Raw genomic sequence first — 115,343 nt, 5'->3', positions numbered from 1 at the left:
CAGTTGCCGGTACTCGTAACCACATCCCCGGCCTGCGCCTGTTCAACGAGTCCGGACGGCCAAGACAGTAGCCCGGACAGCAGGGCAAGCACGACGAAGAGCGTCGCGAATCTTCCAGCCAATCGCCATGGCGTTGCACGGCGGACGGGGAGCAGCACCGCTCGCCGCAACCTGCGCTGCGGGGCGGACTCTCGTCCTGCGCCTGTGCGATCGGTACCCATGGCTCGAACCCCTGAACTCTCAGCAGCCCACCGGCTGCACCATCAGGAAGTTGACACAATATTTAGGGTTTAACCCAATTCAGCCTTGGTGAATCTCAGACTGTGCGGTGCGATTTCACTCACACTCGCCCAGAGCTAACCTGGCGTCACACCGGTCACAGCCGGTCGCCTTGAGCGCAATCACCTACCCTCCGCGCCACCAGCCCACAGTTCTTTGCCATTAGTTTTCAGGGCATTGATCCTTTGCCCTTTCTAGGGGAAACACTCGCTACCGCCGGAGCGACCCATGCAGCAGCCGAGGAGAGGATCCCGCTTGATGCGGCCATTACGGAAGGTTCTTCAAGGCGGCGACCCAAACCACAACCGAGGCTTCTCCAGTGCTCATCGAAAGCCCGATGCTCTTATATCTGGGATTTGCTTGGGCGCCTAGCCTGAGAATTGAACGAACGACCAGGCCGGGTGGCCAAGGCTGCCCCAGCGGTGACAGCCACATCCCGAGCCCACCGAGCCAGGCGGGCAGCGACTGCGGGATGCCGAGGTGCACGGTCAGCCCGAGGATCCGGGACAGCCCCAACGGCAGCAACGCGAGCTCGTCGTTCAGCGTCGTCAGCCCGCGCTCGAGGCCGGCGATCCCGAGACCGGCGCCGACGACGGCAAGCGGAACCCCGAGACCGAGCAGCACCGCGCCGACGCCCTGGCGTACCTTCACGCCATAGCCCGACGCCACACCCGTCACGACGGCCGCGAGCCACCACACCGCGAGGCCGACTGCCGCGGTCAGATACCACCCACGGGTCGTGTCATCGGTCCAGAACCTGAACCAGTACGCCCCCGGTCCGCGCACGGCCACGGCGCCCAGGAACAGGATTGCTCCCAGCAGCCACGAACCGCCCATCGCGCTCCATAACGCCGAGCCATCGGCCCCGGGTTTCAGCCACGCCAGCACACCACGTGCCGTCAGCGCAAAGAGGCCGAGGAAACCGAGGCTGAGGAGGAGGTACCACGGCGCTCGGCCCGCGGTGAACAGCACCTGGCTGCCGATGGCCACGACTGCCGGCAGGGCGAGGGTGAGGTAGTGGGGGAATTTTTCCCTTCGAGACGGGCCTTCGGCCCTCCTCAGGGAACGGACCCGCGAGCCTTCGGCCCTCCTCAGGGAACGGAACCAAGATTCAGCCCTCAGGGAACCGACCCGACGCGAGCCTTCGGCCCGCCTCAGGGATCCGGCCCACGGCGTGAACGCCCCGCGGCGCAGACCGGGGACGAACGCGATGCCCAGCAACGCCAACAGCAACAGCGCACCCGCAGCGAGACGCATCACATCGACGCGCTCGGCGTACGCCATCCCCGCCTCCGCGGCGAAGAAGTTGAACGGCGGGAGATCCAGGTTCCCGGTCCAGCGCCGCTCGTGCTCCGCCACGGCGGACTGCCACACGGGCAGCGCCGCCCGCCACGCCTGCTCGGCCTCGGCGTTCCCGGTGTCGAGCCATTCGTAGTACCGCAGCACCAGCACCCGATACGCCTGCAGCGTCCGCAGCAGGTCGACCTCATAGTCGACGGACTCGACGAGCCGGTCATAGTCCGCCGGATCGGAGAACGCCGCCCGGTCCACCCGCGCCAGCTCGGCCCGCATCCGTTCGGCCGTCCCGACGGCCCGCTCTCCCGCCGCGATCGCCTCGTCGACCCGCCCGCGCGTCGCGACATAGACCGCCGACAGCGCGGCGGAGTCGCCGGACACGATGTCCCACTTGAAGATCCACATCATCGGCGGTGGCTCGAGGCCGAGGGCGAAGACCTGTTGCTCGGCATACGGGCCGATATAGAGCCCGTCCAGCACCGCCGCCCGCGACTCGGCGAGCACAGCACCGACTGCGGCAACGACGTCCGGATCCCTCGAATAGGCCCGCCGGATCCAGTCCCCGTTCACCCGATCGAGATCGGCCTCGGGATCCCACGCGAGCCGGGCGCCGGCATAGACGTTGAGGTCATAGAGCTTCCAGTTGCCGGCTTTGAGATAGAGCGACATCGGCCCGGCCCGCCACGGCCCGCCGTCCTGCGTCCACATCCAGAGCGCGTCCACGTTCGGATTGTCCCGACGGAACGTCTGCAGGGCCGTCTGATGCAGCGGCCCCACATCGTTGGGGATCGAGCTGAACGCCTCGAACTCACGCCGCCCCTGCATCTCCACCAGCCGGCGTTGAGACCCGGTGCTGAGCGTCGGGTTCAGCGGCAGCCAGGAGTCGAAGTCGCCCATGACGAACTTGGTGGACACGACGAGGTTGGGCCGTGAGAAGTCGCCGAGCAGTCGGTCGTACGTCTCCGGGTTCGTGTGCATGTCCCCCACGTCGCCGACGCCCACGGACCACGTGCGGAAATAGATCGTCGCGTCGTGCTCGGCTGCGATGGAGGTCGTCACGTCGAGCATCGTCCGCACGCCCGCCGCATCGGTGACCTTCAACGCTGAGTAGTAGTCCCAGCCCCGGTGGTTGTAGATCGAGCCACCCTCCCCGATCCGGATCATGAAGCCGTCGACCCAGTCGAAGTCGCCGAAGAACTCGTCGAACCCCGCGCGATAGACCTCCCACAGGCGCGGGTCGGTGGGGTCGAGGCCGGTCTCGCGGTCGAGGTACGCCTCCAGCGGCCCGGTCAGCGCGAGCATGTCCGACTTGAACACGACGTGCATCCCCATGTCGTGCGCGTAGCGCCACATGCCGCCGACCTCCCGCTTCATCGCGTCGTGCCGCGCGCGATAGGGGCTGTCGGCGGGATAGACCTCGAACCCGTCGCCGAGGCGGTCGAAGTTCACATATTCGAGGAAGCCGTTGATGATGACGCCGTTGTATCCATACGCCACCGCATGGTCCACGTGTTCCCGCCACTCGGCGGCGACACGGTCGAGGGCGGCCGGATCGACGTACGGCGCATCCGCCAGCACCACATCCTCCAGCGCCCCCGAGGAGTGCTGATAGTCATCCTGGGCGCGATAGGCGTCGGGGTTGGGGCGTACCCCCACCGCACCCGTGTCCACGAACCGCTCCCCCAGCGCGGGTCGCACCTCGCCGTCGGTGTCGAGCTCCCGCCAGTCGTGGCCCGCCGCCAGCTGGTCGGCCACGCGGAACAGGCCGTTGGTCGCGCCGAGCCCGGAGGCGGCGCGAATGGTGAGGGTGGAGTCGGTGACGTGGAGGGAGTACGCCTCATCGCCGCCGGGACTGATGCCCTCGGTGGACTCGATCACGACCTCGATGTCGACCGGGGCGGCTGTGGTCAGCGGCTCCCGGTTGTCGACGGCTGCCCGGAGCAGTCGCTCCGCGAGCTGGGTCCGGGGATGATCGAGGAAGGCTGCCGGCGCGGTGATCCGGCCCAAGGCCGCGAGCGGTTGGACGTCGAGGTGGTCGGCGTTGGCCGGCTCCTCCGCCGGCACGGTCTTGTTCTCGAAGCGAATGGCAAGGGCATTGCTGAGTTGTCCCGCGAGGGCCGCGCCGGCGACGAGCCCTAAAACGGTGGCAACGACAGCACCCAACCCCAGCCCACGACCCTGCAAGATGCGGCGCATGCGGCCATGCTGACAGTCAACGGTCGCGTGACGCAGCCGGTTACCCCAGCAGGAGGCGAACGCCGAGGACTGCCATGACCACGGCGATGACAGCGTCAAGGACCCGCCAGGCGGCTGGTTTGGCAAAGAACCGCCGCAGGTGGCGGGAACCGAACCCCAGCGCCGTGAACCACACGATGCTCCCCAAGCTCGCGCCGGCGGCGAACGGCCACTGGTGCGGGGCGTGGGAGCTGGCGACGGAGCCGAGGAGGATGACGGTGTCGAGATAGACGTGGGGATTGAGCCAGGTAAGCGCGGCGGCCGTGCCGACGACCTTGAGCCAGCCCGCGGAAGCGCCAGTCGAGTCGGTCGAGAGTGCACCCGGGCGGAGTGCTCGACGGGCAGCGAGGATTGCGTACCCCAACAGGAACGCCGCCCCACCCCACCGGATCAACGCAAGCAGGCCCGGCACCTGCGTGACCAGCGCGCCCATCCCGGCGACGCCGGCGCAGATGAGCACCAAGTCCGAGACCGCGCACACGATCACGACAGGCGCGACGTGCTCGCGGCGGAGTCCTTGGCGAAGGACGTACGCGTTCTGCGCCCCGATCGCAATGATGAGGGAGAGACCGAAGCCGAGGCCCGACAGGCCTGCAAGGAACGTGGTCACGCAGCCGACGCTAGAGCTCCCGGGAGATGCCGTTCAACTGGCGAGTGAATTTGGTGGGGGCATACCCCCACTTAAATCACTCACCAGCCCAAACGGCTAGTCTCCGGGCCTGCGAGAACCTCAGACGTTGAACCCCAGTGCCCGGAGCTGCTCCTTGCCGTCGTCGGTGATCTTCTCCGGCGTCCACGGCGGCATCCAGACCCAGTTGATCGTCGTGCGGGTGGACAGGCCGTCGAGCGCGGTCTCGGTCTGGGCCTCGATGACGTCGGTCAACGGGCAGGCAGCCGAGGTGAGCGTCATGTCCACGGTCACCGCGGAATCGTCGTCGACATGGACGCCATAGACCAAGCCCAGGTCGACGACGTTGATCCCGAGCTCCGGGTCGACGACGTCCTTCAACGCCTCGAGGAGTTGTTCCTCATCCGCGGCGGCGGCGGCGTCGCCGGCACCGAGCTCCTCGCCCTCACCCGGCAGGGTGTCCTCAACGAGATCGGACGGCCGCGCCGCGGCGCCCTCGGCTTCGCCACTGATCTCCGGCTGGGTCACCGCGCCGGATTCCATGTTCGCGGCGGCAGGATCCGCGGCCCGGCGGGCGCCCACCTCTTCCGGAGCGCCCTTGGGCGCATCGCTGGCAGAACCCGCGCCCGGGATGTTCGGCTCGTCGGTCTCAGTAAAGTCAGTCATCGCTTTCTCCGTTCGTCTGGTCTGCTCGCGCGTGCGGGGCAATTCCTCGGCCGCTGCGGAGCCGTCAGTTCTCACTCGCGCTGGACTGCAGGGCCGCGTCCCGAAACGCCTCCCAGCCGAGCAGCGCACACTTGATCCGCGCGGGGAACCGGGCAACGCCGACGAACGCGATCGCGTCCTCGAACTGCTCCTCGTCCGGCTCATAGTTGCCGCGGCTGTCCATCATCACCTTGAACTCCTCGTGGAGGGCGAACGCCTCCTCGAGGGACTTCCCGATCACCAGGTCGGTCATGATCGAGGTCGAGGCCTGGGAGATGGAGCAGCCCTCCCCGGCATACGACACATCCGCGACCTTGTCGCCATCCAGCTCGACCCGCAGGGTCAGCTCGTCACCGCAGCTCGGATTGACGTGGTGCACCTCGGCGCCATAGGGCTCGCGCAGCCCGCTGTGATGCTTCGCCCGATAGTGGTCGAGGATGATCTCCTGATAGAGCTCTTCGACATCCATGTCAGCGCCCCCTGAAGAACGAGATCGTGTGGTCGAGGCCGTCGATCAAGGCGTCGACCTCGGCTCTGGTCGTGTAGAGATAGAAGCTTGCCCGCGTCGACGACTGGATGCCCAGCCGCTCGTGCAGCGGCCGCGCACAGTGGTGTCCCCCGCGCACCGCGATCAGCCGCGAGTCCATCAGCTGCGACACGTCGTGCGGGTGGATGTCGTCGAGCTTGAACGAGATCGCACCGCCTCGGGCAACAGCCTCGGTCGGGCCCAGAATCGTCAGGCCGGGGAGCGTCTTGAGGCCCTCGAGCGCATAAGCGGTGATCTCCCGCTCGTGACGCGCGATCGACCCCATGCCGATCCGGGCGAGATAGTCCACGGCAGCACCCAGACCGGCGGCCTGGGCGATGGGCGGCGTACCCGCTTCGAACCGGTGCGGCGGCGGCGCATAGGTCGACCCGGTCATCCGGACGATCTCGATCATTTCGCCGCCACCCAGGAAGGGCGGCATCTCCGCGAGGAGGTCATAGCGCCCCCAGAGGACACCGATGCCCGTCGGGCCGACCATCTTGTGACCGGTGAACGCCATGAGGTCGATGCCCAGATCCCGCACACGCGTGAGGATCTGCGGGACACCCTGCGACCCGTCGAGCACCATCAACGCACCGTGGGCATGAGCCCAGTCGGCGATCTTCCGGACCGGGTTCACGGTGCCGAGCACGTTCGACACCCAGGTCACCGAGACGATCTTGGTCTTCTCGTTGATCAGGTTGTCCCGCTCGGCCGCCTCCAGATCGAGCCGGCCCTCTTCGGTGATGTCGAACCAGCGCAGCACCGCGCCGGTCCGCTCGCACAGCATCTGCCACGGCACGATGTTGGAGTGGTGCTCCATCACCGACACCACGACCTCGTCACCGGGCTTGAGCCGCGCGCCGAGCGAGTGCGCGCACAGGTTCAACGCCTCCGAGGCGTTCTTGGTGAAGATGACTTCCTCGGACCGCGAGGCGCCGATGAACGCGGCGACCTTGGCACGTGCCCCCTCGAAGGCATCAGTCGCCTCGGCGCCGAGCACGTGCATGGCCCGCGCGACGTTGGCGTTGTGCCAGCGATAGTGCTGGTTGATCCTGTCGATGACCGCATACGGCTTCTGCGACGTGTTCGCCGAATCCAGATAGACGAGCGGCTTGCCGTCGATCTCCCGACTCAGGATCGGAAAATCGGCGCGCACCATCTCGGTGTTGATCGGATAGGGCAACGGCAACTGCGCACCGGAGATCGGCTCGACCTCGGGGATCTCGTCATTGGTGCGCGACCGCGCCGCCCACGATCCGGGGTGAGCGGGTTGCGCGGCGGCCGGCTGGAGGTCGGCGGCCTCGGTGGTGTCGGCGTGGGTCATCAGGCCTTCGCCGCCCGGAGGTACTTGTCGTAGCCCTCGGCCTCCAGCTCGTTCGCGAGCTCCGCGCCACCCTGGGCGGCGACGCGGCCGTCCACGAACACGTGCACATGGTCGGGCTTGATGTAGTTGAGGATCCGCGTGTAGTGAGTGATCAGCAGCAGGCCGCGATCGCCCTGGGCGGTGAACCGGTTCACGCCATCAGCGGCAACCCGGAGCGCATCGATATCAAGACCGGAGTCGAGCTCGTCGAGGATCGCGAACCGCGGGTTGAGCAGCTCGAGTTGAGCGATCTCGTGACGCTTCTTCTCACCGCCCGAGAAGCCCTCGTTGACCGAGCGCTGCGCGAACGACTTGTCGAGGTTGACGCGTTCCATCGTCTCGTTGACGGCCTTCACCCAGTGGCGCAGCTTGGGCGCCTCGCCCTCGATGGCGGTCTTGGCGGTGCGGAGAAAGTTCGACACCGAGACGCCCGGCACCTCGACGGGATATTGCATCCCCAGGAAGAGCCCGGCCCGCGCGCGCTCGTCGACGGACATGGCGAGCAGATCTTCACCGTCCAGGGTGACGGAACCGCTGGTCACGGCGTACTTGGGATGGCCGGCCACGGAATAGGCCAGCGTCGACTTGCCGGACCCGTTCGGGCCCATGATCGCGTGGACCTCGCCGGAGTTGATGGTCAGATCGACGCCCTTGAGGATCTCCTTGGGCCCCGATTCGGTCTCGACGGAGACGTGCAGGTCGGTGATGGCAAGAGTGCTCATGGGCGTCAGAATTCCTTGTTCTCGTCGGTGGTGGGGTCAGTGGGAAGGGGTTCGACGTTCTCGGGCACGCCGACATGCGCGGCGAGCTCATCCTCGATGGCCTCGAGCAGACGCTCCTCGACCTCGGGCACCCCGATGCGGCGGATGATGTCGGCAAAGAAGCCGTGCACCACGAGGCGTCGGGCCTCGGCTTCGTCGATTCCGCGCGAACGCAGATAGAACAGCTGCTCGTCGTCGAACCGGCCGGTCGTCGAGGCGTGTCCCGCGCCCTCGATCTCGCCGGTTTCGATCTCCAGGTTGGGCACCGAGTCGGCCTTGCAGCCATCGGTGAGCAGCAAGTTCTTGTTGGACTCATAGGTCTCGATGCCCTCGGCGACCTTGCGGATCAGCACGTCGCCGACCCACACGGTGTGGGCACCCTTGCCCTGGAGGGCACCGCGATAGTCCACGTTGGACTTGGTGTGCGGGGCATTGTGGTCAACGAAGAGCCGGTGCTCGATGTGCTGCCCGGTGTCCGCGAAATAGAGGCCGAACTGGTCGATGGAACCGCCCGGGCCTGCGTACTCCGCCGTCTCCGCAATCCGCACCAGATCGCCGCCCAGGGACACTGCGACGCTGCGGACCTGCGCGTCCCGGCCGACGGTGAAGCTGTTCTGTCCCGCGTGGACCGCGTCGTCCGCCCAGTCGGCGATCGACACGAACGTCACGTCCGCGCCATCGCCGACGACGACCTGGACGAGCGCGGCATAGGTCGCCGAACCGCGGTGCCGGATCACGATCCGCACCCGGGCGTGATGGCCGACCCGGAACACCAGATGTCCGTGGACGACGGAATCCGCCGAGTCACCGGTCAGGTCGACGATCACTGGCTCGTCGAGCTCGAGGTTCGCAGGCACGTCGAACAGCACCGCTCCCCCGGCGTGCTCGGCCGCCATCGCGGCGACCCGGTCGCCGGGCGCGTGTCCACCGATCGCCCGCGCCTCATCGCGCGAGATCTCCGAATGCCGCACCCCCTCCGGCGTGGCGAGCTCCGAGCGCAGGTGCGCTCCGGTCCCCTCCGCTTCCAGCAGACCGCGCAGACGGCGCAGCGGAGTGAACCGCCACACCTCCTCGCGGCCCTGCGGGACCGGATGGTCGGTGAGGTCATAGGACGGAATCGGATGCAGATGGGACTCGATGGTCTCCACCGCACCTGCCACGTTCGGTCGGGTGTCCACGGACACAGTCGGTTGTCGCTTTCTGTCGGAAGTGTGTGAAGTACGCGGCAGTCCGGCGTCAGCCGACCGCGCCCTCCATCTGCAGTTCGATGAGACGGTTCAGCTCGAGCGCATATTCCATCGGCAGTTCCTTGGCGATGGGCTCGATGAAGCCGCGGACGATCATGGCCATGGCCTCGTCCTCCTCCATGCCGCGCGACATCAGATAGAACAGCTGGTCGTCGGACACCTTGGAGACCGTGGCCTCGTGCGCCATCGACACGTCGTCCTCGCGGACGTCCACATAGGGATAGGTGTCGGAGCGCGAGATCTGGTCGACCAGGAGCGCGTCGCACTTCACCGACGAGGCGGAGTGGTGGGCACCGGGCTGGACCTGGACGAGACCGCGATAGGACGATCGGCCGCCACCGCGGGCGACGGACTTCGAGATGATCGAGCTCGACGTGTGCGGGGCGGCGTGGACCATCTTGGAGCCCGCGTCTTGGTGCTGGCCCGGGCCGGCGAACGCGATCGACAGGGTCTCGCCGCGGGCGTGCTCGCCCATGAGCCACACCGCCGGATATTTCATCGTCACCTTGGAGCCGAGGTTGCCGTCGACCCATTCCATGGTCGCGCCCTCCTCGCACATGGCGCGCTTGGTGACGAGGTTGTAGACGTTGGTCGACCAGTTCTGGATGGTCGTGTAGCGGCAGCGGCCGCCCTTCTTCACGATGATCTCGACGACCGCGGAGTGCAGCGAGTCGGACTTGTAGATCGGGGCGGTGCAGCCCTCGACGTAGTGCACATAGGCACCCTCGTCGACGATGATCAGCGTCCGCTCGAACTGGCCCATGTTCTCGGTGTTGATCCGGAAATAGGCCTGCAGCGGGATCTCGACGTGAACGCCCTTGGGCACATAGATGAACGAGCCACCCGACCAGACGGACGTGTTGAGCGCTGAGAACTTGTTGTCACCGGCCGGGATCACGGTCGCGAAGTATTCCTGGAACAGCTCCGGGTGCTCACGCAGCGCGGTGTCGGTGTCGAGGAAGATGACGCCCTGGGCCTCGAGTTCCTCGTTGATCTTGTGATAGACGACCTCGGACTCGTATTGCGCCGCGACGCCGGCCACCAGCCGGGCCTTCTCCGCCTCGGGGATGCCGAGCTTGTCGTAGGTGTTCTTGATGTCCTCCGGCAGGTCCTCCCACGTCTGGGCCTGCTTCTCGGTGGAGCGCACGAAGTATTTGATGTTGTCGAAGTCGATCTCGCTGAGGTCGGAACCCCAGGTCGGCATCGGCTTGCGCTCGAAGAGCTTCAGGCCCTTCAGGCGCAGGTCGAGCATCCACTTCGGCTCGCCCTTGAGCTGGGAGATCTCCTTGACGACGGCCTCATTGAGGCCGCGCTTCGCGGTGGCGCCGGCGACATCGGGATCGGCCCACCCGTATTCGTAGCGGCCGAGCGCCTCGAGCTGCTCTTCCTGGCTGAGGGGCCGGTTCTGGTCGAGCTGAGTCATGTCAGGCCTTCTTTCGGATGGTGTCGGTCGGGACAAAGACGTGGCGGCGATCCGGATGCGGCACGTGCGTTGTGCACACCCCGTCACCGTGGGCGATGGTCGCCAATCGTTGCACGTGGACTCCGAGCAGCTGCGAGAACAGCTCGGTCTCCGCCTCGCACAGCTGCGGAAATGCCTGCGCGACGTGCGAGATCGGACAGTGGTGCTGGCACAGCTGTTCACCGGCCAGGGCCGGCTTGGTCGAGGCCACATAGCCGTCATCGCTGAGGGCTTCGGCCAACGCATCGACCGGGCTGCCGTCGGGATCGACGGTCCGCAGCTCGCGATAGCGCTTCTCGACCTGCGCGATTCGCGTGCGGGCCAACTGATCCAGCGCATCCGTGCCCATCGCACGGGTGAGCTGCGCCAGCGCGGCGATCGCGAGGTCGTCATATGCCTGGTGGAACGACGCTCGCCCCGCTGTCGTCAGCGCGAACTCCTTGGCCGGTCGTCCGCGTCCGCGCTGACCGCGGACGCGCTGATCCTGCGCCACCAGATCTCCCCGCTCGACCAGCGCCGACAGGTGCCGACGGATGGCGGCCGGGGTGAGCTCGAGCCGATCGGCCAGTTGAACAGCCGTCGACGGACCGTGCTCCATGATCGACTGCAGGACGCGCTGGCGCGTGGAGGCGTCATCGTCTGCCGCCCCCGCTTCCATTGCGGCGGCGGGACGTGGCATGATCGCGTCCGTTCGCTCCTGCATGAATTTCACAACACTATTGTTGCGTTATTTGTTCCGGGGTCAAACCCGAGGGGGTCCGTTTTGGACACCGGAGAGCGATTCCGTGGCCGGAGAGCGCTTGAATGGGCGCCGTGACATCCTCCGAGAGCCCGGTCCCACGTTCCGATGGCCACCCGCACGCCGCCGAGGACCCCGCGGCCCGCTCGGTGTGGTTGGCGGACGGTCGGCGGATGGGGTACGCGGAGTTCGGCGACCCGAACGGCGTGCCCGTCCTTTTCTTCCACGGCACGCCGGGGTCGCGGTTGTCGGGCGCGTTGCTGGCCGACCATGCCGAGGCCGCGGGCGTACGCCTGCTCGCACCCGATCGCCCCGGGTTCGGTCTCTCCAGCTTCCAGCAGGGCCACGGACGCCTCGAGTGGCCCCTGGACGTGGTGGAGCTCGCCGATGAGTTGGGCATCGAGCGATTCATCGCCCTGGGGTGGTCGGCCGGCGGGCCGTACGCACTCGCCTGCGCCGCCGTGCACCCCGACCGGGTGAGCGCCGTCGGGGTGCTGGCCGGAGTGGACAAACTGCGCCATCTCCATCCCAGGCTCGTCAAGAACCTGCTGAGCCTCCGCGTCGTCGGCGGGAACCCGGACCGGTGGTCCGATGCCGTCTCCCGGGCGTGGGTCCGGACCAAGAAGGCCGCCGGGAGCAGCATCGAGGCGACCCAGGCCGCCGCCTCGACGATCGCGGCGGGAATCCGGGAAGGGGTGCGGGAGAGCACGGTCGGCGTGCTCCACGAACTCCGTCTCCTCTCCCGCGACTGGGACTTCGACCCGGCGGACATCGCGGGAGTGCCGGTGCGGTTCTGGCACGGGCTCGACGACGCACTGATCTCGACGCGGCACGCGCGGACGCTGGCGGCGCGGATCCCGGGAGCCCAGGCGACGTACCTCCCCGAGGCCGGCCACGTGACCTTGCTCACCGTGCACGGCCGCGAGATTCTCACGGAACTCCGGAGATTGGCCACATAGACTGTCGGGGTGTCCGAGCCAGCTCTGGAGATCGATCGGATCTCCCTCAGCCGCGGCGGTCGAGCGATCCTGAACGAGCTCAGCCTGACCGGCGAAACCGGCCGGATCACCGCTCTCCTCGGCCCCAACGGCGCCGGCAAGACCACCACGATCCGCTGCTGCACGAGCCTGCTCACCCCCGATGCCGGGACGATCCGGATCCTCGGCAAGGACCCGTCGGCCGCCGCCGCCCAAGGCCTGGTCGGCGTCATGCCCCAGCACACCGGCGCCTGGTCCGGGATCCGCCCGCTGGAGTTGTTGCGCTATCTCGCCGGCCTGCACGCCCACGCACTTCCGGTGGACGAGCTGGCGGCGGAGCTGGGGTTGGATTCCTTCGCGAGTACGCCGTATCGCCGCTTGTCAGGGGGCCAGCAACAGCTCGTCAACCTCGCCGGCGCACTGATCGGGCGGCCCGCCCTCATCTTTCTCGACGAACCCAGCGCAGGCCTTGATCCCCATGTTCGCCGCCGCGTGTGGGACCTGCTGGGTCGCCTGCGGGCGGCCGGCCTGTCGATCCTGTTGACGACACATTCGATGAGCGAGGCGGAAGCGCTCGCAGACCACGTGTGGATCATCGATCGCGGCCGGGTCACGGCGTCCGGCACCGTCGGTGAACTGACGGCGACCCAGTCGCTGGAGGATCTGTTCCTCGAGGTCACCTCCGGAGATGCCCCATGAGCACGACGCTCGACTTCTCCCCCGCGCCGGGCGCCGCTCCGGCCGCCCGGCGCATCCTGACCCACGCCCGCACCGAGGCAACCCTGCTGATTCGCAATGGCGAGCAGTTGTTGCTGGCGCTGGTCATCCCGATCGGCATCCTCATCGGCGGCCGGTTCTTCGGCAGCCGCCTCGGCCTGGACCTCAGCGTGACGGCCCCGTCGGTCCTCGGCTTGGCCGTTCTTTCCTCTGGCTTCACCTCCCTGGCGATCAGCACAGGCTTCGAGAGGCGCTATGGCGTGCTCGAGCGACTCGCAGCCACCCCCCTCACCCGCACCGGCCTGCTGGTCGGGAAGGCGGTCGCCCTCCTCTGGGTGACAGGTGGCCAACTGGTGATCCTCGCCGTGGTGGCGCTCGCGCTGGGCTGGCGGCCGGTCTTCCACCCGCTCGCCGCACTCGTGGCGATCATCGCGATCGGGCTGGGACTGGTGGCGTACGCAGCGTGGGGACTCGTGCTCGCCGGAACGCTGCGCGCCGAGATCACGCTTGCGCTCGCCAACCTCGTCTATCTCACGCTGCTGGCGGCCGGTGCCGTGCTGGTGCCGGTCGCCAACTATCCGGGCCCGCTGCGGGCGACCGTCGAACTGGTGCCGACCGCGGCGCTCGGCGAGGCGCTGCGCGGGGCCTCCACAGGGACACCGCACTGGTGGACCCTGTTCGTCCTCCTCGTCTGGGCAGCGCTCGGACTGGTGCTTGCACGAAAGGTGTTCCGATGGATGTCCTGACGACCGGAGGTTCCTCCGTTGCCCCCGACTCCACGGTCGATCGCGGCGACAAAGGCTGGAAGACGCTCACGGCATGGTCCATCGCCTCGCTCGTCGGCAACATGGCGCTCATCCTCACGGGTGCCTTGGTGCGCCTCACGAAGTCCGGGCTCGGCTGCCCCACTTGGCCGAAGTGCACCGACGAGTCGTTCATTCCGGTGGGGATGGGGCTCCACGGGGCCATCGAGTTCGGCAACCGGCTGCTGACGTTCCTTCTGGTGGCGCTGGCGATCGGCACGTTCATCGCTGCCCTGTGGGTGCGGCACAACGGGCAACGCCGGCCGGACATCGTGCGCCTGTCGGTGATCGCCGCGCTCGGCATCCCCGCCCAGGCGATCATCGGCGGCATCACGGTGCTGACCCAACTCAATCCCTATGTCGTGGGCCTGCACCTGGTCGTGTCGGTGGCCCTCATCGTGATCCTCACTCTCCTCGTGCGGCGCGCCCGCCGGATCGGGCCGCGGCCTGCAACGCCACTGGGCCGACGCCTGGTCACCGCGAGTTTCTGGCTGATGATGGTCGTGATCGTGCTCGGCGTGCTCGTGACCGGCTCGGCCCCGCACGCGGGTGATGATGCCGCGATCCGCACGGGCTTCGACGTGGAGACCGTGGCCAAGATCCACGCCTGGGTGCTCTGGGCGACGCTCGCCGTCACCGCCGCCGCGTGGTGGGTGACCCGCGCGCGTCAGGTCGGGTGGCTGATCATCGCGTCCCTGTTCCAGGGGCTGGTGGGCTATTTGCAGTACTTCAACGGTCTTCCCATCTGGATCGTCGCGTTCCACATGATCGGCGTGGCGGTCATTGCTGCCATCGCCGGAAACATGTATTGGGCGCTGGGCACCAGGCCCCGCGAACACGTCGTGACCTCGCCGTGACACATAACTCTTGAGTCAAGGTCGAGAGTTTCTCGACCGAAAAGTCGACTCGGGCCGACAAGATCGTGATCGACGGCCCCGCCGCGTCTCCTTCCCCGGACTCGACGAAAAGAGATCACGATGCGCAAGCCCCTGAAGTCCCTTGCTGCTGCCACCGGCGCGGCATTCATCCTGGCGGCCGGTGCTGCGACCACCGCGTACGCCGCCCCGGCCAATCCCGACGGCACCACAGCCGGCGCGGAAGCGGTCCTGCACACCGTCGAGGATGGCGATGTTGCTCCTTACTGGACCGACATGATGGTCACCGCTCCGGGCAACGCCGGGACCCGCACCCAGACCTCCCCGTGGTCCTGCGGCAAGCTGCGCATGGACGGATGGGCGGATACGGCCAGCGCCGGCCAGTGGCGCGTCGCAGTGGGCGCCAGCTATGCCCTGCCGGTCGGCACGAACTTCGTGCTCCTCGCCGAAGGTGAGGGTTGGTCCGTTGCACCGTTCGAGGAGTTCGAGAGGTTCGGCACCCCGGGCGCCAACGTCTCCGTCGCCGATATGGCGGCACCCGAGGACGGCAGCCATCCTGCCTACACCTGGATCGCTGATCAGGACTCGGTCGACGTCACCTACTTCCCGGCCGAGGAAGGCGGGCCCAGCGCCATTCTCGTCCAGCTGACCGAGGGCATGGCCGCCAATGAGTACTTCAATCTCGCCTTCACGACCGCCATCGACCCGGCGCACTCGGCCGATGCGCCCGTGACGCTGCGCAACCTTGTGACCACGAATGTCACCTGCGAAACGCCGGAGCCCGAGCCGACTCCGACACCGACACCGACCCCGACGCCCGAACCGTCTATTCCGACGACCGGGCCGACCCCCGACGTCACGCACAAGCCCGCCAAGCCTCCGGTGAAGCACGTCAACTCCGGCGGGGTCGAAACCGGCGCCAGTGGCATCGCTGCCATGGCGTTGGGTGCTACGGCCCTCGGCGGTCTGGCCCTCTATGGCCGGAACCGCGCTAAGAAGTAACCCAACCGTGACACATAACTCTTGAGTCAAGGTCGAGAGTTATGTGCTGAAAAAACCTGTTTGAACCGACAGGATCAAACACAGGCGGAAAGCTCCGCCGCGTCTCCTTCCCCGGACTCGACGAAAAGAGATCACGATGCGCAAGCCCCTGAAGTCCCTCGTCGCCGCAACTGGCGCGGCGTTCATCCTGACCGCCGGCGTCGCGGCCCCCGCCCTCGCCGCCCCTGCCGATCCGCTCGGCACCAGCGAAAACGTGACCGTGGATCCGCAGGGCTTCCACGCGCTTGACATGCGCTACACCTTCCCGAGCGGTGGCGACACCCGCGGCTCAGGACCTTGGTCCTGTGGCCTGGCCCGGATCGACGGCTGGTCCACCGCAGGGAACCCGCAGTGGCGTCTCGCGTTCGGTGCCGCCTATGACATGCCCGACGGCTTCCTGGTGTCGATCCCCGCGAGCAGCAGCAACTGGACCATCGACGAATGGGAGGGCGACTTCGCCGGCTATGGGGCCGCCGGCACGAACCCGTCCCGGATGAACACCGACCCCACGTTTGACCTGTACGACGACACCAACCGCCAGTACAGCTACATGACGGGCCAGGCAGAGCGGGTGCACGTGACCCGCGCCGGCGACTACATCAATATCGACGTCGACAGCATGGCCAAGGATGAGTACTTCAACCTCACCCTCACCGGCACCCCGGTCGGTGACGTGTCCGACGGCGACTCGCTGAGTGCTACTGCCTCGGTGTTCGCCAGCTGCGAGGTCGAGGATGCCGCCACCGAGCCGCCCGCCTCGCCGAAGCCGCCGAAGAAGGTCAACTCCGGTGGTGTCGAAACGGGCGCGAGCGGACTCGCTGCGATCGCCCTCGGTGCGAGCGCCATCGGTGGCCTCGCGCTCTACGGGCGCAACCGCGCCAAGAAGTGACGCCCTGAGGCATCACAACTGACCCGCCACGACGGCCCGGGCGCTCCTGCAAAGGGGGCACCCGGGCCGTCGGCGTCTTCCCGGGCAGTACCCCGGCGAGTCACCGTGCGGCAACAATTCCGCGACGCTCCGTGGCGCTCCACGCCATACGGTGAGGCCGGCGTCACACTTGGTCCGTGCCCAGCGTGAAGAAGCCCTCCACTCGCCGCGCTCAGCCCAGCCCTTACAGCTATCGGATCAGCGCGGTCCTCGTCACGATCGTCGTGGTCGTCATCTCGTCGATCGTGTTGACGTCGTACGCCCAGGCGCGCCGGATCCCGGACAATGCGGGCGGCCCCAGCGCACCGACGGTCACGCGGATCCCCAGCCTCGGTCTGAGCGTGCCGACCTCACCCATCGTGGAGCAGGGCGCGGTGCTCGATCCCCCAGCCGATCCGCAGCGTGCGGGGTGGTGGGCCAGCGGGGCGCTGCCGGGCTCGAAGGAGGGCAGCGTCGTGATCACCGCGCACAAGTTGCATGGCGGCGGCGGCGCGTTCGACACCCTGGCCAAAGTCAAACGCGGCGCGCTGGTCACCGTCGACACCCAGGCGGGGGTCCAGAACTACGAGGTCGTGAGCATCGCCAACTACGACCGGGACGAGTTCGCCGAGAAGGCGGATGATCTCTTCCGCACCGACGACACGCCGCGGCTGGTCCTGATCACCTGTTACGACTGGAACGGCGATGACTGGAACGGCAACACCGTGGTGATCGCCCGCAGCAGCGCGTGAACCGGACCGCTGGCGGGTCCTGAATCAGAAGATCAGCGGATCGATCGCGGCGGCCAGGAAGACCAGCGCGAGATAGCTGTTGGACCAGTGGAACAGCCGCATGGGCTTGAGCGCCGCATCCGTGGCACCGGCGCGAGCCCGTCGCAGCAGGTTCACGGCCTCGACGAGGAAGACGGCACCGCTGAGGCCGGCGACGGCCGGATAGAGCCAGCCGGTGCCGGCTGCCGGCCACAGCGTCAACGACACCGCGACCATAAGCACCGAATAGATCAGGATCCGCAGCGCAACCCGCGGTGCGGACATCACCACCGGGAGCATCGGCACACCGGCGTTGGCGTAGTCCTCCCGATAGCGGAACGCCAGCGCCCACGTGTGCGGCGGGGTCCACAGGAAGACGATCAGGAACAGGATCAGCGGCGGCAGACCGATCGACCCGGTCACCGCCGTCCAGCCGATCAGCGGCGGGAAGCAGCCCGCGATGCCGCCCCAGACAATGTTCTGGGACATGTTCCGCTTGAGCCACATGGTGTAGACGAGCACGTAGAACGCGTTCGCCGCGAGAGCCAGGAACGCCGACAGCCAGTTGACGAAGAACCCGAAGAGCAGCGTCGCGGCGACGCCGAGCACGATCCCGAACATCGTGCCGTGCAACGGCTGCACTTGGTGGCGCGGCATCGGACGGCGACGCGTGCGCCGCATTTTCTCGTCGATGTCGCGATCCAGCACGCAATTGAAGACGTTGGCGCTGCCTGCGGCGAGCGTGCCGGCGACAAGGGTCCAGAGAACCAGCATGAGGTTGGGCACCCCGCCGGCCGCGAGGAACATCGCCGGCGCTGTGGTGACCAGGAGAAGCTCGATGATCCGAGGCTTGGTGAGGGCCACGTAGGCCTTGACGACGTCGACCCACGTGGCGGCCTCAGCCGGGGTCGATGCAGTCAGCGGAGTGGTTTCGACCTGCAAGCGGGACACAAGACCTTCTTCGACTTCCGGCGACACGGGATCTCCGGGCGCAGAGCGATCCCGGGTGACCGTGGCAGTCTACGCCAGCCCGCCCCCTGACAGGGGAATTCATGTCACCGATCGGGCATTCAGGCGGAGCCCCACCGGAAAGGCCGTGGCAGTAGGGTGTGACTTGGTGCACCCGGCCAAGCGCGGGGTGAACCGCATGGCGCCGCAATCGAGAGGAATTCGCGTGACTGCAAGCACCTACCCGGCCGGCTGGACCGAGCTCGACACCCGGGCCGTTGACACCGCCCGCCTCCTGGCAGCGGATGCAGTGCAGAAGGTCGGCAACGGCCACCCCGGCACCGCGATGAGTCTCGCGCCCGCTGCGTACTTGCTGTTTCAGAAGGTGATGCGCCACAACCCGAGCGACACCGAATGGCCCGGCCGCGACCGGTTCGTGCTGTCCTGTGGCCACTCGTCGCTGACGCTGTACAACCAGCTGTATCTCGGCGGCTTCGGCCTGGAGCTGGACGACCTGAAGGCGCTGCGTACTTGGGGTTCGCAGACCCCGGGGCACCCGGAATATCAGCACACCGCGGGCGTCGAGACCACCACGGGCCCCTTGGGCACGGGCGTCGCCAACGCGGTCGGCATGGCCATGGCCGCCCGGCGCAAGCGCGGCATGTTCGACCCGGACGCCGCCCCCGGCCAGTCCATTTTTGACCACGAGGTCTATTGCCTGGCGTCCGACGGTGATCTGCAGGAGGGCGTGTCCAGCGAGGCTTCCTCGCTAGCGGCCACCCAACGCCTCGGCAACCTGACCCTTATCTGGGACGACAACCGCATCTCGATTGAGGACGACACCCAGATCGCCTTCACCGAGAACGTGTCCGCCCGTTACGCCGCCTATGGCTGGCATGTCCAGACGGTCGACTGGGTCGGTGACGGGGAGTACGCCGAGGATCTCGCTGCCCTCAACGACGCGCTGGAGGCCGCCAAGCAGGTGACCGACCGTCCCAGCTTCATCCAGCTCCGCACGATCATCGCGTGGCCCGCCCCGAAGCTACAGGGCACCGGAAAATCCCACGGCGCGGCCCTCGGCGACGAGGAGGTCGCTGCGACGAAGAAGATTCTCGGCTTCGACCCCGACCAGAGCTTCGAGGTCAGCGACGAGGTCATCAAGCACACGCGCGGGCTGATCGAGCGGGGCAAGCAGGCGCAGGCGGAATGGCAGCAGCAGTTCGACGCGTGGCGCGCGGCGAACCCCGAGCGCGCCGAACTCTTCGACCGGCTTGGCGGCCGCACGTTGCCGGAGGGCTGGGACGCCGACCTGCCGGTCTTCGAGGCCAGCGAAAAAGGCGTGGCGACGCGGGCGGCCTCGGGCGAGTTCCTGACCGCTGCAGCGAAGACGTTGCCGGAGCTGTGGGGCGGTTCGGCCGACCTCGCCGGCTCCAACAACACCTCGCCGAAGGGCGAGCCGAGCTTCCTGCCCGAGGACCGTCAGTCGGAGATGTTCTCCGGCAACGAATACGGCCGCGTCCTCCACTTCGGCATCCGCGAGCACGCCATGGGCGCGATCATGAACGGCATTGCCCAGCACGGCAGCACGCGCGTGTATGGCGGCACATTCATGGTGTTCTCGGACTACATGCGCCCGCCGGTCCGGCTCGCGGCGCTGATGGGTCTCCCGGTGACGTATGTCTGGACCCACGACTCCGTCGGCGTCGGCGAGGACGGCCCCACTCACCAGCCGGTCGAGCACCTCAGCGCTCTGCGCGCGATTCCCGGGCTCGATGTGGTCCGTCCCGCTGACGGCAATGAGACAGTGGCCGCGTGGCGCACGATTCTGGACCACACCGACCGACCGGCAGCGCTGGCCCTCACCCGGCAGAACGTGCCGACGTTCCCGCGTGGCACCGACGGTTTCGCCGACGTGGCCGGCGTCGCCAGGGGTGGGTATGTCCTGAAGGACTGTGCCGGGACCCCCGACGTCGTCCTGATCGCGACGGGTTCGGAGGTGCAGTACGCGGTCGCCGCCGCCGAACGACTCACGGCCAAGGGCACGCTGGCCCGGGTGGTGTCCATGCCGTGCCGGGAGTGGTTCGACGAACAGGATGACGCCTATCGCGAGTCGGTCATCCCGCCGAACGTCAAGGCCCGGGTCAGCGTCGAGGCCGGCATCGCGATGTCCTGGCAGGACCTGCTCGGCGATGCCGGGCGCAGCGTGAGCCTCGAGCACTACGGTGCTTCGGCGGCGGGGAGCCTCCTGTTCGAGAAGCTCGGCTTCACTGCTGACGCGGTCGTGGCGGCCGCGGAGGCATCCATTGCTGCCGCCCGCACGCCCACCGGTGCCCTCCCCCGCCGTGCCGCGGGGCGGGTCGGGACCGCGGACCGACACGTGGTGGACTGATCCCGAGCCCACGCACACCCATCCATCGGATTCCGTGAGGAGAACCATGAACCCGCGCCTCAAGAACCTTGCCGACGCCGGTGTCTCGATCTGGCTGGACGACCTGTCCCGTCAGCGGCTGACCTCAGGCAACCTGGCCAGGATGGTCACCGAGAGCTCGGTGAGCGGCGTCACCACCAACCCGACCATCTTTGCGGCCGCGCTCGCCCAGGGCGACTCCTATGACGAGCAGGCGCGCGAGCTGAAGGCTTCCGGCGCCGACCTCGATGCGACCATCAAGGCACTCACCACGACTGATGTTCGGGATGCCTGCGATCTGTTCGCCGACATCTATGCGAACTCCGGTGGTTACGACGGTCGGGTGTCGATCGAGGTCGAGCCGGGCCTTGCACGGGACACCGCTGCGACAGTGGCTCAAGCCGAGGAACTGGCCGGGATGGTGGGCCGGGACAACGTGCTCATCAAGATCCCCGCGACCGTCGAAGGGCTGCCCGCGATCACCGCGACGATCGCCAAGGGCATCTCCGTCAACGTGACGCTCATCTTCGCTCTGGACCGCTATGACGCGGTGATCGATGCCTACCTCACCGGTTTGGAGCAGGCGGCCGAGAACGGCGTGGATCTCTCCACGATCCATTCCGTTGCCTCGTTCTTCGTCTCCCGCGTGGACAGCGAGGTCGACAAGCGCCTCGAGGCCATCGGCACCGACGAGGCACGGGGTCTCAAGGGCAAGGCGGGAGTCGCCAACGCGCGGTTGGCGTACGAGCTCTATGCGAACCGGTTCGCCGAACCCCGCTTTGAGGCGCTCAAGGCCAAGAGCGCGAACCAACAGCGCCCGCTGTGGGCTTCGACGGGTGTCAAGGATCCCGCCTATCCCGACACGATGTATGTCGCGGACCTCATCGCCGCGCCCTGCGTGAACACCATGCCGGAGAAGACGATGCAGGCGTTCGCCGACCACGGCGAGGTTGCCGGCGACACGATCTCGGGCAACCTCGACGATGCCCGTGCCACCATGGCTGCGCTCGCATCGGCGGGGGTCGACATGGCAGATGTCGTGCAGGTCCTGGAGGACGAAGGCGTCGACAAGTTCGTGGTGAGCTGGGACGAGCTGGTCGTCACGGTCCGAGGTGCGCTGGACCGTCTGTGAACGGACCAGGACCGGCGAGCTGACAGGAAGGACGTCGATGGCCACCATCGTGACCTGCCAGGACCGGGCTGGAGTCGCACAGACCGTCGCGCGGCGGCTGGCGGCATTCGTGGAACGCCGTCAGATCGACCCGCGCCACGTCGTGCAGCTGTGCCTCACCGGCGGGCGGATCGCCAACGACGTCTATGGCGCGATCGCGCACGAGGAACCCTGCGGGATCGACTGGTCCCGGTTGGCGTTGTGGTGGGGCGATGAGCGATTCGTGCCGGCCGGCAGCCCCGACCGCAATGCGGGTCAGAGTCTTTCGGTGCTGGCACGCACCATCCCGCTCGACCGCACCCGGGTGCATCCCATGCCGTCGGCGGGCGCAGGATCCGACGATCTCGCCGGCGCTGCACAGCACTATGCAAGCGAGTTGGGTGACACCGAGTTCGACCTGTGTCTCCTGGGCATGGGCGAGGACGGCCATGTGGCGTCTCTCTTCCCTGGGCACCCGGCCTTCAGCCCGCAGACGACGAGACGGGTCGTGGGGGTCACAGACTCCCCGAAGCCACCACCGGAACGGATCTCCCTGACGCTGCCCGTCATCAACGCCAGCCGTGAGGTCTGGCTGCTGGTCGCCGGCCGGGAAAAGGCAGCGGCGGCCGCCCGGGCCATCAACGGGGACGCCACCCTCCCGGCCGGCCATGTCGCAGGCCGCGAGCGCACGGTCTGGTTTCTCGACCAGGAGGCTGCTGCCGAGATCGCCGACTCGTGAGGCCGACTCGTGAGGTCAGTAGATGACTTCGCCTCGTGCGCGCCGCTGGCGCAGCATCTCGAGGGCCTCTGTCAGAATCGCGTCCGCCTCCGAGTCGGAGCGCCGCTCCTTCACATAGGCCAGGTGGGTCTTGTAGGGCTGGATCTTCGGCGGAGGCGGCGGGTTCTCCGAATCCAGGTTGGCGGGGAGGCCGCAGCGCGGGCAGTCCCACTGCTCCGGCACCTGGGCGTCAGCCGCGAACGCCGGCCGCGTCTCGTGCCGGTTGGAGCAGAAGTAGGAGACATACAGCCGCGGCGCGGCATCTCCCCGTTCGGCTTCGCCCATGGGGCCGGCTCCGACACGGCTGCCACGAATGGCACTCCCACCTACCACAGTTGATCTCCCTCGATGGTTGGGCCGGCACCAGCCGGTCTTTTGTCCCGGCCGCACTGCCGGGCTTGTGTTGCCCCGAGGCCCTCGGGACGATGTTGTGGCCTGCTCGCGGATGGACCTTCCGGGTCAGGTGGTGAAGCGATAGAGCGCCAGCAGGCCGAGAATGCAGGCCAGCCAGATCAACCCGACGATGATCGTCAACCGGTCGAGGTTGCGCTCCGCGATCGAGGTCCCGCCCAACGCGGTCGACATGCCGCCGCCGAAGAGATCGGACATGCCACCGCCGCGACCCTTGTGCAACAACACCGTCAGCGCGAGCATGAGGCTGGTGATAACCAGCAGCACGGACAGCGTCACGATGGGCCACGACATGGCCAGGGGCGCAAGAATCACGGCGCAACTTTAACCCCCGGGCCCCCGATTCCCAAACATGCGCCAAGCGTCGGACGGGTCGAGTTGTCCGCACATGACAGAGCCGCGGTGTCGCGCTGGATTCTCCCTTGGAGAAACCCCGCCGGCGATCACCGCGGCTCGTGCGAGTGCGGTCAGGCGTAGAACATGGCGATCTTCGCGAACTCGTCGGCCTTCAGGCTCGCGCCGCCGACCAGGCAGCCGTCGACATCGGGCATGGCCATGATGTCGGCGACGTTGTCGCCCTTGACCGAACCGCCGTACTGGATCCGGACAGCGTCCGCGACATCGATATGCCGCTCCTCAGCGATGAACCGACGGATGGCCCCGCACACCTCCTGAGCGTCGTCAGGGGTCGCGACCTCACCGGTGCCGATCGCCCAGACGGGCTCATAGGCGATCACGATCGTGGCCAATTGCTCCGACGGCAGACCCCGCAGGGACCCCTGCACCTGCTCCAGGGTGTAGGGCACGTGGGCGCCCTCCTTGCGGATGTCGAGCCCCTCCCCCACGCACACGATCGGGATCATGCCGTGGTCCAGGACCTTGGTGACCTTCTCGCGCACGATCGCGTCGCTCTCGGCGTGGTACTGACGCCGCTCGGAGTGACCGACGACCACGTACTTGCAGTTGAGCTTGGCCAGCATCGCCGCGGACACCTCACCGGTGTAGGCACCGGAGTCGTGCGTGGAGACATCCTGGGCGCCGTAGCCGATGGGCAGCTTGTCCCCTTCGACGAGCGTCTGCACCGTCCGGAGGTCGGTGAACGGGGGGAGCACCACGACCTCCGACCGCTCAGCGTCGTGGTCGAGATCCTTGAGCGTCCAGGCCAACTTCTGGACCAGACCGTTGGCCTCGACATGGTCGAGGTTCATCTTCCAGTTGCCCGCCATCAGCGGCAGGCGCATCTTCTGCGTCACGTTCACGTCCTTCTTCGGGATCAGTTGTCGGCCAGGGCGGCCAGGCCGGGCAGTTCCTTGCCCTCGAGGTATTCGAGGGAGGCGCCACCGCCGGTGGAGATATGGCCGAAGTCGTCGTCGGCGAACCCGAGCGCGCGCACCGCGGAGGCGGAGTCGCCGCCGCCCACGACGGACAGTCCGTCGACCTTGGTGAGTGCCTCGGCGACCTCACGGGTGCCGTTGGCGAACGCCGCCATCTCGAACACGCCCATCGGGCCGTTCCAGAACACCGTGTGGGCGCTGCGGATGACGTTGGCGAAGGCCTGGGCGGATTCGGGGCCGATGTCAAGGCCCATCTGGTCGGCGGGCATCTCGTCGGCAGCCACCACGGTGGCCGGGGCGTCCGCCTTGAACTCGGGCGCGACGACGACGTCGGTCGGCAGGATGATCTCCTTGCCGAGCTTGTCCGCCTCGGCCAGATAGTTCTTGCAGGTCTCGACCTGGTCCTCCTCGAGCAGGGAGGTGCCGACTTCGTGGCCCTTCGCCTTGAGGAACGTGAACAGCATGCCGCCGCCGATGACGAGAGTGTCCGCGGTCTTGAGGAGGTTGTCGATGACCTTCAGCTTGTCGGAGACCTTGGATCCGCCGAGCACCACGACATAGGGGCTCTTGGTCTCGGTGGTCAGCTGCTTGAGGACCTCGACCTCCTTCTCGACCAGCTTGCCCGCGGCGTTGGGGAGCAACTTGGCGACGTCATAGACCGACGCCTGCTTGCGGTGCACCACACCGAAACCGTCGGAGACGAACACGTCGGCACCCAGGCCGGCGTACTTATTCGCGAGCTCCACCCGCTCCGCTTCGTCCTTCGACTCCTCGGCGGGCTCATAACGGACGTTCTCGCACATCATCACGTCGCCGTCGCTCAGGCCAGCGGCAAGCTGCTGAGCGGACTCCCCCACCACATCGGTGGCAAGTTGGACGTCCTGGCCGAGGAGTTCACCGAGCCGCTTCGCCGCGGGCGCGAGCGAGAACTCGGGCTTGACCTGACCCTTGGGGCGGCCGAGGTGGGCCAGCACGATGACAGCGGCACCGGCCTCCCGCAGCGCGTTGAGCGTCGGGACCGACGCGCGGATGCGACCGTCGTCGGTGATCTTGTCGCCGTCCAGCGGGACGTTGAGGTCGCAACGGATGAGGACCTTCTTGCCGGACAAATTGCCGAGGTCGGAGATCGACTTCACCTTTGAGCCTTTCCTTCGAGTGGTGATCAATCAGTGGTCTTTCGGGCGTGCGCCGGGACGCCGACGGGGCCGCCGCTGGTGCGAACGGCCCCGTCGGTCAGTGGGTCACACGGGTCACGCTCAGAGCTTGGAGCCGACCAGGTTGGTCAGGTCGACGAGGCGGCAGGAATAGCCCCACTCATTGTCATACCACCCCAGCACCTTCACCAGGTTGCCGGAGACCTTGGTCAACTGGGCGTCGAAGATGCACGACGCCGGATCGGTCTCGATGTCCTTGGAGACGATCGGGTCCTCGGTGTAGACGAGGACGCCCTTCATCGGGCCTTCGGCGGCCTTCTTGATCGCGGCGTTGACCTCGTCGACGCTGACCTCGCGGCTGGCCTCGAAGGTGAGGTCGGTGGCAGAACCGGTGGGGGTCGGCACACGCATGGCATAACCGTCGAGCTTGCCCTTGAGCTCCGGGAGCACCAGCGACACAGCCTTGGCGGCACCCGTGGTGGTCGGGACCATGTTCAGGGCGGCGGCGCGGGAACGACGGAGATCCTTGTGCGGACCGTCCTGGAGGTTCTGATCCTGCGTGTAGGCGTGGATGGTGGTCATCAGGCCCTTGACGATGCCGATCTCGTCGTTGAGGGCCTTCGCCATCGGCGCCAGGCAGTTGGTGGTGCAGGAGGCGTTGGAGATGATCGTGTGGTTGGCCGGATCGTATTTGTCGTCGTTGACGCCCATGACGATCGTGATGTCTTCGTTCTTCGCCGGAGCGGAGATGATGACCTTCTTGGCACCGGCGTCGATGTGGGCCTGGGCCTTGGTCGCGTCGGTGAAGATGCCGGTCGACTCGATCACGATGTCCGCACCGAGGTCGCCCCACGGCAGCTTGGCCGGATCGCGCTCTGCGAACGCCTTGAAGGTCTTGCCACCTGCAGTGATGGACTCGTCGTCATAGGTGACGTCGCCGTCGAAGCGACCCAGGATGGAGTCGTATTTGAGCAGGTGGGCAAGGGTCTTGTTGTCGGTCAGGTCATTGACGCCGACGACCTCAATGTCGGCACCGGTCTCGACCAGGGCGCGATAGAAGTTTCGGCCGATGCGGCCGAAGCCGTTGATTCCAACCTTGACGGTCATGTGCTTGCTGCTCCTTCGGGGCTGCTGCGCACGCCACCATTCGACCAGGTGGGTGCTCGGACACTGTCACCCTATCGAAGCACTTCCGGAGCTAGCGCACCGGGAGTTGGAGAAGATCCGCGATGTGATATCGCCGGTTCGTTCCCTGCCGGACGGGCGGGAAACCGGCGATCCACCGGAGCCTCACTCGTCGAGCATGTCCGGGGAGAGGCTGGCCTCCGTGGTCGGAATGCCCAGATCGACCGCCCGCTTGTCCGCGGTGGCAAGCAGCCGTCGGATCCTCCCGGCCACGGCATCCTTCGTCAGTGGCGGCTCATGGAGCTGGCCCAGTTCCTCGAGCGATGCCTGCTTGTGCTCGATGCGCAGCACGCCCGCCGCCCGCAGGTGTTCGGGCACGTCCGCGCCGAGGATCTCCAGCGCACGCTCCACGCGCGCGGCGGCCGCGACGGCCGCCCGGGCCGAACGCCGCAGGTTGGCGTCGTCGAAGTTCGCAAGCCGGTTCGCCGAGGCACGCACCTCACGTCGCTTGCGGCGCTCCTCCCAGATCTTGAGGCATTCCACCGCCCCCAAGCCCGTCAGCATCGACGCAATCGCGTCGCCGTCCCGGATCACCACCCGGTCGACGTTGCGGACCTCGCGGGCCTTCGCAGGGATCTCCAGCCGACGAGCGGCCCCGACCAGGGCGAGTGCGGCCTCCGGCCCCGGACAGGTGACCTCGAGCGACATCGAGCGGCCGGGCTCGGTCAGCGAGCCATGGGCGAGGAATGCGCCCCGCCACGCGGCGATGCAGTCGCAGGTGCCGCCGCTGACCACTTGGGCGGGCAGACCGCGGGCGGGCCGGCCGTTGCTGTCGATCAGCCCGGTCTGGCGCGCCAAGGCCTCACCGTCACGGAAGACCCGGACGACATAGCGGGTGCCCCGCCGGATTCCGGAACCGTTGACCACCACCATGTCCGACTCGTGGCCGAACACATCGAGGATGGCCGTGCGCAGGCGCCTTGCCGCGACCCCGGTGTCGAGTTCGGCTTCGATGACGATGCGACCGCCGGCCAGGTGCAGTCCACCCGCGAACCGCAGTGTCGCCGCGACCTCCGCACGCCGGCAGCACGGCTTGGTCACGGGGACCGTCGCCAACTCGGCCTTCACCTGCTGGGTCAGCGCCATGTCTCTCCTCCAGCTCGTCCGGGGCACGCAGATCTGCGCCCGTGAAGCCTACCCAACCTCACAGAAACTCTTGTTGACCAATGGTCAGACCCCCATGACTTCGGCATAAATCGACGCCAGGCGCAGCGGGTCGTGCCGTGGGGTGCCGTCGCGCAGGGCCAAGTCCGCGAGGACGAGGCGAGCGCCGAGCGACTGGGCGTACGCCGGCAGGTGCCGGTCGTCCCGCGCGAACGAGGCGTCCGCGACGATCGTGTCCAGGCGCAGACGAGGCGCGTGATCAGCCAGGATCTCGACGTGCTGGGATGCCGAATAGCCGTCGGTCTCGTCGGCCGGCCGGAGGTTGAGGGTGAGGATGCGTTTGGCGGGGGTCTGCACCAGCGCCTCCGCGATCTCGGGGACCAGCAGGTGCGGGATCACGGACGTGAACCAGGAGCCGGGCCCCAGGACGACGAAGTCCGATGCCGCGATCACCTCGAGCACTTCCGGCCGGGCCGGTGGATCGGCGGGCTCGAGCCGCACCCCCCGGACTTCGCCGCTCGTCTTGGCGGCCTGGGACTGACCGCGGATCTCCGAGATCTCGTCGGGTTGCATCGGGTCGAGGCCGATCACCTCGGCCACGATGTCGAGCGGCACCGAGGACATCGGCAGCACCCTGCCCTTGGCATTCAGCAACTCCCCCACCAGGTCGAGCCCCGCGACGGCGTCACCGAGTTTCTCCCAGAGTCCCGCGATCAGCAGATTGCCGATCGCATGGCCGCCGAGCGCGCCCTCGCCGCCGAACCGGGACTGGAGCACGTCCGCCCACGTCCGGCCCCAGTGGTCGTCACCGCACAAAGCCGCCAAGGCCATCCGGAGATCACCGGGCGGGAGACAATCGAATTCCGCGCGCAGCCGGCCGGAGGAGCCACCGTCGTCGGCCACGGTGACCACTGCGGTGAGCCTGTCGGTCACTCTGCGGAGCGCCGAGAGCGATGCCGCCAGACCGTGGCCGCCGCCGAACGCGGTGACCCCGGGGAGACGGTCGAACGCCAGATCGAACCGATGCCTCATTCCTTGCCCACATCCCGGTGCAGGACCTTCGTCGGCATCCCGATCGCGCGCAGCCTGCGACCGAATTCCTCGGCCATGGCCGTCGACCGGTGTTTGCCGCCGGTGCAGCCGATCGCCACCGTTGCGAACCGTTTGTTCTCGTTCAGGTAGCCCTCCGCCACCGTCACCATGAGTTCCTCCAACTGCTGCAGGAACGGGCCGGCTGCAGGCTGTCGCAGCACATATTCACTCACCGGCTGGGACAGACCCGTCTGGGGCCGCAGCTCCGGGACCCAATGCGGGTTGGGCAGGAACCGGACGTCGATCACCATGTCGGCATCCACGGGGAGCCCGTTCTTGAACCCGAAGGACATGATCGTGACGCGCAACCGGTCCGAGCTCTCCCCCGCGTACGCATGGGTCACGCGGGACGTCAGCTGATGCACGTTCATGCGACTGGTATCGATGACGAGGTCTGCGGCCGCGCGGAGGGTCGCGAGCAGTTCCCGTTCCCGCCGGACACCGTCCAACAACCGGCCATCCCCTTGGAGCGGGTGCGGCCTGCGCGACGACTCCTGCCGGGCGACGATCACGTCGTCGGACGCCTCCACGAACAGAATCTCGGGCGTCGTGCCGGCGACCTCCAGTTCCGCGAACACGCCGGGCAGTTCCTCGAACAGCGTCCGCCCACGGACGTCCAGCACGACTGCGAGGCGGGTGATGCCTTCCGCACGGACCGTGTCATGCAGCCGGGACACCATGACGGGCGGGAGGTTGTCCACGACATACCACCCCAAATCCTCCAGCGCATGAGCGGCGGTGCGGCGGCCGGCCCCGGACATGCCGGTCACGATGACCAGCCGGACATCCTCCGCGGGATGCACCGGACCGGTCGCCGGAGTGGGATCAGGGGCGCTCGACACGGGGCCCATTATGGGCCAAGCCGCCTCATTCCACCTCGGCACCCGCACTCGGGAGCGTCGTCGAGTCGATCACCTCGCCTGTCGTGACGTTGATGGCAACCGGTTCCGAAGTGCCGCCGAGCGCTGCCTTGACCGCCTCCGCGGTGCGTTCGCCGAAGCCGGGCAAGGCCGCAATCTCGGCGACCTCGGCCGCCCGCAGCTTGCGCAGTGAGCCGAAGTGTTTGAGCAGGGTCCGCCGCCGCACCTCGCCGAGGCCGGGCACGTCGTCCAGCGCCGACTCGACCATGGAGCGGGTCCGGCGGCCGCGGTGATGGGTGATGGCGAAGCGATGCGCTTCATCACGCAGTCGCTGCAGCAGATAGAGGCCCTCGCTCGTGCGGGGCAGGATCACCGGCCACTCCTCCCCCGGGAGCCAGACCTCCTCGAGTCGTTTCGCCAACCCGCACAGCGCGACACCGGTGATCCCGAGTTCAGTCAGTGCGTCGGCCGCGGCCTTCACCTGGGGCGGGCCGCCATCGACCACGACGAGCGCTGGAGCGTACGCAAATTTCAGCGCCTTGCCGGTCGACGGATCGATCAGCGAGCCGCTGTCGGCGGCCGCGATCGTGGCGCGGTCATCGAGAAACCGCCGAAAGCGCCGGGTGACCACCTCATGCATGGAGGCGACATCGTTTTGTCCCTCGACCCCGCGAACGATGAACCGGCGATATTCGCTCTTGCGCGGCAGCCCGTCCTCGAACACGACCATCGATCCGACCACCTCAGTCCCCTGCAGGTTGGAGATGTCGAAGCACTCGATGCGCAGGGGCGGCTCGTCGAGTCCCAGCGCGTCGGCGAGTTCCTCCAGTGCCCGGTTGCGGGTGGTCAGATCGGAGGCCCGTTTGGTCTTGTGCCGGACGAGCGCCTCCCGGGCGTTCTGGGCAACGGTGTCCAGGAGCGTACGCTTGTCGCCCCGTTGCGGGACACGGATCCGGACCCGGGCACCGCGGCGGCTGGACAGGACCTCCTCGACCGCCTGCGCCGACGGCGGGAGCTGCGGCACCAGCACCTCCCGCGGGATGGCCTGGCCCGCGCCCTCGCGGATCTCGTCGTTATAGAGCTGCTGCAGGAACGTTTCCACCAGCTCCGGGGTCTCCGCGTCGTCCACACGGTCGGCGACCCAGCCGCGTTCGCCGCGGACCCGGCCGCCACGGACGTGGAAGATGCGGACCGAGACCTCGAGGGGGTCCTCGGCGAGCGCGATGACATCGGCGTCCGTGCCGTCGCCGAGCACGATCGCGTTCGCCTCGGTCGCCTTGCGCAGAGCCAAAATGTCGTCGCGCAGCCGCGCCGCGAGCTCGAACTCCTCCGCCTCCGCTGCCTCCAGCATCCGCTTCTCCAGCCGCTTCATCATCGCCGTCGACTGCCCCGCCATGAACTGGCAGAAGTCGGCGACGATTTCGCGGTGCTCCTCGGCGTTGACCCGCCCGACGCAGGGCGCCGCGCATTTGTCGATGTAGCCCAGCAGACACGGCCGCCCGGACGCCTGCGCACTGCGGAACGTGCCGTTGGAGCACGAGCGCATCGGGAAGACCCGCAGCAGAAGGTCGACGGTCTCGCGAATCGCCCATGCATGGGAATAGGGACCGAAATAGCGGGTCCCCCTGCGCCGGGCGCCGCGCCCGACGAAAACGCGGGGGAACTCCTCCGACCAGGTGACGGCCAGCCAGGGATAGGACTTGTCATCGCGGTATTTCACGTTGAACCGCGGGTCGAACTCCTTGATCCACGAGTATTCGAGTTGCAGCGCCTCGACCTCGGTCTGCACGACGGTCCATTCGACGCGCGCCGCAGTGGTGACCATGCGCCGGGTGCGCTCGTGGAGGTTCGCCGGATCCGCGAAATAGGAGTTGAGCCGATTCCGCAGGTTCTTTGCCTTGCCGACGTAAAGCACGGTGCCCGCCTCGTCCCGGAAGCGATAGACACCGGGACCGATGGGGATGGACCCGGGATCGGGGCGATAAGTGGACGGATCGGCCATGCGCCCCACAGTAATCACCCGCACCGACAGTGGTCCTCCGTCGCACGGGCCGGCCTTGGAAGTACGCTGGGCACCAGCCGACCACGTGCCTTGAGGAGTGCCGCCATGACCGAGTCCAGCCCCACCACGCCGACGTCGTCCGGCCCGTCCCGCCGGCAGGTGCTGCGCGGTGGCGCCGCGGTCGTCGCTGGGGTCGGTGCCGCTGCGACGCTGAGCGCCTGCGCAGGCGGCTCGGCGGGCGGGGCCACGGCGGAGGGCCCCCGCACGCTGGACAATCCTGTCACCGTCCCCAAGACCGAGGTGCCCGTGGGCAGTGGCGTGATCAAGCCCGACGAACGGTTGGTGGTGACCCAGCCGGCCGAGGGCGAGTTCCACGCATTCTCCGCGGTGTGTCCCCATCAGGGCTGCCTCGTGTCCCTGATCCGGAACGACTCGATCGTGTGCGCCTGCCACACGTCGCTGTTCGCGCTCACCGACGGCAGCCGCGTCTCCGGACCTGCCCAGACTGGTTTGCCGGCCCTCAAGGTGACCGACGACGGCGACAACGTCCGCGTCGGGTGACAGCCGGTCTGGTGGGCAACCGGACAACACGGCGCGGACCTGCCGTGCCACGTTCGCCGGGCCCCGTGCTACCCCTCCACACCCCACCGTTCGCGCCGCCGACCCGACCCATGCGGGTCACGGCGGTGCTCAACCCGATCAAGCCACAGGCGCGGGAAGCCCGCACCGAACTGCAGACGGCCTGTTCCGAAGCCGACTGGCCCGCGCCCGTGATCGTGGAAACCACGATCGACCGACCGGGCGGACCACAGGCGCAGGAAGCCGTCGAGGATGGTGCCGAGCTCGTGATCGCGATGGGCGGCGACGGCACTGTGCGAGAGGTCGCGCACGGGGTGGCCGGCACCGGCGTCCAGTTCGGGGTAGTCCCACTGGGCACCGCCAATCTGTTCGCCCGCAACATGGGGATCCTGCCGAACAGGCTCGGCGTGACGGTCCGCATGGCACTGCACGGCATGCTGGCCCGCGTCGATCTCGGCTTGGCGACGTTCCGGGAGTTCGCCGGAGTCGGGCCGTGGTCGGGCGACCTGCCGTTCCTCGTCATGGCCGGCATCGGCCAAGATGCACGGACGGTGGTCGAGACCCGGGACGGGCTGAAGGGCCGGTTGGGTTGGCTTGCATACATGGAGTCGGGCGCCCGTCACATGCTCAGCTCCTCCATCCGGATGCGGGTCAGCACCGACGACGCCGCGCCGGAGGAGATCACCGCCTGGACCGTGCTCGCCGGCAACTGCGGCCGCATCCCGGCCGGCATCGAAGTGTTCCCGGACGCTGTCGTCGACGACGGCCAACTCGACATCCTGCAGGCGCGGATCGATTCGCCCCTGCGCTGGGTCGGCGTCGCAGCCCAGGGGCTGTTCAAGTTGCGGAACAACGTCTCCGGTCTGCATTACCATCCGGCTGCCGAAGTGACCGTGATCCCGGAGGTGGCAGTGCCCATCCAACTCGACGGGGACGCCTATCTTCCGGTCGGCGAGGCCCGGTTCCGGGTCTGGCCCCGAGCCCTGCTGCTCCGCCTGCCACCCGGGAGGATCCGATCGTGACGGATTTCGGAGTTCTCGCCGCGCTGTTGGCCGGACGGCCCGACCCGGTCGAGGGCGAGGCCGTGCTCGATCTGCTCCGCAGTGCCGATAGCGAAGACCTCAACCGGTTTCTCCGCGAGGTGAGCGGACCGGCGCTGTTCGCGGGCGTCGACCCCGGCACCCGGACCGAACTGAGTGAGCTGCTCGGTCGCCGCCGGCGGGACGAGTTGGCTCCCGACACCCTCGCCCGCGTCGTGCACGGCCTGCAGTCCCAACGGCGGACGACGCTTCGGGACGCCGTGCTGGTCGAGATCCTGCTGAGCCGCAGCGGCACGGAGCTCACCCGCTTGAAGAACTTCATCAACACGGCCGAGGACCATCAGGATCTCGAGGATCTCGTCTATGTCGATCTCCACGAGCACGACCGGGACCGAGTGCTCGCGCATATCGCCGCGGAAGCCCAGGGCCGGGTCGTCAAGGACCCGAAGGTCCTGTCCGACATCGACGACACGGTGTTCTGCAAGTTGCACGACCGGCGGTGGCCGCGCGGAATGATTTATCCGGGGGTGCTGGCGCTGTTCGAGGCGCTGGACATCGGCTCGGACGACGATCCGTTCGACATGGGCGACCTCACGTTCGTGACGGCGCGGCCGGCGGATGCCTGGGGACTCGTCGAGAACTGGAGCCGGACGGCGCTCCGCAATGCGGGTGTCTCCCGACTGTCCGTCCTCTCCGGAACCCTGCGCGCCCTCGTCTCCAAAGAGGCCATGGCGACCCGGAAGATGGAGAACATCTCCCACTATCGCCGGTTGTTCCCCGAATACGAGCTCGTGTTCCTCGGTGATTCCGGCCAGGGGGACGTCATCGTCGCGGACCGGTTGGTGGGTGTCGAAGGCGCCGCGGTGCGATTGGTGCTGATCCATGACGTCGTGGGTACGCCGCAGAGCGTGCGGGCAGCCCACGCCGCTCGGGGCATCCACTTCCACGACACCTACGTCGGCGCCGCCGTCACCGCCTTCGAGCACGGTCTCATCTCCCGAGCGGGGCTGCTGGAGGTCGCCCGGGAAGCGGTCGGTGGTTTCGAGCGCACCCGGTGGGACAGCGTGGCCCAGCGCGACCGGATGCGGGAACTCTTCGAGCAGGACCTGACCCGGGTCGAGGAGGTGGCCGGTTAGGAGGCCGCCGGACTCGACGCCGTGCGGGCGGACGCGGTCTTCTTGACGGCGGTCTTCTTGACCGTTGTCTTCTTGGCGGGCGCCTTCCTGGTCGTCGTCTTCTTGGCCGTCGACTTTCGGGCGGATGCCTTCTTCGCCGGCGCCTTCTTCGCGGCACCCGCGGGCACGTCGATCAGCGCCTCGGGCGGCAGCTCGGCCACCGGCACATTTTTGCCGGCGAGGATCGGCTGCAGATAGCGCCCGGTGTGCGAGTCGGGATGTGCGGCGACCTCCTCCGGGGTTCCCGTCACCACCACCTGGCCACCCCGCGAGCCACCCTCGGGGCCCATGTCGATGATCCAGTCGGCGGTCTTGATGACGTCGAGGTTGTGCTCGATGACGATCACCGAGTTGCCGGTGTCAACGAGTCGGTCCAGCACACCGAGGAGTTTGCGGATGTCCTCGAAGTGGAGGCCGGTCGTGGGCTCGTCGAGGATATACATCGTCCGGCCCGTCGACCGCTTCTGCAGCTCGGTGGCCAGCTTCACCCGCTGAGCCTCACCGCCGGAAAGCGTCGTCGCGGGCTGTCCGAGGCGGACATAACCCAGACCGACCTCGTTGAGCGTGGTCAGATAGCGGCTGATGCGCGAAATCGGGGCGAAGAACTCCGCCGCCTCCTCGATGGGCATGTCGAGAACCTCGGCGATGGTCTTGCCCTTGTAGTGCACCTCGAGGGTCTCGCGGTTGTAGCGCGCCCCCTTGCACACCTCGCACGGCACATAGACATCGGGCAGGAAGTTCATCTCGATGCGGATCGTGCCGTCACCGGCACAGTGCTCGCAGCGGCCGCCCTTGGTGTTGAAGGAGAACCGGCCTGGCAGATAGCCGCGGACCTTGGCCTCCGGGGTCTCCGCGAAGAGCTTGCGAATGTTGTCGAACACCCCCGTGTACGTCGCCGGATTCGATCGCGGCGTCCGCCCGATCGGCGATTGGTCGACGTGGATGATCTTGTCGATGCGCTCCGCGCCCGAGATCGACCGGTGCTTGCCCGGCACAGCCTTTGCGTTGTAGATCCGCTTGGCCAGCGCCGTATAGAGGATCTGGTTGACCAGCGTCGACTTGCCGGATCCCGAAACACCCGTCACCGCCACGAACTGGCCGAGCGGGAAGGGGACGGTGACATTGGCGAGGTTGTTCTCGGTGGCTTCGTGGACGGTGACATCACGGCCCGGCACGCGGGGTCGCCGCGTGGCAGGCAAGGGGATCGCCCGACGACCGGAAAGATAGTGACCGGTGATGGAGGTCGGGTGCTCCACAAGCTCGTGCACGGGACCCGAGACCACCACCTCGCCACCGTGCTCACCCGCCCCGGGGCCGATGTCGACGGCCCAGTCGGCGACACGGATCGTGTCCTCGTCGTGCTCGACCACGATGAGCGTGTTGCCCATGTCACGCAGCTTCAGCAGGGTCTCGATCAGACGCTGGTTGTCGCGCTGGTGGAGACCGATGCTCGGTTCGTCGAGCACATAGAGAACGCCCACCAGGCCGGCGCCGATCTGGGTCGCCAGCCGGATGCGTTGAGCCTCACCGCCGGACAGTGAGCCCGCCGCGCGGGACAGGGTCAGATAGTCGAGCCCGACGTCGAGCAGGAACGTCAGGCGCTGGTTGATCTCCTTGAGCACCCGCTCGGCGATCTGAGCCTCGCGCTGCGACAGCTCCAGCCCCTTGAGGAAGTCGACGGCATCACCGATCGACAGGTCCACCAACTCCGCGATGTTGCGGCCCCCGACCGTCACCGCGAGCGAACTCGGCTTGAGTCGCGCACCGTGGCAGGCGGTGCACGGCACCTCCCGCATATAGCCCGCGAACCGGTCCCGGGTCGTGTCGGTCTCGGCCTCCGCGTGCCGTCGCACGATGTAGGGCACCAGCCCCTCGTATTTCGCCGAGTAGGACCGTTCCCGCCCATAGCGGTTGCGATAACGCACCAACACCGGATCGCCGATGCCGTGCAGCACGATGCGACGCGCCTTGGGAGTGAGCTCGCGCCACGGTGTGTCCGTGCGGAACCCCTCCTCCTGCGCGAGCGAACCGAGCAGGCGGGTGAAATAGTCCGCGACGTGCGCGCTCGACCACGGCGCGAGCGCACCGTCGTCGATGGACTTGGAATCATCGGGGACGACGAGCTCGGGATCCACCTCCATGCGCGTGCCCAGCCCCGAACACTCGGGGCAGGCCCCCCACGGGGCGTTGAACGAGAACTGCCGCGGCTCGAGCTCGTCCATCTGTAGTTCGTGCTGGTTGGGGCACGCCATCCTTTCGGAGAAGGTGCGCTCCCGCTGGGGGTCCTCGGGGTCCAGATCGACAAAGTCGATCGTCACCAGCCCATCGGCCAGCCGCAGCGCGGTCTCGATGGAGTCGGTCAGCCGTTGTTTGGCGCTCTCCTTGATCGCGATGCGGTCGACCACGACCTCGATGGAGTGCTTCTGCTGCTTGTTCATCGTGGGCGGGTTGGCGAGCTGGTGGGTCTGCCCGTCGACGCGCGCCCGCGCGTACCCATCCGCCGCCAACTGCCGAAACAGGTCCACGTATTCGCCCTTGCGGCCACGCACGACGGGCGCAAGCACCTGGAACCGGGTCCCCTCCGCCAGTTCCAGCAGTTGGTCCACGATCTGCTGCGGCGTCTGCCGGCTGACCGGTTCGCCGCACTCGGGACAGTGGGGGCGCCCGGCCCGCGCGTACAACAACCTCAGGTAGTCGTAGATCTCGGTGATGGTGCCGACGGTCGAGCGCGGGTTGCGGGAGGTCGATTTCTGGTCGATCGACACCGCCGGGGACAGTCCCTCGATGAAGTCGACGTCGGGCTTGTCCGCTTGGTCGAGGAACATCCGTGCGTACGCCGACAGCGACTCCACATAACGCCGCTGGCCCTCGGCGAAAATGGTGTCGAAGGCGAGGCTGGACTTGCCGGATCCCGACAGACCCGTGAACACAATCAGCGAATCGCGCGGCAGATCGACCGACACGTTGCGCAGATTGTGGACGCGGGCACCCCGCACTATTAGCTGTTCCATCACAATCAGCGAGCCTACGTCGCTCGTCCGACAGTTTTCGAACTGTCTAAGGTGGGCGGCATGAATCACGTCGAGCAGGACGGCGCCGCCCTCGAGCAGGCGCTGTCGGACACCGTCACCATGACCAAGTTCTCGGTCGGACCGACCGACAACAACATCTATCTGCTCACCGACGAGGCCGGGACTCTGCTGATCGACGCGGCGAACAAGCCGGAGCGGATCGAGGAAGTGCTCGACGGCCGCGAGGTCGCGACGATCGTCACCACCCACCGCCATCCGGACCACATCAAGGGTCTGGCGGAGATGGCGGAGCGGACCGGTGCCCGCCTGATCTGTGGCGTTCCGGATGCGGCGGCGATCGAGAAGTCGACGGGGGTACGCAACGAGACGGTCTGGACGGGCGACAGCGTGCGGCTGCCGGGCGGTGAGGAACTCGAGGTCATCGGACTCGTGGGCCACACGCCGGGGGCGATCACGTTGGCGTACGCCCCGGAAAGCGGTCCGGTCCACCTGTTCGTCGGGGACAGTTTGTTCCCCGGTGGGGTCGGAAAAACCAACAGCCCCGAAGATTTTGCATCGCTCATGAACGACGTCGAGACGCGGCTGTTCGAGGTCTATCCGGATGAAACCGTCTTCCATCCGGGCCATGGACTGTGCTCGACCCTCGGCGCCGAGCGCCCGAGCCTGCCGGAGTGGCGGGAACGCGGGTGGTGAACGAGCGACCCGGGGCAAGTCGACCTGGCGCTCATACTTGACCGATGGACACCATCCTCTTTCTGGGCTTCGCCGGGGCATATCTCGTTCTTCTCGGGTGGGGCATCGTCCTCGCGAGTCGCCACGGGTGGTGGACACCGGCCAATTTTCCGCTGCTCGTGGTCGCAGCGCTGGTCTATGACAACGCGGTGCTCGGCGCCGGTCGGTTCATCGGAGAGGGGCCCCTGCTCGAGTTCCTGAACTACGCCCGCTACTACATCCACGCCGCGATCACACCGGTGCTCGTGGCGTGGGCGCTGCACACCTTGCGCAGGGCGGGATTCGGTTGGGCGCAGGCACGCTGGTACCAGGTTGCCTCCATCGGAGCTGCGCTGGCCCTGACCGTCGTCGAGTACTTTCTCGAGGTCCGAGGCCTGCGGCTGGCACCCCAGGAGGAGTTCGGCGTGCTGTCCTACGGCAATGTCGAACCGGCCTCGGGCCCGCCACTCATGGTGCTGATCGTGGCCGGCGTGCTCGTGATCGCCGGCGCGATGATCTGGAAACGGCAGAAGTGGCCTTGGTTGTTCGTCGGCGCGGTCATCATGACCATCGGCAGCGGCATCGAGCTGCCGATCGACAGCGGCGCCATCACCAACGCCTTCGAGCTGGTGCTCCTGGTGTCGATCCTCGCGACCAAAGCGTTCCAGGACCGACACGACGACCGCCACGATCGCCGATCGCGGTTGATGGCCTGAATCCCCAGCGCGCACGACTCGGCGCGCGATAGAACGGGTGCAGCCCCAACCCTCACCGGAGGACACCATGAACGTCGACACCGTCTGCACCCTCGCTCCCTATTTCCGCATCCGACAGGACAAGGTCGAGCAGTGGCGCGAACTCGCACCGCAGTTCGTGGAGCGCGCCAGGACCGAGCCCGGCTGCCTGCACTATGCCTTCAGTTTCGACGGCGTGAACGCGCACTGCCGTGAGGGGTACGCCGACGCCACCGCGCTGCTTGCCCATCTGGACAACGTCGGTGACCTTCTCCAACGCGTCCTGCGCATCTCCGAGATGGTGCGTTTCGAAGTTCATGCCCCGGACGATCAGATCGCGTTGCTCAGACAGCCCATGGAGGAACTCGATCCTCAGTTCTTCACGCTGACGGAGGGCTTCCGCCGCTGACGCGTGACGTCAGCGCGTTGCCTCGACCATCTGGCGCAGCTCTCGCTTGAGCTCGTGGATCTCGTCACGCAGCCGCGCGGCCACCTCGAACTGCAGCTCTGCGGCCGCGGCCTTCATCTGCTCGGTCAACTCCTGCACCAGGTCCGCAAGCTCGGCGGCGGGCAGATCCGTCGTTGCCCGCTTGCTGCGTGCCGCCTCCTGCTCCGGCACGGGCGCGCGACCCCGCTTTCCCGACAGGCGACTGTCCGCCATGAGCTCCGCCGTGTCCGCCTCCTCACGCGCCAGCATGTCGGTGATGTCCGCGATCCGCTTGCGCAGCGGCTGCGGGTCGATGCCGTGCTCGGTGTTGTAGGCGATCTGGATGTCCCGACGGCGGTTCGTCTCGTCGATGGCAGCGGCCATCTGCGGGGTGATCGTGTCGGCGTACATATGAACCTGACCGGCCACGTTGCGAGCCGCACGCCCGATCGTCTGGATCAACGACCGGTCCGACCGCAGGAAGCCCGCCTTGTCCGCGTCCAGGATCGCCACGAGCGACACTTCCGGCAGGTCCAGGCCCTCCCGGAGGAGGTTGATGCCGACGAGCACGTCGTATTCCCCCATCCGCAACTCCCGCAGCAGTTCGACCCGCTTCAGCGTGTCCACCTCCGAGTGCAGATAGCGGGTCCGTACGCCGTTCTCCAGCAGATAGTCGGTGAGGTCCTCGGCCATCTTCTTGGTCAGCGTCGTGACGAGCACTCTCTCGTCCCGCTCGGCACGCACCCGGATCTCCGCCATCAGGTCATCGATCTGGCCCTTGGTCTGCTTGACGACGATCTCCGGGTCGACCAGCCCGGTCGGGCGGATGATCTGCTCGACGACGCCATCGGCACGAGCCATCTCATAGCTGCCGGGGGTGGCCGAAAGATAGACGGTCTGACCGATCCGGTCGACGAACTCCTCGAAGCGCAACGGCCGATTGTCCATCGCGCTGGGCAATCGGAACCCATGCTCGACGAGGGTGCGCTTCCGGGACATGTCCCCCTCGTACATGCCACCGATCTGCGGCACCGACACATGGGATTCGTCGAGGACGAGCACGAAGTCCTCGGGGAAATAGTCGAGCAGACAGTTCGGCGGCGACCCCTCGCCGCGGCCGTCGATGTGCCGCGAGTAGTTCTCGATCCCGGAACAGGTGCCGATCTGACGCATCATCTCCAGGTCGTAGCTGGTCCGCATCCGCAGCCGCTGGGCTTCCAGGAGTTTGTTCTGTGATTCCAGCTCCGCCAAGCGCTCCTCGAGCTCGAGCTCGATCCCGTGGATCGCCTTGTCCATCCGATCGGCGCCGGCGGCGTAGTGGGAGGCGGGAAAGATGTACATCTCATCGTCCTCCGACACCACCTCGCCCGTCAGCGGCTGGAGTGTCGATAGCGCCTCGATCTCATCCCCGAAGAACTCGACGCGCCAGGCCAGTTCCTCGTACATCGGATAGACCTCGAGCGTGTCGCCCCGCACCCGGAACGTGCCGCGATCACCGGAGAGGTCGTTTCGTGCGTACTGAATATCCACCAGTCGCCGCAGCAGCACATCCCGATCCATGGTGTCGCCCACCCGCAGCTTGATCATTTGATCCACCCACTCGGTGGGCGTGCCGAGACCATAGATCGCCGAGACGGTCCCCACGACGATCACGTCGCGGCGTGTGAGCAGCGAATAGGTCGCCCGGTGGCGAAGACGCTCGACCTCCTCGTTGAGCGAGGAGTCCTTTTCGATGTAGGTGTCCGTCTGCGGCACATAGGCCTCGGGCTGGTAGTAGTCGTAGTAGGACACGAAGTATTCGACCGCGTTCTTCGGGAAGAAGTGCCGAAGCTCGTTGGCGAACTGGGCCGCCAAGGTCTTGTTGGGCTGCATGACGAGCATCGGGCGCTGCAGCCGCTCGGCCAGCCACGCGACCGTCGCCGTCTTGCCCGTGCCGGTCGCACCCAGGAGCACGACATCCTGTTCCCCCGCCCTGATCCGGCGCTCGAGCTCGTCGATGGCCGCCGGCTGATCGCCGCTGGGTTCGAAGTCGGCCTCCACGCGGAAAGGGGCCAGGGTGCGCTGCACATCTTCAACCGGTCGCATGAGCACGAGAGTACGCACCCCCACCGACAATTCTGCAGTCGAAGGATCGCACCGGCACCGGAAATGGCCGGTGGCCCTCACCCAGCACGGGGGTGAGGGCCACCAGTGCGCCCGGACCGATCGGGCGCCTCGCAGGGGGTACGCAGTCGGAGGCTCAGCGCAGCTGGCTCTCCAGGGCGGAGATGACCATCCGGTCCACCCCGTCGGTGAACTCCTTGTTCTCATAGTCGGCGGATCGCGCGAGTGAGACCGCCCGGAATCCGGTCTGGTCCGACTTGTTCGCCGAGATCACCGCGAAGAAGGTCAACCGGGCGGTCGAGCCACCGCTGGTTGCTGTCATCGCGGCGGCCCCCTGGGCGACGTCGAGGTTCGGGTGGAGCTCGGGGGTGCGCACTTCGCTCTTGCGCACGTCCGTGCCACCTTCGGTCAAGCGGTCGAGGAACGCAGGCAGTTCGGTCCTCGGGTCGGAGATCGGACCGGCCTGGATGATGAACTGCCGACCGCTTCCGTCCTGGAGCCGGACGGCATTCTCCGCCCGGTCCTCGACCGACCAACCGGGCTGCAAGGTGATGGCGATGCCGTGGCCCACCTCGACCTGCTCACCGGCAGGGGCCTGAGTCTGGGTCGGTCCGGTAGTGGGGCCGGTGGTCGGGTTGGTGGTCGGACCCGTCGTCGGCCCCGTGGTCTGGGTCGGACCCGTCGTTGTCGGTGCGGCCGTCGGGGGCGGCGGCGGAGGCGGCAGCACCGTGTCATCCTTCTTGGACAGCAATCCGATCAACAGACCGCCGAGCCCGAGGACGGCAACCGCCGCGACGACGATGCCGATGAGCATCGCGTTGGACTTCTTCTTGGGCGGCGGGCCTGCCGGCGGGAAGCCACCGAACTGACCGCCGGAAGCCTGCTGGTCACCGAAGCCCTGCTGACCCGGATAGCCCGAGCCCCCGAATCCGGGCGCGCCCGGCTGGCCGCCATATCCGGGCTGGCCGCCGAATCCCGGCTGACCACCGGGCTGGCCTCCATAACCGGGCTGGCCGCCGAATCCCGGCTGACCACCGGGCTGGCCTCCATAGCCGGGCTGGCCGCCCGGCTGTCCTCCGAAGCCCGGTTGACCGGGCTGACCACCCTGCGGCGGCTGATTCCAGCTCATCGTCCCTCCTCCTCATCGAAGAAGGCGTCCCGCGGGTCAGCCGGACGGTCCGGCGAACCCTCGGACTCGCCCGCCTGGGCGCCCGGATGGGCCGAGACCTCAGCTGCCGGCGGGGTCTGCTGTCCGGCAGCACCCGTGCCATCAGCAGCATTCGCCCCAGCAGCGGCACCCGCCCCAGCAGCGGCACCCGTGCTCGCAGCAGCACCGGTCCCCGCAGAGGGCGCACCGACGCCCGCGAGTTCGCCGGTGCGGGCGTGCGCACCGACCAAGGTGTTCGTGCCACAGGCCGTGCAGAACAGCGAGTCCTGCAGCAACGGCATCTCGCACGCGGTGCAGAAGGAGAGGCGACCCTGGCCGGCTCCACTGCTCCCGCCGACCCCTTGCCTGGCCGACGACTCGAGTGCCGCCTCCATCAGTCCGTGATGCAGCACGTTGCGGACGCGGATGATGAGCACCGCGAGCACGATGAGCGCCCACGCGACCTGGAGCATGACGCGGAGGGTCGGATTGCTGAGGAACCCGAGCAGATAGACGCCGCCCGCGAAAGCGATGTTCGCGGCGATCGCCTCGAGCAGGCCACGGACATAGCGACCGGTAAAGCCGTCATAGCCCTCGCCCAGACCGGAGAACTCGGCGCAGGCAATGCCCGACGCGGTGCCGATCACGAGCGGCTTGACGAAACCTTCGAGGAAGATGAGGGACGCCCACGTCCCCGGGTCACTCGCCCCGACGAACCCGCCGGTGAGCAGCGACCAGTGCCGGACCAAGGTGTCGGCCGTGGCGAAGGCCACACCCGAGATGATGCCGAACGTGAGGCCGTCCATGAGGTCGTCGAACGCGGGCCGGCTGGCGAGGATGACGGGTCCGATCTGACGGATCAGCTCGCCGACGACTGGCACGACGAGGGCCCACACGAGGATGCCGGCCACGCTGGGGCCGCCAATCGCGAAGCCCCCCACGTCGTTGCTCGGCAACGGCGGGTCGAGCAGACCGAAGAACTTGAGCAGACCGAGGAATGCTGCGGCCAACAGGCCGGTCAGGACGAACGCGAGGGCCGTGACCGGGACCGGCTGGTCCTCCCACTGGTTGACGTCATAGACGTACACGATGTAAACGATCGGCACCGCGAACGCAGCGATGAGGACCGCGATCGGCAGGAGGCCGAAAATTGCGCTGATGAGCGCAGCGAGCAGGGCGATCACCAGGGCCAGACGATAGGTCTGGGGATGACCGCTCGCGCCGCGAGGCATGATCGTCGAGACCAGCGCGAAGGACGCGACCGGTTCGTCGGGTTTGACGGCGAAGGATTTCCGCCTGGCCACATCCGGGGTGCGCATGTCCTGTCCGCAACGGTGACAGAAGTGCGCAACCTCCGGGAGATGGGCCCCACAGCGTGGGCACTCCATGGGCTTGACCTTTCTTGATTCTGGCCCGATTCGGGCCGAAACAGCGGGCCCAGTCAAACAGGGCTTGAGGGACGAACGTCGGCTTCTCGGCGCGCGCGCCGGAATTGCCGACATCCACCAGCGTCGCCCATCAGGGGCTCACCCGCACCATGGGAGCGCTCGCGATTTCATAACGGTCCGCAAGAATCCGGCACGCGAGGCCTTCACTCGCAGGGCGCCGGGGAGTCGCCGTTCAGCACCGCCCACACCCGGTCAGCCTCGGCGACGAGATGCGCCAGGTCCGCCGAGTTGTCGATGACATGGGTCGCTACCTCGAGGCGCTGCTCTCTCGACGCCTGGGCCGCGATCCGCGCCCGCACCTGCTCCGAAGTGGCTCCGTCGCGGCTCATCGCACGCTTCAACTGCACGTCCTCCGGCACATCGACGACCACGATCGTGTCGAACTCGCCCACCCGACCGACCTCGACGAGCAGCGGGATCACGTGGACGACCAAGGCGTCCGCAGGGGCAGACTCCTCGAGCTCGGCCCCGCGGGCCCGAATCAGCGGGTGCAGGATACCTTCCAGGTCCTGCCGCGCCGCATCGTCCCCGAAGACCTTGCCCGCGAGCGCCTTGCGGTCGAGGGTCCCGTCGGCTGCCAACACGTCCCGCCCGAAGCGCTCCGCAACCGCGGCGAGACCCGGCGTACCCCGCTCCACCACCTCACGCGCCAACACGTCGGAGTCGACGATCACCGCACCCAACTCCGCCCAGCGGTCCGACACGGTCGTTTTCCCGGAGGCGATCCCGCCCGTCAATGCCACTCGCACAAGCGCGGACTCTAGCGGTGCGTCCCCATCGGTGACCCAGCGGGAACGCGAAAGCGCCCGCCCCACCGACCGGAATCGGGGAGCGGGCGCTCGCGCTCAGTTCAGCGCAGTGGCTCAGGCGCCACCGGTGAGCTTGTCACGAAGAGCCTGCAGTGCCTCGTCAGAGGCGAGCGAGCCCTCGGTGGCCGGCGAGGAATAGGAGGTCGCCGCGGCGGGCTCCATGCCGGCCTGCTGATCGGCAGCCTCGGCCTCCTCGACCTGCTTCTTGTGGGCCTCCCAGCGGGCGTGGGCCTCGGCGTACTGCTGCTCCCAGGCCAGACGCTGCTCGTCGTAGCCTTCCTTCCATTCCTGGGTCTCCGGATCGAAGCCCTCGGGATAGAGGTAGTTGCCCTGGTCGTCGTAGGAGGCGGTCATGCCGTAGAGCGTCGGATCGAAGTCGTCGGCCGCGACGTCGACACCCTCGTTGGCCTGCTTGAGCGACAGCGAGATGCGGCGACGGTCGAGGTCGATGTCGATGATCTTGACCATGACCTCGTCGTTGACCGCGACGACCTGCTCGGGGATCTCGACGTGGCGCTCGGCCAGCTCGGAGACGTGCACCAGGCCCTCGATGCCCTCCTCGACGCGCACGAACGCGCCGAACGGAACCAGCTTGGTGACCTTGCCGGGCACGATCTGACCGATCTGGTGCAGGCGCGCAAACGCCTGCCACGGGTCCTCCTGGGTCGCCTTCAGCGACAGCGAGACGCGTTCGCGATCCATCTCGACCGAGAGCACCTCGACAGTGACCTCCTGGCCGACCTCGACCACCTCGGACGGGTGGTCGATGTGCTTCCAGGACAGCTCGGAGACGTGCACCAGACCGTCGACACCGCCGAGATCGACGAACGCGCCGAAGTTGACGATGGAGGACACGACACCCTTGCGGATCTGGCCCTTCTGCAGCTGGGTGAGGAAGTTGTGGCGCACCTCGGACTGGGTCTGCTCGAGCCACGCGCGACGGGACAGCACCACGTTGTTGCGGTTCTTGTCCAGCTCGATGATCTTCGCCTCGAGCTCCTGGCCCACGTAAGGCTGGAGATCACGCACACGACGCATCTCGACCAAGGAAGCCGGGAGGAAGCCGCGGAGACCGATGTCGATGATCAGGCCACCCTTGACCACCTCGATGACCTTGCCCGTGACGACGCCGTCCTCTTCCTTGATCTTCTCGATCGTGCCCCAGGCGCGCTCATACTGAGCACGCTTCTTGGACAGGATCAGACGACCTTCCTTGTCTTCCTTCTGCTGGACCAGGGCCTCGATCTCATCGCCGACCTGGACCACGTCGAACGGGTCCACGTCATGCTTGATGGAGAGTTCCTTGGAAGGGATGACACCTTCGGTCTTGTAACCGATGTCGAGGAGGACCTCGTCACGGTCGACTTTCACAACGGTGCCGGTGACGATGTCACCGTCGTTGAAGTACTTAATAGTCTGGTCGATGGCCTGGAGGAAGGCTTCGGGCGAACCGAGGTCGTCGACAGCGACCTGCGGGGTGGCCTCGAGGGAGGACGTCATGTAGTTAGGGCTCCGATGGATGGATATGGGTGTTGTGGCGCACCGCTGCCCCCGCAGCAATCACAACCTCAAGAGACCTCAAGCGTTCCGACCCGACGAGCGCACCCCTGCTCCGTCCGAGGAGCACGCAGGCAACAGCGCACGACCAGCCTAAGCGGAGGTCGGGCCCCGGTCAATCTGAGGGCGGGTCAAAACCCGAAACCGAGACACTTTGCCAGAGAACACCCAAGCTCCGCGAGTCCTGAGCGTCATTATGTCACCTAGCAGTAATCGATTGTCCATGCCCACGCCTCCGAATCGTCCCGGATCTGTTGCCGCGAGCGACGACGCACCGCCGGCGATCATCACCGGACGCCGGCCGCGGCGCGATGAACTCCCGCTGTTCCACGGCTCGGCGGTTCCGGACCTCGTCGGCCCAGGCGTCAAGCTTTTGTTCGTCGGCATCAACCCGTCACTGTGGACGGCCGCGGTGGGCGCCCATTTCGCGCGACCGGGCAACCGGTTCTGGCCGGCGCTCGCCGCCGCCCGCATCACGCCCGCGGTCGTGGACTGCTCGGCCGGCATGTCGCCTGCCGACACCGCCGCCCTGATCGCGCGCGGGGTGGGCATCACCAACATCGTCGCGCGGGCAACGGCTCGGGCGGACGAGTTGGATCGGGCTGAGTTGCGGGCAGGTGGGGTACGCGTGATGGAGCGCGTGGCCGAGTTGCGGCCGCGGGTCGTGGCCGTGCTCGGTGTCACCGCCTATCGCCAGGCGTTCGACCCGAAGGCCCGGCAAGGGCTCCAGGAAGCACCTCCGGGCGCCGCGGGGCCGACCGAGTGGTGGGTGCTGCCCAACCCTTCCGGGCTGAACGCGCACGAGACGGTGGCCTCGCTGGGGCTGGCGTACGCCCGGGTCGCCGAGCGCGCCGGCATCCCGGCACCGCACGACTGACCCGACCCCGGCCGCGGGACCTGACGGGCGCTCACTGACTGCGTATGTCCGACCGCCCCAGCCCCGACCAGGCAAGCGCGGTCAGCTCCTCCACCAAATCCACCCTGTCCAACGGCGCGGGCTCGGCGAACCACCGGTCGGCGCACGCATGCACGGCTCCGACGATCGCCACCGACCAGACCCGGGCCCGCCGCTCCCCCACCTCCTCCGCCAACCAGGTGGCCAGCACCTCCGCCGCACGATCGGTGATGGTGAGAACTTCACGTTCGGCCACCGCGCCCTCCAGTGCCGGGGGGCGAACGACGAAGCGATAGACGTCGGGGTCGGCCTCCATCAGGGCCAAATAGGTGTCGATGACGCGGGCCACGGATGCCCGGGCAGGCGATTCGGGTCGCGACGCCGGCCCAGCCGCTTCGGGCACGGTGGCAGGCACCCCGATGACCTCGCGCAGCGCCCGCTCGATGCGGCGACCTACCTTGTCGGCGACGGCACGATAGAGCCCCGCCCGATCCGTGAAGTGTCGATAGATGACCGTCTTCGACGTGCCGGCCTCGGCCGCGATGGCATCCATCGACACGCCGGCGCCGTGACTGCGGATTGCCCGCAGGCACGCATCCACGAGGGCCGCACGACGCTCGGCGTTGTGTTGCTGCCAGCGCAGCGTCCGGCCATCAGCCATCTCGGCGGCAGCGTCGCGCTCCTCACCGCCGACGGCTTCGTCGCCTCGGGTCATGGGGACGAAACTATCAGGTACCCACCGTTTCAGATACTGGAAGTATCGGATACATTGGAAGTCCGCGGGCGAGCCTCGCCCCGAGTCACGATTCCGGAGCGACCATGACCAAAGCCGTTCGCCGCGTCGCCGTTCTCGGCGGCAACCGCACGCCGTTCGTCCGTGCGGGCGGGAAATATGCCCAAGCCTCGACGCAGGACCTGCTCACCGCCGCCCTCGACGGCCTGATCGCCCGTTTCGGCCTGGGCGGTCAGCGCATCGGCGAGGTCGTCGCCGGGTCGGTGATGAAACACACGCGCGACTTCAACCTCACTCGCGAGGCCGTCCTGGGGACGACCTTGGATCCGCACACGCCGGCGTACGACATTCAGCAAGCGTGTGCCACCGGGATGCAGTCGACGATCGCCGTTGCGAACAAGATCGCGCTCGGCACGATCGACGTCGGCATCGCGGGCGGGGCGGACTCCGCCTCCGACGCCCCGATCGCGGTCGGCGAGGGGCTGCGCAAGATCCTCCTGGACCTGAACCGCGCCAAGACCCCGCTCCAGCGCCTGCAGATCCTCGCCCGGTTCCGTCCGGAACACCTCGTCCCGGTCGTGCCGGCGGCCGCCGAAGCGCGCACCGGCCTGAGCATGGGCGAGCACATGGCGCTCATCAACAAACACTGGGCCATCACCCGCCGGGAACAGGACGAGTTCGCGGCCGCCAGCCACCACAACTTGGCCAAGGCCTGGGACGACGGCTTCTTCAACGATCTCGTCACGCCGTTCCTCGGCGTCACCAAGGACACCAACCTCCGACCGGACACCTCGGTGGAGAAACTGGCCGAGCTCAAGCCGGTCTTCGGCAAAGACTTGGGCGACCCGACGCTCACTGCCGGCAACTCGACCCCGCTGACCGACGGCGCGGCGACCTTGCTCCTGGCCGCGGAGGAGTGGGCGGACGAGCACCGGATCCGCCCGCAGGCCTGGTTCGTCGACGCCGAGACCGCTGCCGTCGACTTCGTGGGTGGCAAGGAGGGCATGTTGCTGGCGCCTGCGTACGCCGTTCCCCGCCTGCTCGAACGCAATGGCCTGACCCTGCAGGATTTCGATCTCTACGAGATCCACGAGGCGTTCGCCTCGACCCCGCTCGCACTGTTGCAGGCGTGGGAGTCCGCGGACTGGTGCGCCGAGAAGCTCGGCCTCGATCAGCCGCTCGGCACCATCGACCGGACCAAGCTCAACCCCCACGGTGGTTCCGTGGCGGCCGGTCATCCGTTCGCGGCAACCGGCGCACGCATCCTGGCGACCACGGCCAAGACGCTCGAACGCACCGGCGGTCGGGCCCTGATCAGCGTGTGCGCGGCCGGTGGTCTCGGTGTCGCGGCGATCCTGGAGGCGGCCCGATGAGCGAGACACGCGGCAAGCGTGTGCGCCGCACCAGCACGGACCGGTCCCGGGACGGCCAGCCGGACGCCTATGCCCAGTTGATCGCCACCGGCGTCGGCCAGGCGGTCGCCAAACGCCTCGGGCTCCCCCGTCCGGTCGCGCTCCGCCGGTTCGACCTTCGTGAACCGCTGTGCGATGAACCTGTCCTGGTCGCCGCCATCGGGACGGCGGGCGAGGCGAGCGCCGACGGCGGCCATCTCCCGGCTCTCCTCGATCGCCTGCACCATCTCGAGATCGAGGTCGAGGGACCGGTCGAGGCCCCCACCGGAGCAGACCAGCCACGCCTCGGCGGCATCGTGATCGACCTCAGTGGGCTGCGGGCCCCGGCCGCACTCGCCGGTTTCCGGGCGATCGCGGGCCCCGCGGTCAAACGGCTGCAGGCCAACGCCCGCGTTGTGCTGATCGGCACCGATCCCGCCGACCTCACCGACCCGGGGGAGGTCGCCACCCAGCAGGCGCTCAGTGGCATCGTCCGATCACTGGGCAAGGAGCTGCGGGCGGGCGCGACGGCCAATTTGGTGTACGCCCCCGCTGCCGGCGGTCACGCCGCTTCGGTCGCCAACACTGTGGAGTTCTTCCTGTCCGGCCGGTCGGCCTATGTGGCCGGCCAAGTGCTGACCCTCGGCGCCGCAGAGCCGCGCTCGCAGGACCGCGGTCGGCCGCTGACCGGGAAGGTCGCCCTGGTCACCGGCGCGGCCCGCGGCATCGGTGCGGCGATCGTCGAGGTTCTGGCCCGCGACGGTGCCACCGTGGTCGGCGTCGATGTCCCGGGCGCTGGTGAATCGCTCGCCCAGGTCGTCAATGCGGTGCACGGCACCGCGCTGCCGCTCGACATCACCCAAGCCGACGCCGGACAACGCATCCTCGAGCACTGCCGGGAGCGCCATGGCCGACTCGACATCGTGATTCACAACGCCGGCATCACCCGGGACAAGCTGCTCGTCAACATGAAGCCCGAGGGTTGGGACCAAGTGATCGACGTCAACCTGCGCGCGATGCTTGCGATCAACGAGGCCCTGTTGGCGGAGGCCGACGGCGGCCTCTCCGACGGCGGCCGGATCATCTGCCTCTCCTCGCAGAACGGCATTGCCGGTGCCCGCGGCCAGACGAACTATGCCGCCTCCAAGGCCGGCGTGATCGGTCTCGTCGAGGCGACCGCCCCACTGGTCGCCGATCGGGGAATCACGATCAATGCGGTCGCGCCGGGGTTCATCGAGACCGAGATGACAGCCCGGATGCCACTCGCCCCGCGCGAGATCGGCCGCCGGCTCAACTCTTTGCAGCAGGGTGGTCTGCCGGTCGATGTCGCCGAGACAATCGCTTTCCTCGCCCAGCCCGGCAGCCAGGCCGTCAGCGGTCAGGTGCTGCGCATCTGCGGCCAGAGCCTGATCGGAGCCTGACCGATGACCAATCTGCCCGAACCGGTCAACCTGGCCGCACCGCCGACGGTGCTCCGCGAGTTCGTCCGCGGCATGCTGCGGACCCCCCTGCGGGCTCGCCCCGGCAAGGATCTCCCGGACACGGTCCTGCGGTTGCCGCGAGCGCGAATCGAGCGGCAGCATCTGTTTGCGTACCAGAAGCTAACGGGCTTCACCGCCAACGAGCTGCTCCCGCCCACCTATCCGCACCTGCTGGGTTTCCCCCTGCAGGCGCGGCTGCTGGCGGGACCCGACTTCCCGCTGCCGCTCGCCGGTCTGGTCCACATCGCCAACGAAATCACGCAGCGCGACCCGCTGTTCGCCGACGACCAGCCCGACGTCACCGTCCGCGCCGAGAACCTCAGACCCCACCCGAAGGGCACGGCGGTCGATCTCATCACCGAACTCCACGTCCTCGGTGCCGTCGCCTGGTCCTCGCGCAGCACCTATCTGCACCGCGGTCGCGAGAACCCGGGGTCAGAGACCGGACCGGCTGCGCCCGAGGCGCCGACGAGCTTTCCGTCGGCACGTTGGCGGCTGCCAGCTGATCTCGGCCGCCGTTATGCGGCGATCTCCGGGGACGTCAACCCGATCCATCTGCATCCCTTGGCCGCCCGGGCGTTCGGGTTCCCCCGCGCGATCGCCCACGGCATGTGGAGCCTCGCCCGGACTCTTGCGGCCTTCGGGCAGGACGCACAGGGCCCCCACACCAACCGGGTCTGGTTCCGCAAACCAATCCTGTTGCCGACCACCATCGCGTTCGCGCGGGAACCCGGCGCTCCGGTGGCCGCCGTGGTCAACGCCAAGGATCGCGAGCGAGTGCATCTGGTCGTCGACGTCCACGGGAAGAACTGAACGGTCGCTCGCGGGGTCCGGAGTGGCCGCAGCGTGGACTGACGGACTCAGCTTTTCCCTCCCGCCGCGGTCACTCCCTCGGCGGGAGGCTGGTCAACACTCGATGACGTTCACCGCCAGACCACCGAGCGACGTTTCCTTGTATTTCGCTTGCATGTCCCTGCCCGTGTCCCGCATGGTCTTGATGACCTCATCGAGGGTCACCTTGTGCATGCCGTCACCGTGCAGGGCTGTCCGTGCCGCCGCGACCGCCTTGACCGCTCCGATCGCATTGCGCTCGATGCACGGGATCTGGACAAGCCCGGCGATCGGGTCACAGGTGAGCCCGAGGTTGTGCTCCATGCCGATCTCGGCGGCGTTCTCGATGTGGTGGGTATAACCGCCGAGCACACCGCAGAGGGCGCCCGCAGCCATCGAGCAGGCGGAACCGACCTCGCCCTGGCAGCCGACCTCGGCACCCGAGATCGAGGCGGATTCCTTGATGATGATGCCGATCGCGCCGGCAATCAGGAGGAAGCGCACGATGCCGTCCTCGCTGGCGCCGGGGATGAACTCCGTGTAGTACTTCAACACCGCCGGGATCACCCCGGAGGCCCCGTTGGTCGGCGCGGTCACCACACGGCCGCCCGCTGCGTTCTCTTCGTTGACGGCCAACGCCCACAGCGTCACCCAGTCCATGCCACGCATCGGATCCTCGGCCCCTTGCGAGTCGATGCGGAGCTTGCGCCAGAGCTCGGGAGCTCTGCGTCGCACGTTGAGCCCACCCGGCAGGATCCCCTCCGTGCTCAATCCGTGTTCGATGCACTGGTTCATCACCGACCAGATGTGCAGCAGACCGGCCCTGGTCTCCTCCTCCGGACGAAACACCGCCTCGTTCGCGAGCACGAGCCCGGAGAACGACAGGCCCGACGTCCTGCAGTGGTCCATCAGTTCCTCAGCCGTCGTGAACGGGAAGGGCACCTCCGGTCCCTCCGCGACGAGCTGATCGGCTGCTGCGGTCGCCTCGTCGACGACGAAGCCGCCGCCGATCGAATAGTAGGACTCCTTCGCCAGCTCGGCGCCAGCATCATCCAGCGCGGTGAACGTCATCCCGTTCGGATGGAACGGCAGCGACACCCGGCCATCGAGGACCAGGTCGGTGTCCGGCTCGAACACGATCTCCCGCTTGCCCGCGAGCGACAGCCGATGCTCCGTGCGGACCCGCTCGACCTTGTCGGCCACCGCGCGGGGATCGACCTTGTCGGGCTCCTCGCCGAGCAGACCCAGGATCACCGCGGTGTCACTCGCATGCCCTTTGCCGGTCGCTCCGAGACTGCCGAACAAGCCCACCTGCATCCGCTCGACGCGGTCGAGCAGGCCCTTGCCCGCCAAGAAGTTGCAGAACTCCACGGCCGCACGCATCGGCCCCACGGTGTGCGAACTCGAGGGCCCGATTCCCACCTTGAAAACGTCAAACACGCTGAGTGCCATGGATCCATCGTGACATTCATCACCCGTCGACGTGGTGGTCTTCGGGAACGTTCAAGCCCCCCAGGCTCAGATTCCCGGAATTCTTGGAAGAAAGCGACGCCGGCGCCTACAGCACGTCCATTGCTGGCTGCCGTGGTGGATTCGCGTGCCGTCGGCGAGCGTGCCGCAGTGGGTCGAGTCCCTGCAAGTCACGGCGCGAGATGTCGCAAGAACCGTTGGGGATCGGCGAGGAAATAGCGCTCGTTCAGGACCAGTTCCAGATCCTCCCAGGCAGTCTCGCGGAAGCCGTCGCCGGTCAGCTCGACGATGGTCGCACCGGGGAGCGCGGCCAGCACCGGCGAGTGGGTGGCGAGCACGATCTGGACCTGCTCTTCCGCCAGCAGGTCACGCAGCAGCGCAAGCACCCGCAGGCTGGAGTTGAAGGACAGCGCGGACTCGACCTCGTCGAACAGATAGAGGCCCGGCCACGGCTCGCCGGTCCTCCGGAAACCCCGCGACTCGATCACGTCGAGGAAGGACTCCCCGTGGCTTTGTTCGTGGAAGAAGCCCCCGCCGATCTCCTCCAGATACGTGTACAACCCATGCATCGTCTCCGCCCGCAGGAAATAGCCACCCTTCGGTGCGCCTGCGCCGCGGACGAGCGTGATCGCGTCACCGAGGGGGGATTCCGAACGTCGCGTCGTGTGCATGGCTCCGGTGGAGCCGCCTTCGGCGTTGAAGCCGTACGCCTCTGCTAAGCCCTCGAGCACCGTGGATTTCCCCGACCCGTTCTCGCCGACCAAAATGGTCGCTGCACCGAGGTCGAGCCCTTCCGACATCAGCTGAGCCACGGCCGGGATCGTGAACGGCCATCGGTCGAGGTCACCGGCGAAGTCCGTCCGCGCCTCGATTCGCCGCACCGGTCTCGGGACGGACCACGAGGTTCTGCGCGGATTCGAGACACGCCTCCGGCGCTCCCCGGCCATCGCTGGTCCTCAGTGCGCGGCTTCGTGCCACGAGGAACCGACACCGACGGACACGTCCAGCGGCACCGTCAGGGCGACGGCATTTCCCATCCGGTCGCGGACGAGTGCCTCGAGTGCCTCCCGCTCGCCCGGTGCCACCTCGAAGACGAGTTCGTCATGCACCTGCAACAGCATCCTGGAGGTGAGTCCCTCGGCGACGAGGCCGGACTCGATGTCGAGCATGGCCACCTTGATGATGTCTGCGGCCGAACCCTGGATGGGTGCGTTGAGCGCCATCCGCTCGGCCATCTCGCGGCGCTGTCGATTGGAACTCATGAGGTCCGGCAGATAGCGGCGCCGACCCAGGATTGTCTCCGTGTATTCCGTTCGCCGCGCCTCTGCCACAATCCCCTGCAGATAATCCCGGACGCCTCCGAACACTTCGAAGTAGTCGTCCATCAGCGCCCTCGCCTCGGAGGTTTCGATCTTGAGCTGATTGGACAGGCCGAACGCGCTGAGGCCGTAGGCCAGTCCGTAGTTCATCGCCTTGATCTTGGCCCGCATCTCCAAGGTCACCGCATCCGGCTCGACCTCGAACACCTTCGCGGCGGTCACCGTGTGGAAGTCGATGCCGGACCGGAACGCCTCCACCAGTTGGGCGTCCTCGGAGACGTGCGCCATGATGCGCATCTCGATCTGCGAATAGTCCGCGGTCATCAGCGACTCGAAGCCCTGGCCGACGACAAAAGCCTCCCGGATCCGACGGCCCTCCTCGGTGCGGATCGGGATGTTCTGGAGGTTCGGCTCGGTCGACGACAGGCGGCCCGTCGCGGCGATCGTCTGGAGATAGGTGGTGTGGATGCGCCCGTCGTCGGCGACCGACTTGAGCAGACCCTCGACGGTTTGGCGCAGCCGGATGGAATCGCGATGTGCCAGCAGGTGCGCCAGGAACGGGTGCTCGGTCTTCGCGAACAAGCCCTGGAGGGCGTCGGCATCCGTCGTATATCCCGACTTCGTCCGCCGCGTCTTCGGCATGCCCAGCTCGTCGAACAGCACCCCCTGGAGCTGCTTGGGCGAACCCAGGTTGATCTGCTTGCCCAACACCTCATAGGCGGCGTCCGCGGCGGTCGTGACCTGCACATCGAAGTGTGACTCGAGCTCCTCCAGATAATCCACGTCGACTGCGATGCCGACCTGTTCCATCCGGGCCAGCGTCCGCTGGAGGGGCAGCTCGACCTCGGTGAGCAGGTGGGTCTGGGACCGCTCGGCGAGCTCGGCGTCGAGCGCCTCGGCCAGGTCGATGACCGCGCGCGCTCGGACCATCGCCGCCTGCCGGGCGGCCTCGTCGCCGTCCACGTCATCGAACAGCGCGCCCTGGTCGGCCGGCGCGCCGGCGTCCGGTTCGTCCACCTTGAGCTCGCGCTTGAGGTGGCGGATGCTGAGATCGCCGAGGTCGAAGGTGCGCTGGTCCGGCCGCAGAATGTATGCAGCCAACTGCGTGTCACACGCAAGTCCGGCGAGGTCCCACCCTCGGGACCACAGGGCCAGGAGCGGGCCCTTGGCGTCGTGCATCATCTTGATCCGACTGGGGTCGGCAAGCCACTCGGCCAGCACCTGTTCATCAGCAGGCTCGAGCGCAGCGACATCGAGCCACCCGGCAGCGCCGTCAGATGCCGCGAGCGACAGCGCGAACACGTCCCCCGCGCCGCGCGCCCAGTGCCCGGTGACCTCCACCCCGGCATGGCTGGCTCCCGATGCGTGGCGGTCGAGCCAGGGCTTCAGGTCGCCCGCACCGAGCACCTCGACCTCGATCTCGAACCCGCCCTCCGGCTCGCTCTCCTCCGGCGGCAGGGTCTCGAGAAGCCGGTCCCGCAGCACCCGGAACTCCAGGGAGTCGAACAGCCGGTGGGTGGCCTCGCGATCCCACGTCCGGCGGACGAAATCGTGCAGCCCCACCGGGAGCTCCAGGTCCGTGAGGAGCGCGTTGACCTGTCGGTTGATGCGGACCTGCTCGATATGGTCCCGAAGGTTCTGCCCCGCGACGCCCTTGATCTGGTCGGCGTGGGCGAGGATGTTCTCCAGCCCGTCCCACTCCGTCAGCCACTTCGCCGCCGTCTTGGGACCCACCTTGGGAACACCGGGGAGGTTGTCCGAGTTCTCCCCCACCAGCGCGGCCAGCTCCGGATAGCGCGCGGGCGGCACCAGATAGCGCTCCTCCACCGCCGCCGGGGTCATCCGCATCAGATCCGACACGCCCTTGCGCGGATAGAGCACGGTGACCGCGTCGTTCACGAGCTGCATCGCATCCCGGTCGCCGGTGCAGATGAGCACGTCCATGCCGGCCCCGGGGGCAGCCGTGGCGATCGTCGCGATCACGTCGTCGGCCTCATAGCCGTCGACCTCGACGTGCACGACGTTCAGCGCATCGAGCACCTCTTTGATGAGCTGAACCTGACCCTTGAATTCGTCGGGGGATGCGGACCTGTTCGCCTTGTATTCCGCATAGACCTCCTGCCGGAACGTCTGCCGCGACACGTCGAAGGCCACTGCGAGATGGGTCGGCTGCTCATCCCGCAGGACGTTGATCAGCATCGAGGTGAACCCGAACACCGCGTTCGTGTGCTGCCCGGTCCGGGTCGCGAAGTTCTCCACCGGCAGCGCGAAGAACGCCCGATAGGCCACTGAATGGCCATCGATCAGGAGCAGTTTCGGGCGCTGCTCGGTCGTCTCGTCCGCGTTGTTGGTGACCACGAACGGGAGCCTACCCAGCCGGTCGGACACTTTCGTGCGCCGCCGAACCACGGCGCTAGTGTTCGCTCATGACCGTGCCCCCGGAGTTCGCCGACATGCACAGCCCCCTCGACGCCAAGATGGGCTTCGAGCTGTTGGAGTTGTCCGCCGAGAAGGCCGTGGGGCGCATGCCGGTCGAGGGCAACACCCAGCCGTTCGGACTGTGGCACGGCGGCGCCACGGGAGTGATCGCCGAAACACTTGGCTCTCTGGCCGCCAACGCGCATGCGTTTGCCCACGGCAAGATCGCGGTCGGCCTCGAGCTCAACGCCACCCATCATCGCTCCGCCAGGTCCGGGTGGGTGACCGGCACCGCCACGGCCCTGTCCTTGGGCAGCCGCATCGCGGCGTACCAGATCGAACTCGTCGACGACGACGGCCGGCGCATCGCCACCGCCCGGCTGACCTGCCAACTGGTCGAGGAAAAGAAATGAGCACATCCACCGGCGGCGGCGTCCCGGCCAGCCGATTTCTGTTTCTGGGCACCCGCGCCGGGCACTCGATCGCCGATGCCGAATATGAGGCGATCTGCCACTATGCCGGCCTGCCGACGAGCCGCATGGACCGCGTCCGGCTCGAGGAGGGACCGATGCCGCAGATCGACCTCGACCGCTATGCGGGGGTCATCACCGGCGGCAGCCCGTTCAACTCCTCCGACCCGATCACCGAGAAGTCGGTCGTGCAACAGCGGGTCGAAGCCGACATGAGCAAGATCCTCGACGAGATCGTCGCGCGGGACATGCCGTTCCTGGGCGCCTGCTATGGCGTCGGCACCCTCGGGACGCACCAGGGCGCTGTGGTCGACCGGACGTTCGGCGAGCCGCCCGGGACCGGACACATCGAGCTCACCGATGCCGGTCGTGCGGATCCGCTGTGCGTGGGCCTGCCGGACAAGTTCGATGCGTTCCTCGGTCACAAGGAGGCGGTCCGGGAACTGCCGTCGCACGCGGTGCTGCTGGCCACCTCCGGGCCGTGTCCCGTGCAGATGTTCCGGGTCAAGAAGAACCTCTATGCCACGCAGTTCCATCCCGAGCTCGACTCGACCGGGTTGATCGAGCGGTTGCAGGAATATCGGCACGCGGGTTATTTCCATCCCGATGAACTCGACCGCCTCACGCGCGAGGCTCTCGCGTCCGAGGTCGTGCACCCGCAACAGATCCTGAAGAATTTTGTCGAGGTGTACGCCTGACCCTGGCGGCGCAGGCGCCCGCGGAGGTGCTGGCCTCTCTCCGGGGCAGGGTCGCCTCGATGAAGTCGATGCCGCAGGCCGACTATGCACCCCGCCGATGACTTCGCTCACGTCCGTTTCGGGTGTGAAGTCAGGGACGGTGTGCACAGTGAGCGGGCGACACCCGGCAGTGTGACCACCCGGGCGCTCACGACCGGTCTCTGGACGGACAACACCTTGGGCTGTGGACAACCGACGTTCGGGCGGCCGCGCGCCTGCGTACTTCCGGTCCAATGGTGGCGTGGTTCGATACGGCGAGTTGCTGGAACGAGGCCTGACTGCCGCAGATGTCAGGCGCCTCGTTCGCTCCGGCGACCTGATCCCCATCCGACGGGGCTGCTATGCGTGGCGGCGTGACGACCTCACGCCTGAGGCACGACACCTGCTCCTGCTGGAGGCGACGCGTCCGACCTTGGGGGTCGGCACCGTGTTCACCCACGGTTCGGCGGCTGTGCTGCATGACCTGCCCGTGCGGATCACGGACCTGACCAGGGTCCACATCACCCGACCGGACACCAGTGGACGCATCACCAAGAACGTCTGGCGCCATTCGGCACCGCTGCCGGACAGCGCCGTGACCGAAGCATCGGGCGTCCCGGTGACCACGATCGAACGAACCGTGGTGGACCTTGCCCGTTGGCTGCCCTTTGCCGATGCCGTCGCCGTCGTCGACGCCGCGCTGCATCGTGGCGTGGAGAGAGCTGCGCTCGAGGCCGAGATCGAACTGGCCAGACGGCGCCGGTTCAACGAGCGAGCACGGCGGGCCGTTGCCTTCGGTGATGCGCGCGCCGAAAGCCCGGGCGAATCCCGGTCCCGGGTGCTCATGGCTGTTGTCGGGTTGCCGATGCCGCAATTGCAGCGAGAGTTCCGCGACCACAACGGGGAGGTGGACGCGCGGGTGGATTTCGACTGGGAGGAATACGGGGTGAGCGGTGAGTTCGACGGGGAGGTGAAATATGGCCGCCTCCTCGCACCCGGCGAAACCGTCGACAAGGTGGTTGTGTTCGAGAAACAGCGGGAGGAACTGCTGAAGACCCATGGCCGGTGGACCGTGCGATGGGTCAATGCCAACCTCAGCAACACCAGCCGCAGAAGTCAAGAAACCTTGACATTTTGTGTCAAGTTTCCTTGACCTTCACGTCAAGCGCGCTTTACATTTGATGCATGAGCACCTCACCCCTCCGACTTGGACCCACCCCCGCCCCTGGCTTGGCCATCTCGAGCTCGCCCACCCCTGGTGCGCCCGCTGGCACCGGTCCCGCACGACCTGTTGCATGGCCGGTCATCATCGGCGTGCTCCTCGTCCGCACCGCCCTCCTCTTTGCCGCGAACGGCGTGTTCACGCTTGTGACGGGCGACTACGGGCAAGGCCTTCTGTGGGCGAACGTGACGATCGTTGCCGTCGACGTCATCTGCATCGGGCTCATCGCCCACCTCGCCCGACGCCAAGGACGCACCCTCCGCGACCTGGTCCAATTCCGCCTCCGCGACACGGGCTGGGCCGCGCTGCTCTGCCTGATCGTCTCGATCGGCTTCTTCGCCTGCTCCTTCATCGGCAATCTCGTCGCCTATCAGGGCCCGCCCCCGGCACCCACCGCAACCTTCACCCCGCCGCTCTGGCTAGGCCTGTGGAGCCTGCTTGTCCTGCCGATCACGGTCGCCGTCGCCGAAGAACTCCTCTATCGCGGCTGGGCGCAGCCCGAACTCGCCCGGCGCACCAACCAGCTCGCGGGTCTGGTCATCATGGCCTTCTTCTTCGGGCTGCAGCATGCCGCGCTCACACCGCTCGACGCGCAGGCGCAGCTCGCGCGCTTCGTGACGACCTTCCTGGCCGGCTTGATGTTCGGTGCCCTGTACCTGTGGCGCAAGCGCCTGTGGCCCCTCATCGTCGCGCATTGGTTCGTCGATGTCGTCGGCCTCGGGCTGCCGGCCCTCCTCGCCGCCCTGTCCTGACCGCCCTACCTCGCTTTTCGCAGCACCCAGAAGGGAGAACGACCATGACCACCCAGCAGCGCTCCAGTCGCGCGTACCTCATTCGCTTCCTCACCGCAGCCGTCCTCTATACCGTCCTCATCCTCATCAGCCTTCCTCTCTCGCAGCGCCAGCCGGAGGGTTCGGTCCTGCGCTACGTGCTCGCCTGCCTCCCCGTCGTCGGCGTGGCGGTCGGCATCTGGGCGCTGTGGCGCTATATCCGCGAGGCCGATGAGTTCCAGGCGCGCAAACTGCTCGACTCGCTGGCCATCTCCGTCGCCGGCACCATCCTCGTCACGTTCTGCATCGGCATGATCCAGACAGCCGGCGGACCCGCGCTCCCCTGGGTCTGGGTGATCCCGGTGTGGGCGGTCTTCTTCGGAGCGGGCTCGGCCTGGACGGGATGGAAGCATCGATGAAGAACAAGCTCAAGGAGCTCCGCACCGAACGCCGTTGGACCCAGGCCGATCTCGCCCGGGAGCTCGATGTCTCGCGGCAGACAGTCAACGCGCTCGAGTCCGGACGCTATGACCCGTCCCTGCCCCTCGCCTTCACGATCGCCCGGGTCTTCGACCTGCGGATCGAGGAGATCTTCTCCCCCGAGTGAGTACGCCGGCTCACTGCCCCGCGACTGGCGCGGCGTTTGTTCCCCAGCGCGGGCGCCCGGGACTATCGTCAGAAGCGTGAACCTCGAGAAGGTGGTCTTCGGCTTCTTCGTGCTGCTGGCGGCGACGTTGAATTTCGGTTACGTGATCGGCGACCTCACCGATCCAGCCCAGCACAACGTCTATGAGTTGTACGCAGCCGTGGTCGTCAACGTGATCGCCACGATCCTCAAGTTCGGTGACCGCACCCAGATCGGCGCCATCCATCTGGCGACCAGCCTCGTGGCCAGCATCCAGTTGATTCTGGCCGCGGGGCTGTGGGTGTACGCCGACCAGGTGCTCGACAACATGGACACGCACCACCTGTCCTCGGTGGTGTCGCTCGCGATCGGCGCGTGCCTCGCCAACATGGTGTCGATCGTTCTGCTCGTCGCCGAGACCCTGAGCCACCGCCGACGCTGAGGCGATCATGGGCAATCCGCTGCTGCTGCTGACGACCCGCGACCGGGTCCGCCGCCAAGTGCTGCGGCGCCGGGCAGTGGCCGTGCCCACGGACGTGCCGGGGACGGACGCGATCTTTCTGGTCCTGCGGCGCATGCGTGCCCCGCTGATCGTGCTCATCGTCATCTTCACGATTTCGGTCGTCGGGCTCAGCCTCATGCCCGGCCAGGATGGCGACGGCAACCCGCACCGGCTCACGATGTTCGACGCGTTCTACGTCATGAGCTATACGGCCACGACGATCGGATTCGGTGAGATCCCCTATTCGTTCAGCTATCCCCAGCGGATGTGGGTCACGATCTCGATCTATCTCACGGTCATCGGGTGGGCGTATGCCATCTCCGCACTCTTCGCGCTCGTCCAGGAGAGTGCCTTTCGCGAGGCGATCAGAGTGCAGCGCCTGCGCCGCCGGGTCCAGTCCATGGCGGAACCGTTCCTCATCATTGCCGGTTATGGCCAGGCCGGACGCGCGGTCGCGCGCGTCCTCGACGAGCACGGACGTCGGTTCGTGGTCATCGACCACAGCCACTCCAAGGTCGATGCGCTGGCGGTCGACCAACACCGGGAGGACGTCCCCGGCATCGAGGGCGCGGTGGACAACCCGGCCCTGTTGGGTCTCGCCGGTCTCGGGCATCCGTTGTGCGAGGGCGTGCTCGCGCTGACCAACGATGCGGACAACCTCGCGGTGGTCATGAACGTTCACCTGTTGCGCCCCGAGGTGCCCGTGATCGCCCGCTGCGACGACCGACGCACTGCGAAGCGGATGACGGATTTCGACCCCCGCGCCGTCATCAACCCCTATGACCGCTACGGGCATTACCTAGGCCTCGCGCTGAAGCGGCCCGCGACCTTCCAGCTGGCGACCTGGCTCATGGACCCGGTGGGCAGCCCGCTGCTGGAGCGGCTGGGGAGCCTCACCGACGGCCGCTGGATCGTCGTCGGGGACGGCAAGTTCAGCGACGAGGTCACCCGCGATCTGACGGCGATCGGCCTGGACGTTTCGGTGGCTGATCCCGCGTACGGCAATCCCGACGTCACCGACATCGTCGGCATGGTCGCGGGCGCGGAGAGCGACGTCGAGAATCTCGCGCTCGCGGCGCACGCGCGGTTGGAGAACCCGGACATCTTCCTGGCCGTGCGGCAGCGGTCGAACCTGCAGGCGGCGACCATGCGGGCGTTCGCCGCGGACTCCCTGTTCGTGCCCAGCGAGTTGGTCGCGCGCGAGGTGCTCGCGCACATCATCTCCCCCGACTACTGGGCGTTCATCGACCATGTGCTGCACGCCGAGGACCAGTGGTCGGAAGACGTGTTGGCACGGTTCCTCGGTCGGGTCGGCGGGGGTACGCCGACCAGCACCGAGTTCGCCCTCGACGCCGATGCTGCACCCGCTGTGGCCCGCTGGCTGAACACCGGCAGGCGACTCACGATCGAACAGCTCATCGCCGATCCCGAGGACTGGCTCAACCCACTGCCGATGCTCGTCGTGTCACTGATCCGTGGCGACGACACGACCTTCCTGCCCGACGAGGACACCGAGCTGCAGCCGGGAGACCTGCTCGTCATCGCCGCCCGGTCCGAGGCTTTGGACGAACTCGACCGGACGCTCGTCTATGACCACACAGTGCATTATGTGGCCACCGGCGAAGTCCGCCCGGAGACGTGGCTGTTCCGGGTGCTGGCCGATCTGCGCAGAAGCTAGCGCCACGGCACGAGCTGGCGAAGGTCAGTCGGCGCCCAAATACGCCCGCTTCACCCGGTCATCGCCCAGCAGCGCCTTGCCCCTGTCCGAGAACATGATGCGGCCGACCTCGAGGACATAGCCCACATCGGACAGCGTCAGCGCGGCCTGGGCGTTCTGCTCCACCAGCAGGATCGTCACGCCCTCGGACTGGAGCTCGCGGATCGTTCGCATGATCGTCTGGGTCATGATCGGCGACAGGCCCATGGACGGTTCGTCGAGCATCAGCAATCGCGGGCGGCTCATCATGGCCCGGCCGATGGCGAGCATCTGCTGCTCGCCGCCCGAGAACAGGCCCGCCGGCTGGTGGCGGCGTTGGCCCAGCACCTCGAAGAGGTCATAGACCCGCTGGATGTCCTGCCGGAGGCCGCTGCGGTCGTGGCGGGCGAACGCCCCGAGCATGAGGTTGTCCTCGACGCTCATCTTGGGAAAGAGCCGGCGCCCCTCGGGCGACTGGGCGATGCCGCGGGTGACGATCTGGTGGGCCGGGACGCCGTCGATGCGTTTGCCCTCGAAGGTGATCGACCCGGAAACAGGCTTGAGGAGCCCGGAGATGGTGCGCAGCGTGGTGGATTTGCCGGCGCCGTTCGTGCCGAGCAGACACACGATCTGGCCCTCGTCCACGTTGAACGAGATGCCTTTCACTGCCTTCACACGGCCGTAGGCGACCACCAGGTCCTTGACCTCAAGCATCGTTGTTCCCGTCCTCGTCCGGATCATCCCCGTTGCCCAGATCGAGTTCCTGCGGCACCCCGATATAGGCCGCGATCACTCGCTCGTCGCTCTGCACCTCGTGGGCCGTGCCTTCCACGAGCACCTTTCCGCCGACGAGACAACAGACCCGATCGCACAGGTTGAAGATGAACCGCATGTCGTGCTCGATGACGAGGATGGCGAGACCGAGGTCGCGGATCCGGAAGATCAGCTCCTCGGCCTGCCGGGTCTCCTGCGGATTCATGCCCGCCGTGGGCTCGTCGAGGAGCAGCAGCTTGGGGTCGGTGGCCAGGGCGCGGGCGATCTCGAGGCGACGCTGGTCGCCATAGGGCAGGTTGCGGGAGAGGCGGTCGGCGGCCTTGCCGAGACCGACGAACTCGAGCAGTTCCTGGGCGCGGGCTCTCGTCTCCCGCTCCTCGCGCCGGTGCCGGGGCAGCCGGAAGATCGCGTCGAACGCGTTGGTCCGGGTCCGGGAGAACGCACCGACCATGACGTTCTCCAACGCGGTCATGTTCGCGAACAGCCGGATGTTCTGGAACGTCCGGGCCATGCCGGCCTTGACGACCTTGACCGGCTTGGGCGGCAGGATCTCGCCGGCGAACCGCACCTCGCCGCTCGTCGGCTGATAAAGGCCGGTGAGGCAGTTGAAGAACGTTGTTTTCCCCGCCCCGTTGGGCCCGATGAGGCCCATGATCTCGCCGGTATGCACCTGGAGGTCGACCTCGTTGACGGCGGTGAGACCACCGAATTGCATGGTGACCGCGCGGGCGTCCAGGAGGACGTCCCCGATCTTGTGCGCGGACTCAGCCACGTTGACTCCCTGCGTACTCACGATTTCTCCTGCGCATCAGCCGTCACCTCGGGATGGAACAGATCGATCGTCTCCTCCACTTGGTCGGCCAGTTCCTGGTCCTCCTCGTGGAACTCGAGCTGACGTCGCTCGCTGGCGATCAGGCCCTCCGGTCGGAACCGCATCATGAGCACGAGCAGCAGACCGAACGCGAGCAGGCGGGCGTCGCTGATGATGCGGAGTTTCTCGGGGAGGAGTTTGAGGATCGTGGCGCCGACGAGTACGCCGAGAACCGTCCCCATGCCGCCGAGCACAACAGCGGCGAGGAGGAAGGCGGACTCGAGGAAGATGTACTGGTCCGGAGTCACCGACACATCGACATGGGCCTTGACCGTCCCCGCCAGGCCGGCGAGGAAGGCACCACCGGCGAAGGCGAGCAGCTTGAGGCCGAAGGTGTTGACGCCCATCGCCTCGGCGGCTTTCTCGTCCTCCCGGATCGCGACCCAGCCGCGGCCGATGCGCGAGTTGTTGAGGTTGACGAACACCAGGATGATGAGGCCGATCACCAGCAGCATCAGCCAGTAGTAGTTCGCGAACCGCCCGATCAGGACGCCCAGGATCGTGTGGCTCTCCCCGAAGTCGAACCCGAACAGGTTGAGGTTGGGGATGCCGGGGATGCCGTTCGAGCCGTGGGTGATGTCCGGCCCGTCGGAGCCGTCCAGGTTGTTCATGCCGATCCGGAAGATCTCCCCGAACGCCAGCGTCACGATCGCCAGATAGTCGCCGGAGACCCGGAGGGTGGGCGAGCCGATGATGAGGCCGAAGATGCCCGCGATGCAGCCCGAGATGAGCATGACCAGGATGAACGGCGGCTTGAAGTTGGGCAGGAACGTGGCGAACGCCGACTTCGAGAGCACGGCCGCCGTGAACGCGCCCGCCCCGAGGAAGGCGATATAGCCGAGGTCCAGCAGGCCCGCCAGACCGACCACGATGTTCAGCCCGAGCGCGGTGCCCGCGAAGATCAGCACCTGGACCGCGATCGACATGTTGGCGTCGGAGCCCCCCTGGGTGAACGGGAAGGCGAAGGCGACCACGAACGCGGCGAGGATCAGGGCCTGCCGGTTGTGGTTCGCCGCGGTCCGGAACCACGTCGCGAGACCGAGCTTGTTGAGCGTCATGACGAGACCGAACACGCCGATGATGACGACGAGGAACGCGCCGGAATCCTCGACCTCGAGGATGTACGCCGCGGCGAACAGCGCCGCCGCCATGACCACGACGATCGCGAGGATCTGCAACCACGACTTGCCGGCTGCGCGCTCGAGGCTCGCCTCGGGGCCGGCCGGGAGCATGCGGGTGCCGAGCCAGGCGATGAGGGCACCGGCGAGCGCGACCCAGCCGCCGGCCTCGATGTTGATCAGCCCACCCAGCGCGAGGGTGATGGCGAACAGACAGCCCAGCACGAACAACACCGCCGTCGTGGCGGCGGTCTTCGCCGCACGCTTCCAGCCGACCCGGGCGAGGGTGCCCTTGCGTTGGCCGAACGTGCCCGCGACCACAAGCACGGCCAGGAACACCGCGAAGGCGAGGAAGGCGAACTGGAGCGGCGAAGGACCGAACCAGAACGTCATGTTGTCGAGGACCCGGGGTCCATAGGACCAAGCGAGGTACGCCGACACCGCCATGATGGCTGCCCCGACGAGCGCGAGGATGCGGCCCGTGCCCTGCAGCCGCTGCTGCTGTTCTTCCGTGAAGATGTTCATGCGCGATCCACCACCCGGGCGCCGAGGAGACCCTGGGGCCGGAAGACCAGCACCAGGATGAGGATGACGAAGGCCCAGACGTCCTTCCACGCCGAGGACCCGAACTGGCCGGGGATATAGGTGGTCGCGAACACCTCGACCAGACCGAGCACCAGGCCGCCGACGACGGCACCGTTGATGTTGCCGATGCCGCCGAGGACCGCGGCCGCGAACGCCTTGAGCCCGGACAGGAAGCCCATGCGGAAGTCGATGTTGTTGTAGCGGAGGCCATGGGCCATGCCCGCCACCGCCGCAAGGGCCGCACCGACGGCGAAAGCCACCATGATCACTCGGTCCACGTTGATGCCCATGAGGCGCGCGGTGTCCGGGTCCTGCGACGTGGCCTGCATCGCGCGGCCCATGCGGGTCCGGTTCACGAACCAGCCGAGAAAGGCGGTGCAGACGATCAGTGCCCCGATGGTGAACAGCGCCGACTTCTGGACGTGGATGCCGCCGAGGTTGACCGCCTCACCGGTGATGCCCTGCACGTGGGGAAACGGGATGGCCGCCTTGGCGCTGGGGAAGCCAGGGATCTCGCCATAGAAGAGTCGGACGATCTCCTGGAGCGCGATCGAGATGCCGATCGCAGAGATGAGGGGGGCCAGTCGTGGTGCTCCCCGCAGCGGCCGATAGGCGAAGCGCTCCATCAGCACCGCGGTGCCGACGGACGCGACCATGCCGCCGAGCATCATGAGCGGCAGCAGGACGAAGATGGCCATCGGCCAGGACCAGTCACGCGGGGCGCCGAGGGCCATCCACGTGGTGAAGGAGCCGAACGCGCCGATCATGAACACCTCGCCGTGAGCGAAGTTGATCAGCTGGACGATGCCGTAGACGACGGTGTAGCCGACGGCGATCAGTCCATAGAGGGAGCCGAGGGACAGCCCGTTCACGAGCTGCTGGAAGAACAGGTCCATGGGAGCCTCTCAGTGAGGCGCGGACAGGGAGGGGGAACCCCTGCCGCAGCAGGGCGGCACGGACACGGGCTCCCCGCCGGATCAGTTCCGGTGAGGAGCCCGTGCGGGGGTATTACTGGAAGTCCTCGGTCTTGGCCGCGGCCCACTTGCCGTCCTCGACCTTGTACGCGGTCAGCACGCGGGCCTTGGAGTCGCCATATTCGTCGAAGGCAACCTTGCCGGTCGCGCCGTCGAAGTCGACCTTGCCGATCTCCTCGATCGTGGTCTTGCGCGCCGAGCTCACGTCCTGCGCGTCCTGGAGCGCCGTCTTGAGCGCCGCGATGATCGCGTTGGCGGCGTCATAGGCATAGGCGCCGTATGCGGAGTAGCCGTCCGCGAAGCCACCCGCCTCATAGGCGTCGACGAATGCCTTCGCCGAGTCCAGGTCCTCGACCGGGGCGCCCACGGACGTCGCCAGGTCACCGTTGGAGTTCGGTCCCGCCAGCTCGATGAACTTGCCGTCATAGATGCCGTCGCCGCCCATGAGCGGCACGTTGAGCCCGGCACCCTTCATCTGCTGCGACATCGGGCCGGCCACCGGATATTCACCGCCGTAGTAGACGGCCTTCGGGTTGGCTTCCTTGGCCTTCGAGATCACGGCGGAGAAGTCCTTGTCCTCCGGGTTGATCGTCTCGGCGGCCACGATGGTGCCGCCGTTGGCGGTGAAGTATTCGGTGAAGGCGGTGACCAGACCCTGGCCATAAGCCTTCTTGTCGTGGATGGTCGCGACTTCCTTGATGTCGTTGTCCAGCAGGTATTTCGCGGCGAACGGGCCCTGGACGTCGTCGGTCGTGCAGGTCCGGTAGTAGTTGTCGTAGGTCCGCTTGGGATTGGCGAGGTCCGGGCCCTTGGTGAGGCTCGGGTTGGTGTTCGCCGGGGAGACCAGCGCGATGCCGGCCTGGCTCAGGACCGGCTGGAGCGCCTGGCCGACCGACGAGTTGAGCGGGCCGACCACAGCGATGACATCGCTGTCGCCCGCCAGCTTCGTCGCGGCGTTGCGGCCGGCGTCGGGCTGGGCCTGGTCGTCCTCGGCGGCCATTTCGAGGGTCCAACCGTTCAGGTCGCCCTTCTCGTTGGCCTGCCGGATGGCGAGCTCGACCGAGTTGCGGATGCCGATGCCCATGGCCGAGAGGTCACCGGTGATCGGGGCGATCACACCGATCTTGGCGACCTTGTCGCCACCACCGGTGCCGCCGCCACTGCCACCAGTGCCCGTGCCGGTGCCCGGCTCGGTGCGGGTTCCGCATGCGCTGACCGCAAGAGCTGCCGTAACGAGGGATGCCCCCGCGATAATAAACCTGCGACGATCCACGTCAGTCCTCCCTGTTAACCCGCGACTTTGCGGGAGCCCACGGTGGGGGCTGAGACACAGTACGACGCAGGGACATGGTGACGTCGAGGTCAGACACGCGGTTGATACGAGACCGTTACAACCAATCTCCCTCGGCGGGCCTGAACGGGGCCAGCCGGCCTATTTCTTCTTGTTCTTCTTGGCCAGATCGATGACGCCCTCAGCAACTTCGCGCATGGACTTGCGCATGTCCATCGCGGACTTCTGGATCCAGCGGAAGGCTTCCGGTTCGGACATGCCGAACTGCTGCTGCAGGAGGCCCTTGGCCTGATCGACGGCCTTGCGGGAGGCCAGCCGCTCTTCCAGGTCCGACACCTCGGCCTCGACGGCCCGGATCTCCTGATAGCGCGCGATGGCGATCTCGATCGCCGGCACGACGTCGGAGGCATCGAAGGGCTTGACGACATAAGCCATCGCGCCGGCCTCGCGTGCCCGCTCGACCAGCTCACGCTGGCTGAAGGCGGTCAGCATGACCACGGGCGCGATCCGTTCCTCGGCGATGATCTGCGCCGCGGTGATCCCGTCCTGTTTCGGCATCTTGACGTCCATGACGACAAGGTCCGGTTCGAGGTCACGGGCCAGCGTCACAGCTGCCTCGCCGTCGGCGGCTTCGCCAACCACGTCATAACCCTGCTCGGTGAGCAGTTCCACGAGATCCAGCCTGATCAAGGCCTCGTCCTCGGCCACCACCACACGGGGGCGGGTGCCGTCGGCGGGCTGCTCGGCGTCATTGGGGGCAGCGGGCACAGTTTGGTCAGTCACGTTCGCAATTGTGTCGGTCTTCTGTCCTGATTGCCAAACCCCCTGCCGTCAGGCGGGACCGAGCCACTCGGCAAGATGCGCGCGCGGTGTGGACCGGGTATCATGAACCGGTCACGCCGGGGTGGCGGAATGGTAGACGCGGACGGCTCAAACCCGTCTGGCCTTAGCGGGCTGTAGGGGTTCGAGTCCCCTTCCCGGTACGCAACGGGCCCCGGATCAACGATCCGGGGCCCGAGTTCTTTCCAGATGAGCCGCGACGGCACGGCCCGTCACTGCAGACCGGCCACCGGCCACTCGGCGATCTCGGCCGCACCCAGGTGGGGCTGGATCTTGTGCACGCGCAACGCGTTGGTCTTGCCCGGCACCCCGACCGGCGACCCGGACACGATGACGACACGCTCGCCGATGTTCACATGACCGGACGAGGTCAGGGCCCGGTCGACGAGTTGGACCATCTCGTCGGTCGTATCCACCTGGGGGATCTTGAACGAGGTGATGCCCCACACGAGCGTCAGGATCTTGCGTGTGCGCTCGTCGGGGGTGAACACCAGGATCGGAATCGGTCCGCGCAACCGGGCCAGCCGCCGCGCCGTGTCCCCGGATTTGGTGAAGGCGACGAGAAATCTCGCCTCGAGCCGCTCCCCCACGTCCGCCGCGGCCTTGGCGATCACGCCGCCGGTGGTCCGCGGGTCCCAGTCGATCCGCGCGATGCGGTCCAAACCGTGCGACTCCGTCTTCGCGACGATGCGGGCCATGGTGCTGACCGCCTGCACCGGGTATTGCCCGATCGAGGTCTCCCCCGACAGCATGACCGCGTCGGCGCCGTCCAGGACCGCATTCGCGACGTCCGAGGCTTCTGCGCGGGTCGGACGGGGGGCGGTGATCATCGACTCGAGCATCTGGGTCGCCACGATGACCGGCTTCGCCCAGAGCCGCGCGGCGGAGATGATCCGCTTCTGCGCGATCGGCACCTCCTCGAGCGGCAACTCGACCCCGAGGTCTCCCCGCGCGACCATGATCGCGTCGAACGCATCGACGATCGCCTCGATGTTGTCGACCGCCTGCGGCTTCTCGATCTTCGCGATCACCGGGACCCGGCGGCGTTCCTCCGCCATGACCTCGTGCACGACCCGGACGTCGTCGGCCGACCGCACGAAGGACAGGGCGATCATGTCGAAATCGTTGCGCAACGCCCAACGGAGGTCGGCGATGTCCTTCTCGGTAAGTGCCGGCACGTTCACGGCCACCCCGGGAAGGTTGATCCCCTTGTGGTTGTTCAGGGAGCCGCCGACGGTCACCCGCGTGACCACCTCGGTCTCGGTGACCTTCTCGGCCACCAGTTGCACCCGGCCATCGTCGAGCAGGATGGGGTCGCCGGGACGGACATCTGCCGGGAGCCCCGAATAGGTCGTGGAACAGCGGGACACGTCGCCCAGGATCGGATCCGTCGTGATGACGAATCGATCGCCGAAACGCAGCCGCACCGGTCCGTCCTCGAAGACACCCAAGCGGATCTTCGGTCCCTGCAGATCGGCCAGCACGCCGACCGGGCTGCCGGTGTGTTCCGCGGCTCCGCGCAGGTCGGCAAGTCTGCGCTCGTGTTCCGCGTGGTCCCCGTGGCTCATGTTGAAGCGCGCCACGTTCATGCCGGCCTCGATGAGGTCGGTCAGTCGTTGGACTCCCTGAGTGGATGGTCCCAAGGTGCACACAATTTTGGCTCTCCGCACGGGCACGACCCTACTCGGGCCACATGACGCCTCGGTGACACGCAGTCCGGTCGGCCTGTCGCCCCGGGCGCCGGCGGCCGGCCCCGGACCAGTGCCGCCCAACGGAGGCACTGGGGCGTACTGACTCAGGCGGAGCGGAGCAGTTCCAGCGCGTGCCGCAGATCCTCCGGATAGTCGGAGGTGAACGTCACCGGCTCACCGGTGCCCGGATGCACGAACCCCAGCCGGACCGCGTGGAGCCACTGCCGCTCGAGCCCGAGGCGGGCGGCGAGGACGGGATCACCGCCGTAGGTGGGGTCTCCGACACACGGGTGCCTGATGGCAGCCATGTGAACCCGGATCTGGTGGGTGCGTCCGGTCTCGAGCTGGATCTCCAGCAACGTGGTCCCGACCATGGCTTCGATGGTGTCGTAGTGGGTCACCGAGTGCCGGCCCCCGTCGACGATCGCCATCTTCCATTCGGCGCCGGGGTGCCGGGCGATCGGCGCATCGATGGTGCCGGTGAACGGGTCGGGGTGGCCCTGAACGACCGCGTGATAGATCTTCTCGACGGTGCGGTCGCGGAAGGCGCGTTTGAGCAGTGTGTACGCCCGCTCGCTCTTGGCCACGACCATCAACCCGGACGTCCCGACGTCGAGCCGCTGGACGATGCCCTGGCGCTCGGGCGCGCCCGACGTGGAGATCCGGAATCCGGCGCCCGCGAGATGTTCGACGACCGACGGTCCCTCCCAGCCCAGGCTCGGATGGGCGGCCACGCCGACCGGTTTGTCCACCACGACGATGTCCTCGTCATCGTGGACGATGCCGACGCCAGCAACCACGGCAGGCGTCACCTGGACGGCTCGCTCGACCGCGGGCAACTCCACCTCGAGCAGGGCGCCCCCGCGCAGCCGGTCGGACTTGGCGAGCGCCACGCCGTCCTGGCGCACCAGCCCCTGTTCCGCAAGCTCCGCCACCCGGCTGCGGGACAAGCCGAGCATGCGGGCGCCGCCCGCGTCGGCACGCTCCCCCTCGAGTCCGTCCGGCACGAGCAGGATCCTTGTCTGGTCACTCACCGGTGGCCTCCCTCGACACGTCCCGGGACGATCGGCGGGCTTCCTCACGGTCCTTCTCGAGCACCCCGTCATGGCCGACGCCCTTGACCAACCAGAAGAAGACGATGGTGATGGCGCCGAAGACCACCCCCATGTCGGCGACGTTGAAGATCGGCCAATAGGGCAACTGCAAGAAATCGACGACATGGCCCCGCGCGAAGCCAGGCTCGCGAAACAGCCGATCGATGAGATTGCCCGTGATGCCCGCAGCCACCAAACCCAGCCCGACCGACCACCCGCCGTGCCGCAGGCCCGGAACGACAACGGCGAGCAAGAACCCGAGCACCACCACGGCGAGCAACGTGAAGATCCACGTCATGCCCTCCCCGATGGAGAAGGCCGCGCCGGGATTGCGAATCAGATAGAGGCGCAACAGGTCCCCGAGGACCGGCACCGGTTCACCGGGGCGCAACCACGCGACGGCTGCGACCTTGGTGACGACATCCAGAACGAGAATGCTGACGGCCACGAGCGCGAATCTGGTCCACGCGGACCGTCGGGGCAGCACGGAGTCGGTCACCGCCGTTCTTGACGCTGTTTGCAGGACATGCACATCGTCGCTCGGGGATAGACCTGGAGCCGTCCCTTGCCGATGGGCTCACCACAAGCCTCGCAGCGCCCATAGGTGCCCCGCTCGATCATCCGAAGGGCCAGTTCACTTTGCTGCAGCATGTCCCGCGCGTTGGCCGCGAGCGACATCTCCTGGTCCCGCTCGAAGTTCGCGGACCCCACATCGGCGGGATCGCGGCCGGCGCCTTCCGTGGTGTCCCGCAGCAAGTTCTGCAACTCGGTCTCAGCCTGCTCGATCGCCCGGTGGTGCTTGCGGATCTCATCCTTGAGCTCCTCCACGACCTCGTCGACCTCCTCTGCCGTCCACGGCTCCTCCCCCTCCCGATAGGGCAGGTCTGCCGCCGTAATGCCAACGATCACCTCGTCGTGATCGTGCTCGGCGGGCGTGGAATCACTGGCAGTGGGCATCGAGAGCTCCTTTTGCCGGGTTGGGTCCGACTGGCCGGACTGGTGTGTGGTCCGGTGAAGCGTACACGAAGGGGCCCCGCTGAGCGGGGCCCCTTCGGAAGAGGTTTTCGGTGAGTCGCGCGATCAGGAGTTGCGCTGGTTCTCGCCCAGGAGTGCGTCCAACCGCGGCGTGCCGCTCTGTCCACCCTCGGAGCCCTGACGCGCCCGACGGCCGTCGGTGTTGCCCTGACCATCGGCAAGCGCCGGCTTCTGGCTCGGCTCGAAGCTGATGCTCTCGACGGACTGCAACTGCTGCTTCAGGTGGCTCGCGAACGACTGGCGATAGTTGGCCTCGAACGACCGCAACTGGCCGACCGCGTCCTGCAACTGGTCGCGCTCCTCCTCGAGGGCGCTGAACAGCTCGGCGCGGCGGAGACCCACCTGACGATCCAGGTCGTTTGCGCGACCCTGCGCCTCGTTGGTCATGCGCTCCGCGTTGGTGCGGGCTTCGGACTCGAGACGTTCGGACTTGGTGCGGGCCTCGGATTCGAGGCGCTCGGACTTGGTGCGGGCGTCGGTGGTGATCTGGTTGGCCTTCTGGTTGGCCTCCTCGATCTTGCGCTTGGCCTCCGAGTTGGCCTCGTTCACCAACTGCTCCGACTGCTCCGTGGCCATCTGGACGAGCCGGACGACGGCCGGGCTGGCCTCGGCCGAGGTCGTGACGACGAGCTTCTCGGTCCCACCGGCGGCACGAGCGACCTGCTGCGGCTGCTGCGGCTGCTGCTGCGGCTGGGGGCGCGGCGGCTCGGGCTGCCGCTGCTGCTGTGCCTGCACCTCAGCGTTGCTGGGCTCCTGCCGGTCCTCGCGCTGACGCGACTGGGTCTGGGCCTGCTTCAGAGCCTCGACCTGCTGCTTCAGCATCTGGTTCTCTTCGGTGAGCTGGGCGAAGGACGCCTCGACGCGATCAACGAAAAGATCGACCTCGGAGACCTCATAGCCAGTGCGCCGCGCCATGTGGAACTTCGTCTTGCGGACTTCGTCCAGGGTAAGGGTCATCGTTCACCTCGGGTTGTCGGGAAGCTCCGCTTCACCGGTCGCGAATATCAGCACAGGGACACACAGGTACCTCTCTGCACGAGAGTATCAGCAACATCATCCCGCACATCAAGTCATAAGCGTGCGGCACGCACCGTCAGGTCAGGAGCAGACTGATATTGACCTGGCGCAGAACCAGGACCAACAGCCACAGAACCATGAAACCCAGATCGAGCATCACGTTGCCGACCCGGACAGCCGGGATGAATTTCCGCAGGAAGCGGAGCGGCGGATCCGTGAGCGTGTAGATCCCCTCCGCGACGACCAACATCGCTCCCCGGGGCTGCCAGTTCGGCGAGAACATGGGAACCCAACTGAGGATCATGCGAGCAAAGAGGATTGCCAGATAGAGCCAGAGTGCGACATCGATGATGCTGCCGATGAGGTGCATGGTCTCCCTCCGAGAGCCCTCCGGGGGCCGACATCAGCTCTGGTTGAAGAACCCGCCGGCGATGCGCTCCTTGTCCTCCGCCGTGACATTGACGTTCTGGGGGGAGAGCAGGAACACCTTGCTTGTGACGCGTTCAATAGTGCCACGAAGACCAAAAATGAGGCCCGCTGCGAAATCCACGAGACGCTTGGCGTCCGCGTCTTCCATCTCGGTCAGGTTCATGATGACCGGGACACCATCGCGGAAGTGCTCACCGATGGTGCGCGCTTCGTTGTAGGTGCGGGGGTGCACGGTGATGATCCGCGACATGTCAGCAATCCTCGGCTTGGGGGCGGCGGGCGTCGCCGCTCGCGGGGTGGGCTCGACCGTTCGTCCGGTGCGTCGCGGCTCCAACTCGTGCACGCTGGCGGAATCCTCGGTCTCCGGCTCATGGTCGACGTTTTCCGTCAACTCCACGTCCGACTCGTAGTCGTAGGAGTTCTCATAGCGATCGGCGGACGTGGTCAATCCGAACCACTCCGCGGCGCTCCGCAGTTTCCCGGCCATCATGGTTCCTCCACCCGACTGTCCCACCCGCGGCGAGGAATCGTCGCCGAACAGGTTGCGCCGGCTCCTGGCCGACGCGTTTCGCGAGCAACAGTACTCGTCCGCACCGAAGCGACCGGATTTCGACACGCCCGCGTGACGGTGTGCGGGTGGCGACGAAAGTCTCAGGCGGTGCGCCAGATCAGGGCACCGAGCCGTCCGGCGGTGGCCCCGTCCCTGCGGTGACTGTGCAGGTCGAGGCTCGTGCGGGTGCAGCGGTCTCGGCGCTCGACCGTGCAGTCGAGGTCGCGCAGCTGTCGTTCGGCAGCGGCGCCGAGGTCCAGGGCCGGCGTCCCCCAGGAGGTTTCGGCGTACGCTCCCGGGAGCTGCGCGGCGACCTCCTCACGCATCTCAGCCGGCACTTCATAGCAGTCGCCACAGATGTGCGGGCCGAGCCAGGCCTCGATGTCGCGCGCACCCAGATCACGGAGCGCCTCGACCGTGCGGGTGAGCACGCCGGCCGCCAAGCCGACGCGTCCGGCATGGGCGGCACCGATCACCCCACGAGCAGGGTCCGCGAACAGCACCGGCAGACAATCGGCGACCCGGATGCACAGGGCGGTCCCAGGTTGATCCGTGACCAGGGCGTCGGCCCGTCGCAGCGGCACGCCCGTCGCCTCCGATCCGAGATGCTGCTCGGGACCCCAGGCTGCGATGGTTTCGGCGTCCAGCACCACGACGTCCGGGCCATGCACCTGCGCCAGCGTCACGAAGCGCTCGACGCCGAGCGCGGCGCCGACGCGGGCGAAGTTCTCCCGGACATGAGCCAAGTCGTCAACGTCGGTGCGGCCGAGGTTCAGCGGTCCGAAGGCGCCCTCCGAAACGCCTCCGGCGCGGTCGGTAAAGGCAAGCCCGACCCCGTCTCCGGAGTCGGGCGGCCGATGGAAAAAGAACACTGCCTATTTCAGGAAGTCCGGGATGTCCAGGTCATCATCAGCAGGCGGCGGCGCCGGACGGCTCGGCGGGTCCTGTCGCACCGGTTCCGGTCGGACAGGCTCGGGGCGCACCGGCTCCGGACGCGCCGGGGTCGGCCGGAACTCCGAGCGCGCCGGCTCAGGTCGCTCCTGCTCCACCGGTCGACGGGTCTCGGGACGGGTGGTCGGCTCGTTGGCCCGCGGCTGTTGCGCCGGACGATTGGTCGCGAACGGCGACAGCGAGGCGGCCTGCCGCGGATCGGCGGCCTGGCGTGCGCTGCGCGGATCGTTCTTGCGCGGGGGTTCGCCGCCGGCGAACCCCGCCGCGATGACGGTGACGCGCACCTCATCGCCAAGAGCGTCGTCGATGACGGTGCCGAAGATGATGTTCGCGTCGTCGTGCGCAGCTTCCTGGATCAGGTTGGCGGCGGCGGAAACCTCGAACAGACCCATGTCGGATCCGCCCGCGATCGCAAGCAGCACGCCCTGGGCGCCATCGATCGAGGATTCCAGCAGCGGCGAGGAGACGGCCATCTCGGCGGCCGCGCGGGCGCGGTCCTCACCGCGCGCCGATCCGATGCCCATGAGCGCCGAACCGGCGTTCGACATGATCGACTTGACGTCCGCGAAGTCCAGGTTGATCAGGCCGGGGGTCGTGATCAGGTCCGTGATGCCGGACACACCCTGCATGAGCACCTGGTCGGCCTGCTTGAAGGCGTCCAGGATCGCGACCTGGTGGTCGGTCATCTGCAGCAGCTTGTCGTTGGGGATCACGATGAGGGTGTCGACCTCTTCCCGCAGGGCGGAGATGCCGGTCTCCGCCTGGGTGGCGCGGCGGCGGCCCTCGAACCCGAACGGGCGGGTGACGACACCGATCGTCAGTGCGCCCAGCGAGCGGGCGATCCGGGCGACGACAGGCGCGCCACCGGTGCCCGTGCCGCCGCCCTCACCAGCGGTGACGAACACCATGTCGGCGCCCTTCAGCGCGTCCTCGATGTCTTCGGAGTTGTCCTCCGCGGCTTGGCGGCCCTTCTCCGGGTCGGCGCCTGCGCCGAGCCCCCGGGTGAGCTCACGCCCGATGTCGAGCTTCACGTCCGCGTCGCTCATGAGCAAAGCCTGGGCGTCAGTGTTGACGGCGATGAACTCCACGCCGCGCAGACCGGACTCGATCATGCGGTTGACGGCGTTGACACCACCTCCGCCGACCCCCACGACCTTGATGACGGCGAGGTAGTTCTGGGAAGGATTGACCACGGAGGCTCCGTCTCTTTCTCCTGCTTGCGGACAGCTGCACGCCGAGTCTGTTCCGCTGTGAAGGGAAGTCACGGTCCGACCGGCAGCCCTCAGGCTATGAGACAGCTCATCCCCCGAGCAACAAATGGACGACGAGGGCGCGTGTTGACCTCAAGCTCTACTTCACCCTCAGGCTCGGGACGTTTTCCGGCCGTTCAACGGGTGCTCGGGCGAGTCGGCGCACTGACGTCGATGTGCTTCGCCTGGGTCCCCCGGATCAGCGCCAGAGCGACCTCTCCCTTGAGTTCGGCCTGCTCCGCGGAGCCGAAAAATACCTCGATCTCCTCACTCAGGTGCACGCTGATCGAGTCGTGGGAGGAGAAGCTCACCCGCTCCGCTCGAGCCCGCAGGTCCGGCGGCAATGCCTGCACGACTGTGGCTACTTCGGACAACAGGCGCGGGTCCTCGATCGGCCCGTCGCCCTCGGGAACGTCCGCGGTGTGCGGCCCGGGAAACACCGCCCCTGCCTCATCCACGAGCAACACCGAGTCACCGCTGCCGACCGCAAACACGGGGGCGCGCTCGGTCACCCGGATGTCCAATGTGTTCGGCCAGTTCCGACGCACGTTCACCTCCCGGACGGCCGGCAGTTGGGCAACGCGCTCCCCCACCGCTCGCTCGTCGACCCGAGCCAGCGGCAGGCCGACCGGCGCCTCCGCTCGGTCCAACACCTCTTCCGGGGTCAACACCGCGGTGCCCTCCACCGTCACGTCCCGAAGGACGAAGACCGAGGAGAAGGCGAACAGCCACACCAGCACCCCGGTCACGACCACGACAAGCGGGAGCGCGATGAGCAGCAGCAATCTCCGTCGCCGCGTCACCTCAGGCGAACGGGACGCGATCCGCCCCCGCAAATCCTGCAGTTTCACCGCCTGCTCCGGGCGCGGAGCTCCTCGACGATCTGCGGACCGACCCGCGTGACGTCGCCGGCACCCAGGGTGAGCACGACATCCCCGGGCTGCGCCAGGTCCGCCACGGCCCTCGGCACCGCCGTGCGATCCGACACCAAGTGCGCCGTCCGTCCGTGGGCAGCACAGCTGGTCACCAACAGGTCGCTGGTGACACCCGGGATCGGATCCTCCCGCGCCGGATAAATGTCCATGAGCACGACCTCGTCCGCCAGCGCCAACGCGGCGCCGAACTCATCGGCGAAATCTCTCGTGCGGCTGAACAGGTGCGGCTGGAAGCAGGCGATGACGCGCCCACCCCTGCCCTCGACGCCATCGCGTGCTGCCTCGAGAGTGGCCGCAACCTCCGTCGGATGGTGTGCGTAGTCGTCGACCACATCGACCTCGTCGACCGTGCCGACCGGCGTGAAGCGCCGCGCCGTGCCACGGAAGGTCTTGATCGCAGCCAGCGCCGACTGGAGATCGACCCCCAAGGCGTGCGCCGCCAGAACAGCCGCCGCCGCGTTGCCGACGTTGAACCGGCCGGGGACGGCCAACTCGAGTGGCTCCCCACCCAGGCGAGCCCGTGCACGGAACCCGACCTGTTCGATCCCGTCGATTCGGACGCGGGCACCTTCTTCTTCACCGAAGGTGATCCAACCGGCGTCCTCGGCGGACCGGTCGCCCAGCACCGCCCGAACCCCGGGGTCGTCCAGGTGCGCGACCACATGGCGGGCCTCGGCGGCAAAAGCCCGGAAACCGTCCAGATAGGCCGCCGGGGTGCCCCAGTTGTCCAAGTGGTCCGCCTCGACATTGGTGATCACGGCGATGTCCGCCGGATATTGGCGGAACGACCCGTCGGACTCATCGGCCTCGACCACGAACGGCCCGCTGCCGAGGCGGAACGAGGTGCCGCTCGTGGCCAGCGCAGCACCGATGACATATCCCGGGTCGGCGCCGCATTCGGTCAGCAGGTGGGCCAACATTCCGGACGTCGTGGTCTTGCCGTGGGTGCCGGTCACGGAGACACCGGGCCGGCCCAGCATCAACGCCCCGAGGGCGGCACTGCGATGCCACACGCGCAAGCCACGGGCCCGGGCCTCGACGAGCTCAGGGTTGTCCGCGCGGATGGCGGAGGACACCACGATGGTTCCGGCCCTGCCGAGCTGCTCGGCCGCGTGCCCGACGTGGACCCTGATCCCCCGGGCGGCCAGATCCGCGAGGACCGGGGAGTCCGCTTGGTCGGACCCGGACACCTCGATGCCGAGTTCGGCGTACAACGCCGCGACTCCACTCATCCCGGCACCACCGATCGCGATGAAGTGCACGGGGCCCAACTCACTCGGCCGGATGAGCTCGACGGGCTCGATCAGCGCTCCGAAAATGCTGCTCATCGTGTGTGCCCGCCACCTCCGGCGAGCGCCAGCACTCGGTCCGCCAGAACGCCCGCGGCGTCGTTGGGCATGAGCTCACGTCCGGCCTGCGACATCGCCGCCAGTTTGTCCTTGTCGTTGATCATCCGCGGGATCTCGGCGGTCAGCCAGGCACCGGTGCAGGCGGAATCCGCGAGCAGACGGGCACCCCCGGCCTGCACCAGCGATTCCGCGTTGCGCGCCTGTTCACCGTTGCCGTGCGGAAGGGGCACCAGCACGCTGGGCAGGCCGACGACAGCCGTCTCCACCACGGTGCCGGCCCCGGAGCGGCCGAGCATCAGGTCGGCTGCGGCGTACGCATCCTCCATCGCATCCACATAGGCGACGGGACGATAGACGGCCCCGGTCTCCGCATCGGTGACCTCAACGGTCTCGTTGGTGAAGTTCTTCTGCCCCAGCACGTGCAGGACCTGGATGCCCTCGGCCAACAGTTTCGGGAAGGCGTCGACGACCGCGTTGTTGATGGAGCGCGCCCCCTGGGAGCCACCGGAGACCAACAGAACCGGCATGGTCGGGTTGAGCTCGAACACCCGGCACGCACGGTCGTGCTCCGCGGCCCGGTCCAGGCCCGCGATCGCGGGTCGGAGCGGGAGCCCAATGAACTCACTGCGCGGCAGCTCGGTGTCGGGGAAAGCGGTGCATACCTCGGCCGCGAATTTGCCGGCAACCTTGTTGGCCAGTCCGGGCACCGAGTTCTGTTCATGGACCACGACCGGGATCTTGAGCTGGCGCGCGGCCAGATAGGCAGGCAGCGACACATAGCCGCCGAAGCCCACCAGAACGTCTGCGCGGGCATCCGTCAGGACCTGCTTGGCCGCTCGGACCGCCCCGACCACGCGGAACGGGACCTTGGCCAGCTCAGGTGAGAGCTTCCGCGGCAGCGGCACGGGCGGGATGAGCTCCAAACGCAGCCCCGCGGCGGGGATGACACGGGTCTCCAGTCCCTTGGCCGTGCCGATCACCACCAGGTTCGCGTCGGGCACGCGCTCGCGAATCGCGTCCGCGGTCGCGATCAGAGGGGACGTGTGACCGGCTGTGCCACCGCCGGCCAGGACAATATTCACCATTCGTGTCTCCGTCTCGGTGGGCCGGTCAGCCCCTGCGGGTGCCGACCACGGTCGTCATCCGCGGTTGCCGTTTGCGTCGCTTCCCCGCCAGGGCGGCCCGGGCCTCGGGTTCCTGGCGTGCACAGGCCAACAGCACACCAATGGCCATCATGTTGGCCAACAGCGCGTTGCCGCCATAGGACACCAACGGTAGCGGGACACCCATCACCGGAAGCAACCGCAGCACCACGCCCAGGTTCACCATGGCCTGGAACATGAACCACGTGGTGATTCCGCTGGCGACGACGCGGCCGAAGACCGTGTCGGAGCGGATGGCGATGCGCAGTCCGGCGATGCCGAACGCCAGGAACAGGACGAGGACGCCGAGTGTCCCGATCAGACCGAGTTCCTCGCCGATCACGGCAAAGATGAAGTCGGTGTGGGCCTCGGGCAGGCTCCCCCACTTCTGCCGCGACGCGCCGAGTTGAACTCCCCACCAGCCGCCGGTCGCCAACGCAAACACGCCGACGGTGGCCTGCATGTTCGCGCCCTCGGTGTCCTGGCCGGGGTTGAGGAACGCCATGAGCCGACGCATCCGGTTCGGGCTGGTCACGGTCAGTGCCGCGACGCTCACGACGCCGAGGACACCCATGCCGAGGAGAATCCGCAGCGGTGTGCCGATCACCCAGAGGATGCCCGCGAGGATGCCGATCAGGATGACGGCCGTGCCCATGTCCCCCTGGAACACGACGAGCAGAATGATCAGTCCCACCCCGGGCAGCAGCGGGCTCAACAGATAGCGGGGGCGATCCAGTCGTTTCTCGTTCATGGTCAGCACGTGGGCGGCGAAGACGATGATCGCCAGCTTGGCGTACTCCGACGGCTGGATGCGCAAGGCAGCGAAACCGAACTCGACCCAGTTCTGGTTGCCGTTCACGCTCACGCCGAGGGGGGTGTACGTCAGGATCAGCAGCACGACCGAGCCGATCATCGCGGGCCACGCCAGCAACCGGAGCTTCACGAAATCGAGACGCGAGAGCACGATCGCCGAGATGAGGCCGACGACCGCAAAGGCCGCCTGGCGCTTCACGAAGAAGTAGGAGTCTCCATCGAAGTTCATGTACGCGTACACACTCGACGCCGACAGCACCATCATCACACCGAGCGCGATGAGCAGACCTGACGAGACGAGCACCAGATAGAAGTTCGCCAACGGGGCGCTCAGCACCTGCTGGAAACGGCTGCTGGTGCTCTGTGAGAGCGACCGCAGGATGCTGGTCGGCTCCGACTGCTCCTTGTCCTTGTCCGGTGCGGACGACGAACCCGGGGAAGAAAGGATCGCCACCCGTGCCTCCCTCCTATTGCGCAGTGCGCTTGCGGACCTCTTCGGCGAATGCGTCACCACGTGCGCCGTATGAGCTGAACATGTCGAGGCTCGCACAACCCGGCGCCAACAGGACGGTGTCACCCGGCTGGGCCATCGAGGCTGCCGCCTCGACCACCTCGGCCATGGCTCCAGTCTCAGCCGAATCGACCACGATGACCGGGACCTCGGGCGCGTGTTGCGCAAGTGCTGCCCGAATGACCTCCCGGTCGACACCGAGCAGGACGGCGCCGCGGAGTCGCTCCGCCATCGCCGGCACGAGTTCGTCGAACGAGGTGCCCTTCGCCTGGCCACCGGCGATCCAGACGATCGACTCGAAGGCCTGCATGCTGGAGGCAGCCGCCGCGGGATTGGTCGCCTTGGAGTCGTCGACCCAGGTGACCCCGGCAACCTCCGCGACGGTCTCGATGCGGTGGCCGCCCAGTTTCAGGGCCCGGAGACCGTCGCGCACCGCTGTCGCGCGTACGCCGAGACTGCGCGCCAGGGCTGCCGCTGCGAGTGCGTTCGCAACGTTGTGGGGGGCGTACGGCTGCACATCCGACACCTGCGCCAGCTCCAGCGCCGAGGTCCGACGCTGCTCGACGAAGGCCCGATCCACGAGGAGGTCGTCGACGACGCCGAGCATGGACATGCCGGGCATGCCGAGAGTGAAACCGATCGCGCGGGCCCCCTCGGTGACATCGGCCTCCTCGACCATGCGCTCGGTCGCCGGATCCTCAACGTTGTAGACGCACGAGTGGGTGACGCGCTCATAGATGCGGGCCTTGTCGGCCGCGTACTCCTCGAGGTCCGCATGCCATTCCAGGTGATCGGGCTCGAGGTTGAGCACGGCGGCGGAGTGGAGTTGCAGTGAGTGCGAGAAATGCAATTGGAAGCTGGACAGCTCGACCACGAACACGTCATAGCGCGTGTCCGTGTCGAGCACGGCCTCCATTACGGGCCGTCCGACGTTGCCGACGAGGGCGACCGACTTGCCGTCCGCGGCCAGGATGGCCGCCAGCATCTGGACCGTCGTTGTCTTGCCGTTGGTGCCGGTGACGGCGAGCCAGGGTGTGCGTTCCGCGGCCGGCAGGTGGGCGGCCGAGAGCTGCCAGGCGAGTTCGATCTCGGACCAGATGGGTACGCCGGCTCTGCTCGCCTCCGCCAACACGCCCACGGCGGGCCGGAGACCGGGTGAGGTGACCACGAGGTCGACGTCCGCGGGGAGATGGTCGGTCGACCCCGGGCCGAGCACGACCTCGGCACCGAGCGTGCGCAGCAGATTGGCCGAGTCGCGGCTGGTGTCGTTGTCCCGGTCTTCGATCACCGTGACGCGGGCACCGGCCGTCATCAGGCCATCGGCTGCCGCCATCCCGGACCGGCCGAGACCGGCCACCAGGACGTGTCGGCCACGGACCGGTTCGGTGTTCAGGTCGGGTCCTGGGCCGAAGAGCTCGCTCACAGACCAGCCACCCACTCCGCATAGAAGATGCCGAGCCCAAGGCTCACGCAGATGCCGCACACGATCCAGAACCGCACCACGATCGTCGACTCGCCCCAGCCCATCAACTCGAAGTGGTGTTGCAGGGGAGCCATCTTGAACAGGCGCTTGCCCTTGGTCGCCTTGAAATAGCCGACCTGGAGGATCACCGACATGGTGATGATGACGAACAGGCCGCCGAGGATGACGAGCAGCAGCTCGGTGCGTGTGAAGATCGCGAGCGCGGCGAGCCCGCCGCCGAGCGAGAGCGAGCCGGAGTCGCCCATGAAGATCTTGGCCGGTTTGGTGTTCCACCACAGGAAAGCGAAACAGGCCGCGCACATCGCCGCGGCGACCACCGCGAGGTCGTGGGGGTCCCGCACCTCATAGCAACGGGGACCGGCGCTGGAGAGCGCGGCGCAGGACTGGTTGTATTGCCAGATGTTGATCAACACGTAGGCGCCGAACACCATTGTCGCCGCCCCGGTCGCGAGGCCGTCGAGGCCATCGGTCAGGTTGACCGCGTTCGTCGTGCCGGCGACCAGCAGGACGATCCAGAGGATCGCCAGCGGGATCGGCAGCACGAGCCATGGGATGTCGCGCAGGAACGAGATCGCCGACGACGCAGGCGTCACGTCGCGATGGTTCGCGAACTGGAAGGACAGGACACCGAAGATGATGGCCACGACGGAGAGGCCGATCATCTTGCCCTTGGAGTCCAGCCCCAGCGAGCGCTGCTTCGAGATCTTCGTCCAGTCGTCGAGGAAACCGATCAGGCCCGCGCCGAGGAACAGGAAGAGGGCCAGGACGCTGGAGGCCGTCGGCGGCCGCCACGTGAACAGATGCGCGAGGAAATAGGCCGCCACGACCGAGATCATGATGACGATGCCGCCCATGGTGGGCGTCCCGCGTTTGGTGTGATGGCCGGTCGGTCCGTCGTCCCTGATGAATTGGCCGTAGCCCTGCTTCACCAGGATCCCGATGGCGACCCGAGTCCCCAACAGGGTGAAGACCATCGCGGCGGCGGCCGCAAAAAGGATCGTCTTCACTGCACCTCTCCACTTGCCTCGCTGCCCTGCGCCACCAGAGCTTCGGCCACTTTCTCCAGGCCCATGGCACGAGACGCCTTGACCAAGACGATGTCTCCCGGGGCGGGTCGGACCAATTCCACCGCTGCAGCGATGTCAGCCGCCACCGTCGCATTCTCGCACCCGGCGGCGCGGGCGGCCTCGACCATCCGGCGTGCGTCGGCGCCCATAGAAATGAGGTGGTCGATCTGGAGCGAGCCCACGGCCCGCCCGATCGCCTCGTGTTCCTCGGCGGACGCCTCACCCAACTCGAACATCTGTCCCAGTATCGCCCAGCTCCGCACTTGCGGTCGCGCTGTCCGTCGTCGCCGGGTCATGCGGGCGAGCGTGTCGCAGGCGGCGAGCATGGAGTCGGGGTTCGCGTTGTAGGCATCATTGACGACGACCACACCGTCCGGACGCTCCGACACTTCCATGCGCCAGCGCGACAGCGGGGTTGCTGCGGACAAGGAGTCGGCCACGGTGGCCAACGGCACGCCGATGCACACGGCCGCGGCCGCGGCGGCGGCCGCGTTGGCGACGTGGTGGCGTCCGACCAGCCGCAGCGTGACAGGCGCCCGGTCGGTCGCCCCGTCCAAGTGCTCCAACTGCAGGGTGAAGCTGTGGCGGTCGAGATCATCAGCGCTGACGTCGTCGGCCCACACCAGAAGGTCCGCCGGCGTGTCCGGTCGGCCGGCGCCGCTGAAGAGGGCTACGCGAGCCCGGGTTCGCGCGGCCATCTCGACCACCCGCCGATCGGTGCCGTTGAGGACGGCCCAGCCGTCGGAGGGGAGCTGCTCGACCAGTTCGCCCTTGGCTGCGGCGATGGCCTCCCGACTGCCGAACTCACCGACATGGGCCTGCCCGACGTTGAGCACGATGCCGATGCGGGGCGGCGTCAGGGAACACAGATATTCAATGTGGTGGCGGCCGCGGGCGCCCATCTCGCTCACGAGGTGACGGGTGCCGGCATCCACGCGGGTGGCGGTCAGGGGGACGCCGATCTCGTTGTTGAACGAGCCCTCGGGGGCGACGGTGGGTCCTGCCTGGCCGAGCACCTGGGCGAGCAGATCCTTGGTCGAGGTCTTGCCCTGGGAGCCCGTCACGCCGATGACCGCGACGTCGGGGTGATCGTCGATGATCCGGCGGGCGAGGCGGCCCAGCGCAATGGTCGGGTCCTCGACGACCACGCAGCGGGCGGCCGCGGCCGCGGGCAGGTCTGTCGGGACGCGCTGGCACAGCGCACCCCCCGCGCCGAGCTCGTGCGCCTTGCCGATGAAATCGTGTCCGTCGACGTGGTCACCGGCAAAGGCGACGAAGAGCGCGCCCGGCGTCACCTTTCGTGAGTCGATGACGACATCGGGCCCAACGGCTCCAACGCCTGCGTCCGGGTCGGCCAACTGGCCCCCGACCACCTCGGCTATCTGCCCCAGCGTCAGCCGGTCCATGCCCGTGCCCCCTTCACTGCCCCACCTTGCGCCATTCCTCGCCGACCACAGTGCTGTCGTCGAAGGGATGGATCCTGCCAGCAATCTCCTGGCCCTGTTCGTGACCTTTGCCGAGCACCACGACCACGTCATCCGCCCGTGCTGTGCGCAGCGCGAACCCAATCGCGGACCGGCGCTCGCCACCGTCGACGACGCGGTCGGCCGCGGCCTCGACCGACTTCGCGCCCGCCACGATGCTGGCGCGGATGGCCGCCGGGTCCTCACCGCGCGGATTGTCGTCGGTCACCACGAGGAGGTCTGCGTTCTCGACCGCCACCCGACCCATGGGTGCCCGCTTCACGCGGTCGCGGTCGCCCCCACAGCCGAGGACGGCGATCACGCGTCGACCCTGGGCCCGGTCCCGCGCGAAGGTGCCCAGCGCGGATCGCACGGCCTCCGGGGTGTGTGCAAAGTCCACGAAGACGGCGGGCGCGCCGGCGGGCAGTTCGACCGGCTGCATGCGCCCGGGCACCGTCACATCGCCCAGTGCCGCCGCTGCGCGCTGCACGTCCAAGCCGGCGAGTTCGATCATCGCGAGAGCGAGCACCGCGTTGCTGACGTTGAAATCGCCCGGCAGACCGAGATCGAATTCCAATGGTCCGGCCGGTGTCCGCACGCGGATCCGAGTGCCGGCGACATCGCTGATCCGATAGTCCGCCTCGGCTTCCCACGCCAGCGTCCTCAGCCTGACGTCGGTGTTCCGGAGACGCTGCGCCAAGCGGGCGCCGGCGGGATCATCGACGAACACGACCGCCGCCCGGGTGCGGTCGGGCTCGAAGAGCAGGGCTTTTGCTTCGAAATAGTCGTCCATGTCGGCATGGAAGTCGAGGTGCTCGGGGCTCAGATTGGTGAAACCGGACACGTCGAACCGCACGGGTTCGGTCCGCCTCAGTGCCATCGCGTGTGATGACACCTCCATCGCGACGGCGTCAGCGCCCCCGTCCCGCATGCGGGCCAGCAGCGCATGCAGGTCCACAGATTCCGGCGTGGTCACGGTCGTCCGGGCCACGGGCAGCATCTGCCCGTCGAGTTGGAACCCGAGGGTGCCGATCGTGCCGACGTGCAGGCCCAGCCCCCGCAGCGCCGCGGCGAGCAGATAGATCGTCGTGGTCTTGCCGTTGGTCCCGGTGACGGCGAACATCTGGAGTTGCGTCGCGGGCGCCTCGAACAAGCGCTCGGCGACCCGTGCCATCGCCCCTCGCACGTCGTCGGCCACCGCGACCGGCACACCCAGATCGGCCGGCAGAAGCGTGCTGCCCTCGGCGTCCGTCAGCACAGCGGTCGCGCCGGCCGCGACCGCTCGGTCGGCGAAGGTCGCCCCGTGTGCGCGGGCGCCGGGCAGCGCGACATAGAGATCGCCCTGCTCCACCAACCGTGAGTCGAGACTGATCCCCAGCACGTCGCTGTCGCCGCCGGACAGCACGTTGGCCCACGGCCCGAGAACGGCCGAGAAGGGCTGCGGCGCCCGGTGGCGACGGTCGTTGTGCTGATCGGTCACGTCGACGACGCTATCGAATGCCACATCAGTCACCCCGGCAGCACTGCGGATTGGGGCTGCCGAATCACCACTTCAGCATCTCTTCGGTGGGCCGGCTGCCGGTGGAGGCGGGCACGCCATACCGTGGCAGCGCCACCCGCAGCATGTCCCAGGCGACGGGGCCGGCCACGGCTCCACCGGTGTGACCGTTCTGCGGGTCTTCGACGACGACATAGGTCAGGATCCGGGGGTCCTCAGCTGGCGCCATGCCGACGAACGACGACGTATAGCCCGAATAGGCACCCAGTTCCACGTCGAAGTTCTCCGACGTTCCGGTCTTGCCACCGACCCGATATTCGTCCATGGCCATCGACCCGGCGAATGCACCCGGGCCCACGACGGACTCCATCATGCTCGCCACCCCACGTGAGGTCTCGGGCGACACGACACGGCGCGATTCGCGACGTTCGATCGGCACGGGGTTGCCATCGACATCGGTCGCGGATCGCAGGACCGTCGGTGGGTTGTATACGCCGCCGTTCAGGATGCCGGCCACGGCCGCGGCGTTCTGAATCGCGGTCACCGACAGGCCCTGTCCGAACGAGATCTGGTCGCGGGTATAACCCGGCATGTCGGCCGGCGGGATGAACCCGGTGGCTTCACCGGGCAGCTCGATGCCGGTCCGCTGGCCGAGTCCCATCCGGACCAAGGACTCACGATATTCGGCCGTGTCCATCTGGCGGGTCATCATGATGGTGCCGATGTTGGACGAGTACGCCAGCACGCCGCGCGCGGTGACGTTCGCGTACCCGTGCTTCCACACGTCCCGCACCACGCTCCCGCCCGACTGGATGTTCGGCGGCACGATGAGCCGAGTGTCGGGCGTGATCAGCCCGGCGTCCATGAGCGCCGCCATCGTGATCACTTTCTGCACCGAGCCGGGCTCGTAGGCCTGCGTCACCGCCCGATTGAAGAGATCCTCGCTGCGCGCGGTGGCGACGTTGTTCGGGTCGAAGCTCGGGGCATTGGCCATCGCCAGCACCTCGCCGGTCTTGATGTCCATGGCGATCGCCATGCCGGAGCGAGCCTCGGATTCCGCCACGGTCTCGGCCAGCTTGCGCTCCGTCATCGCCTGCAGGTCGGCATCGATGGTCAGCTGATAGCTCACCCCGTCGCTCGGGTGCTCGATCACGTTCGACCCCAAGGGGATGCGATAGCCGGCTGGGGACGCCTCGTACATCTCCCGACCCGCCGTGCCCGCAAGTTGCTTGTTCAGCGTGAACTCCAGCCCGCCCTGACCGTTGGAGTCGGCCCCCACGAATCCGACCAGCGCAGCCGCCGACTCCCGCTCGGGATAGGTCCGGATCGGATCGGACTCGCGGAAGACGCCATAGATGCTCTCGCTGCTCAGTTCCTGGGCAAAACGGTGGTACGCCGCCGCCGGCACCTTGCGCGCCACGATCGAATAGCGCGTGTTGGGCCTGGTCAGTGCTTTGACATAGGCATCCCGGTCACCACCCACATGCTTCATGAGCAACTGCGTGACCTGCTCGACCCGGTTCTTGTCGGGCTCGGGATTGTTGATGAGAGTCGGGTCCGCGGTGATCATCACCGCGGGCGACGTGACCGCCAGGACCACACCGTCACGATCGGTGATCGTTCCGCGCGTCGCGGCGATGGGGACGCTGCGGGTGAGTTGCTTGGACGCGGTCGCCGCGTACGCCGGCGCATCCAGTCCCTGGATCTGGACCAGTCGGCCCGCGCACACCGATGCCACGATCCCGAGCACCAGCAGCATCACTCGAAGCCGCTGGGTCGAATTGGCGAGCGGCATGCGGAGCGCTCCCGCACGTCGGGTGCGCGAGCGATGGTTGCGCGAAGTGGCCCGGGTCGAGGTCGACCGGCCCGTGGCGGGTCGGCGCGACCCGGGGGCGGCGGAGGTTCGGGGACGTCCGCTCCCCTGCTGACCCCTGGCGCGGTTGGTCGGGCGTGGACGCCGGTGATCCTCGCTCATCTCAACGGTTCTCCGAATCGGTCGCGTTCTGGGCGGGCGCGGGGACCGCCGCGGCCGGGCCGACGGACGGCGAGGTGCTGGTCTCGCCTTCGCTCTGCGGGCGGTTCTGCGCGTCGGCAACCTCCGCGGCCCTGCGGCGCTCCTCCATCTCTTTGGCGCGGGCATCGAGGATGCGCGCACGGTGTTCGTCGAGGATGCCCTGTTCGAGCGTCCGGCGCTCGTCGGCACGCTTGAGCGCCCGTTCGGCACGTTCCTTCGCCAGTTCTTCAGGGCTCTTGGTCAGCGCGCTGGGGAGATAGAGGCCGTCCGACGCCCTTGGTTCACCCGAGACAAGACCATCCGGGACCTGGACGAACGCGATGTCGCGGTTGGGTCGCATGCCGAGCGCGGTCGCCCTGCGGCTCAACTCGCGCGTCGATTCGGCTTCGGTCAGCAATTGTTCGAGCTCACCGACCGAATAGGCCATCTCGGCCGCGGTCCGACGCAGTTCGCTGGCCTTGAACGCCTGGTTCTGCAACGAGGTGTTCAGCAGCAGGAGCCCGACCATGCCGGCGCCGACGAGCGCGATCAGCAGCGTGAGGAAGGGCAGGCGCGCCATGCGCGGCCGCGGCTGTGGGACCAGACGCAACCGACGCTGCCCGTTGCGGCCGGGGCGGGAGCGTTCCGGTTGCGGCTTGTGCCGAGGGGCGTCGGGGGTGGCAACGGGCAGGGCGCTCATGCGGCTTCCTCGATCCTTTCGGCGGCGCGCAGCCGGGCGGAGGCAGCGCGGGGGTTCATGGCGATCTCGTCGGTGGACGGCTTCTCGGCGCCGCGGGTCAGCAACTTCACCTCAGGGCCGAACCCGGGCGGGACAATGGGCAGGTCACGTGGAGCGCGGTCCTCGGCGGCCGTGCGAAGGACCTGCTTGACCGCACGGTCTTCGAGCGAGTGATAGGACAACACGGCCAGCCGACCGCCGACAGCGAGCGCGGCAACCGCTGCCGGCAGCATCGCGTCCAGCGCTGCGAGTTCCCGGTTGACCTCGATCCTGAGTGCCTGGAACGTGCGCTTCGCGGGGTGGCCGCCGGTCTTGCGCGCTGCCATGGGGATGGCGTCGGCCACCACCCGGACGAGCCGTGCGGAGGTGGTGAACGGTTCGGTTTCGCGAGCTGCGACGATCGCCCGCGCGACGCGCGGCGCGAAGCGCTCCTCACCGAACCGGCTGAGAATGCGCTGCAGGTCGGCCACGGGATAGGTATTCACCACGCTCGCCGCCGTCAGCGGCTGCGCCCCGTCCATGCGCATGTCGAGCGGAGCGTCCACGGCGTAGGCGAACCCCCGGTCGGTGCGATCGATCTGGAGGGACGACAGGCCGAGGTCCGCGAGGATCGCCTGCACCCGGGGCCTGCCGTGCTCGGCCAGCACGTGCGGCAATTCGTCATACACCGCCGGCACCAGCGTCACGCGTTCGGCGAACGGTGCCAGCCGCTCCCTGGTGTGCGCCAACGCCTGCGGGTCCCGGTCGATTCCGATGAGGTGGGCATTTGGGCAGCGGGTCAGAATGGCCTCCGCATGGCCACCGAGGCCGAGCGTGCAATCGACGTAGACCGCACCGGGTGCCGCGAGGGCTGGCGCCAGCAGTTCGACGATCCGCGACAACATGACGGGCACATGCCGCGCCGGCTGCTGTTCGCTCATCCGCGCCCTCCCTGCGGTGTCAGGTGGTCTCCCCTGCCCGTGGCCGCCGACCCCAGGACAGGCTGGAATTTGATCGTGCACCGGGGTTTCGGACCGAAAGGCGTTGGGAAGTGTCGTCTGGCACCGGGGAAGGTGTGCCAGTCGACCCGCCTCTCGGGCCGAAACCTCGATGCACGAGGCTCCCGGGCTCGTGACTCACAAGCCCTGACCCGGGATGTTGTCCATGACGACGAAGGCTGGTTCCTGTGCCGCCTGGTATTGCTCCCAGGCCGCCGGGTTCCACACCTCGACCCGATCGAAAGCGCCCACGACCGCGATCTCCCCCTCGAGCCCCGCATAGCTGCGGAGTCGGGCGGGGATCGTGATCCGGCCCTGTTTGTCAGGCACTTCGTCCGAGGCATTTGCGGACAGCATTCGCTGGAAGTCCCGCACGTGCTTCACGGTCGCCGGGCCTGACGCCGATCGGGCGAACTCCTTGAAAGCTTCCAAGGTCCAGATGGTCAGACAGCGCTCCTGGCCCGGGCTGATCACCAATCCCTCGGCGAGCTCCTCGCGGAATTTCGCCGGCAGAAAGAAACGGCCCTTCTCGTCGAGCTTCGGATAGTGGGTACCCAGAAACATGCTGGGCCACCTCCTCAGCGCACCGAGTTGGAACCTTTTCGCTCCACCTGGCTCCACATTACTCCACTTTTCACCTCACACGCCACCGAAACCCTCCTCGACGCGCCCATGTTCTGATGCGATTTCGTGACCAAACCCAGTCCGGACGCGGGCCTGCGAATCAATGGCGGAACGTGGAGCGAAGTGGCGCCACGCCGGCCGGGTCCCGCAAGGGTGCGGACCAGCTGGGGCTCGGGGTGGATGCCGGCCGCGACCCTTGTCGCCGCCAATAGCGCTCTGACAAGCGATTTCTCAAAATTCTCTGGCGGTGGCGCGGATCAATGGAACGCGGCAGGAGCGCAGGGTGGTGCAAAGTGGAGGAACCCCTGGCGGTGGGTGGTGGAGGGTGGTGGAGACCCCGCACACGGGACGACGCGGCGCGAAGTGCCGAGTCGATGGCGCGCGAACACGCGAGCGCATCCGCATCATCCGGGGCCGGTCCGACAGCTTCGGCCACGAACCTGCGCGGCACGGCGCCCTGCGGCGATGTCCTTGCGGCGCAGACCGCGTAAGGTGGAGAACCGGGCGCCTGCGGCGCGTGCCGTCGTTCGTGGCGCGGCATGGCGATCGGGGGCGGGCCTCAGCGGTTCATCCAGGTGGGCCGGTGACGAAGTTCGCTAACGACGGAGGACGAGTTGAGCTCCTACTACGACGACACCCGCGACGGTCCCCTGACCGGCTCCAACCCGATCATCGGGCGCAGGAAGACCGGCCTGTCCAGGCAGTTCGGCGTCGAGGACGTCGTCGACATCATGGGCAAGGTCCGTGGCGCGATTGAGTCCGTCATCGAGGGCAAGCGTGAACCCATCGACATCGCCCTGGTCGTGCTGCTCGCCGAAGGCCACCTCCTGCTGGAGGACGTGCCTGGCGTCGGCAAGACGATGCTCGCGAAGGCAATCGGTCGTTCGATCGCCTGCTCGGTGCGCCGCATTCAGTTCACTCCGGACCTGCTCCCGTCCGATATCACCGGCGTCTCCGTCTATAACCAAGAACGCCGAGACTTCGAGTTCAAGCCCGGTGGCGTGTTCGCCAACATCGTCGTCGGCGACGAGATCAACCGCGCCTCGCCCAAGACCCAATCAGCGCTGCTCGAATCCATGGAGGAGCGTCAGGTCTCAGTCGACGGCGTGACCTATGAACTGGAGTTGCCGTTCATGGTCGTCGCGACTCAGAACCCGATCGAGATGGAGGGCACCTATCCCCTCCCCGAGGCACAGCGCGACCGCTTCACAGCCCGCATCACGATGGGCTATCCCACCAAGAGCGCCGAGATGGACATGCTCGAGCATCACGGTTCGCTCGATCCGCTCGGCGCACTGCAACCGGTCACCGATGCGGCCACGATCATGGGCTTGATCCAAGCCGTCAAGCAGGTCTATGTCGCGCCGGCGGTGAAGGAATATCTGGTCTCGGTCGTGACGGCCACACGAACCAGTCCGGACCTGCGTCTCGGCGCATCCCCGCGGTCCTCGCTGCAACTGCTCCGGGCGTCACGGGCGCACGCCGCGATGGGGGGACGCGACTATGTGAGCCCCGACGACGTGGCCGCCCTTGCCGGATCCGTTCTGTCCCACCGCGTCCTGCCGTCGACCGAGGCCCAGTTGGCCCGGCATTCCGTGTCGGACATCATCGACGCGATCGTCCGCTCCGTCCCGGTGCCGGACAAGTGATCAGAGACGGATCGAGCTGGTGAAACGCAATCCCTGGAGCCTGCTGACCCCACGCGGCAAGATGTTGCTCGTCGCGGGGCTGGCCACTGTGATCATCAGCATGCTGCTCGGCCAGCGTGATGTGTTGTGGCTCGGTCTGCTGCTCATCCTGATGCCCGCGGTCGCGTTGCTCTTCATCGCCCGGACGAAGTTGCGGCTGACGTGCGAGCGGGGCTTCGACCACAGCGAGTTGCCGATCGGCGAGACGATGGAGGCGAAGCTCGCCCTGGAGAAGCGCGGCAACCTGCCCGCCGGCCTGCTCCTGTTCGAGGAGCACGTGCCCGCTTCGCTCGGCCGCCGACCACGTTTCGGCGTGAACAACGTGTCGGGTTCATGGCGCCGCGAGGTGAGCTATCCGCTGGAGGGCAAACAGCGCGGCCGCTATCAGATCGGCCCGCTCCTGGTGCGATCCCGGGACGCCTTCAACTTGGTGAAGTTCGACCGCCAGTTCACGGCGACCTCCGAGATGCTGGTCACCCCACGGATCCACACGCTCGGCGCCATGGGCAACGTCTCCGGGGGTGGCTCGTCGGGTGAGACCCGGCCCCAGCGGCTCGGTGTCATCGGGTCCGACGATGTCCTGATCCGCGAATATCGTCAGGGCGACGACGTGCGCCGCATCCACTGGCGCTCCACCGCCCGACGCGGTGAGTTGATGGTCCGCCGCGAGGAACAGGCTTGGGACCCCAGCGTGACCCTTGTTCTCGACTCCCGCGCAAGTGCGCACGGCGGTCCGGGGCGTGAGTCGAGTTTCGAGTACGCAGTGTCCTGCGCGGCCTCCATCGCGATGCACTTCTTGGAGAATGGCTTCACCGTCGATCTCTATGACGGCAACGGGCCGATGCTCCCGCGGGACGTCGACCGGGCCTTCAGCACGAACCGGCAGCACATCCTGCACTGCTATACCGATACCCAGCCCGTCCCGATCGACCGGCTCTCCCAGACCCTCGATTCACCGCTGATCAGTCGTCAGGGTCGTGTCCTGGTCGCGGTCACCGGACGACTCACACCCGAGGACGCCGAGGCCCTGATCCGGACGCGCCGGAACCGTTCCCAGGGCTTGGCCGTTGTGATCGATGTCGACACCTTCGTGACGCGCAGCCAGCGCGCGAACGATGAGGTGAAGGAACAGCACCGCGTCGCGGTCCAGATGTTGCGCAACCAGATGTGGCGGGTCGCCGAGGTGACGCGGGTGACCGCGATCGCCGACGCCTGGAAGTCACTCGAACGGTTGGGAGAAATCGCCTGATGGCCGCCAAAGAGAAGCTCGCACTGATGGTCTCGGACCGGTTCGCCATCGCGGTGACCGTTGCGGTGCTGCTCGCGAGCCTCACGCTGCTGCCCCTCACCCAGGACGGCGGCTATCTCGCACTCTCGTCGGTGTTGGTGCTCATTCTCGGGGCGATCTCCCTGGTCCTGCGCCGGTTCCGCCTCGGCGATCTCGCCGTGCTGGGGTTCCAGTCGCTCGCGCTGGTCGGGTTCGCGTTCGCGGTATCGCTCGGGCTCGGCGGTGATGACGGCAACCCGTTCTCGCGCTTCGTCGGACTGTTCGGCGAGGCGACCAACCACCTCCAGACGCAGTCCGCGCCCATGGAGCCGAACCCCGGCGTCCGGTTGCTGTTCGTCACCGCTATCGGCGTGATCATGATCCTCACCGATGTGATGGTGCAGGGCGTCGACCGCCCGATGTGGTCGCTGGCGCCGCTCGCCTCGCTCTTCCTGGTGCCGGCCCTGGCGCTGCAGGATGATGTGCCGTGGTGGTGCTTCGTGGTGATCGCGCTGGGCTATCTCGGCATCCTCCTCGCGGAGGGCATCAACACGTCGGAGCGTTGGCCGCGAGGTGTGCGGCGCAGCCAGCACGACCGCGGATCGGCACCGCTGGCGGTGCGCATGGCGGCCTTGGTCGGGGTGCCGGCCATCGTCCTGACGCTTGCGCTGGGTCTGGTGATCCCGACGCTGACCTCCCAGGGGTGGGGGCTCACCCGGCCGCAGGGGGACGAGGGCCCGCTGCAGATGGCCGACCCCACCCTCGACCTCCGGCGCAATATCAACCAGCCGACGAACCGGGTGGTCATGCGCTACACGACAGATCAGCCTGATGGTGTCTATCTGCGCATGGCCTCGCTGCCGGTCTTCAACGCGACCGGGTGGCAGAACGCCGGCATGCAGCTCACCACCGGAACGTCCCTTCCGCCGCCCCCCGGGCATCGGGCCCAACCCGGCGAAGTGGCGCGCAACACGACCATCCAGGTGACGGACTTCAGATCGCAATATCTGCCGCTGCCGTTCGCCCCTGCGGCCTTCTCCGCCGACGGTCAGTGGGCTTACGACCGCGACTCGCTGGTCGTCCTCGCCACCGGTGAGAACTATCAGGACGCAATCCGGGATCTGACCTATTCCGTGCGCAGCCTGGACATCAAACCCGACGGACCGGGACTGTCGCGCGCAATGGCGACTGGGAACCCGCCGGACAGCCAACTGACGGTGCCGATTCCGCAGGACATCCCCGACGACATCGTCAACCTCACACTCGAGGTCACGAGGGGCATCGACGCGCCTGCCCTGCAGGCGGCGGCGATCCAGAACTTCCTGCGCAACGAGGGCGGCTTCACCTACTCCACTGAACCGCTGCCCGGCTCCGGCTACGAAGCGCTGCAGAACTTCCTGTTCGATGACAAGAAGGGCTATTGCGAACAGTTCGCCGGCGCGATGGCGGCGATGGCCCGAGTCTCCGGCATTCCGTCCCGGGTCGCGGTCGGCTTCCTCCCGGGCGAACGGCAGGGTGAGGAGTGGTCGGTGTCCATCCGGGACATGCACGCATGGCCCGAACTGTGGTTCGAGGGCTATGGCTGGGTGCGGTTCGAACCGACTCCGACCATCGCCTCGCCGCCGCCGTGGACCGTGGTGTCCGGCACGAGCGAAACCGGCCCCGACGGCGAAGATCAGCAGCCCGAGGAGCCCGCACCGGTCCCCCCGGCCGAGGAGGAAGGCCCGACTCCCGAGCCCACCCCCGAGGTGATCCCGCCCGGCGTCGGCGAGCCGCCGCTGTGGCAACAGATCCTCAAGGTCGGCGGCACCTCCGCCGGCATCGCCGCACTGGTGGCGGCGGTGGCCTCCCTGCCGATGCTGTTCCGGAGCCGGCGGCGCAGTCGGCGCCTGTCCGGGGTGGGACCGCCCGGGCATCAGGTGGAAAACGCATGGGCGGAGATCCGTGATTCGGTCGTCGACTACGGCGGCCGCTGGCCGGCCGGTTCGCCCCGCGTCATTGGAACCCAGGTTGCCCACGATCTGGACGCCCAGTCCGCAAAGGCAATGACGTCGTTGTCACTCATGGTGGAACGGGCACGCTATTCGCGCCACCACCCGATCAATGCCGACCTCAGCGCGATCACCCATCAGGTGCGCAGAGGGCTCGCGGACCGCAGTCGACGCCAAGACCAGCTGGCAGCCACGTGGTGGCCCCGTTCGCTGTGGAACCAGTTGGGCACGAAACTGGTCGGCTCCAGCTGACCCAGCTCCCCAACCAATTGAGAAGGGATCCGACCAAGTCGGATCCCTTCTTCATTGGTTCACTGAACTCAGAACCCCTCGTCCTGACGTCGCCGCCAGCGCTCCTCCATCTTGTCCATGAAGGAGGTGTCGCCCGACCCTGACCGCTGTCCGGCCTGCACCTTCGAAGGCCCGGTCGGAGTTGGTTCCACCCGTCGATAAGCGGTCACGGCGATCACGGTGGCGGTCAACATGACCACGAACCCGATGACCGACAGCGACCAGTGGGATCGCATGCCGGCAACCAGCATGCCGCAGCCCGCGATGAACGCGAGACCGGCTATCGCCGCCCGTTTGCGTTGGAGTGTGCGAGGGGTCTTGGTGCCGCGCAGCGTATGGGCCAACTTAGGGTCCTCCGCCGCGAGCGCTGCCTCCATTTGTTCAAGGAGTTTCTGTTCTTCATCGGACAGTGCCACCCGCGCCACCTCCCACCCGTTCCGAAAGGACTTCTCGCCCCGCTCCGGGACGACTTCTCAAGTGTAGATTCTAATAGGGCCCAAGGAAACCCGGCTCAGGGCTGGACAGACGATCCGGCCGTGTGGGACGAGTGAGAGAAGCACGCCGCACTGCCTGCGGGCCAAATTTCGCCACGGCCGCGTCCATGGCCCGCTCCGCCTCTCGCCAGCCGTGCTCCGGTTCTCCCAGTTCGGGCTGCACATGGGCTTCGGCCCGGTCCACGAGGCCTTCCACGCGCACGTAGACCTTGCGGATCCGTGCGCGCCGCAAACCGAGCGCCGTCCACAGCGCCAGCGCTTGGGCGTGGATCTCCCCGCCCGAATCACTCAGGCCACGCATCGTGCCGGACCGCGTGATTTGGGTGTAATCCGCAAACCGCACGGTGATCACGACCGTGCGCCCAAGCACCTCGGATTTGCGCATGCGGGCGGCGGTGCGGTCGGCCATGCGCAGCAGCTCTCGCCGCACGACCTCTTCGTCGTCGGTGTCGCGACCGAAAGTTTCCTCCGAGCCGATGCTGCGCTCCGGTGGTCGTCCCACCACGGGCCTGGCGTCCCGGCCCCAGGAAAGATCGTGGAGATGGGCGCCCTGGTGGATCCCGAAGGCGCGTTGGAGGGTGGCCCGGGGTGCGTGCGCAAGCTCCGCTACTTTGTGCAGACCCAGGCGATGCAATTTCGCGGCCGTCGCCTCGCCCACGCCCCACATGGCTTCGACCGGGAGTTGGTGCAAGAAGGGGACGACGTCGGCCGGAGGGACCTCGCGAAGGCCGTCGGGCTTGGCGGCAGTTGAGGCGAGTTTGGCCACGAACTTGGTGGGACCGATTCCGACCGAGCAGGTGATGCCCTGCTCGTCGTGGACCTTGGCCCGGATCAACTCGCCGATGAGCACGGCCGGACTGCTTGCGGTCCGGCAACCGTGGAGTGCTCCGGTGAGGTCGAGGAAGGCTTCGTCGATGGAGGCGGATTCAACCACGGCGGTGAACGATTCGAAGATGGCCCGGATGCCCCGCGACGTCTCGGCATAACTGTCGAAATCCGGCGGGACGACGATGGCCTCCGGACAGAGGCGGCGGGCGCGGGTCATCGGCATGCCCCCGGAGATGCCGTGCGCACGAGCGGGATAGGTAGCCGACAGAACGACCCCACGAGTCGCTCCGCCGACCAGCACCGGCTTGCCGATGAGCTCCGGCCGCCGACGGAGTTCCACCGAGGCATAGAAGGCGTCCATGTCGACGTGCATGATCGTGGGCGGGGTCGACCGATCCCGCTCCCCGCGGTCGGGAACGTCCGGGGTGGGCCGAGCCGCCCGGCGCCGCGGTCGCGGCCCGGGTCGGGAAATCATGGGTCAGTCGTCGGAGGCGCCGACGTGGGTGGCGAGCACGTGCAGCCGGGTGGCCGACTCCAGATAGGCGGGGTTGCCGGCCGCAGCCGCCTCGAGCTCCAGCAGTTCGTCGGAGTAACCCTCGGCGGACGCCTCAGGCACGTGATCGGTGATCACCCCGACGCCGTGCTCGGCGAGCACCTCCCAGCCGCCGGCAGCGAGCAGGTCGAGCAGACCGGCCCGATCGAGCAGGCCGGTGTCCTGCAGGATTTCGCGGGCCGCGTCGAAGTGACCCGCCTCGGCCTGGTGCCACACCCGGTGCAGCCGCTGGTTGATGACGATGCTGAGCAGGCCGCCCGGCTTGAGGGCGGTAGCCATCGCGGCCAGCGCGTCGGCAGCCCCGTCCTGCCGCTCCAGCACGAGGTGGAACGTGATGACGTCCGCCGATCCCGCCGGCACGACCTCCGCCAGCGTCCCCGTGTCTCCCTGGACAGCGGTGACCCGGTCGGACAGCTCCTGCTCGGCTGCCCTGCGCTGGGTGGCCGCGAGCGCGTCGGGCGAGGGATCGATCACCAGCACGGTGTGACCGGCTTCGGCCAGGGCCGCCGCGATGCCTCCCGTGCCGCCCCCCAGATCGACCACGTTGAGTCCTGTTCCACGGAGATCGAGCTGGGTGACCAGCAGCTCGTTGAGCCACTGCTGCGCGATCGATCGGCGACGCCGCCCGGTCGACCGGCGGTTGCCCGAACCCACCTGCTGGAACTCGCTCATCTCGTCCTCCTTCGCTTGTCGAGCCTAGTGCGTGCCGACCGCATCGGGCGGTCGGGGCAGTGTCGTGCCGGTCTCATCGGCCTGAACTTCCGGGACTGGAGTGCCACAGCTTCCTGGGGGCCGAGGCTGCCGGCGTACCCGCCGGGACCACGTCCGCATAGGCCGACTGCCGGAAGCCGCTCGGATGCACCAGCATCCGCCGGCCTCCGCCGCCGAATCCCTCGGGGCCCTCGGCCATGAGGTCTCGGACCACCGCCAGCGCCCTCGCCGGGTCGCCGGTGAGCTCGAGCTCGCGGCGCCAGGTCTCGAACAGCATGCCGAGGTCCCAGCAAGCGTGGGCGAGCAGGGAGACGCCGCGCGGGCCGGTGCGGCGGAGATCCCCGTGGACGATCAGCAGCCACGAGTCGAACAGGGTCTTCGCGTACGGACCCTGGGCTTCCTCGAAGAACGTTGCGTCGACCGGTCCGGTGGTGTCGTCGAGGGTGAGGAACACCACCCGGCGCCCCGAGCGCACCGGCGGTGTCTGCGTGGCGACTTTGACCCCGGCGACGAGGACGTTCTCCCGGTGACGCACCTGCAGCAGATCCTTCGACCAAGTGACTTCGAGAGCATCCAGGAGGGGCCGATAGAAGTCGACGACATGCCGACTGGCGTCCATGCCGAGCACATCCAACTCGGCGCGGACACGCTCGGTGTCGGTCATCTCCGGCAGCCCAGAGGGCACGATCTCGTCGCCGGCATCGAAGTCCAGTGGCAGCTGGCTCTCCTGGGGGCGTACCTCTGCGGGACGCCGGGATTGGGCCTTGGCCCGGTCGCGGGGGTCGGCCGACTGCGCAGCGAGATGGGCGGCTCGCTCGTCGGCCTGGCTGGGCCGGGGGCCGGGACGCAACAGGCCACGGCCCCGTGCGCGGATCGCCCGCTCGGCCGCGCGGCTGTCCCGGTCGAGATCGGTGATCGCGAGCAGCAAGTCTCGTCGGGTGAGTTGATCGCGACGCTGCACGGCATCTGCCGGCCGTATGCGGTGGAGCTGATCGAAGGCCCCGGCCAGGACGAGCCGCTCGACGACCGGAGTGGACACAGTGGCGCGGTTCCAGAAGTCGGCAATCGAGCGATAGGGCTGGCCGGCGATGATCCGCGCGAGCTCGGCGCCCGAGATCCCCTTCACATCCGCCAACGCGAGCCGGATCCCCCACCCCGCGCCGCTCGCGGCGACCGGCTCCACGCGATAGGCCTCGTGCGACAGATTCACGTCCAGCCCCAGCACGTCGATGCCGCTGCGGCGAGCTTCGTCGAGGATGAGCCGCTTCGGATACATCCCCGGGTCATGTGTGAGCACCCCGGCGAAGAAGTGCGCCGGCCAGTGAGTCTTCAGCCACGCGGACTGATAAGTCGGCAGCGCGAACGCGGCGGCATGCGCCTTGCAGAACCCGAACGAGGCAAAAGCTTCGAGGACCTTCCACGCCGACTCGACGACCGGCTCCGCGTATCCCCGTTTCCGCACCGCCGGATAGAACCAGGCCTGCACGTCCGCCTTCGCCTCCCGGTCGCCGAGCGCACGACGGGCCTCGTCGCCCTCGGCGAGCGTGCACCCGGTGAGGATCGAGATAATTCGGATGACCTGCTCGTGGAAGACCACCACACCGCAGGTTTCCCGGAGGACCGGCTCGAGGTCGGAGTGCAGATAGCGCGGGACGTCCCAGCCCTGCCGGGCGTTCAGGAACGGACGCACCATGTCGCTCTTCACCGGTCCGGGGCGGAACAGCGAGATGTCAATGATGATGTCGGTGAAGTCGCTGGGGCCGAACTTGCCGATCAGCTCGCGCTGGCCGGGTGACTCGATCTGGAAACAGCCGAGCGTCCGGGCCTCGCCGATCAGCTCATAGGTCGCCGGGTCGGCGAACCCGTCCACAGCCAGTGCCTCGAGGTCGATCCGTTCCCCCACCGTCCGCTCGATCTCGGCGACCGCGTGCGACATCGACGACTGCATCCGGATGCCCAGCACGTCGAGCTTGAGCAGCCCGATGTCCTCGACGTCGTCCTTGTCGAACTGGCTCATCGGAAATCCCGCGAAACTTGCTTCAACGGGCGTGCGGTCGAGGAGTGTCGCGTCGGACAGCAGCACACCGCACGGGTGCAGCGCGATGTGCCGGGGCAACCCGTCAAGGGACTCAACCAGCTCGAACAACAGATCCAGGCGACGCTCGGCGAGCCCCGCCGCGCGCAGCTCGGGCAGGTCCCGCAGCGCGGCCCGGGCGTCTCGGGCTCGGATGTGCGGGAACGCCTTGGCGATCGCGTCGATCTCACCCGGCGGCAGGCTGAGGGCGGCGCCGGCGTCGCGGACCGCATGGCGCACCCGATAAGTCTCGAGCATTGCCACGCAGGCCACCCGTTCGCCGCCGAACGTGTCGAGGATGACCTGATAGATCTCCTCACGGCGATGGGACTCCACATCGAGATCGATGTCGGGCAGCGCCCGGCGCAACGGCGAGAGAAACCGCTCCATGATCAAACCGTGACGGATCGGGTCGACGCCGGAGACACCCAGCAGATAGTTCACCAACGACCCTGCACCGGACCCCCGAGCAGCGACCCTGCACCCCATCGCCCGGACCATCCCGACCACGTCCGCCACGGTCAGGAAATAGGACGCGAAGCCCAGGTGGCGGATCACGGCAAGCTCGTCGTCGAGCCGGTCTCGCGTGGCCAGATCGGCCGGACCATAGCGGTGCGCGAGGCCCGCCTCGCAGCGTTGCGCGAGCAAGGTCTGTGCGTCGCTGACCCCTCGACCACCATCGAGCAGCTCCAGTTCAGGCAGGTGGATTTCACCCAGCCCGAGATCTTGGCGAGGATCGAGACGGCAGCGCAGAGCCAGCCGGCGGGTGTCCCCGAGAAGCCATTCGGCGCCGTGTGGGCCGCGTCCGCCGCGCTGGGCAAGCCGATCGGCGATCTCGAGCATTTCCTTGCCGGATTTCAGCCAGCCCTCGGCATTGCGGCGGTCGACGTTGCGGCCGGACAGCGGCACCAACCGGCGCGCGCAGTCGAGGACATCGACCGTCGGCGCCTGGCTGCGGTCCGCCATCCGCACGGCGTTGGTGAGGACCGTGGTGGTGTTCGTGGCGTCGGCGAGTGCCAGCATCCGGGCAGCGTGAACTCCCGAACCGGGCCCGTCGCCGGGGACCCGGTGATCGGTGACGGCCACGACGACGGAGTCGAGTGGGAATCGTGCCCGCCAGGACTGCAGCGTCGCTTCTGCCAGATCGCGGCGGAGGTGGACCGCGGCGCCCAGCTCGGAGTCGGCGCCCAGCAGCACCACGAGCTCGCCGGCGGCCGCGAAACGTGCGATGAGATCGACGGTGGCGACGGGACGCCCCCGCGCACCCGCCAGATGCATCTCCGAGACCAGACGACACAAGGAGGCCCACCCCGCCCTGGACGTCGCCAGCACGACCACTCGGGGAAGGCCGGGGTCGCGGATCTCCCCGCCCCGAACCGGTTTGTGGCGGGGACGGTCGACCGGCAGGATCTCGGCCGATTCGGGGAGGACCGCGAGATCGACGCCGAGCACTGGGGCGATTCCAGCCCGGTCGCAGGCCTTGGCGAACCGGATCGCCCCATAAAGCCCGTCGCGGTCGGTGAGCGCGAGCGTATCCATCCCGTGTCCCGCCGCGCGTTCCACAAGCATCGCCGGCTGAGCAGCGCCGAAGCGCAGCGAATAGCCCGACGCCACCCGCAGGTGGACGAATGGATCGGTCATGGCACCCCGCCTCAACCGGCACGTCGGCAGGCGGCGACGCCCAGGCGTTGTTCGACCAGATCGGCGAACGCATGCGCATCGCGCACGAGGTCGTCCGCCTCACGACTGGTCACGAGCGAGATCGCCCCGGCCCGCACGGCGTCACGCTTGCCCTGCAGGGCGTGGAAATAGGCGGCCCATTCGCCCAACTCGGGCGCGATCTCGACCACCACCTGCCACAGATTGCGACGTTGCGGTTTGGCCCGGTCCAACCGGGCGCCGATGATCACAGCGGCCACCTGCCCGACGGCGAGCAGCGCGGTGAGATAGCGCTCAGCCGGGCGGTCGGTGAGCTCCGCCCTGACGACGGTGGCCCGAGCGCGAGCCAATTCCCTGCGCAGATCACTCATCCGGGACACCCCTCAGTCAACGATGCGGCTGAGACGCCACTCGCCGGTGGAGACGACGTTGGTCAGCTCATAGACCCCGCGGGTCCCGTTCCGGCCGTTGGCCGCGACGACCCGCCAGACTTCCTCCTCGGTGAGGACTTCATCAGCGGCTGCGACGTCGACCGACCCATCACGGACCGCCCTGGCCGCTGCGGAATCCCACCACGGACCGGTGACCACCCACCGCGTTTCGACCGAACGCACCGACCACAACCGATTGCGCCAGAGGAACTGTGCCGGTGCTTCCGTCCCCTGCACCTCGCCCCGCCGAACCTCGATCGCTTCCTCGTAGATCCGCATGTCTCCCCCGCCCCGCGCCAGCCAGCAATTGCCCGCCGGAGCCCGGCGACGCCTTCCCTCGCCGCCGGGCCTGCCCGACTCGTCCGAACCGGAGTCGATGCCCTTCCCCGAGCATTATCGAACACCTATTCGAACAGGAACAATTATAGGCGGCCCCACCGACAAAAGCGCAAGCCGCGTCGAGCCTGCTCCGGAAAATGCGAGCGCGCATCAGGGACGAATCGGTCCGCCGCCGGCACGCACGTCGCACATGGGCGGGCGCTCATGATGGGCGAGATCGCTCCGCAGGGGCAGGAATCCCCCGGCATCGTCTCGGGCGTACTGCACGAACGACACGCCGGGCTCCTCCCGCACGACGATGCGCCCCTGCCGCACGAGCCGCTCGTGAACGGCCCGCTGGATCTGCATCGCCATCTTGGCCAGCGCGGCGTCGGGGGTATTGCGGTGCTTGCGCACGGCGAGATCGACCTGGCCCATCGCATCCAGTCCGCAGCGCTCGAGCACATCGATGAGGAGGCCGATCTCGACGCCGTACCCCCCGACGAACGGCACCGATTCCAGCACGTCTCGACGGCCTGCGTACTCCCCTGCCAACGGCTGCACGAAGCCCGCCAGATCCGGCCAATAGAGGTTGATCAGCGGTCGGGCGACGAGCTCGGTGACGCGCCCGCCACCGCCCGGCACGACCCCACCGACCACCGACAGCGGCCGCTCGTAGCAGCCCTTCACGAACGCGAGATCCTCGGTGAGGATCGGCCCGAGCAAACCGACAACGAGCTGGGGATCGAAATCGTGCAGATCCGAATCCACGAAGCCGACGATGTCGCCGGTCGTCACCGCGAGCGACTTCCACAGCGCCTCGCCCTTGCCGGGCACGGCACCCAACTCGGGGAGAACAGCCGCCTGCGCGTGCACCTCCGCTCCCGCTGCCCTCGCCACCGCCGCCGTGTCGTCGGTCGAATCCGAGTCGATCACCACGAGTTCGTCGATGAGCGGCACTCGCTCGACCAGCGCCGCCCGAATCGCTGTCACCATCACGCCCACGGTCGCCTGTTCGTTGCGCGCCGGCAGCACGAGGCTCACCCGCCGACCCGCCTTGGCCCCGACCAGGTGCTCCGCCGAATAGTCCGCACCCCGATAGGTCCGCTCCCGGAACCAGTCGTCGACGGCCGGCTGCCCGCGGCGCGCGTGGCCCTCTTCCGGCTGCGGTTGTTCGACAACAGTTCGTTTGGAGTCAGCGGGCATGCCGGACACAATGCCAGCAAGAAGGAAGGGAGCCCCCATGGGTCAGGTGGCAGCAGGACGGCGGATCGTTCTCTGGCGGCACGGCCGGACGGCCTGGAACGTCGAGAACCGCGCGCAGGGCCAGAGCGACGTGCCGATGGACGAGTTCGGTCACGAGCAGGCGCGCGCAGCCGCCCCGATCCTCGCGAAGTTCGAACCGGTCGCGCTCTGGTCCTCAGACCTCCGGCGCGCGACCGAAACGGCCGCCTATCTGGTCGAGGCGACCGGCCTGCCGGTGCAGACCGATACCCGGCTGCGGGAATATGCGGTGGGGTTGCGGCAGGGCTACACGTTCAACGAGTTCAAGGCCGCCCATCCCGAGGTCCACCGTCGGTTCTTTTCCGATCCCGACTATCACGTCCCGGGGGCGGAGGAGATGCCGGAGGTGCGCGCCCGGATGGCCGCGGCTCTGTGGGACATCGCGGGTGCGCTCACGCCCGGGGAGACCGCGATCATCGTCGGTCACGGAGCTTCGCTCACCGCCGGATTGCTGGGATTCTTCGATGCGCCGTCGGCGCTGCGGGAGATGTTCGCCGGCATGGACAACTGTGCGTGGGCAATCCTGCACGAGCATCCGGCGCGGGGGTGGCAGCTGACGGGATACAACCTCGACTCCGTCGGCGGGCCCCGCCAGCTCGCCTCCGGGGAGAACGCGGACAGCCCGGCCGCGCGCAGGGCACGCTGAGGGCGACTCAGTCGTACGCCCGGATCACCTGAGAGTCGTCCCCGTCCGCGAGGCCCAAATCGGCAGCGCGAGCGTACATCTCGGCGGCGGCTCGGATCAGCCGGGCGTCGAGCCCTGCCCGCGCGGCCACGTCTGCGACCAGCGCGGAGTCCTTGATGAAGATCGCCAGGCTCGAGACATTCGGCGCGTCCTCGCCGAGCAGCATCCGCGGGCCGCGGTCCGACAACAGCCACGATCGACCGGCGCCGGAGGCGACCGCCTCGAACGCCTTCGCCGGATCGAGACCCAGCCGATCGGCGAGCGCGAGCGCCTCCGCGGCCGCGCAGATGTGCACCGACGTCAGCAGCTGGTTCACCATCTTGTAGCTCTGGCCGTCACCCGGCTCGTCCCCGCACTCGATCCGGGTGCCCAGCGCCGTCAGAACCGACCGGATCGGGGCCAGGTCGGCCGGGTCGCCCGACACGAAGAGGTTCAGTTCCCCCGCACGCGCCCGGTCGACCCCGCCGGTGAACGGGACGTCGACGAATCGCACGCCCTCCCCGCGCACGGCGGTCGCATATGCACGGGCAGCCTCGGGACCGACGGTCGACATCAGGAGCAGAACGGATCCCCGCGGCATCCCCGAGGTGAGCCCGTCGGCCAGGAGCCGGTCGACCTGCTCGGGCGTGGTGACCTGGAGGAGCACGACGTCGGCGTGCGTCGCGGACTCCGGTCGTTCCTCGACGGCGAGCCCGGCATCGGCCGCCGCCCGCCGCCGGTCGGCGCTGATCTCCACGCCCGTCACCACACACCCCGAGTCGGCGAGCCGCAGCGCGATGGGCAGCCCGGTGGCACCAAGGCCGATGACGGTGCAGCGGATGGGATCACTCATGCGTTTCTCCTCCGGGTCGGTCCTTCGTCAACCCTAGGGGCACCCGTGGAATGATCGGGCCATGGACCAGCGGACCGGAGTCGTTGTCATCGGTGGCGGCCAAGCGGGACTGGCGGTGGCGTACTTTCTGCGCCGCGCCCAGATCGACTATGTCGTTCTGGACGACCAAGCCGCCCCCGGTGGCGCCTGGCGGCACACTTGGCCGTCGCTGCGGCTGTTTTCCCCGGCCGAGTTCTCGTCCCTGCCCGGTTGGCGCATGCCGGCACACAGCCCCGGCAATCCGGACGCCGCCCACGTGATCGACTATCTGACCCGCTATGAGCAGCGCTACGACATCCCGGTCCACCGCCCGGTGACCGTCCGTGGGGTGTCCGGCGGCACCGGGGCCTTCCGCGTCGAGACCGACGTGGACACCTGGCAGGCGGAGAGCGTCGTCAGCGCCACCGGCACGTGGTCCCGTCAGTTCGTGCCGTTCTATCCCGGCATGGACCGGTTCGTCGGCACGCAGACACACAGCGCGTTCTATGCCGGCCCGGAGGCGTACGCCGGCCGCCGGGTCCTGGTCGTCGGTGGCGCCAACTCCGGCGCCCAGATCGCCGCCGAACTGTCCTGGGTGTCCGACCTGACCTGGTGCACGCTCGGGCCGCCGCGCTATCTCCCGGACGACGTGGACGGCCGGGAGTTGTTCCAGATCGCCAGCGCCCGGGTGCGCGGATCCGGCGCGCCCATCTCCCACCTCGGTGACATCGTCGTTCTCCCACCGGTGAAGCGGGCCCGCGACGCGGGAAAACTGCAGGCCGTGCGGATGTTCGAGCGCTTCACCGCCACGGGGATCGCGTTCGACGACGGCACCGAACAACCGATCGACGATGTCATCTGGTGCACCGGTTTCCGTCCGGCACTCAGCCACCTCACCGGACTGGACCTCACCCGCCACGGTCGGCAGGTCGTCACCGACGGCACCCCGCAGGTCACCGGTGCGCCCGGGCTCTATCTCCTCGGCTACGGCGACTGGTGCGGCCCGGCCTCCGCCACGCTCATCGGCGTCGGCCAGTGGGCGCGGCGGATCGTGCAGGACATCGTCGAACGCGGATGAAGGAGGTTCTCCATGGAGGCGCTCGTCACCCGCGTCAAGGCCTTGCCGACGACGATCTGGTTCGTCCCGGCTCTCCTCGTCCTGACCGGTGCCGTGCTGGGCGAGGCCTTGGTGGCCCTCGACCGGTCCCGGTTGCCCAGCTTGTTGCCCACGGCTGCGGAGTCGCTGCTGTTCGCCAGCGGACCGACCGGAGCGAGTTCGATGGTCACGACGGTCGGCACGGCCGTTTTCGGTGTGGCGGGCACGGCCTTCTCGATCACCATGTCGGTCATCGCGACCGCGAGTTCCAGCTATGGCCCGCGCCTGGTCCGCAACTTCATGGCCGACCGGGGCAATCAGATCGTGTTGGGCACCTATGGCGCCACGTTCGTCTATTGCCTGATGGTGCTGCGCCGCATCCGTCGCGGCGATGACGAGTTCGGGGTCGAGGCCTTCGTGCCGCAACTGGCGGTCAACTTCACCTTGGTGCTGGCCTTGGTCTGCGTCGGGCTGCTGATCTATTTCATCCATCACATCGCGAGCTCGATCGAGGTGTCCACGCTCACCGACACGGTGCGCGACGACCTGTCGCGCGCGATCGACCGGCTCTATCCGAAGGAGCACGACGAAAGGGCCCTGCAGAGCAGCAAGGTGCCGTTGAACGAGGTTGCGCGGGTGCGGGCCGAGCGAGCGGGATTCGTGTCGACGGTCTACTACGTCAGCCTGCGGCAGCTCGCGGAATCGGCGGGCAGCCCCATCGTGCTGCTGGTGAGCGCAGGCGATCATGTGGTGCCCGGAATGCCGATCGCGCTGGCCGATCGAATGCGGCTCACCGATCCGGACGATTTCGCGCGATCCGTGCGCAGGCTGGTCGAGATCCGACGATCCCGGACGCCGGAGCAGGACATCCGCTACAGCCTCGCGAGGATCACCGAGATGGCGGTGCGGGCGATGTCGCCGGGCACCAACGACCCCTACACCGCGGTGCAGGCGATCCGCGAACTGACGACCGGCCTGCATGACCTCAGCCGGCGGCCGGATCCGTGGCCCGGCGTGGCCGCCGAGCCGGGCGATCCCACCCCCGTGCTGGTGCGCGTGACCCACAGCCCCGCCGCACTGATCGGCGAAGCGCTCGATCAACTTCGACCATGGGTCGCCGATTCCCCGCTGGTCCTGGGCGCGGTGCTCGACCTCTGCGAGGTGTTGCTGCACGATGCCGCGCCGGCGGTCGCCGCGGAGATCCAGCGGCAGCTCCGAGCTCTCGCCGAACAGGTGGAGAAGCACCAGGGACTGACCACCTGGGACACCGAACGCCTGCTCATCCGCATCCATGGCCTGCTCGACCGGACGCCACCCCACGGCGAGTGACACAGTGGGCCCATGCCTGCACTTCCTGCCCAGAACCGCCCAGTCGTCTGCGCCCCGATGGCCGGTGGCCCGAGTACGCCCGAGTTGGTCGCCGCCGTCAGCGCGGCCGGCGGTTTCGGTTATGTGGCGGCCGGCTATCTGACTCCGGAAGCGCTCGCCGACCTGATCCGCCGGACACGCGAGCTGACCGACCGGCCGTTCGGGGTGAATCTGTTCGTCCCGGAGGTCCTGCCGCCGGTGGACATTTCGGGGTACGCGGATCGTCTGCGCCCCGCGGCCGAGCGTCTGGGCGCGACCGTGCCCGTGCCGGATTGGACGGACGACGATCACTGGGCGGAGAAGATCGACCTGCTGTGTGCCGACCCGGTCGCCGTGGTGTCGTTCACGTTCGGGTTGCCCACGCCGGCGACAGTGGAGCGGCTGCACAACGCGGGAACGGCATTGATCGGCACCGTGACCACGGTCGCCGAGGCCCGCACCGCCGTCGAGCGTGGCCTGGATGCGCTGTGCGTCCAGGGCCCGGAAGCCGGGGGGCACAGAGCGACCCATCGGATTGCCGACCAACCGGAGGCGACCCCGTTGCCGGAGTTGCTGGCCGCGACGCGAGCGGCGGTCGACGTCCCGCTGGTCGCCGCCGGCGGCATCGGCACGGCCGGTCAGGTCCGGGAACTGCTGGAGATCGGCGCCACGGCTGTGCAGGTCGGCACCCTGTTCCTGCTGTGCCCCGAGGCGGGGACCAACCCCACGCATCGGGCCGCATTCGCGGGCGGGCGCGACACCGTGGTGACCAGGGCGTACTCAGGGCGCCCGGCGCGCGGGCTGCAGAACCGATTCATCGAAGCGCACGACGCGCACGCACCGGCGGCATATCCCCAGGTGAACCAATTGACCGGTCCGCTGCGGAAGGCCGCCGCGGCCGCCGGTGATGTCGAGACCCTGCACCTGTGGGCCGGCACGAACTATCGGCGGGCGCTGGCGGTGCCCGCCGCCGAGGTCATCGACGGCCTGGCAGCCGGCCTGCCCTGAGGGAGCCGCCCCGGAATTGGACCGGCCCCGCCTCGTCAGCCCTCGAGGCGGGACCGGAGATCAGTGTTGTCTCCAACTGCTGCAGTGCGAGCTTGGGGCATGGACCGAACCCAAGCCCGCGCAGCGTGCGCGACGCGGATTGCGCCGCAGGTCAACTCAGTGGAACTGCGCCGCCTCGGTGGAGTCGGCGAGAGCCGTGGTGGACGAGTCCGGGTTCAGGGTGGTGGCGATGGCATCGAAATAGCCGGTGCCGACCTCGCGCTGGTGCTTCGTGGCGGTGTAGCCACGCTCCTCAGCAGCGAACTCCTCCTCCTGCAGCTTCACGTAGGCGGTCATCTGCTCGCGGGCATAGCCGTGGGCCAGATCGAACATGCCGTAGTTGAGCATGTGGAAGCCGGCCAGCGTGATGAACTGGAACTTGTAGCCCATCGCGCCCAGCTCGCGCTGGAACTTGGCGATGGTGTCGTCGTCCAGGTGCTTCTTCCAGTTGAAGGAAGGCGAGCAGTTGTACGCCAGCATCTGATCCGGGAACTTCGCCTTGATGGCCTCAGCGAAGACCTTGGCCTGCTCCAGGTCCGGGGTGCCGGTCTCCATCCAGAGGAGGTCGGCGTACTCGGCGTAGGCGAGCGAGCGGGCGATCGACGGCTCGAGGCCGTTCTTGACCTTGTAGAAGCCCTCGGACGTGCGCTCACCGGTGATGAACTCGTGGTCGCGCTCGTCGACGTCGGAGGTGATCAGGGTGGCGGCCTCGGCGTCGGTGCGGGCGATGACGATCGACGGGACACCGGCAACGTCGGCGGCGAGACGGGCCGCGTTCAGGGTGCGCTCGTGCTGCTTGGTGGGGATGAGCACCTTGCCACCGAGGTGGCCGCACTTCTTCTCGGACGCGAGCTGGTCCTCCCAGTGCACGCCCGAGGCGCCGGCGGCGATCATGGCCTTCATCAGCTCATAGGCATTGAGCGGGCCACCGAAGCCGGCCTCGGCGTCGGCGACGATCGGCACGAGCCAGTCCTCGACGGACTTGGTGCCCTCGAGGTGCTCGATCTGATCGGCGCGGAGCAGCGCGTTGTTGATGCGGCGGACGACGGCCGGGACCGAGTTGGCCGGGTACAGCGACTGGTCGGGATAGGTGTGACCGGAGAGGTTGGCGTCACCGGCGACCTGCCAGCCGGAGAGATAGATGGCCTTGAGGCCCGCCTTGACCTGCTGAACGGCCATGTTGCCGGTCAGTGCGCCGAGCGAGTTGACGAAGGGCTCGCTGTGGAGCTTCTCCCAGAGACGCTCGGACCCACGACGGGCGAGGGTGTGCTCCTCCTGGACGCTGCCGCGGAGCTTGACGACTTCCTCCGCGGTGTAGTCGCGCTTGACGCCGGCCCAGCGGGGGTTGGTGTCCCATTCCTTCTGGAGATCGGCGGCGCTCAACGGCTCAGTCATAGATGACTCCTGTCATGTTCCGGTGTCCACATCGCTGCGGACGGGGCTGATGAGTACACATTGCGCCAAGAACGGCACGGAAGTGGCCAGTTTCATGATGAAAAAAACGCGAAATTTCTCTATTCTGAAAAAGTGAGCCAAACCGAGTGGCGAAGAGCGCCCGTAACCGCCGCGTCAACCCCTGTTTTCGACAGTTTTGCTCTGGGGCGACGTCTGCGTCATCTCCGCAAGGAGCGCCGATTGACGCTGGCCCAGGTGGCGGACGCCACCGGCATCGCCGTCTCGCAACTCTCCCTGCTCGAGAACGGCAAGCGCGAGGCCAAGGTCTCGACGTTGCAGAAGCTGGCGACCTGTTATCAGGCATCCATGGCGGATCTGGCCTCCGAGGTCCCGAGTCGGCGCGCTCAGTTGGAGATCGAGTTGGAGCGGGCGATGAGCTCGCCGCTCGCCCGGCAGCGGGGGCTGCCGACGGCCCGCATTTCCCCGCGCATGCCGATGGACGTGCTCGAGGCCTTGGTCGCGTTGCACCGGGAACTCGCCCGCACCGCGGAGGAGCACATCGCCACCCCCGAGGAAGCGCGGCGGGCCAACGTCGAGCTGCGCGCGATGATGAAGGATCGCAACAACTACTTCGCCGAGCTCGAGACAGCCGCGGCGAGCCTGCTGAAACGGGTCGGCTATCAGCGCGGGCCGGTGTCCCAGCACGAGATCTCGGCCATCACCGCCCACCTCGGATTCACCCTGCACCACGTCTCGGACCTGCCGCACTCCACGCGGTCGGTGACCGATCTGAAACAGATGCGCATCTATCTCCCCCAGTCGCCGGGGGAGCATGATCCCCGCTCGGTGCTGTTGCAGGCGCTCGGCCACTATGTGCTCGAGCACGGCACGCCCCGCAACTACGGCGAATTCCTGCGCCAGCGGGTGGAGACCAACTATCTGGCAGCGGCGCTGCTGATGCCGGAGTCGACCACGGTGGAGTTCCTCCGCAAGGCCAAACAGGACAAGGAACTGGCCGTCGAGGACCTGCGCGACCGGTTCGCGGTGTCCTTTGAGTCGGCTGCCCACCGGTTCACCAACCTCGCGACCAAGCACCTGGACATCCAGTTGCACTTCCAGAAGGTGCACGAGTCCGGAATCATCTACAAGGCCTACGAGAACGACGGGGTTTCCTTTCCCACCGACCACACGGGCGCTATCGAAGGCCAGCCGGTCTGTCGGTATTGGACCTCGCGCCAGGTCTTCGACGTCGAGGACAAGTTCAACGCGTTCAACCAGTACACCGACACCCCCTCCGGCACCTTCTGGTGCACCGCGCGGGTTGAATCGGGACCGTCGGGCACGTTCTCGACCAGCATCGGCATCCCCTATGTCCAGGCGAAGTGGTTCCGCGGGCGCGACACCCGGGAGCGCTCGAAGTCGGGCTGTCCCGACGAGTCGTGCTGCCGCCGTCCCCCGCGCGCGCTGGCCGAGTCCTGGGCCGGCAATGCGTGGCCGTCCGCCCGGGCCCATTCACACCTCCTCGCCGCCCTGCCGCCCGGCGCATTCCCGGGCGTCGACGAGACCGAGGTCTATCGCTTCCTGGAGGCGCACTCCTGAGCAGGACCCTGAACGGACCCTGACTTGGGAAGGGCCGCTCCGCCGATGGCGTTGGTTTAGGATGGCCGCCCCCACGGCATCCCGTGCGGCGGACGCTGCCATGCCCACTCCGGGTTGGCAGACCTGAACTGGCGCCCCCCGCGCCGTGAATCCCGAGAGGATCACATGCAGTTCAAGACCATGGTCAGCGGCAAGATCCACCGCGCCCGCGTGACAGCAGCAGACCTCCACTACGTGGGGTCGATCACCGTGGACGAGGACCTGCTCGACGCAGCAGGCATCGAGGTCTACGAACGCGTCCAAGTCGTCGACATCGACAACGGCGCCCGGCTCGAGACCTACACCATCCCCGGCGCCCGGGGCTCCGGCGAGATCCAACTCAACGGCGCTGCCGCGCGCCTGGTTCAGCCCGGGGATCTCGTCATCATCATGGCCTATCAGCAGGTGTTGACCCCGGTCCCCGCGGACTGGCACCCCAAGGTGGTCCTGGTCGACCCGACCGACAACAGCATCGCCGAGATCATCACCAGCCGCGACGACCCGCACGCACTGCGGGGCGCCACGCTGATGCCCCGGTTGGACGAAGCGGAGATCGACGAGCCGGCGGTGACCCGATGAGGGTGAGCATCCGCGACATCGTCGCGCAGAGCGCGGCGGGCGAGCGGCTGAGCATGGTGACGGCCTACGACTACACCAGCGCCCGGCTGATCGACGAGACAACCATCCCGATGATCCTCGTCGGTGACTCGCTCGGCATGGTCATGCAGGGACGCGACTCGACGCTGCCGGTCACGTTGGACGAGATCGTCTATCACACCCGGATGGTGCTGCGCGGGGCCCAGCGGCCACTGGTCGTCGCGGACCTGCCGTTCCTCACCTATGCGACACCGCAGGAAGCGCTGAGGTCCGCCGGCCGGCTCATGGCCGAGGGCGGAGCCCAGTCGGTGAAGCTCGAGGGCGGGGTGGCGCAGGCGGCGACGATCCGCACGCTGGTCGACGCCGGAATCCCCCTCATGGCGCACCTCGGCTTCACTCCGCAGTCGGTGCACCAGATCGGCCTCCAGGTGCAGGGCAAGAGCGTCGACCGGGCCCGACAACTCCTGGCCGATGCCGAGGCCGTCCAGGAGGCCGGCGCCTGGGCGGTGGTGCTCGAGCTCATCCCGGCCCCGCTCGCCGCGGAGATCACCCGACGCCTGTCCATTCCCACGATCGGCATCGGGGCCGGGGTCGACTGCGACGGCGAGGTGCAGGTCTGGCACGACATCCTCGGTCTCTATGAAGAGGTCCGGCCTCGGCACACGCACCGGTTCGCGACCCTGGGCCGGGCAGCGGTGCAGGCGTTGCAGGACTATGACAACGCAGTGCGGGCACGGACCTTCCCGGGCCCCGAGAACGCCGCGCGGCTCGATGCCGCCGTCCTGACCGAGGCGCTTTCGGCCACCGGTGGCGGGTCGGACGCCGAGGAGCACCGATGAGGATCGTCACCACCCGGGCCGAGTTGGCCGCTGCGCGGGCGGAGGCAACTCCGCTCGCCCTCGTGCCCACTATGGGCTTTCTGCACGAGGGCCATCTGAGCCTCGTGCGTCGGGCGAAGGCCGACCACGGGACCGT

General features: G+C 67.7%; 103 protein-coding genes, 1 tRNA gene and 1 pseudogene (1 of these 105 cut by a window edge). 40 read left to right on the top strand and 65 right to left on the bottom strand.

The window, feature by feature from the left end; all coding sequences use genetic code 11:
• Positions 1-546: 546 nt before the first annotated feature.
• The 9 genes from ACQ260_RS09930 to ACQ260_RS09890 all read right to left on the bottom strand — a co-directional run bounded on the left by ACQ260_RS09930 (position 547) and on the right by ACQ260_RS09890 (position 11,184).
• Positions 547-3,771, bottom strand: coding sequence for a hypothetical protein (locus tag ACQ260_RS09930; RefSeq protein ID WP_432559260.1), 3,225 nt, complete (start codon positions 3,769-3,771; stop codon positions 547-549).
• A gap of 40 nt (positions 3,772-3,811) precedes the next feature.
• The gene (locus tag ACQ260_RS09925; RefSeq protein ID WP_432559259.1) at positions 3,812-4,420 is read right to left on the bottom strand and encodes a LysE/ArgO family amino acid transporter; all 609 of its coding nucleotides are present in this window, start codon (positions 4,418-4,420) and stop codon (positions 3,812-3,814) included.
• Positions 4,421-4,540: 120 nt separating this feature from the next.
• Positions 4,541-4,981 (bottom strand): metal-sulfur cluster assembly factor, encoded by a 441-nt coding sequence (locus ACQ260_RS09920; RefSeq protein WP_432559296.1) that lies wholly within the window; start codon positions 4,979-4,981, stop codon positions 4,541-4,543.
• 187 nt (positions 4,982-5,168) lie between these two features.
• The gene (gene sufU, locus ACQ260_RS09915; protein ID WP_432559258.1) at positions 5,169-5,612 is read right to left on the bottom strand and encodes a Fe-S cluster assembly sulfur transfer protein SufU; all 444 of its coding nucleotides are present in this window, start codon (positions 5,610-5,612) and stop codon (positions 5,169-5,171) included.
• A gap of 1 nt (position 5,613) precedes the next feature.
• The gene (locus ACQ260_RS09910; protein WP_432559295.1) at positions 5,614-6,831 is read right to left on the bottom strand and encodes a cysteine desulfurase; all 1,218 of its coding nucleotides are present in this window, start codon (positions 6,829-6,831) and stop codon (positions 5,614-5,616) included.
• A 164-nt stretch (positions 6,832-6,995) separates the two neighbouring features.
• A complete protein-coding gene (gene sufC, locus ACQ260_RS09905) occupies positions 6,996-7,757 on the bottom strand; it encodes a Fe-S cluster assembly ATPase SufC (protein WP_432559257.1) in 762 nt (253 codons plus the stop codon).
• 5 nt (positions 7,758-7,762) lie between these two features.
• Positions 7,763-9,025: a Fe-S cluster assembly protein SufD gene (gene sufD, locus ACQ260_RS09900; protein WP_432559294.1), complete on the bottom strand. Its 1,263-nt coding sequence runs from the start codon at positions 9,023-9,025 to the stop codon at positions 7,763-7,765.
• Positions 9,026-9,032: 7 nt separating this feature from the next.
• On the bottom strand, positions 9,033-10,466 hold the full coding sequence (gene sufB, locus ACQ260_RS09895) for a Fe-S cluster assembly protein SufB (protein ID WP_432559256.1): 1,434 nt from the start codon (positions 10,464-10,466) through the stop codon (positions 9,033-9,035).
• 1 nt (position 10,467) lies between these two features.
• The gene (locus ACQ260_RS09890) at positions 10,468-11,184 is read right to left on the bottom strand and encodes a helix-turn-helix transcriptional regulator (protein ID WP_432559293.1); all 717 of its coding nucleotides are present in this window, start codon (positions 11,182-11,184) and stop codon (positions 10,468-10,470) included.
• Between the two features lie 134 nt (positions 11,185-11,318).
• On the opposite strand from ACQ260_RS09890, the gene ACQ260_RS09885 reads away from it, so the two are divergent.
• The 7 genes from ACQ260_RS09885 to ACQ260_RS09855 all read left to right on the top strand — a co-directional run bounded on the left by ACQ260_RS09885 (position 11,319) and on the right by ACQ260_RS09855 (position 17,316).
• A complete protein-coding gene (locus ACQ260_RS09885) occupies positions 11,319-12,203 on the top strand; it encodes an alpha/beta fold hydrolase (protein WP_432559255.1) in 885 nt (294 codons plus the stop codon).
• Between the two features lie 9 nt (positions 12,204-12,212).
• Positions 12,213-12,920: an ABC transporter ATP-binding protein gene (locus ACQ260_RS09880; protein ID WP_432559254.1), complete on the top strand. Its 708-nt coding sequence runs from the start codon at positions 12,213-12,215 to the stop codon at positions 12,918-12,920.
• Positions 12,917-13,684 (top strand): ABC transporter permease, encoded by a 768-nt coding sequence (locus ACQ260_RS09875; protein WP_432559253.1) that lies wholly within the window; start codon positions 12,917-12,919, stop codon positions 13,682-13,684. The genes ACQ260_RS09880 and ACQ260_RS09875 overlap by 4 nt, the downstream gene beginning before the upstream one ends.
• Complete coding sequence (locus ACQ260_RS09870) at positions 13,672-14,598, top strand: COX15/CtaA family protein (protein WP_432559252.1); 927 nt, start codon at positions 13,672-13,674, stop codon at positions 14,596-14,598. The genes ACQ260_RS09875 and ACQ260_RS09870 overlap by 13 nt, the downstream gene beginning before the upstream one ends.
• Before the next feature lie 120 nt (positions 14,599-14,718).
• On the top strand, positions 14,719-15,618 hold the full coding sequence (locus ACQ260_RS09865; RefSeq protein WP_432559251.1) for a hypothetical protein: 900 nt from the start codon (positions 14,719-14,721) through the stop codon (positions 15,616-15,618).
• A gap of 136 nt (positions 15,619-15,754) precedes the next feature.
• Entirely contained in the window at positions 15,755-16,546 is a 792-nt protein-coding gene (locus ACQ260_RS09860; protein ID WP_432559250.1) for a hypothetical protein, read from the top strand.
• A gap of 176 nt (positions 16,547-16,722) precedes the next feature.
• Positions 16,723-17,316, top strand: a complete 594-nt coding sequence (locus ACQ260_RS09855) for a class F sortase (RefSeq protein ID WP_432559249.1) — start codon at positions 16,723-16,725, stop codon at positions 17,314-17,316.
• Positions 17,317-17,340: 24 nt separating this feature from the next.
• On the opposite strand, the gene ACQ260_RS09850 is transcribed toward ACQ260_RS09855, so the two are convergent.
• The gene (locus tag ACQ260_RS09850) at positions 17,341-18,276 is read right to left on the bottom strand and encodes a heme o synthase (RefSeq protein ID WP_432559292.1); all 936 of its coding nucleotides are present in this window, start codon (positions 18,274-18,276) and stop codon (positions 17,341-17,343) included.
• 205 nt (positions 18,277-18,481) lie between these two features.
• Here ACQ260_RS09850 and tkt point away from each other — a divergent pair, with 205 nt between their 5' ends.
• From tkt to pgl, 3 genes are read left to right on the top strand one after another with little or no spacing between them, the layout of a single operon-like run.
• Positions 18,482-20,671 (top strand): transketolase, encoded by a 2,190-nt coding sequence (tkt, locus tag ACQ260_RS09845; protein ID WP_432559248.1) that lies wholly within the window; start codon positions 18,482-18,484, stop codon positions 20,669-20,671.
• 46 nt (positions 20,672-20,717) lie between these two features.
• Positions 20,718-21,821, top strand: a complete 1,104-nt coding sequence (tal, locus tag ACQ260_RS09840; protein ID WP_432559247.1) for a transaldolase — start codon at positions 20,718-20,720, stop codon at positions 21,819-21,821.
• 37 nt (positions 21,822-21,858) lie between these two features.
• The gene (gene pgl, locus ACQ260_RS09835; protein WP_432559246.1) at positions 21,859-22,578 is read left to right on the top strand and encodes a 6-phosphogluconolactonase; all 720 of its coding nucleotides are present in this window, start codon (positions 21,859-21,861) and stop codon (positions 22,576-22,578) included.
• Positions 22,579-22,593: 15 nt separating this feature from the next.
• Here pgl and ACQ260_RS09830 read toward each other — a convergent pair whose 3' ends face one another.
• From ACQ260_RS09830 to uvrC, 9 genes are all read right to left on the bottom strand, one after another.
• Entirely contained in the window at positions 22,594-22,950 is a 357-nt protein-coding gene (locus tag ACQ260_RS09830; protein WP_432559245.1) for an RNA polymerase-binding protein RbpA, read from the bottom strand.
• Positions 22,951-23,076: 126 nt separating this feature from the next.
• Entirely contained in the window at positions 23,077-23,322 is a 246-nt protein-coding gene (secG, locus tag ACQ260_RS09825) for a preprotein translocase subunit SecG (RefSeq protein ID WP_432559291.1), read from the bottom strand.
• A 173-nt stretch (positions 23,323-23,495) separates the two neighbouring features.
• Positions 23,496-24,254 carry a triose-phosphate isomerase gene (gene tpiA / locus ACQ260_RS09820; protein ID WP_432559290.1) on the bottom strand — a complete coding sequence of 253 codons (759 nt, stop codon included), beginning with the start codon at positions 24,252-24,254 and terminating at the stop codon, positions 23,496-23,498.
• Between the two features lie 47 nt (positions 24,255-24,301).
• A complete protein-coding gene (locus tag ACQ260_RS09815) occupies positions 24,302-25,498 on the bottom strand; it encodes a phosphoglycerate kinase (RefSeq protein ID WP_432559244.1) in 1,197 nt (398 codons plus the stop codon).
• 120 nt (positions 25,499-25,618) lie between these two features.
• Complete coding sequence (gene gap / locus ACQ260_RS09810) at positions 25,619-26,623, bottom strand: type I glyceraldehyde-3-phosphate dehydrogenase (RefSeq protein ID WP_432559243.1); 1,005 nt, start codon at positions 26,621-26,623, stop codon at positions 25,619-25,621.
• Between the two features lie 183 nt (positions 26,624-26,806).
• A complete protein-coding gene (gene whiA, locus ACQ260_RS09805) occupies positions 26,807-27,787 on the bottom strand; it encodes a DNA-binding protein WhiA (protein WP_432559242.1) in 981 nt (326 codons plus the stop codon).
• An 84-nt stretch (positions 27,788-27,871) separates the two neighbouring features.
• On the bottom strand, positions 27,872-28,837 hold the full coding sequence (locus ACQ260_RS09800; protein ID WP_432559241.1) for a gluconeogenesis factor YvcK family protein: 966 nt from the start codon (positions 28,835-28,837) through the stop codon (positions 27,872-27,874).
• On the bottom strand, positions 28,834-29,700 hold the full coding sequence (rapZ, locus tag ACQ260_RS09795) for an RNase adapter RapZ (RefSeq protein WP_432559289.1): 867 nt from the start codon (positions 29,698-29,700) through the stop codon (positions 28,834-28,836). Before rapZ ends, ACQ260_RS09800 begins: the two co-directional genes overlap by 4 nt.
• Before the next feature lie 64 nt (positions 29,701-29,764).
• The gene (gene uvrC / locus ACQ260_RS09790; protein WP_432559240.1) at positions 29,765-31,759 is read right to left on the bottom strand and encodes an excinuclease ABC subunit UvrC; all 1,995 of its coding nucleotides are present in this window, start codon (positions 31,757-31,759) and stop codon (positions 29,765-29,767) included.
• A gap of 105 nt (positions 31,760-31,864) precedes the next feature.
• Between uvrC and ACQ260_RS09785 the strand changes: the two genes are divergently transcribed.
• From ACQ260_RS09785 to ACQ260_RS09775, 3 genes are all read left to right on the top strand, one after another.
• Positions 31,865-32,320, top strand: a complete 456-nt coding sequence (locus ACQ260_RS09785; RefSeq protein WP_432559239.1) for a Rieske (2Fe-2S) protein — start codon at positions 31,865-31,867, stop codon at positions 32,318-32,320.
• Positions 32,321-32,430: 110 nt separating this feature from the next.
• Positions 32,431-33,360, top strand: a complete 930-nt coding sequence (locus ACQ260_RS09780) for a diacylglycerol/lipid kinase family protein (RefSeq protein ID WP_432559238.1) — start codon at positions 32,431-32,433, stop codon at positions 33,358-33,360.
• The gene (locus tag ACQ260_RS09775; RefSeq protein ID WP_432559237.1) at positions 33,357-34,514 is read left to right on the top strand and encodes a hypothetical protein; all 1,158 of its coding nucleotides are present in this window, start codon (positions 33,357-33,359) and stop codon (positions 34,512-34,514) included. The genes ACQ260_RS09780 and ACQ260_RS09775 overlap by 4 nt, the downstream gene beginning before the upstream one ends.
• On the opposite strand, the gene uvrA is transcribed toward ACQ260_RS09775, so the two are convergent.
• On the bottom strand, positions 34,511-37,564 hold the full coding sequence (gene uvrA, locus ACQ260_RS09770; RefSeq protein ID WP_432559236.1) for an excinuclease ABC subunit UvrA: 3,054 nt from the start codon (positions 37,562-37,564) through the stop codon (positions 34,511-34,513). The genes ACQ260_RS09775 and uvrA overlap by 4 nt on opposite strands.
• A gap of 60 nt (positions 37,565-37,624) precedes the next feature.
• Between uvrA and ACQ260_RS09765 the strand changes: the two genes are divergently transcribed.
• The 3 genes from ACQ260_RS09765 (at position 37,625) to ACQ260_RS09755 (ending at position 39,439) form a co-directional block, all read left to right on the top strand.
• Positions 37,625-38,278: an MBL fold metallo-hydrolase gene (locus tag ACQ260_RS09765; RefSeq protein ID WP_432559235.1), complete on the top strand. Its 654-nt coding sequence runs from the start codon at positions 37,625-37,627 to the stop codon at positions 38,276-38,278.
• A 44-nt stretch (positions 38,279-38,322) separates the two neighbouring features.
• Positions 38,323-39,012, top strand: coding sequence for a hypothetical protein (locus tag ACQ260_RS09760; protein ID WP_432559234.1), 690 nt, complete (start codon positions 38,323-38,325; stop codon positions 39,010-39,012).
• Positions 39,013-39,079: 67 nt separating this feature from the next.
• Entirely contained in the window at positions 39,080-39,439 is a 360-nt protein-coding gene (locus ACQ260_RS09755; RefSeq protein ID WP_432559233.1) for a putative quinol monooxygenase, read from the top strand.
• Positions 39,440-39,448: 9 nt separating this feature from the next.
• Here the strand turns inward: ACQ260_RS09755 and uvrB are convergent, their stop codons facing one another.
• The 5 genes from uvrB to rpsA all read right to left on the bottom strand — a co-directional run bounded on the left by uvrB (position 39,449) and on the right by rpsA (position 46,464).
• Positions 39,449-41,542, bottom strand: coding sequence for an excinuclease ABC subunit UvrB (gene uvrB, locus ACQ260_RS09750; RefSeq protein ID WP_432559232.1), 2,094 nt, complete (start codon positions 41,540-41,542; stop codon positions 39,449-39,451).
• Positions 41,543-41,696: 154 nt separating this feature from the next.
• Positions 41,697-42,689 carry a hypothetical protein gene (locus ACQ260_RS09745; RefSeq protein WP_432559231.1) on the bottom strand — a complete coding sequence of 331 codons (993 nt, stop codon included), beginning with the start codon at positions 42,687-42,689 and terminating at the stop codon, positions 41,697-41,699.
• Positions 42,686-44,026, bottom strand: coding sequence for a PrsW family glutamic-type intramembrane protease (locus ACQ260_RS09740; RefSeq protein ID WP_502219708.1), 1,341 nt, complete (start codon positions 44,024-44,026; stop codon positions 42,686-42,688). Before ACQ260_RS09740 ends, ACQ260_RS09745 begins: the two co-directional genes overlap by 4 nt.
• Positions 44,027-44,298: 272 nt before the next feature.
• A complete protein-coding gene (gene coaE / locus ACQ260_RS09735) occupies positions 44,299-44,904 on the bottom strand; it encodes a dephospho-CoA kinase (protein ID WP_432559229.1) in 606 nt (201 codons plus the stop codon).
• Between the two features lie 114 nt (positions 44,905-45,018).
• Entirely contained in the window at positions 45,019-46,464 is a 1,446-nt protein-coding gene (gene rpsA, locus ACQ260_RS09730; protein ID WP_432559228.1) for a 30S ribosomal protein S1, read from the bottom strand.
• A 280-nt stretch (positions 46,465-46,744) separates the two neighbouring features.
• Here rpsA and ACQ260_RS09725 point away from each other — a divergent pair, with 280 nt between their 5' ends.
• A complete protein-coding gene (locus ACQ260_RS09725) occupies positions 46,745-47,398 on the top strand; it encodes a mismatch-specific DNA-glycosylase (RefSeq protein ID WP_432559227.1) in 654 nt (217 codons plus the stop codon).
• Positions 47,399-47,429: 31 nt separating this feature from the next.
• Here the strand turns inward: ACQ260_RS09725 and ACQ260_RS09720 are convergent, their stop codons facing one another.
• A complete protein-coding gene (locus ACQ260_RS09720; protein WP_432559226.1) occupies positions 47,430-48,131 on the bottom strand; it encodes a TetR family transcriptional regulator in 702 nt (233 codons plus the stop codon).
• Positions 48,132-48,235: 104 nt separating this feature from the next.
• On the opposite strand from ACQ260_RS09720, the gene ACQ260_RS09715 reads away from it, so the two are divergent.
• Genes ACQ260_RS09715 through ACQ260_RS09705 form a run of 3 tightly spaced genes read left to right on the top strand, consistent with a single transcriptional unit; the run spans position 48,236 to position 51,834 of the window.
• Positions 48,236-49,522, top strand: a complete 1,287-nt coding sequence (locus ACQ260_RS09715; RefSeq protein ID WP_432559225.1) for an acetyl-CoA C-acetyltransferase — start codon at positions 48,236-48,238, stop codon at positions 49,520-49,522.
• The gene (locus tag ACQ260_RS09710) at positions 49,519-50,961 is read left to right on the top strand and encodes a 3-oxoacyl-ACP reductase (protein WP_432559224.1); all 1,443 of its coding nucleotides are present in this window, start codon (positions 49,519-49,521) and stop codon (positions 50,959-50,961) included. The genes ACQ260_RS09715 and ACQ260_RS09710 overlap by 4 nt, the downstream gene beginning before the upstream one ends.
• 3 nt (positions 50,962-50,964) lie before the next feature.
• Complete coding sequence (locus tag ACQ260_RS09705; RefSeq protein ID WP_432559223.1) at positions 50,965-51,834, top strand: MaoC family dehydratase; 870 nt, start codon at positions 50,965-50,967, stop codon at positions 51,832-51,834.
• A gap of 93 nt (positions 51,835-51,927) precedes the next feature.
• Here the strand turns inward: ACQ260_RS09705 and ACQ260_RS09700 are convergent, their stop codons facing one another.
• The 3 genes from ACQ260_RS09700 to polA all read right to left on the bottom strand — a co-directional run bounded on the left by ACQ260_RS09700 (position 51,928) and on the right by polA (position 56,999).
• Positions 51,928-53,304, bottom strand: a complete 1,377-nt coding sequence (locus ACQ260_RS09700; RefSeq protein WP_432559222.1) for an L-serine ammonia-lyase — start codon at positions 53,302-53,304, stop codon at positions 51,928-51,930.
• 188 nt (positions 53,305-53,492) lie between these two features.
• Positions 53,493-54,203, bottom strand: a complete 711-nt coding sequence (locus tag ACQ260_RS09695; RefSeq protein ID WP_432559221.1) for an AAA family ATPase — start codon at positions 54,201-54,203, stop codon at positions 53,493-53,495.
• A gap of 75 nt (positions 54,204-54,278) precedes the next feature.
• Positions 54,279-56,999 carry a DNA polymerase I gene (gene polA / locus ACQ260_RS09690; RefSeq protein WP_432559220.1) on the bottom strand — a complete coding sequence of 907 codons (2,721 nt, stop codon included), beginning with the start codon at positions 56,997-56,999 and terminating at the stop codon, positions 54,279-54,281.
• 68 nt (positions 57,000-57,067) lie between these two features.
• On the opposite strand from polA, the gene ACQ260_RS09685 reads away from it, so the two are divergent.
• From ACQ260_RS09685 to ACQ260_RS09650, 8 genes are all read left to right on the top strand, one after another.
• Positions 57,068-57,472 carry a PaaI family thioesterase gene (locus ACQ260_RS09685; RefSeq protein WP_432559219.1) on the top strand — a complete coding sequence of 135 codons (405 nt, stop codon included), beginning with the start codon at positions 57,068-57,070 and terminating at the stop codon, positions 57,470-57,472.
• Positions 57,469-58,227, top strand: a complete 759-nt coding sequence (locus ACQ260_RS09680) for a glutamine amidotransferase (RefSeq protein ID WP_432559218.1) — start codon at positions 57,469-57,471, stop codon at positions 58,225-58,227. Before ACQ260_RS09685 ends, ACQ260_RS09680 begins: the two co-directional genes overlap by 4 nt.
• Before the next feature lie 223 nt (positions 58,228-58,450).
• Complete coding sequence (locus ACQ260_RS09675; RefSeq protein WP_432559217.1) at positions 58,451-59,398, top strand: type IV toxin-antitoxin system AbiEi family antitoxin domain-containing protein; 948 nt, start codon at positions 58,451-58,453, stop codon at positions 59,396-59,398.
• Between the two features lie 32 nt (positions 59,399-59,430).
• A complete protein-coding gene (locus ACQ260_RS09670) occupies positions 59,431-60,219 on the top strand; it encodes a CPBP family intramembrane glutamic endopeptidase (RefSeq protein WP_432559216.1) in 789 nt (262 codons plus the stop codon).
• Between the two features lie 44 nt (positions 60,220-60,263).
• A complete protein-coding gene (locus tag ACQ260_RS09665; protein WP_432559215.1) occupies positions 60,264-60,656 on the top strand; it encodes a hypothetical protein in 393 nt (130 codons plus the stop codon).
• Entirely contained in the window at positions 60,653-60,844 is a 192-nt protein-coding gene (locus tag ACQ260_RS09660) for a helix-turn-helix transcriptional regulator (protein WP_432559214.1), read from the top strand. Before ACQ260_RS09665 ends, ACQ260_RS09660 begins: the two co-directional genes overlap by 4 nt.
• Before the next feature lie 76 nt (positions 60,845-60,920).
• Entirely contained in the window at positions 60,921-61,304 is a 384-nt protein-coding gene (locus ACQ260_RS09655; protein WP_432559213.1) for a DUF6394 family protein, read from the top strand.
• A 7-nt stretch (positions 61,305-61,311) separates the two neighbouring features.
• On the top strand, positions 61,312-63,042 hold the full coding sequence (locus ACQ260_RS09650) for an NAD-binding protein (RefSeq protein ID WP_432559212.1): 1,731 nt from the start codon (positions 61,312-61,314) through the stop codon (positions 63,040-63,042).
• A gap of 24 nt (positions 63,043-63,066) precedes the next feature.
• Here the strand turns inward: ACQ260_RS09650 and ACQ260_RS09645 are convergent, their stop codons facing one another.
• The 6 genes from ACQ260_RS09645 to ACQ260_RS09620 all read right to left on the bottom strand — a co-directional run bounded on the left by ACQ260_RS09645 (position 63,067) and on the right by ACQ260_RS09620 (position 69,441).
• A complete protein-coding gene (locus ACQ260_RS09645; protein WP_432559211.1) occupies positions 63,067-63,774 on the bottom strand; it encodes an ABC transporter ATP-binding protein in 708 nt (235 codons plus the stop codon).
• Complete coding sequence (locus ACQ260_RS09640; protein WP_432559210.1) at positions 63,767-64,606, bottom strand: ABC transporter ATP-binding protein; 840 nt, start codon at positions 64,604-64,606, stop codon at positions 63,767-63,769. Before ACQ260_RS09640 ends, ACQ260_RS09645 begins: the two co-directional genes overlap by 8 nt.
• A 17-nt stretch (positions 64,607-64,623) precedes the next feature.
• Positions 64,624-66,348: a branched-chain amino acid ABC transporter permease gene (locus ACQ260_RS09635; RefSeq protein ID WP_432559209.1), complete on the bottom strand. Its 1,725-nt coding sequence runs from the start codon at positions 66,346-66,348 to the stop codon at positions 64,624-64,626.
• Positions 66,345-67,304 carry a branched-chain amino acid ABC transporter permease gene (locus ACQ260_RS09630; RefSeq protein ID WP_432559208.1) on the bottom strand — a complete coding sequence of 320 codons (960 nt, stop codon included), beginning with the start codon at positions 67,302-67,304 and terminating at the stop codon, positions 66,345-66,347. The genes ACQ260_RS09635 and ACQ260_RS09630 overlap by 4 nt, the downstream gene beginning before the upstream one ends.
• Before the next feature lie 112 nt (positions 67,305-67,416).
• Entirely contained in the window at positions 67,417-68,655 is a 1,239-nt protein-coding gene (locus tag ACQ260_RS09625) for a branched-chain amino acid ABC transporter substrate-binding protein (protein WP_432559207.1), read from the bottom strand.
• Positions 68,656-68,814: 159 nt separating this feature from the next.
• The gene (locus ACQ260_RS09620) at positions 68,815-69,441 is read right to left on the bottom strand and encodes an ANTAR domain-containing response regulator (RefSeq protein WP_432559288.1); all 627 of its coding nucleotides are present in this window, start codon (positions 69,439-69,441) and stop codon (positions 68,815-68,817) included.
• Between the two features lie 130 nt (positions 69,442-69,571).
• Here ACQ260_RS09620 and ACQ260_RS09615 point away from each other — a divergent pair.
• A tRNA-Leu gene (locus tag ACQ260_RS09615) sits at positions 69,572-69,656 on the top strand.
• A gap of 69 nt (positions 69,657-69,725) precedes the next feature.
• On the opposite strand, the gene pyk is transcribed toward ACQ260_RS09615, so the two are convergent.
• The 21 genes and pseudogenes from pyk to mraZ all read right to left on the bottom strand — a co-directional run bounded on the left by pyk (position 69,726) and on the right by mraZ (position 92,064).
• Positions 69,726-71,183, bottom strand: coding sequence for a pyruvate kinase (gene pyk, locus ACQ260_RS09610; RefSeq protein WP_432559206.1), 1,458 nt, complete (start codon positions 71,181-71,183; stop codon positions 69,726-69,728).
• A 125-nt stretch (positions 71,184-71,308) separates the two neighbouring features.
• Positions 71,309-72,238: an RluA family pseudouridine synthase gene (locus ACQ260_RS09605; protein ID WP_432559205.1), complete on the bottom strand. Its 930-nt coding sequence runs from the start codon at positions 72,236-72,238 to the stop codon at positions 71,309-71,311.
• On the bottom strand, positions 72,231-72,797 hold the full coding sequence (lspA, locus tag ACQ260_RS09600; RefSeq protein ID WP_432559204.1) for a signal peptidase II: 567 nt from the start codon (positions 72,795-72,797) through the stop codon (positions 72,231-72,233). Before lspA ends, ACQ260_RS09605 begins: the two co-directional genes overlap by 8 nt.
• Positions 72,794-73,255 carry a TraR/DksA family transcriptional regulator gene (locus tag ACQ260_RS09595; protein ID WP_432559203.1) on the bottom strand — a complete coding sequence of 154 codons (462 nt, stop codon included), beginning with the start codon at positions 73,253-73,255 and terminating at the stop codon, positions 72,794-72,796. Before ACQ260_RS09595 ends, lspA begins: the two co-directional genes overlap by 4 nt.
• A 123-nt stretch (positions 73,256-73,378) precedes the next feature.
• Entirely contained in the window at positions 73,379-74,290 is a 912-nt protein-coding gene (locus ACQ260_RS09590) for a DivIVA domain-containing protein (protein ID WP_432559202.1), read from the bottom strand.
• 136 nt (positions 74,291-74,426) lie between these two features.
• The gene (locus ACQ260_RS09585; RefSeq protein ID WP_432559201.1) at positions 74,427-74,720 is read right to left on the bottom strand and encodes a YggT family protein; all 294 of its coding nucleotides are present in this window, start codon (positions 74,718-74,720) and stop codon (positions 74,427-74,429) included.
• Between the two features lie 33 nt (positions 74,721-74,753).
• Positions 74,754-75,044 (bottom strand): annotated as a pseudogene (locus ACQ260_RS09580) (cell division protein SepF); the annotation flags it as partial.
• Positions 75,045-75,430: 386 nt separating this feature from the next.
• A complete protein-coding gene (pgeF, locus tag ACQ260_RS09575) occupies positions 75,431-76,201 on the bottom strand; it encodes a peptidoglycan editing factor PgeF (protein WP_432559200.1) in 771 nt (256 codons plus the stop codon).
• Between the two features lie 3 nt (positions 76,202-76,204).
• Complete coding sequence (gene ftsZ, locus ACQ260_RS09570) at positions 76,205-77,473, bottom strand: cell division protein FtsZ (protein ID WP_432559199.1); 1,269 nt, start codon at positions 77,471-77,473, stop codon at positions 76,205-76,207.
• A gap of 194 nt (positions 77,474-77,667) precedes the next feature.
• The gene (locus ACQ260_RS09565) at positions 77,668-78,381 is read right to left on the bottom strand and encodes a cell division protein FtsQ/DivIB (RefSeq protein ID WP_432559198.1); all 714 of its coding nucleotides are present in this window, start codon (positions 78,379-78,381) and stop codon (positions 77,668-77,670) included.
• The gene (gene murC, locus ACQ260_RS09560; protein ID WP_432559197.1) at positions 78,378-79,793 is read right to left on the bottom strand and encodes a UDP-N-acetylmuramate--L-alanine ligase; all 1,416 of its coding nucleotides are present in this window, start codon (positions 79,791-79,793) and stop codon (positions 78,378-78,380) included. Before murC ends, ACQ260_RS09565 begins: the two co-directional genes overlap by 4 nt.
• Positions 79,790-80,899 carry an undecaprenyldiphospho-muramoylpentapeptide beta-N-acetylglucosaminyltransferase gene (gene murG, locus ACQ260_RS09555; protein WP_432559196.1) on the bottom strand — a complete coding sequence of 370 codons (1,110 nt, stop codon included), beginning with the start codon at positions 80,897-80,899 and terminating at the stop codon, positions 79,790-79,792. Before murG ends, murC begins: the two co-directional genes overlap by 4 nt.
• 25 nt (positions 80,900-80,924) lie before the next feature.
• A complete protein-coding gene (gene ftsW, locus ACQ260_RS09550) occupies positions 80,925-82,223 on the bottom strand; it encodes a putative lipid II flippase FtsW (protein ID WP_432559195.1) in 1,299 nt (432 codons plus the stop codon).
• Between the two features lie 13 nt (positions 82,224-82,236).
• Positions 82,237-83,703: a UDP-N-acetylmuramoyl-L-alanine--D-glutamate ligase gene (gene murD / locus ACQ260_RS09545; protein WP_432559194.1), complete on the bottom strand. Its 1,467-nt coding sequence runs from the start codon at positions 83,701-83,703 to the stop codon at positions 82,237-82,239.
• Complete coding sequence (mraY, locus tag ACQ260_RS09540; RefSeq protein ID WP_432559193.1) at positions 83,700-84,770, bottom strand: phospho-N-acetylmuramoyl-pentapeptide-transferase; 1,071 nt, start codon at positions 84,768-84,770, stop codon at positions 83,700-83,702. The genes murD and mraY overlap by 4 nt, the downstream gene beginning before the upstream one ends.
• The gene (locus tag ACQ260_RS09535) at positions 84,767-86,236 is read right to left on the bottom strand and encodes a UDP-N-acetylmuramoyl-tripeptide--D-alanyl-D-alanine ligase (protein ID WP_432559192.1); all 1,470 of its coding nucleotides are present in this window, start codon (positions 86,234-86,236) and stop codon (positions 84,767-84,769) included. The genes mraY and ACQ260_RS09535 overlap by 4 nt, the downstream gene beginning before the upstream one ends.
• A 13-nt stretch (positions 86,237-86,249) precedes the next feature.
• Positions 86,250-87,797: a UDP-N-acetylmuramoyl-L-alanyl-D-glutamate--2,6-diaminopimelate ligase gene (locus tag ACQ260_RS09530; protein WP_502219707.1), complete on the bottom strand. Its 1,548-nt coding sequence runs from the start codon at positions 87,795-87,797 to the stop codon at positions 86,250-86,252.
• A gap of 40 nt (positions 87,798-87,837) precedes the next feature.
• A complete protein-coding gene (locus tag ACQ260_RS09525) occupies positions 87,838-89,586 on the bottom strand; it encodes a peptidoglycan D,D-transpeptidase FtsI family protein (RefSeq protein WP_432559191.1) in 1,749 nt (582 codons plus the stop codon).
• A 181-nt stretch (positions 89,587-89,767) separates the two neighbouring features.
• On the bottom strand, positions 89,768-90,484 hold the full coding sequence (gene ftsL, locus ACQ260_RS09520; protein WP_432559190.1) for a cell division protein FtsL: 717 nt from the start codon (positions 90,482-90,484) through the stop codon (positions 89,768-89,770).
• A complete protein-coding gene (gene rsmH, locus ACQ260_RS09515) occupies positions 90,481-91,443 on the bottom strand; it encodes a 16S rRNA (cytosine(1402)-N(4))-methyltransferase RsmH (RefSeq protein ID WP_432559189.1) in 963 nt (320 codons plus the stop codon). The genes ftsL and rsmH overlap by 4 nt, the downstream gene beginning before the upstream one ends.
• Positions 91,444-91,638: 195 nt before the next feature.
• A complete protein-coding gene (gene mraZ / locus ACQ260_RS09510) occupies positions 91,639-92,064 on the bottom strand; it encodes a division/cell wall cluster transcriptional repressor MraZ (RefSeq protein WP_432559188.1) in 426 nt (141 codons plus the stop codon).
• A 791-nt stretch (positions 92,065-92,855) separates the two neighbouring features.
• Here mraZ and ACQ260_RS09505 point away from each other — a divergent pair.
• Genes ACQ260_RS09505 through ACQ260_RS09495 form a run of 3 tightly spaced genes read left to right on the top strand, consistent with a single transcriptional unit; the run spans position 92,856 to position 97,322 of the window.
• Entirely contained in the window at positions 92,856-93,773 is a 918-nt protein-coding gene (locus tag ACQ260_RS09505) for an AAA family ATPase (RefSeq protein ID WP_432559286.1), read from the top strand.
• A gap of 19 nt (positions 93,774-93,792) precedes the next feature.
• Positions 93,793-95,061 carry a DUF58 domain-containing protein gene (locus ACQ260_RS09500; protein WP_432559187.1) on the top strand — a complete coding sequence of 423 codons (1,269 nt, stop codon included), beginning with the start codon at positions 93,793-93,795 and terminating at the stop codon, positions 95,059-95,061.
• Positions 95,061-97,322: a transglutaminase TgpA family protein gene (locus ACQ260_RS09495; protein ID WP_432559186.1), complete on the top strand. Its 2,262-nt coding sequence runs from the start codon at positions 95,061-95,063 to the stop codon at positions 97,320-97,322. The genes ACQ260_RS09500 and ACQ260_RS09495 overlap by 1 nt, the downstream gene beginning before the upstream one ends.
• A gap of 68 nt (positions 97,323-97,390) precedes the next feature.
• On the opposite strand, the gene ACQ260_RS09490 is transcribed toward ACQ260_RS09495, so the two are convergent.
• The 7 genes from ACQ260_RS09490 to ACQ260_RS09460 form a co-directional block, all read right to left on the bottom strand.
• Positions 97,391-97,777, bottom strand: a complete 387-nt coding sequence (locus ACQ260_RS09490) for an SCO2097 family morphological protein (RefSeq protein WP_432559185.1) — start codon at positions 97,775-97,777, stop codon at positions 97,391-97,393.
• Positions 97,778-97,847: 70 nt separating this feature from the next.
• Entirely contained in the window at positions 97,848-99,158 is a 1,311-nt protein-coding gene (gene dinB, locus ACQ260_RS09485) for a DNA polymerase IV (protein WP_432559184.1), read from the bottom strand.
• 3 nt (positions 99,159-99,161) lie between these two features.
• On the bottom strand, positions 99,162-99,908 hold the full coding sequence (locus ACQ260_RS09480; RefSeq protein ID WP_432559183.1) for a methyltransferase domain-containing protein: 747 nt from the start codon (positions 99,906-99,908) through the stop codon (positions 99,162-99,164).
• A gap of 73 nt (positions 99,909-99,981) precedes the next feature.
• Positions 99,982-103,662: a DNA polymerase III subunit alpha gene (locus tag ACQ260_RS09475; RefSeq protein WP_432559182.1), complete on the bottom strand. Its 3,681-nt coding sequence runs from the start codon at positions 103,660-103,662 to the stop codon at positions 99,982-99,984.
• Between the two features lie 11 nt (positions 103,663-103,673).
• Entirely contained in the window at positions 103,674-104,051 is a 378-nt protein-coding gene (locus ACQ260_RS09470; RefSeq protein WP_432559181.1) for an SAV_6107 family HEPN domain-containing protein, read from the bottom strand.
• Between the two features lie 12 nt (positions 104,052-104,063).
• Positions 104,064-104,390, bottom strand: a complete 327-nt coding sequence (locus ACQ260_RS09465; RefSeq protein WP_432559180.1) for a DUF6504 family protein — start codon at positions 104,388-104,390, stop codon at positions 104,064-104,066.
• 210 nt (positions 104,391-104,600) lie between these two features.
• The gene (locus ACQ260_RS09460; protein WP_432559179.1) at positions 104,601-105,635 is read right to left on the bottom strand and encodes a glucosyl-3-phosphoglycerate synthase; all 1,035 of its coding nucleotides are present in this window, start codon (positions 105,633-105,635) and stop codon (positions 104,601-104,603) included.
• A gap of 37 nt (positions 105,636-105,672) precedes the next feature.
• Between ACQ260_RS09460 and ACQ260_RS09455 the strand changes: the two genes are divergently transcribed.
• Positions 105,673-106,359 carry a histidine phosphatase family protein gene (locus tag ACQ260_RS09455; protein WP_432559178.1) on the top strand — a complete coding sequence of 229 codons (687 nt, stop codon included), beginning with the start codon at positions 105,673-105,675 and terminating at the stop codon, positions 106,357-106,359.
• Between the two features lie 7 nt (positions 106,360-106,366).
• Here the strand turns inward: ACQ260_RS09455 and ACQ260_RS09450 are convergent, their stop codons facing one another.
• Positions 106,367-107,230, bottom strand: a complete 864-nt coding sequence (locus ACQ260_RS09450; RefSeq protein WP_432559177.1) for an NAD(P)-dependent oxidoreductase — start codon at positions 107,228-107,230, stop codon at positions 106,367-106,369.
• Positions 107,231-107,291: 61 nt separating this feature from the next.
• Here ACQ260_RS09450 and ACQ260_RS09445 point away from each other — a divergent pair, with 61 nt between their 5' ends.
• From ACQ260_RS09445 to ACQ260_RS09435, 3 genes are read left to right on the top strand one after another with little or no spacing between them, the layout of a single operon-like run.
• Complete coding sequence (locus tag ACQ260_RS09445; protein WP_432559176.1) at positions 107,292-108,326, top strand: ArsO family NAD(P)H-dependent flavin-containing monooxygenase; 1,035 nt, start codon at positions 107,292-107,294, stop codon at positions 108,324-108,326.
• 12 nt (positions 108,327-108,338) lie between these two features.
• Positions 108,339-109,673: a DUF2254 domain-containing protein gene (locus tag ACQ260_RS09440; RefSeq protein ID WP_432559175.1), complete on the top strand. Its 1,335-nt coding sequence runs from the start codon at positions 108,339-108,341 to the stop codon at positions 109,671-109,673.
• Positions 109,674-109,685: 12 nt separating this feature from the next.
• A complete protein-coding gene (locus ACQ260_RS09435) occupies positions 109,686-110,699 on the top strand; it encodes an NAD(P)H-dependent flavin oxidoreductase (protein ID WP_432559174.1) in 1,014 nt (337 codons plus the stop codon).
• A 156-nt stretch (positions 110,700-110,855) separates the two neighbouring features.
• Here ACQ260_RS09435 and aceA read toward each other — a convergent pair whose 3' ends face one another.
• A complete protein-coding gene (aceA, locus tag ACQ260_RS09430; RefSeq protein ID WP_432559173.1) occupies positions 110,856-112,133 on the bottom strand; it encodes an isocitrate lyase in 1,278 nt (425 codons plus the stop codon).
• Between the two features lie 132 nt (positions 112,134-112,265).
• Here aceA and ACQ260_RS09425 point away from each other — a divergent pair, with 132 nt between their 5' ends.
• The 4 genes from ACQ260_RS09425 to panC form a co-directional block, all read left to right on the top strand.
• A complete protein-coding gene (locus tag ACQ260_RS09425; protein WP_432559172.1) occupies positions 112,266-113,732 on the top strand; it encodes a helix-turn-helix domain-containing protein in 1,467 nt (488 codons plus the stop codon).
• A gap of 165 nt (positions 113,733-113,897) precedes the next feature.
• The gene (panD, locus tag ACQ260_RS09420; protein WP_432559171.1) at positions 113,898-114,350 is read left to right on the top strand and encodes an aspartate 1-decarboxylase; all 453 of its coding nucleotides are present in this window, start codon (positions 113,898-113,900) and stop codon (positions 114,348-114,350) included.
• Complete coding sequence (panB, locus tag ACQ260_RS09415; protein WP_432559170.1) at positions 114,347-115,207, top strand: 3-methyl-2-oxobutanoate hydroxymethyltransferase; 861 nt, start codon at positions 114,347-114,349, stop codon at positions 115,205-115,207. Before panD ends, panB begins: the two co-directional genes overlap by 4 nt.
• Positions 115,204-115,343, top strand: the start of a protein-coding gene (panC, locus tag ACQ260_RS09410) for a pantoate--beta-alanine ligase (protein WP_432559169.1). The gene runs 703 nt beyond the window's last position; 140 of the gene's 843 nt are visible here — the first part of the coding sequence; its start codon is at positions 115,204-115,206; its stop codon lies off the right edge, out of view. The genes panB and panC overlap by 4 nt, the downstream gene beginning before the upstream one ends.

Origin of the sequence: Ammonicoccus luteus (assembly GCF_050880385.1) — a bacterium.
Classification (GTDB): domain Bacteria; phylum Actinomycetota; class Actinomycetes; order Propionibacteriales; family Propionibacteriaceae; genus Enemella.
Note: the sequence above shows the minus strand (reverse complement) of the source record. Positions and strands in the feature narration are given on the sequence as shown.

What these genes read in the sequence shown, in the direction of transcription:
- ACQ260_RS09930 (WP_432559260.1), bottom strand. Translation starts at nt 3,771, where the DNA reads ATGCGCCGCATCTTGCAGGGTCGTGGGCTGGGGTTGGGTGCTGTCGTT.
- ACQ260_RS09920 (WP_432559296.1), bottom strand. Translation starts at nt 4,981, where the DNA reads ATGGAATCCGGCGCGGTGACCCAGCCGGAGATCAGTGGCGAAGCCGAG.
- sufU (WP_432559258.1), bottom strand. Translation starts at nt 5,612, where the DNA reads ATGGATGTCGAAGAGCTCTATCAGGAGATCATCCTCGACCACTATCGG.
- ACQ260_RS09910 (WP_432559295.1), bottom strand. Translation starts at nt 6,831, where the DNA reads ATGGTGCGCGCCGATTTTCCGATCCTGAGTCGGGAGATCGACGGCAAG.
- sufC (WP_432559257.1), bottom strand. Translation starts at nt 7,757, where the DNA reads ATGAGCACTCTTGCCATCACCGACCTGCACGTCTCCGTCGAGACCGAA.
- sufB (WP_432559256.1), bottom strand. Translation starts at nt 10,466, where the DNA reads ATGACTCAGCTCGACCAGAACCGGCCCCTCAGCCAGGAAGAGCAGCTC.
- ACQ260_RS09890 (WP_432559293.1), bottom strand. Translation starts at nt 11,184, where the DNA reads ATGCCACGTCCCGCCGCCGCAATGGAAGCGGGGGCGGCAGACGATGAC.
- ACQ260_RS09875 (WP_432559253.1), top strand. Translation starts at nt 12,917, where the DNA reads ATGAGCACGACGCTCGACTTCTCCCCCGCGCCGGGCGCCGCTCCGGCC.
- ACQ260_RS09870 (WP_432559252.1), top strand. Translation starts at nt 13,672, where the DNA reads ATGGATGTCCTGACGACCGGAGGTTCCTCCGTTGCCCCCGACTCCACG.
- ACQ260_RS09865 (WP_432559251.1), top strand. Translation starts at nt 14,719, where the DNA reads ATGCGCAAGCCCCTGAAGTCCCTTGCTGCTGCCACCGGCGCGGCATTC.
- ACQ260_RS09860 (WP_432559250.1), top strand. Translation starts at nt 15,755, where the DNA reads ATGCGCAAGCCCCTGAAGTCCCTCGTCGCCGCAACTGGCGCGGCGTTC.
- tkt (WP_432559248.1), top strand. Translation starts at nt 18,482, where the DNA reads ATGGCGCCGCAATCGAGAGGAATTCGCGTGACTGCAAGCACCTACCCG.
- tal (WP_432559247.1), top strand. Translation starts at nt 20,718, where the DNA reads ATGAACCCGCGCCTCAAGAACCTTGCCGACGCCGGTGTCTCGATCTGG.
- pgl (WP_432559246.1), top strand. Translation starts at nt 21,859, where the DNA reads ATGGCCACCATCGTGACCTGCCAGGACCGGGCTGGAGTCGCACAGACC.
- secG (WP_432559291.1), bottom strand. Translation starts at nt 23,322, where the DNA reads ATGTCGTGGCCCATCGTGACGCTGTCCGTGCTGCTGGTTATCACCAGC.
- tpiA (WP_432559290.1), bottom strand. Translation starts at nt 24,254, where the DNA reads ATGGCGGGCAACTGGAAGATGAACCTCGACCATGTCGAGGCCAACGGT.
- gap (WP_432559243.1), bottom strand. Translation starts at nt 26,623, where the DNA reads ATGACCGTCAAGGTTGGAATCAACGGCTTCGGCCGCATCGGCCGAAAC.
- whiA (WP_432559242.1), bottom strand. Translation starts at nt 27,787, where the DNA reads ATGGCGCTGACCCAGCAGGTGAAGGCCGAGTTGGCGACGGTCCCCGTG.
- ACQ260_RS09800 (WP_432559241.1), bottom strand. Translation starts at nt 28,837, where the DNA reads ATGAGGCATCGGTTCGATCTGGCGTTCGACCGTCTCCCCGGGGTCACC.
- uvrC (WP_432559240.1), bottom strand. Translation starts at nt 31,759, where the DNA reads ATGGCCGATCCGTCCACTTATCGCCCCGATCCCGGGTCCATCCCCATC.
- ACQ260_RS09785 (WP_432559239.1), top strand. Translation starts at nt 31,865, where the DNA reads ATGACCGAGTCCAGCCCCACCACGCCGACGTCGTCCGGCCCGTCCCGC.
- ACQ260_RS09780 (WP_432559238.1), top strand. Translation starts at nt 32,431, where the DNA reads ATGCGGGTCACGGCGGTGCTCAACCCGATCAAGCCACAGGCGCGGGAA.
- uvrA (WP_432559236.1), bottom strand. Translation starts at nt 37,564, where the DNA reads ATGGAACAGCTAATAGTGCGGGGTGCCCGCGTCCACAATCTGCGCAAC.
- ACQ260_RS09765 (WP_432559235.1), top strand. Translation starts at nt 37,625, where the DNA reads ATGAATCACGTCGAGCAGGACGGCGCCGCCCTCGAGCAGGCGCTGTCG.
- ACQ260_RS09760 (WP_432559234.1), top strand. Translation starts at nt 38,323, where the DNA reads ATGGACACCATCCTCTTTCTGGGCTTCGCCGGGGCATATCTCGTTCTT.
- ACQ260_RS09755 (WP_432559233.1), top strand. Translation starts at nt 39,080, where the DNA reads ATGAACGTCGACACCGTCTGCACCCTCGCTCCCTATTTCCGCATCCGA.
- uvrB (WP_432559232.1), bottom strand. Translation starts at nt 41,542, where the DNA reads ATGCGACCGGTTGAAGATGTGCAGCGCACCCTGGCCCCTTTCCGCGTG.
- ACQ260_RS09745 (WP_432559231.1), bottom strand. Translation starts at nt 42,689, where the DNA reads ATGAGCTGGAATCAGCCGCCGCAGGGTGGTCAGCCCGGTCAACCGGGC.
- ACQ260_RS09740 (WP_502219708.1), bottom strand. Translation starts at nt 44,026, where the DNA reads ATGCGCACCCCGGATGTGGCCAGGCGGAAATCCTTCGCCGTCAAACCC.
- rpsA (WP_432559228.1), bottom strand. Translation starts at nt 46,464, where the DNA reads ATGACGTCCTCCCTCGAGGCCACCCCGCAGGTCGCTGTCGACGACCTC.
- ACQ260_RS09725 (WP_432559227.1), top strand. Translation starts at nt 46,745, where the DNA reads ATGCCCACGCCTCCGAATCGTCCCGGATCTGTTGCCGCGAGCGACGAC.
- ACQ260_RS09720 (WP_432559226.1), bottom strand. Translation starts at nt 48,131, where the DNA reads ATGACCCGAGGCGACGAAGCCGTCGGCGGTGAGGAGCGCGACGCTGCC.
- ACQ260_RS09715 (WP_432559225.1), top strand. Translation starts at nt 48,236, where the DNA reads ATGACCAAAGCCGTTCGCCGCGTCGCCGTTCTCGGCGGCAACCGCACG.
- ACQ260_RS09710 (WP_432559224.1), top strand. Translation starts at nt 49,519, where the DNA reads ATGAGCGAGACACGCGGCAAGCGTGTGCGCCGCACCAGCACGGACCGG.
- ACQ260_RS09705 (WP_432559223.1), top strand. Translation starts at nt 50,965, where the DNA reads ATGACCAATCTGCCCGAACCGGTCAACCTGGCCGCACCGCCGACGGTG.
- ACQ260_RS09700 (WP_432559222.1), bottom strand. Translation starts at nt 53,304, where the DNA reads ATGGCACTCAGCGTGTTTGACGTTTTCAAGGTGGGAATCGGGCCCTCG.
- ACQ260_RS09685 (WP_432559219.1), top strand. Translation starts at nt 57,068, where the DNA reads ATGACCGTGCCCCCGGAGTTCGCCGACATGCACAGCCCCCTCGACGCC.
- ACQ260_RS09680 (WP_432559218.1), top strand. Translation starts at nt 57,469, where the DNA reads ATGAGCACATCCACCGGCGGCGGCGTCCCGGCCAGCCGATTTCTGTTT.
- ACQ260_RS09670 (WP_432559216.1), top strand. Translation starts at nt 59,431, where the DNA reads ATGAGCACCTCACCCCTCCGACTTGGACCCACCCCCGCCCCTGGCTTG.
- ACQ260_RS09665 (WP_432559215.1), top strand. Translation starts at nt 60,264, where the DNA reads ATGACCACCCAGCAGCGCTCCAGTCGCGCGTACCTCATTCGCTTCCTC.
- ACQ260_RS09660 (WP_432559214.1), top strand. Translation starts at nt 60,653, where the DNA reads ATGAAGAACAAGCTCAAGGAGCTCCGCACCGAACGCCGTTGGACCCAG.
- ACQ260_RS09650 (WP_432559212.1), top strand. Translation starts at nt 61,312, where the DNA reads ATGGGCAATCCGCTGCTGCTGCTGACGACCCGCGACCGGGTCCGCCGC.
- ACQ260_RS09645 (WP_432559211.1), bottom strand. Translation starts at nt 63,774, where the DNA reads ATGCTTGAGGTCAAGGACCTGGTGGTCGCCTACGGCCGTGTGAAGGCA.
- ACQ260_RS09635 (WP_432559209.1), bottom strand. Translation starts at nt 66,348, where the DNA reads ATGAACATCTTCACGGAAGAACAGCAGCAGCGGCTGCAGGGCACGGGC.
- ACQ260_RS09630 (WP_432559208.1), bottom strand. Translation starts at nt 67,304, where the DNA reads ATGGACCTGTTCTTCCAGCAGCTCGTGAACGGGCTGTCCCTCGGCTCC.
- ACQ260_RS09595 (WP_432559203.1), bottom strand. Translation starts at nt 73,255, where the DNA reads ATGCCCACTGCCAGTGATTCCACGCCCGCCGAGCACGATCACGACGAG.
- ACQ260_RS09590 (WP_432559202.1), bottom strand. Translation starts at nt 74,290, where the DNA reads ATGACCCTTACCCTGGACGAAGTCCGCAAGACGAAGTTCCACATGGCG.
- ACQ260_RS09585 (WP_432559201.1), bottom strand. Translation starts at nt 74,720, where the DNA reads ATGCACCTCATCGGCAGCATCATCGATGTCGCACTCTGGCTCTATCTG.
- murC (WP_432559197.1), bottom strand. Translation starts at nt 79,793, where the DNA reads ATGAGCAGCATTTTCGGAGCGCTGATCGAGCCCGTCGAGCTCATCCGG.
- murG (WP_432559196.1), bottom strand. Translation starts at nt 80,899, where the DNA reads ATGGTGAATATTGTCCTGGCCGGCGGTGGCACAGCCGGTCACACGTCC.
- ACQ260_RS09535 (WP_432559192.1), bottom strand. Translation starts at nt 86,236, where the DNA reads ATGGACCGGCTGACGCTGGGGCAGATAGCCGAGGTGGTCGGGGGCCAG.
- ACQ260_RS09525 (WP_432559191.1), bottom strand. Translation starts at nt 89,586, where the DNA reads ATGCCGCTCGCCAATTCGACCCAGCGGCTTCGAGTGATGCTGCTGGTG.
- ftsL (WP_432559190.1), bottom strand. Translation starts at nt 90,484, where the DNA reads ATGAGCGCCCTGCCCGTTGCCACCCCCGACGCCCCTCGGCACAAGCCG.
- rsmH (WP_432559189.1), bottom strand. Translation starts at nt 91,443, where the DNA reads ATGAGCGAACAGCAGCCGGCGCGGCATGTGCCCGTCATGTTGTCGCGG.
- mraZ (WP_432559188.1), bottom strand. Translation starts at nt 92,064, where the DNA reads ATGTTTCTGGGTACCCACTATCCGAAGCTCGACGAGAAGGGCCGTTTC.
- ACQ260_RS09505 (WP_432559286.1), top strand. Translation starts at nt 92,856, where the DNA reads ATGGGCAAGGTCCGTGGCGCGATTGAGTCCGTCATCGAGGGCAAGCGT.
- ACQ260_RS09495 (WP_432559186.1), top strand. Translation starts at nt 95,061, where the DNA reads ATGGCCGCCAAAGAGAAGCTCGCACTGATGGTCTCGGACCGGTTCGCC.
- dinB (WP_432559184.1), bottom strand. Translation starts at nt 99,158, where the DNA reads ATGATTTCCCGACCCGGGCCGCGACCGCGGCGCCGGGCGGCTCGGCCC.
- ACQ260_RS09480 (WP_432559183.1), bottom strand. Translation starts at nt 99,908, where the DNA reads ATGAGCGAGTTCCAGCAGGTGGGTTCGGGCAACCGCCGGTCGACCGGG.
- ACQ260_RS09475 (WP_432559182.1), bottom strand. Translation starts at nt 103,662, where the DNA reads ATGACCGATCCATTCGTCCACCTGCGGGTGGCGTCGGGCTATTCGCTG.
- ACQ260_RS09470 (WP_432559181.1), bottom strand. Translation starts at nt 104,051, where the DNA reads ATGAGTGATCTGCGCAGGGAATTGGCTCGCGCTCGGGCCACCGTCGTC.
- ACQ260_RS09465 (WP_432559180.1), bottom strand. Translation starts at nt 104,390, where the DNA reads ATGCGGATCTACGAGGAAGCGATCGAGGTTCGGCGGGGCGAGGTGCAG.
- ACQ260_RS09460 (WP_432559179.1), bottom strand. Translation starts at nt 105,635, where the DNA reads ATGCCCGCTGACTCCAAACGAACTGTTGTCGAACAACCGCAGCCGGAA.
- ACQ260_RS09455 (WP_432559178.1), top strand. Translation starts at nt 105,673, where the DNA reads ATGGGTCAGGTGGCAGCAGGACGGCGGATCGTTCTCTGGCGGCACGGC.
- ACQ260_RS09450 (WP_432559177.1), bottom strand. Translation starts at nt 107,230, where the DNA reads ATGAGTGATCCCATCCGCTGCACCGTCATCGGCCTTGGTGCCACCGGG.
- ACQ260_RS09445 (WP_432559176.1), top strand. Translation starts at nt 107,292, where the DNA reads ATGGACCAGCGGACCGGAGTCGTTGTCATCGGTGGCGGCCAAGCGGGA.
- ACQ260_RS09440 (WP_432559175.1), top strand. Translation starts at nt 108,339, where the DNA reads ATGGAGGCGCTCGTCACCCGCGTCAAGGCCTTGCCGACGACGATCTGG.
- ACQ260_RS09435 (WP_432559174.1), top strand. Translation starts at nt 109,686, where the DNA reads ATGCCTGCACTTCCTGCCCAGAACCGCCCAGTCGTCTGCGCCCCGATG.
- aceA (WP_432559173.1), bottom strand. Translation starts at nt 112,133, where the DNA reads ATGACTGAGCCGTTGAGCGCCGCCGATCTCCAGAAGGAATGGGACACC.
- panD (WP_432559171.1), top strand. Translation starts at nt 113,898, where the DNA reads ATGCAGTTCAAGACCATGGTCAGCGGCAAGATCCACCGCGCCCGCGTG.
- panB (WP_432559170.1), top strand. Translation starts at nt 114,347, where the DNA reads ATGAGGGTGAGCATCCGCGACATCGTCGCGCAGAGCGCGGCGGGCGAG.